General features: G+C 66.2%; 111 protein-coding genes, 2 tRNA genes, 1 pseudogene and 1 riboswitch (2 of these 115 running past the window's edge). Of the genes and pseudogenes, 53 read left to right on the top strand and 61 right to left on the bottom strand.

The window, feature by feature from the left end:
* Positions 1-749 carry the 3' portion of a glycosyltransferase family 2 protein gene (locus tag E5673_RS03305; protein ID WP_136188924.1) on the top strand. The gene continues 274 nt to the left of window position 1, outside the view, so 749 of the gene's 1,023 nt are visible here — the last part of the coding sequence; its start codon lies off the left edge, out of view; its stop codon occupies positions 747-749.
* Positions 750-1,094: 345 nt separating this feature from the next.
* On the opposite strand, the gene E5673_RS03300 is transcribed toward E5673_RS03305, so the two are convergent.
* Complete coding sequence (locus E5673_RS03300) at positions 1,095-1,823, bottom strand: class I SAM-dependent methyltransferase (RefSeq protein ID WP_136188923.1); 729 nt, start codon at positions 1,821-1,823, stop codon at positions 1,095-1,097.
* A 30-nt stretch (positions 1,824-1,853) separates the two neighbouring features.
* Positions 1,854-2,423, bottom strand: coding sequence for a GtrA family protein (locus tag E5673_RS03295; protein WP_348769884.1), 570 nt, complete (start codon positions 2,421-2,423; stop codon positions 1,854-1,856).
* Here E5673_RS03295 and E5673_RS03290 point away from each other — a divergent pair.
* A complete protein-coding gene (locus tag E5673_RS03290) occupies positions 2,370-4,157 on the top strand; it encodes an AcrB/AcrD/AcrF family protein (RefSeq protein ID WP_210731798.1) in 1,788 nt (595 codons plus the stop codon). The genes E5673_RS03295 and E5673_RS03290 overlap by 54 nt on opposite strands.
* Positions 4,158-4,238: 81 nt before the next feature.
* On the opposite strand, the gene E5673_RS03285 is transcribed toward E5673_RS03290, so the two are convergent.
* The 6 genes from E5673_RS03285 to E5673_RS03260 all read right to left on the bottom strand — a co-directional run bounded on the left by E5673_RS03285 (position 4,239) and on the right by E5673_RS03260 (position 8,234).
* A complete protein-coding gene (locus E5673_RS03285; protein ID WP_107964179.1) occupies positions 4,239-4,859 on the bottom strand; it encodes a MarC family protein in 621 nt (206 codons plus the stop codon).
* Positions 4,856-5,731 (bottom strand): bifunctional methylenetetrahydrofolate dehydrogenase/methenyltetrahydrofolate cyclohydrolase FolD, encoded by an 876-nt coding sequence (gene folD, locus E5673_RS03280; RefSeq protein WP_136188922.1) that lies wholly within the window; start codon positions 5,729-5,731, stop codon positions 4,856-4,858. Before folD ends, E5673_RS03285 begins: the two co-directional genes overlap by 4 nt.
* Positions 5,728-6,000 (bottom strand): DUF167 domain-containing protein, encoded by a 273-nt coding sequence (locus tag E5673_RS03275; protein WP_210731797.1) that lies wholly within the window; start codon positions 5,998-6,000, stop codon positions 5,728-5,730. The genes folD and E5673_RS03275 overlap by 4 nt, the downstream gene beginning before the upstream one ends.
* A gap of 35 nt (positions 6,001-6,035) precedes the next feature.
* Positions 6,036-6,338 carry a YggT family protein gene (locus E5673_RS03270; RefSeq protein WP_136188920.1) on the bottom strand — a complete coding sequence of 101 codons (303 nt, stop codon included), beginning with the start codon at positions 6,336-6,338 and terminating at the stop codon, positions 6,036-6,038.
* Positions 6,339-6,546: 208 nt separating this feature from the next.
* Positions 6,547-7,464: an acetylglutamate kinase gene (gene argB, locus E5673_RS03265; protein ID WP_060526005.1), complete on the bottom strand. Its 918-nt coding sequence runs from the start codon at positions 7,462-7,464 to the stop codon at positions 6,547-6,549.
* 122 nt (positions 7,465-7,586) lie between these two features.
* Positions 7,587-8,234 carry a queuosine precursor transporter gene (locus E5673_RS03260; RefSeq protein WP_136188919.1) on the bottom strand — a complete coding sequence of 216 codons (648 nt, stop codon included), beginning with the start codon at positions 8,232-8,234 and terminating at the stop codon, positions 7,587-7,589.
* Positions 8,235-8,379: 145 nt separating this feature from the next.
* On the opposite strand from E5673_RS03260, the gene E5673_RS03255 reads away from it, so the two are divergent.
* On the top strand, positions 8,380-9,645 hold the full coding sequence (locus E5673_RS03255; RefSeq protein ID WP_136188918.1) for a nucleoside transporter C-terminal domain-containing protein: 1,266 nt from the start codon (positions 8,380-8,382) through the stop codon (positions 9,643-9,645).
* A 210-nt stretch (positions 9,646-9,855) separates the two neighbouring features.
* On the opposite strand, the gene E5673_RS03250 is transcribed toward E5673_RS03255, so the two are convergent.
* From E5673_RS03250 to E5673_RS03240, 3 genes are all read right to left on the bottom strand, one after another.
* On the bottom strand, positions 9,856-10,410 hold the full coding sequence (locus tag E5673_RS03250) for a fasciclin domain-containing protein (RefSeq protein ID WP_133029880.1): 555 nt from the start codon (positions 10,408-10,410) through the stop codon (positions 9,856-9,858).
* Between the two features lie 83 nt (positions 10,411-10,493).
* The gene (gene dapF / locus E5673_RS03245) at positions 10,494-11,432 is read right to left on the bottom strand and encodes a diaminopimelate epimerase (RefSeq protein WP_136188917.1); all 939 of its coding nucleotides are present in this window, start codon (positions 11,430-11,432) and stop codon (positions 10,494-10,496) included.
* A 39-nt stretch (positions 11,433-11,471) separates the two neighbouring features.
* Complete coding sequence (locus E5673_RS03240; RefSeq protein WP_136188916.1) at positions 11,472-11,936, bottom strand: DUF6456 domain-containing protein; 465 nt, start codon at positions 11,934-11,936, stop codon at positions 11,472-11,474.
* 85 nt (positions 11,937-12,021) lie between these two features.
* On the opposite strand from E5673_RS03240, the gene E5673_RS03235 reads away from it, so the two are divergent.
* Positions 12,022-12,582, top strand: coding sequence for a helix-turn-helix transcriptional regulator (locus E5673_RS03235; RefSeq protein ID WP_136188915.1), 561 nt, complete (start codon positions 12,022-12,024; stop codon positions 12,580-12,582).
* 17 nt (positions 12,583-12,599) lie between these two features.
* Here E5673_RS03235 and E5673_RS03230 read toward each other — a convergent pair.
* The 7 genes from E5673_RS03230 to E5673_RS03200 all read right to left on the bottom strand — a co-directional run bounded on the left by E5673_RS03230 (position 12,600) and on the right by E5673_RS03200 (position 17,307).
* Positions 12,600-12,672 (bottom strand) — tRNA-Val (locus E5673_RS03230).
* Positions 12,673-12,723: 51 nt separating this feature from the next.
* Entirely contained in the window at positions 12,724-13,665 is a 942-nt protein-coding gene (locus tag E5673_RS03225) for a hypothetical protein (protein WP_136188914.1), read from the bottom strand.
* 101 nt (positions 13,666-13,766) lie between these two features.
* Positions 13,767-15,263: an NAD(P)(+) transhydrogenase (Re/Si-specific) subunit beta gene (locus tag E5673_RS03220; RefSeq protein ID WP_136188913.1), complete on the bottom strand. Its 1,497-nt coding sequence runs from the start codon at positions 15,261-15,263 to the stop codon at positions 13,767-13,769.
* 27 nt (positions 15,264-15,290) lie between these two features.
* A complete protein-coding gene (locus E5673_RS03215) occupies positions 15,291-15,608 on the bottom strand; it encodes an NAD(P) transhydrogenase subunit alpha (RefSeq protein WP_056487475.1) in 318 nt (105 codons plus the stop codon).
* 1 nt (position 15,609) lies between these two features.
* Complete coding sequence (locus E5673_RS03210) at positions 15,610-15,999, bottom strand: endonuclease domain-containing protein (RefSeq protein ID WP_136188912.1); 390 nt, start codon at positions 15,997-15,999, stop codon at positions 15,610-15,612.
* A 59-nt stretch (positions 16,000-16,058) separates the two neighbouring features.
* A complete protein-coding gene (locus E5673_RS03205; RefSeq protein ID WP_136188911.1) occupies positions 16,059-17,180 on the bottom strand; it encodes an NAD(P) transhydrogenase subunit alpha in 1,122 nt (373 codons plus the stop codon).
* Between the two features lie 4 nt (positions 17,181-17,184).
* On the bottom strand, positions 17,185-17,307 hold the full coding sequence (locus E5673_RS03200) for an aa3-type cytochrome c oxidase subunit IV (RefSeq protein ID WP_082441508.1): 123 nt from the start codon (positions 17,305-17,307) through the stop codon (positions 17,185-17,187).
* A gap of 140 nt (positions 17,308-17,447) precedes the next feature.
* Here E5673_RS03200 and E5673_RS03195 point away from each other — a divergent pair, with 140 nt between their 5' ends.
* On the top strand, positions 17,448-18,863 hold the full coding sequence (locus E5673_RS03195; RefSeq protein WP_136188910.1) for a sigma-54 dependent transcriptional regulator: 1,416 nt from the start codon (positions 17,448-17,450) through the stop codon (positions 18,861-18,863).
* Positions 18,864-20,100: 1,237 nt separating this feature from the next.
* On the opposite strand, the gene E5673_RS03190 is transcribed toward E5673_RS03195, so the two are convergent.
* Together E5673_RS03190 and E5673_RS03185 are read right to left on the bottom strand one after the other, a co-directional pair.
* Complete coding sequence (locus E5673_RS03190) at positions 20,101-20,892, bottom strand: DUF72 domain-containing protein (RefSeq protein ID WP_136188909.1); 792 nt, start codon at positions 20,890-20,892, stop codon at positions 20,101-20,103.
* Between the two features lie 41 nt (positions 20,893-20,933).
* Complete coding sequence (locus E5673_RS03185; RefSeq protein WP_136188908.1) at positions 20,934-21,599, bottom strand: Crp/Fnr family transcriptional regulator; 666 nt, start codon at positions 21,597-21,599, stop codon at positions 20,934-20,936.
* Between the two features lie 95 nt (positions 21,600-21,694).
* Here E5673_RS03185 and E5673_RS03180 point away from each other — a divergent pair, with 95 nt between their 5' ends.
* Together E5673_RS03180 and E5673_RS03175 are read left to right on the top strand one after the other, a co-directional pair.
* The gene (locus E5673_RS03180) at positions 21,695-22,492 is read left to right on the top strand and encodes a class II aldolase/adducin family protein (protein ID WP_136188907.1); all 798 of its coding nucleotides are present in this window, start codon (positions 21,695-21,697) and stop codon (positions 22,490-22,492) included.
* A gap of 26 nt (positions 22,493-22,518) precedes the next feature.
* On the top strand, positions 22,519-23,685 hold the full coding sequence (locus tag E5673_RS03175) for an alpha-hydroxy-acid oxidizing protein (RefSeq protein WP_136188906.1): 1,167 nt from the start codon (positions 22,519-22,521) through the stop codon (positions 23,683-23,685).
* A gap of 10 nt (positions 23,686-23,695) precedes the next feature.
* Here E5673_RS03175 and E5673_RS03170 read toward each other — a convergent pair whose 3' ends face one another.
* The 7 genes from E5673_RS03170 to E5673_RS03145 form a co-directional block, all read right to left on the bottom strand.
* Positions 23,696-23,881, bottom strand: a complete 186-nt coding sequence (locus E5673_RS03170; protein ID WP_136188905.1) for a Trm112 family protein — start codon at positions 23,879-23,881, stop codon at positions 23,696-23,698.
* A gap of 2 nt (positions 23,882-23,883) precedes the next feature.
* Positions 23,884-24,033, bottom strand: a complete 150-nt coding sequence (locus E5673_RS19580; RefSeq protein WP_247599547.1) for a hypothetical protein — start codon at positions 24,031-24,033, stop codon at positions 23,884-23,886.
* A 35-nt stretch (positions 24,034-24,068) separates the two neighbouring features.
* Positions 24,069-24,710 (bottom strand): LON peptidase substrate-binding domain-containing protein, encoded by a 642-nt coding sequence (locus E5673_RS03165; RefSeq protein ID WP_056064511.1) that lies wholly within the window; start codon positions 24,708-24,710, stop codon positions 24,069-24,071.
* Positions 24,707-25,603 carry a tetratricopeptide repeat protein gene (locus tag E5673_RS03160; protein ID WP_056064508.1) on the bottom strand — a complete coding sequence of 299 codons (897 nt, stop codon included), beginning with the start codon at positions 25,601-25,603 and terminating at the stop codon, positions 24,707-24,709. Before E5673_RS03160 ends, E5673_RS03165 begins: the two co-directional genes overlap by 4 nt.
* A gap of 441 nt (positions 25,604-26,044) precedes the next feature.
* Entirely contained in the window at positions 26,045-29,557 is a 3,513-nt protein-coding gene (locus E5673_RS03155; RefSeq protein ID WP_136188904.1) for an error-prone DNA polymerase, read from the bottom strand.
* 13 nt (positions 29,558-29,570) lie between these two features.
* Positions 29,571-31,040 (bottom strand): DNA polymerase Y family protein, encoded by a 1,470-nt coding sequence (locus E5673_RS03150; RefSeq protein ID WP_247599655.1) that lies wholly within the window; start codon positions 31,038-31,040, stop codon positions 29,571-29,573.
* Positions 31,009-31,791: a hypothetical protein gene (locus E5673_RS03145; protein ID WP_136188903.1), complete on the bottom strand. Its 783-nt coding sequence runs from the start codon at positions 31,789-31,791 to the stop codon at positions 31,009-31,011. Before E5673_RS03145 ends, E5673_RS03150 begins: the two co-directional genes overlap by 32 nt.
* A 165-nt stretch (positions 31,792-31,956) precedes the next feature.
* Here E5673_RS03145 and E5673_RS03140 point away from each other — a divergent pair.
* The 7 genes from E5673_RS03140 to E5673_RS03110 all read left to right on the top strand — a co-directional run bounded on the left by E5673_RS03140 (position 31,957) and on the right by E5673_RS03110 (position 40,022).
* Positions 31,957-32,031, top strand: a tRNA-Gly gene (locus E5673_RS03140).
* A 119-nt stretch (positions 32,032-32,150) separates the two neighbouring features.
* Positions 32,151-34,358 carry a penicillin acylase family protein gene (locus E5673_RS03135; protein WP_136188902.1) on the top strand — a complete coding sequence of 736 codons (2,208 nt, stop codon included), beginning with the start codon at positions 32,151-32,153 and terminating at the stop codon, positions 34,356-34,358.
* Between the two features lie 63 nt (positions 34,359-34,421).
* Entirely contained in the window at positions 34,422-35,108 is a 687-nt protein-coding gene (locus E5673_RS03130; RefSeq protein WP_247599546.1) for an ABC transporter ATP-binding protein, read from the top strand.
* Positions 35,098-37,644 (top strand): ABC transporter permease, encoded by a 2,547-nt coding sequence (locus tag E5673_RS03125; RefSeq protein WP_136188900.1) that lies wholly within the window; start codon positions 35,098-35,100, stop codon positions 37,642-37,644. The genes E5673_RS03130 and E5673_RS03125 overlap by 11 nt, the downstream gene beginning before the upstream one ends.
* The gene (locus tag E5673_RS03120; RefSeq protein WP_136188899.1) at positions 37,644-38,720 is read left to right on the top strand and encodes a carotenoid 1,2-hydratase; all 1,077 of its coding nucleotides are present in this window, start codon (positions 37,644-37,646) and stop codon (positions 38,718-38,720) included. Before E5673_RS03125 ends, E5673_RS03120 begins: the two co-directional genes overlap by 1 nt.
* Before the next feature lie 83 nt (positions 38,721-38,803).
* Positions 38,804-39,688 carry a type 1 glutamine amidotransferase gene (locus E5673_RS03115; RefSeq protein WP_136188898.1) on the top strand — a complete coding sequence of 295 codons (885 nt, stop codon included), beginning with the start codon at positions 38,804-38,806 and terminating at the stop codon, positions 39,686-39,688.
* Between the two features lie 28 nt (positions 39,689-39,716).
* A complete protein-coding gene (locus E5673_RS03110; RefSeq protein ID WP_136188897.1) occupies positions 39,717-40,022 on the top strand; it encodes a hypothetical protein in 306 nt (101 codons plus the stop codon).
* A 46-nt stretch (positions 40,023-40,068) separates the two neighbouring features.
* Here E5673_RS03110 and E5673_RS03105 read toward each other — a convergent pair whose 3' ends face one another.
* From E5673_RS03105 to E5673_RS03080, 6 genes are all read right to left on the bottom strand, one after another.
* Positions 40,069-40,419, bottom strand: coding sequence for a response regulator (locus E5673_RS03105; protein ID WP_136188896.1), 351 nt, complete (start codon positions 40,417-40,419; stop codon positions 40,069-40,071).
* 83 nt (positions 40,420-40,502) lie between these two features.
* Positions 40,503-40,853 carry a hypothetical protein gene (locus tag E5673_RS03100; RefSeq protein WP_136188895.1) on the bottom strand — a complete coding sequence of 117 codons (351 nt, stop codon included), beginning with the start codon at positions 40,851-40,853 and terminating at the stop codon, positions 40,503-40,505.
* Between the two features lie 14 nt (positions 40,854-40,867).
* Positions 40,868-42,322 carry a PAS domain-containing protein gene (locus tag E5673_RS03095; protein ID WP_247599545.1) on the bottom strand — a complete coding sequence of 485 codons (1,455 nt, stop codon included), beginning with the start codon at positions 42,320-42,322 and terminating at the stop codon, positions 40,868-40,870.
* A 165-nt stretch (positions 42,323-42,487) separates the two neighbouring features.
* Positions 42,488-44,905, bottom strand: coding sequence for an EAL domain-containing protein (locus E5673_RS03090; protein WP_136188894.1), 2,418 nt, complete (start codon positions 44,903-44,905; stop codon positions 42,488-42,490).
* A gap of 90 nt (positions 44,906-44,995) precedes the next feature.
* Complete coding sequence (locus tag E5673_RS03085; RefSeq protein WP_136188893.1) at positions 44,996-46,390, bottom strand: sensor histidine kinase; 1,395 nt, start codon at positions 46,388-46,390, stop codon at positions 44,996-44,998.
* The gene (locus tag E5673_RS03080) at positions 46,380-47,045 is read right to left on the bottom strand and encodes a response regulator transcription factor (protein WP_210731796.1); all 666 of its coding nucleotides are present in this window, start codon (positions 47,043-47,045) and stop codon (positions 46,380-46,382) included. The genes E5673_RS03085 and E5673_RS03080 overlap by 11 nt, the downstream gene beginning before the upstream one ends.
* A gap of 91 nt (positions 47,046-47,136) precedes the next feature.
* Between E5673_RS03080 and E5673_RS03075 the strand changes: the two genes are divergently transcribed.
* The 5 genes from E5673_RS03075 (at position 47,137) to E5673_RS03055 (ending at position 52,641) form a co-directional block, all read left to right on the top strand.
* The gene (locus E5673_RS03075) at positions 47,137-48,216 is read left to right on the top strand and encodes an ABC transporter substrate-binding protein (protein WP_136188892.1); all 1,080 of its coding nucleotides are present in this window, start codon (positions 47,137-47,139) and stop codon (positions 48,214-48,216) included.
* Complete coding sequence (locus E5673_RS03070; RefSeq protein ID WP_136188891.1) at positions 48,213-49,706, top strand: porin; 1,494 nt, start codon at positions 48,213-48,215, stop codon at positions 49,704-49,706. Before E5673_RS03075 ends, E5673_RS03070 begins: the two co-directional genes overlap by 4 nt.
* Before the next feature lie 232 nt (positions 49,707-49,938).
* Positions 49,939-51,240, top strand: a complete 1,302-nt coding sequence (locus tag E5673_RS03065; protein ID WP_056064457.1) for a CitMHS family transporter — start codon at positions 49,939-49,941, stop codon at positions 51,238-51,240.
* Positions 51,241-51,280: 40 nt separating this feature from the next.
* Positions 51,281-51,940 (top strand): alpha/beta fold hydrolase, encoded by a 660-nt coding sequence (locus E5673_RS03060; RefSeq protein ID WP_056064454.1) that lies wholly within the window; start codon positions 51,281-51,283, stop codon positions 51,938-51,940.
* An 86-nt stretch (positions 51,941-52,026) separates the two neighbouring features.
* Positions 52,027-52,641 (top strand): DUF2238 domain-containing protein, encoded by a 615-nt coding sequence (locus tag E5673_RS03055; RefSeq protein ID WP_136188890.1) that lies wholly within the window; start codon positions 52,027-52,029, stop codon positions 52,639-52,641.
* On the opposite strand, the gene E5673_RS03050 is transcribed toward E5673_RS03055, so the two are convergent.
* Complete coding sequence (locus E5673_RS03050) at positions 52,631-53,845, bottom strand: UbiH/UbiF/VisC/COQ6 family ubiquinone biosynthesis hydroxylase (protein WP_136188889.1); 1,215 nt, start codon at positions 53,843-53,845, stop codon at positions 52,631-52,633. The two genes, E5673_RS03055 and E5673_RS03050, sit on opposite strands and share 11 nt — an antisense overlap.
* A gap of 143 nt (positions 53,846-53,988) precedes the next feature.
* Between E5673_RS03050 and E5673_RS03045 the strand changes: the two genes are divergently transcribed.
* The 6 genes from E5673_RS03045 (at position 53,989) to E5673_RS19575 (ending at position 61,300) form a co-directional block, all read left to right on the top strand.
* Positions 53,989-56,301 (top strand): DNA translocase FtsK, encoded by a 2,313-nt coding sequence (locus tag E5673_RS03045; RefSeq protein WP_136188888.1) that lies wholly within the window; start codon positions 53,989-53,991, stop codon positions 56,299-56,301.
* A gap of 244 nt (positions 56,302-56,545) precedes the next feature.
* Complete coding sequence (locus tag E5673_RS03040) at positions 56,546-57,901, top strand: carbohydrate porin (protein ID WP_247599544.1); 1,356 nt, start codon at positions 56,546-56,548, stop codon at positions 57,899-57,901.
* An 82-nt stretch (positions 57,902-57,983) separates the two neighbouring features.
* Positions 57,984-58,613, top strand: a complete 630-nt coding sequence (locus tag E5673_RS03035; RefSeq protein WP_136188886.1) for an outer membrane lipoprotein carrier protein LolA — start codon at positions 57,984-57,986, stop codon at positions 58,611-58,613.
* A 352-nt stretch (positions 58,614-58,965) separates the two neighbouring features.
* Positions 58,966-59,748: an exodeoxyribonuclease III gene (locus E5673_RS03030; protein ID WP_060526133.1), complete on the top strand. Its 783-nt coding sequence runs from the start codon at positions 58,966-58,968 to the stop codon at positions 59,746-59,748.
* Positions 59,745-60,791, top strand: coding sequence for a GTP cyclohydrolase II (gene ribA / locus E5673_RS03025; protein WP_136188885.1), 1,047 nt, complete (start codon positions 59,745-59,747; stop codon positions 60,789-60,791). Before E5673_RS03030 ends, ribA begins: the two co-directional genes overlap by 4 nt.
* Before the next feature lie 29 nt (positions 60,792-60,820).
* Positions 60,821-61,300, top strand: a complete 480-nt coding sequence (locus E5673_RS19575; RefSeq protein WP_168711553.1) for a YdcF family protein — start codon at positions 60,821-60,823, stop codon at positions 61,298-61,300.
* Positions 61,301-61,495: 195 nt separating this feature from the next.
* On the opposite strand, the gene E5673_RS03015 is transcribed toward E5673_RS19575, so the two are convergent.
* Positions 61,496-62,170 (bottom strand): HAD family phosphatase, encoded by a 675-nt coding sequence (locus E5673_RS03015; protein WP_136188883.1) that lies wholly within the window; start codon positions 62,168-62,170, stop codon positions 61,496-61,498.
* Positions 62,167-62,841 carry a YggS family pyridoxal phosphate-dependent enzyme gene (locus tag E5673_RS03010; protein WP_136188882.1) on the bottom strand — a complete coding sequence of 225 codons (675 nt, stop codon included), beginning with the start codon at positions 62,839-62,841 and terminating at the stop codon, positions 62,167-62,169. Before E5673_RS03010 ends, E5673_RS03015 begins: the two co-directional genes overlap by 4 nt.
* A 22-nt stretch (positions 62,842-62,863) precedes the next feature.
* Between E5673_RS03010 and E5673_RS03005 the strand changes: the two genes are divergently transcribed.
* The gene (locus tag E5673_RS03005) at positions 62,864-63,382 is read left to right on the top strand and encodes a thiamine phosphate synthase (protein WP_247599543.1); all 519 of its coding nucleotides are present in this window, start codon (positions 62,864-62,866) and stop codon (positions 63,380-63,382) included.
* A gap of 271 nt (positions 63,383-63,653) precedes the next feature.
* Here E5673_RS03005 and E5673_RS03000 read toward each other — a convergent pair whose 3' ends face one another.
* On the bottom strand, positions 63,654-64,361 hold the full coding sequence (locus E5673_RS03000; protein ID WP_210731795.1) for a hypothetical protein: 708 nt from the start codon (positions 64,359-64,361) through the stop codon (positions 63,654-63,656).
* Between the two features lie 291 nt (positions 64,362-64,652).
* Between E5673_RS03000 and E5673_RS02995 the strand changes: the two genes are divergently transcribed.
* Genes E5673_RS02995 through holA form a run of 4 tightly spaced genes read left to right on the top strand, consistent with a single transcriptional unit; the run spans position 64,653 to position 69,320 of the window.
* Positions 64,653-65,084 (top strand): DUF3576 domain-containing protein, encoded by a 432-nt coding sequence (locus E5673_RS02995; protein WP_056053843.1) that lies wholly within the window; start codon positions 64,653-64,655, stop codon positions 65,082-65,084.
* A gap of 11 nt (positions 65,085-65,095) precedes the next feature.
* Entirely contained in the window at positions 65,096-67,777 is a 2,682-nt protein-coding gene (leuS, locus tag E5673_RS02990; protein ID WP_136188881.1) for a leucine--tRNA ligase, read from the top strand.
* A complete protein-coding gene (gene lptE, locus E5673_RS02985; protein WP_136188880.1) occupies positions 67,774-68,304 on the top strand; it encodes an LPS assembly lipoprotein LptE in 531 nt (176 codons plus the stop codon). Before leuS ends, lptE begins: the two co-directional genes overlap by 4 nt.
* Positions 68,301-69,320 carry a DNA polymerase III subunit delta gene (gene holA, locus E5673_RS02980; protein WP_136188879.1) on the top strand — a complete coding sequence of 340 codons (1,020 nt, stop codon included), beginning with the start codon at positions 68,301-68,303 and terminating at the stop codon, positions 69,318-69,320. The genes lptE and holA overlap by 4 nt, the downstream gene beginning before the upstream one ends.
* Before the next feature lie 285 nt (positions 69,321-69,605).
* Here the strand turns inward: holA and E5673_RS02975 are convergent, their stop codons facing one another.
* The 6 genes from E5673_RS02975 to E5673_RS02950 are packed head-to-tail and all read right to left on the bottom strand — an operon-like array spanning position 69,606 to position 75,306.
* Entirely contained in the window at positions 69,606-70,505 is a 900-nt protein-coding gene (locus tag E5673_RS02975) for a ParB/RepB/Spo0J family partition protein (protein ID WP_136188878.1), read from the bottom strand.
* On the bottom strand, positions 70,502-71,284 hold the full coding sequence (locus E5673_RS02970) for an AAA family ATPase (RefSeq protein WP_056487592.1): 783 nt from the start codon (positions 71,282-71,284) through the stop codon (positions 70,502-70,504). Before E5673_RS02970 ends, E5673_RS02975 begins: the two co-directional genes overlap by 4 nt.
* Positions 71,281-71,838 carry a 16S rRNA (guanine(527)-N(7))-methyltransferase RsmG gene (rsmG, locus tag E5673_RS02965; protein ID WP_247599542.1) on the bottom strand — a complete coding sequence of 186 codons (558 nt, stop codon included), beginning with the start codon at positions 71,836-71,838 and terminating at the stop codon, positions 71,281-71,283. The genes E5673_RS02970 and rsmG overlap by 4 nt, the downstream gene beginning before the upstream one ends.
* 59 nt (positions 71,839-71,897) lie before the next feature.
* Positions 71,898-73,733, bottom strand: a complete 1,836-nt coding sequence (gene mnmG / locus E5673_RS02960; RefSeq protein ID WP_136188876.1) for a tRNA uridine-5-carboxymethylaminomethyl(34) synthesis enzyme MnmG — start codon at positions 73,731-73,733, stop codon at positions 71,898-71,900.
* Between the two features lie 54 nt (positions 73,734-73,787).
* Positions 73,788-75,065 carry a tRNA uridine-5-carboxymethylaminomethyl(34) synthesis GTPase MnmE gene (mnmE, locus tag E5673_RS02955; RefSeq protein ID WP_136188875.1) on the bottom strand — a complete coding sequence of 426 codons (1,278 nt, stop codon included), beginning with the start codon at positions 75,063-75,065 and terminating at the stop codon, positions 73,788-73,790.
* A gap of 7 nt (positions 75,066-75,072) precedes the next feature.
* Positions 75,073-75,306: a DUF6489 family protein gene (locus E5673_RS02950; protein WP_056053820.1), complete on the bottom strand. Its 234-nt coding sequence runs from the start codon at positions 75,304-75,306 to the stop codon at positions 75,073-75,075.
* 55 nt (positions 75,307-75,361) lie between these two features.
* On the opposite strand from E5673_RS02950, the gene E5673_RS02945 reads away from it, so the two are divergent.
* Positions 75,362-75,832, top strand: a complete 471-nt coding sequence (locus E5673_RS02945; protein WP_136188874.1) for a methylated-DNA--[protein]-cysteine S-methyltransferase — start codon at positions 75,362-75,364, stop codon at positions 75,830-75,832.
* Entirely contained in the window at positions 75,829-76,530 is a 702-nt protein-coding gene (locus E5673_RS02940; RefSeq protein ID WP_136188873.1) for a dienelactone hydrolase family protein, read from the top strand. Before E5673_RS02945 ends, E5673_RS02940 begins: the two co-directional genes overlap by 4 nt.
* Before the next feature lie 114 nt (positions 76,531-76,644).
* Here E5673_RS02940 and E5673_RS02935 read toward each other — a convergent pair whose 3' ends face one another.
* The 4 genes from E5673_RS02935 to hemE all read right to left on the bottom strand — a co-directional run bounded on the left by E5673_RS02935 (position 76,645) and on the right by hemE (position 80,630).
* Complete coding sequence (locus E5673_RS02935; protein WP_210731840.1) at positions 76,645-77,364, bottom strand: YjbE family putative metal transport protein; 720 nt, start codon at positions 77,362-77,364, stop codon at positions 76,645-76,647.
* A 201-nt stretch (positions 77,365-77,565) separates the two neighbouring features.
* Positions 77,566-78,822, bottom strand: a complete 1,257-nt coding sequence (rho, locus tag E5673_RS02930) for a transcription termination factor Rho (RefSeq protein WP_031395107.1) — start codon at positions 78,820-78,822, stop codon at positions 77,566-77,568.
* A 300-nt stretch (positions 78,823-79,122) separates the two neighbouring features.
* Positions 79,123-79,584, bottom strand: a complete 462-nt coding sequence (locus tag E5673_RS02925; protein ID WP_136188872.1) for a CopD family protein — start codon at positions 79,582-79,584, stop codon at positions 79,123-79,125.
* Positions 79,581-80,630 (bottom strand): uroporphyrinogen decarboxylase, encoded by a 1,050-nt coding sequence (gene hemE, locus E5673_RS02920; protein ID WP_136188871.1) that lies wholly within the window; start codon positions 80,628-80,630, stop codon positions 79,581-79,583. Before hemE ends, E5673_RS02925 begins: the two co-directional genes overlap by 4 nt.
* A gap of 328 nt (positions 80,631-80,958) precedes the next feature.
* On the opposite strand from hemE, the gene E5673_RS02915 reads away from it, so the two are divergent.
* The 10 genes from E5673_RS02915 (at position 80,959) to E5673_RS02870 (ending at position 87,559) form a co-directional block, all read left to right on the top strand.
* Positions 80,959-81,792 (top strand): pyruvate, water dikinase regulatory protein, encoded by an 834-nt coding sequence (locus tag E5673_RS02915; RefSeq protein ID WP_056488303.1) that lies wholly within the window; start codon positions 80,959-80,961, stop codon positions 81,790-81,792.
* Positions 81,789-82,379, top strand: coding sequence for a nucleoside triphosphate pyrophosphatase (locus E5673_RS02910; RefSeq protein ID WP_136188870.1), 591 nt, complete (start codon positions 81,789-81,791; stop codon positions 82,377-82,379). The genes E5673_RS02915 and E5673_RS02910 overlap by 4 nt, the downstream gene beginning before the upstream one ends.
* Positions 82,380-82,625: 246 nt before the next feature.
* A complete protein-coding gene (locus E5673_RS02905) occupies positions 82,626-83,438 on the top strand; it encodes a shikimate dehydrogenase (protein ID WP_136188869.1) in 813 nt (270 codons plus the stop codon).
* Entirely contained in the window at positions 83,435-84,010 is a 576-nt protein-coding gene (coaE, locus tag E5673_RS02900; protein ID WP_136188868.1) for a dephospho-CoA kinase, read from the top strand. Before E5673_RS02905 ends, coaE begins: the two co-directional genes overlap by 4 nt.
* Before the next feature lie 15 nt (positions 84,011-84,025).
* The gene (gene dnaQ / locus E5673_RS02895) at positions 84,026-84,718 is read left to right on the top strand and encodes a DNA polymerase III subunit epsilon (RefSeq protein WP_136188867.1); all 693 of its coding nucleotides are present in this window, start codon (positions 84,026-84,028) and stop codon (positions 84,716-84,718) included.
* Between the two features lie 61 nt (positions 84,719-84,779).
* A complete protein-coding gene (raiA, locus tag E5673_RS02890; protein ID WP_056064359.1) occupies positions 84,780-85,379 on the top strand; it encodes a ribosome-associated translation inhibitor RaiA in 600 nt (199 codons plus the stop codon).
* A gap of 101 nt (positions 85,380-85,480) precedes the next feature.
* On the top strand, positions 85,481-85,948 hold the full coding sequence (locus tag E5673_RS02885; protein ID WP_136188866.1) for a PTS sugar transporter subunit IIA: 468 nt from the start codon (positions 85,481-85,483) through the stop codon (positions 85,946-85,948).
* Complete coding sequence (locus tag E5673_RS02880; RefSeq protein ID WP_136188865.1) at positions 85,938-86,423, top strand: PaaI family thioesterase; 486 nt, start codon at positions 85,938-85,940, stop codon at positions 86,421-86,423. The genes E5673_RS02885 and E5673_RS02880 overlap by 11 nt, the downstream gene beginning before the upstream one ends.
* Positions 86,420-86,746, top strand: a complete 327-nt coding sequence (locus tag E5673_RS02875) for a DUF1491 family protein (protein WP_136188864.1) — start codon at positions 86,420-86,422, stop codon at positions 86,744-86,746. The genes E5673_RS02880 and E5673_RS02875 overlap by 4 nt, the downstream gene beginning before the upstream one ends.
* Positions 86,747-86,899: 153 nt before the next feature.
* Positions 86,900-87,559, top strand: coding sequence for a cell wall hydrolase (locus tag E5673_RS02870; RefSeq protein ID WP_107964314.1), 660 nt, complete (start codon positions 86,900-86,902; stop codon positions 87,557-87,559).
* Between the two features lie 80 nt (positions 87,560-87,639).
* On the opposite strand, the gene E5673_RS02865 is transcribed toward E5673_RS02870, so the two are convergent.
* The 4 genes from E5673_RS02865 to recQ form a co-directional block, all read right to left on the bottom strand.
* On the bottom strand, positions 87,640-89,496 hold the full coding sequence (locus E5673_RS02865) for an AsmA family protein (RefSeq protein ID WP_136188863.1): 1,857 nt from the start codon (positions 89,494-89,496) through the stop codon (positions 87,640-87,642).
* An 84-nt stretch (positions 89,497-89,580) separates the two neighbouring features.
* Positions 89,581-89,979 (bottom strand): hypothetical protein, encoded by a 399-nt coding sequence (locus E5673_RS02860; protein WP_136188862.1) that lies wholly within the window; start codon positions 89,977-89,979, stop codon positions 89,581-89,583.
* Positions 89,976-90,404 (bottom strand): TIGR01244 family sulfur transferase, encoded by a 429-nt coding sequence (locus E5673_RS02855; protein WP_056064377.1) that lies wholly within the window; start codon positions 90,402-90,404, stop codon positions 89,976-89,978. Before E5673_RS02855 ends, E5673_RS02860 begins: the two co-directional genes overlap by 4 nt.
* On the bottom strand, positions 90,401-92,170 hold the full coding sequence (gene recQ, locus E5673_RS02850) for a DNA helicase RecQ (RefSeq protein ID WP_136188861.1): 1,770 nt from the start codon (positions 92,168-92,170) through the stop codon (positions 90,401-90,403). The genes E5673_RS02855 and recQ overlap by 4 nt, the downstream gene beginning before the upstream one ends.
* A 140-nt stretch (positions 92,171-92,310) precedes the next feature.
* Between recQ and E5673_RS02845 the strand changes: the two genes are divergently transcribed.
* Complete coding sequence (locus E5673_RS02845) at positions 92,311-93,282, top strand: hypothetical protein (protein WP_136188860.1); 972 nt, start codon at positions 92,311-92,313, stop codon at positions 93,280-93,282.
* A gap of 242 nt (positions 93,283-93,524) precedes the next feature.
* Here E5673_RS02845 and E5673_RS02840 read toward each other — a convergent pair whose 3' ends face one another.
* The gene (locus E5673_RS02840) at positions 93,525-95,354 is read right to left on the bottom strand and encodes an ABC transporter ATP-binding protein/permease (RefSeq protein ID WP_136188859.1); all 1,830 of its coding nucleotides are present in this window, start codon (positions 95,352-95,354) and stop codon (positions 93,525-93,527) included.
* A gap of 82 nt (positions 95,355-95,436) precedes the next feature.
* Here E5673_RS02840 and E5673_RS02835 point away from each other — a divergent pair, with 82 nt between their 5' ends.
* Positions 95,437-95,706, top strand: coding sequence for a hypothetical protein (locus tag E5673_RS02835; RefSeq protein ID WP_348769883.1), 270 nt, complete (start codon positions 95,437-95,439; stop codon positions 95,704-95,706).
* 73 nt (positions 95,707-95,779) lie between these two features.
* On the opposite strand, the gene E5673_RS02830 is transcribed toward E5673_RS02835, so the two are convergent.
* From E5673_RS02830 to crtY, 5 genes are all read right to left on the bottom strand, one after another.
* A complete protein-coding gene (locus E5673_RS02830; RefSeq protein ID WP_136188857.1) occupies positions 95,780-96,727 on the bottom strand; it encodes a phytoene/squalene synthase family protein in 948 nt (315 codons plus the stop codon).
* Positions 96,728-96,839: 112 nt separating this feature from the next.
* Entirely contained in the window at positions 96,840-97,421 is a 582-nt protein-coding gene (locus E5673_RS02825; protein ID WP_136188856.1) for a TIGR00730 family Rossman fold protein, read from the bottom strand.
* 93 nt (positions 97,422-97,514) lie between these two features.
* Positions 97,515-97,787 (bottom strand): hypothetical protein, encoded by a 273-nt coding sequence (locus tag E5673_RS02820; RefSeq protein WP_136188855.1) that lies wholly within the window; start codon positions 97,785-97,787, stop codon positions 97,515-97,517.
* Between the two features lie 186 nt (positions 97,788-97,973).
* Positions 97,974-99,449 carry a phytoene desaturase gene (locus tag E5673_RS02815; protein ID WP_136188854.1) on the bottom strand — a complete coding sequence of 492 codons (1,476 nt, stop codon included), beginning with the start codon at positions 99,447-99,449 and terminating at the stop codon, positions 97,974-97,976.
* Positions 99,446-100,612, bottom strand: coding sequence for a lycopene beta-cyclase CrtY (gene crtY / locus E5673_RS02810; RefSeq protein WP_136188853.1), 1,167 nt, complete (start codon positions 100,610-100,612; stop codon positions 99,446-99,448). The genes E5673_RS02815 and crtY overlap by 4 nt, the downstream gene beginning before the upstream one ends.
* 492 nt (positions 100,613-101,104) lie before the next feature.
* Here crtY and E5673_RS02805 point away from each other — a divergent pair, with 492 nt between their 5' ends.
* Positions 101,105-101,632: a GNAT family N-acetyltransferase gene (locus E5673_RS02805; RefSeq protein WP_136188852.1), complete on the top strand. Its 528-nt coding sequence runs from the start codon at positions 101,105-101,107 to the stop codon at positions 101,630-101,632.
* Positions 101,633-101,641: 9 nt separating this feature from the next.
* Here the strand turns inward: E5673_RS02805 and E5673_RS02800 are convergent, their stop codons facing one another.
* From E5673_RS02800 to E5673_RS19830, 3 genes are all read right to left on the bottom strand, one after another.
* A complete protein-coding gene (locus E5673_RS02800) occupies positions 101,642-101,842 on the bottom strand; it encodes a hypothetical protein (RefSeq protein ID WP_136188851.1) in 201 nt (66 codons plus the stop codon).
* Between the two features lie 117 nt (positions 101,843-101,959).
* Positions 101,960-103,921, bottom strand: a complete 1,962-nt coding sequence (locus tag E5673_RS02795; RefSeq protein ID WP_136188850.1) for a glycoside hydrolase family 127 protein — start codon at positions 103,919-103,921, stop codon at positions 101,960-101,962.
* Positions 103,922-103,993: 72 nt separating this feature from the next.
* On the bottom strand, positions 103,994-104,335 hold the full coding sequence (locus E5673_RS19830; protein ID WP_210731794.1) for a hypothetical protein: 342 nt from the start codon (positions 104,333-104,335) through the stop codon (positions 103,994-103,996).
* An 89-nt stretch (positions 104,336-104,424) separates the two neighbouring features.
* Between E5673_RS19830 and E5673_RS19930 the strand changes: the two are divergent.
* The 8 genes and pseudogenes from E5673_RS19930 to E5673_RS02755 form a co-directional block, all read left to right on the top strand.
* Positions 104,425-104,684 (top strand): annotated as a pseudogene (locus E5673_RS19930) (sterol desaturase family protein); the annotation flags it as partial.
* Between the two features lie 25 nt (positions 104,685-104,709).
* Positions 104,710-105,144, top strand: coding sequence for a DUF2141 domain-containing protein (locus tag E5673_RS19925; protein WP_348769882.1), 435 nt, complete (start codon positions 104,710-104,712; stop codon positions 105,142-105,144).
* A gap of 90 nt (positions 105,145-105,234) precedes the next feature.
* Positions 105,235-106,077 (top strand): MipA/OmpV family protein, encoded by an 843-nt coding sequence (locus tag E5673_RS02780; RefSeq protein ID WP_107954165.1) that lies wholly within the window; start codon positions 105,235-105,237, stop codon positions 106,075-106,077.
* A 390-nt stretch (positions 106,078-106,467) separates the two neighbouring features.
* Positions 106,468-107,460, top strand: coding sequence for a ferritin-like domain-containing protein (locus E5673_RS02775; RefSeq protein ID WP_120300862.1), 993 nt, complete (start codon positions 106,468-106,470; stop codon positions 107,458-107,460).
* Positions 107,461-107,509: 49 nt separating this feature from the next.
* On the top strand, positions 107,510-108,532 hold the full coding sequence (locus E5673_RS02770) for a ferritin-like domain-containing protein (RefSeq protein WP_056487672.1): 1,023 nt from the start codon (positions 107,510-107,512) through the stop codon (positions 108,530-108,532).
* Positions 108,533-108,611: 79 nt separating this feature from the next.
* Entirely contained in the window at positions 108,612-109,484 is an 873-nt protein-coding gene (locus E5673_RS02765; RefSeq protein ID WP_056487675.1) for an outer membrane beta-barrel protein, read from the top strand.
* 410 nt (positions 109,485-109,894) lie between these two features.
* Positions 109,895-110,003: riboswitch (TPP riboswitch) on the top strand.
* A gap of 40 nt (positions 110,004-110,043) precedes the next feature.
* A complete protein-coding gene (thiC, locus tag E5673_RS02760) occupies positions 110,044-111,957 on the top strand; it encodes a phosphomethylpyrimidine synthase ThiC (protein WP_136188849.1) in 1,914 nt (637 codons plus the stop codon).
* Positions 111,958-111,969: 12 nt separating this feature from the next.
* Positions 111,970-112,704: a hypothetical protein gene (locus E5673_RS02755; RefSeq protein ID WP_136188848.1), complete on the top strand. Its 735-nt coding sequence runs from the start codon at positions 111,970-111,972 to the stop codon at positions 112,702-112,704.
* A 230-nt stretch (positions 112,705-112,934) separates the two neighbouring features.
* On the opposite strand, the gene E5673_RS02750 is transcribed toward E5673_RS02755, so the two are convergent.
* Positions 112,935-113,871 carry the 3' portion of a Fic family protein gene (locus E5673_RS02750; RefSeq protein WP_136188847.1) on the bottom strand. 215 nt of this gene lie beyond the right edge of the window, so 937 of the gene's 1,152 nt are visible here — the last part of the coding sequence; its start codon lies off the right edge, out of view; the stop codon is at positions 112,935-112,937.

The raw sequence follows: 113,871 nt of genomic DNA, 5'->3' as shown, positions 1-113,871 counted from the left end.
TCCTGATCATCGACGCCGATCTCCAGGACCCGCCCGAATTGCTGTCCGACATGCGCGCGGCGATGGCGGCGAGCCAGGCGGACGTGGTGTATGCGGTCCGCCGCCAGCGCGCGGGCGAGACGGTGTTCAAGAAGGCGACCGCCGCCGCGTTCTATCGCCTGCTGACGCGGATGACCGAGACGCCGATCCCGCTTGATACCGGCGACTTCCGCCTGATGAGCCGGCGGGCGCTGGATGCGTTCCTGTCGCTGCCCGAGCAGGCACGGTTCATTCGCGGCATGGTCGCCTGGATCGGCTTCAAGCAGGTGCCCTTCCCGTATGATCGCGCCGAGCGGCTGGCGGGCGAAACGAACTACCCGCTGGCGAAGATGATCCGCCTCGCGTTCGACGCGGTCACCGGGTTTTCGACCGCGCCGCTGCGCTTTGCCAGTCACGCCGGGCTCGCGCTGACCGGCGTGTCGCTGCTGCTGTTCGTCTACATCGCGATCGGCTGGCTCTCGGGCAGCGCGGTGCAGGGCTGGACCTCGACGATGCTCGTCACGGTGTTCCTCGGCGCGGTGCAGATGTTCGTGCTGGGGATGATCGGCGAGTATCTCGGGCGGCTGTACGTCGAGTCGAAGCGGCGGCCGCTGTATATCGTCGCCGACGTCGCCGGCCCGATCCAGGGCAAGGCAACATTGGGGTTCCGTGCGGAGCCGGTGGACGTGGTGCGGTTGCCTGACGCATCCCTTCCCTTCCACCCCGAATAACGAACGCGCCTGCCGATCACAACACCACCCCGGCGAAGGCCGGGGCCCAGTTGGCAAGGTCGCAGTGACGAAGCGCGCCCGACGTCAGCAACGTTCCCCAACTGGGCCCCGGCCTTCGCCGGGGTGGAGGTTGTTTACAAGTTCAGGATGCTGCCCTGCGCCCCTACCCCGTTCGTGCCGAGTAGAGACCGAGTAGCTCCGTAAGGAGCGTATCGAGGGCTCGTATCGAGGTATGGGTACCGCGCGCCAACCCATCCTTCGATACGCCGTCTCGATACGTGGCTTCGCCACTACTCGACGGCTACTCGGGACGAACGGAAGCGGGACAGGCCGGTGCCTCGATCGTTACCGCGGCACCGCCAGCGTCACGATCGAAACCCCCGGCGTCATCGGCACCCGTCCGACCAGATGGCGTTCCAGCCGAAAAATCTTCTCGAACAGCGCATTCACCAGCTTCGGCGGCGGTGAATCGTCGCTGTCGTCACGCCCGGTCATCCGCCCGGCAATCCGCGCCGCCGCCGCCAGCGGGAACAGCAGCGAGTTGAAATACCCCAGCTTCTCCGGCTTCAACCCGGCAGTCTCGATCGCCGACTGCAACGTCTCCTTCGAATACCGCCGATGGTGATGGTTCACCACGTCGTGCGCGCTCCACAGCCACGCATGCGCCGGCACCGCGATCAAAATCTTACCGCCCGGCGCAAGGCAATCGGCCATCGCCTTCAACGCCGCGACGTCGTCCTCGATATGCTCGACCACATCGAGCACCGCGATGAGGTCATAATGCGCACGGGGAACGCCTGGCAGCTCGGGCAAAGGCGCCGCGCCAACCGGCTTCCCCAGCCGCTCGCTCGCGATCTCCCGCGCCGCCGGATCGATCTCGATCGCGTCGATCTCGCCGAACTCCGCCAGCATCGGCAGGTTGTGCCCGGTGCCGCAGCCGATCTCGAGGATCTTGGCATCCTTCGGCAAAGCGCCGTAGCGTGTCAGGTAATCCGCCAGGATGTCGCGGCGGGCGCGATACCACCAGTGGGTGGAATCATGCGCGGCCATCCGGTCGTAGACGATGCGGTCCATTAAGTGTCGACCCTGCGGTTGAAATTCATGTCAGTTGAAAACCCAGAAACGGTTGAGCACGAACGTCACGATCGCCGCAAGAAAGACGGCGGGAATCAGCGGGATCCACGGATGCAGGTGCAGCAGCGCCGTACCGATCCACGTGATGACCGCATTGAGCGCGAGCCCCGAACCCTGCACGATCACGAACTTGACGTGCCGCCCCGCGCCCGGTTCCTTGGCGTGCCCCTTGAAGCTCCAGCGGCTGTGCAGGAAGAACCCGACCACCACTGCGACGGCAAACGCGAACGGCACCGCGGCGACCGCCTGCCGGGGCGGGAACACGTAGGCCGTCAACGGCAGGTAGACGAGCGAATAGACCACGCTGGAAATCCCGCCGGCGATGCCGAAGCGCACGAGCTGGCCGAGCACGCCGCTCGACCGCATCTGCTCCACCTGTCGCCAAATCGCCTGCATGCCCGCCTTGTTCTTTACCCGCACCGCGATAGAGCGGCCGCGAAGACAAGCCCGCGCATCTAGAGCGCGTGCGGGCCGGAGGAAAGCGTTTTGGATCAGGCACCACTTCAGCGGCGGACGTTGCTGGACGAACTCGATCGGCATTGGATCGCGCTGACGCTGCTCGCCTGGGTGGCGGTGGCGGCGTGGTCGATGGTCGATCGCTGGGGCCAGATCCGCTGGCTGTCGCTCGGCGATACCGACGACAACATGCGCCTGATGCAGGTCCGCGCGCTGCTCGACGGGCAGGGTTGGTACGATCTACGCAACTACCGGATGAACCCGCCGGTCGGCTTCGACATCCACTGGAGCCGGATCGTCGACCTGCCGATCGCCGGCCTCATCCTGTTCTTCCGCCTGTTCACCAGCAACAGCTGGGCCGAACGGCTCGCCTGCGGGATCGCGCCCTTACTGCCGCTGTCGATCGCGATGCTGGGCATCGGCGCGACCGTGCGACGACTGATCAGCCCATATGCATGGCCGCTGGCGGTCGTGTTCATGGTCGGCGCTACGGCCACGATGCTGATGTTCATGCCCGAGCGGATCGATCACCACGGCTGGCAGTTGGCGATGCTGAGCCTGACAATCGCGGGGCTGTGCGATACCAACGGGCGTCGTGGCGGCGCGATGGTGGGGATCGCGAGCGCGGTGTCGCTGTCGATCGGGCTCGAACTGTTGCCCTACGCGGCGATGGCGGGCGCGATCATCGCGCTGCGCTGGGTGTGGGACCGGTCGGAAGCCGAACGCCTGTCGATCTATGCGCTGACATTGGGTGGCGGTAGCACGCTCGGCTTCGCGCTGTTCGCGTCGAACGCCAACCAAGCGATGCGCTGCGATGCGCTGACGCCGGTGTGGCTGAGCGTGATGATCGCGGCGGGGATGTTGCTGTTCCTGCTCGCGCGGTTCGGTCCTGCGTCGCGCGGAATGCGGTTGGCGCTCGCGGTCGCGGCCGGGGCGGCGATCGTCGCCGGTTTCGCCCTTGTCTTCCCGCAATGCCTCGGCCGGCCCGAAGGGATCTCACCCGAGCTGCAGCGAAACTGGCTGGACAATGTCCGCGAGGCCAAGCCGATCTACAAGCATAGCTTCCGGGTCGGGTTCGCGCTGGCGACGCTGCCGATCATAGGCCTGATCGGGGCGGCGATCGCAGCTTGGCGTGCGCGTCGCGATCCGAGCGCGGTCGGATGGGCGGCGGTCGCGCTGTTCACCGCGTTCGCCTGCGCGATGCTGCTGTGGCAGGTCCGCGCAGGGCCCGCCGCGCAGATGTTGGCGATCCCGGGGGCGACCGCGCTGGCCTGGCTGATCATCCCGCGGTTGCTCGGCAACCGATCGGTGCTGGTGCGCGTGCTGGGCACGGCTGCTGCGTTCCTGATCGTGTCGGGGATGTTTGCCGGGATGGTGCTCAAATACCTGCCGATCGACCGGCCGAAGCCGTATGAAAAGCGCGTCAACATGGCGACCGGCGACTGCCTGCGCACGACCGTGCTGCTCGCACTGAACAAATACCCCGCGCAGACGATCTTCACCTTCGTCGACATGGGGCCGCGGCTGATCACGATCACGCATCACGACGCGATCGCGGGCCCGTATCATCGCAACGGCGATGCGATCCTCGACGTCCAGCATGCGTTCGGGGGGACGCCTGATCAGGCGCATGCGATCATCAAGCGCCACGGCGCGACGATGCTCCTGCTGTGTCCGAACGCGGCAGAGTCGACCAACTACAAGGCGCGCAGTCCGAAAGGGTTCTATGCCGAGCTGGCGAAGAACGAGGTACCGACGTGGCTGACCCCGCTACCGCTGCCAGCGAAGTCGCCGTTGCGATTGTTCAAGGTGGACTAGGTTCTCCTGCGCACGCAGGAGCCCAGGGTTCCGAACGCTACCCCTCGTGACCCTGAGCTCCCGCTTTCGCGGGAGAGCGGCTCAGCGCAGCACCACCGACAGGCCATCGAGCACGAACTGCACCGCGAGCGCGGCCAGCAGCACGCCTAGCAACCGGGTGATCACGGCCTCGATCTTCGCGCCCAGAATCCGCATGATCGGCCCCGCCGCGAGCAGCGCGACCAGTGTCAGCAGCAGGATCGTCACCATCGCCGCTAGAACCACCGCCGAGCGCTCGATCCCGCTGTTCCGGCTCATCAACAGCATCACCGACGCGATCGAGCCTGGGCCCGCGATCATCGGCATCGCCATCGGGAAGATCGAGACGTCCTCCACCTCGGGATCGCTCGCCACCTTAGCGGCACGGTCCTCGCGGCGCTCGGTGCGCTTTTCGAACACCATTTCCAGCGCGATCAGGAACAGCATGATGCCGCCGGCGATGCGGAAGCTCGCCAGGCTGATGCCGAGCCCCTTCAACAATGCCTCGCCGAACAGCGCGAACACGAACAGGATCGCCGCCGCGACACCGACAGCGCGCATCGCCATCGCGCGCTTCTGCAACGTCGAAGCGCCGGCAGACAGCCCAGCATAGATCGGCGCGCAGCCTGGCGGATCGATGACGACGAAGAACGTGATCAGCGACGAAATGTAGAGTTCGATCACAGGCTTGCCTCATCGATCGCAACGCCTTCGCGTCGGCCAGCGGAGACCAAGGTGTTGCGCAGTAGGCAGGCGATGGTCATCGGCCCGACGCCCCCCGGCACCGGCGTGATCGCACCCGCAACCTCGACTGCGCTGGCGAAATCGACGTCGCCGACGAGGCCGGCATCGGTACGGTTGATACCGACGTCGATGACGGTTGCGCCGGGCTTGAGCCAGTCGCCCTTGATCATCTGCGGAATACCGACCGCAGCAATGACGATGTTCGCGCGACCAATATGCGCGGGCACGTCCTTCGTGCGGCTATGGACGACGGTGACGGTGCAGCTCTCGCGGAGCAGCAATTGCGCCATGGGCTTGCCGACGATGTTGGAACGCCCAACAACCACCGCCTCGAGCCCGCTCAAGCTCGGCAACACGCTCTTCAACAGCATGACGCAGCCGAGCGGCGTGCACGGCACGAACCCGGGCAAGCCCGTCGCGAGCCGCCCCGCGTTGATCGGGTGGAAGCCATCGACGTCCTTGTCCGGATCGATCGCGGAAATGACCGCCTGCTCGTCGATATGCTTTGGCAGAGGCAACTGGACCAGGATGCCGTCGATCGTCGGATCGGCATTGAGCGTCGCGACCAGCGCGAGCAGCTCTTCGGCGGGCACGTCGGCGGGGAGCCGGTGCTCGATGCTCTCCATCCCGGCCTCGCGCGTCGCCCTGCCCTTCGACCGGACATAGACGTTGGAGGCGGGATCCTCGCCGACCAGCACCACAGCCAGCCCGGGCGCGCGGCCCGCCTGCGCCCGAAAGGCGGTGACGCCGTCTGCGATACGGGCCCGGAGGCCGGCGGCGAAGGCCTTGCCGTCGATGATGGTCGCGCTCATGCCCGCGGCCCATAGAGCGCGGACGCGATTTCCGCCAGCGTAGCGACGTCGCCGGCGATGTGCAGGCGCTTCAGTCGCGAGGTTTCGCCGGCGACGATCGTCACCGCGCGCTTGGGCACCCCGAATGTCTTGGCAACGAGCGCCACCAACCCAGCATTCGCGGCACCATCTACCGGCGCCGCCGCCAATCGCGCCGCGAAATGCTCATCGGTCCCGGCGGTAAGCGCATCGCGGCCACCACGCGGTGTCACTCGAACAACGATCGCCAAGCCGTCAGCCAACGCCCGCCAAGCCGCCCTCTCGCTCAATAGGTTGCGACGAGATAGTTCTGCGCGATGTTCGGAATGACGATGTTGCTGAAGATATAGAGAATCAGCAGCACGACCAGCGGCGACAGGTCCAGCGCACCGAAATCGGGGAGCACGCGACGGATCGGACGATACATCGGCTCGGTCATCCGTTGCAGCGCGGTCCACACCGTGCGGACGAAATCGCTGTGCGTGTTGATGACGTTGAACGCGATCAGCCACGACAGGATCGCCTGCACGACGATGATCCACCAGATGACGGTGAGCAGCAACTGGACGATCTGAAGAAGGGCGATCAAGGCGTAGGTCTCCGCTGGTGTATTGCCGATATAAGGTGGCGGGGGGAGAACGAGAAGCCCTGTGGTGTCGGGAGGTGTGCGCCCGGTGATTCGCCTTCCCAACCCCCGTCATCCTGGGCTTGACCCAGGATCCAGAGCCACAGGCGTTACCCTAGTGGCTCTGGATCCTGACTTTCGTCAGGATGACGGGCGTGAGAGGCTACCCCCTTTACCGCGAGCGCCCGTTGGCGCTCACCAGCGTCCCCGCCCCCTGCTTGGTGAAGATCTCCAGCAGCATCGCGTGCGGCACGCGGCCGTCGATGATCACCGCGGCATCGACGCCCGATTCGACCGCCGCGACGCAGGTGTCGAGCTTTGGGATCATGCCGCCTGTCACCGTGCCATCGGCGCGGAGTTCGGCGATCCGCGCCGGATCGAGGTCGGTCAGCAGCTCACCCTGCTTGTCGAGCACGCCGACGATATCGGTCAGCAGGAAAAACCGCGCCGCGCCCATCGCGGCGGCAATCGCGCCCGCCATCGTGTCGGCGTTGATGTTGTATGTGTGGCCGTCCGCACCGATGCCGATCGGCGCGATCACCGGGATGATGTCGGCGGCGATCAGCGTGTCGAGGATCGTCCGGTCGACCGCGATCGGCTCGCCGACGAAGCCCAGGTCGACGTGCCGCTCGATCCCCTGGAGCTTGTCCGGCTCGCGGCCGTGGCCCACTTTCTGCGCGAGGACGAGGCCGGCGTCCTTGCCCGAGATGCCGACCGCGCGGCCGCCCGCCTGGCCGATCCAGCCGACGATTTCCTTGTTGATCGAGCCGGCGAGAACCATTTCGGCGATCTGCGCGGTCTCGGCATCGGTGACGCGCAGGCCGTCGACGAAGCGCGATTCGACGCCGAGACGCTTGAGCATCGCCCCGATCTGCGGGCCGCCGCCGTGGACGACCACCGGGTTGATCCCGACCGCCTTCAACAGCACCATATCCTCGGCGAAATCGCGCTGCAATTCGGGATCGCCCATCGCGTGGCCGCCATATTTCACGACGAACGTCTTGCCGGCATAGCGCTGCAGGTACGGCAGCGCCTCGGTGAGCGTTTCCGCCTTGGCGAGCAGGGCGGGATCGGGCGTGTGATCGGTCATGCCGATCCCTTAGCCAGTTGGGTGAGGGAGCGAAAGACGCGGACCGCGGTCCCCGCTTCCTTGTTCTCCCGCGAAGGCGGGAGCCCAGACTGGGTCCCCGCCTTCGCGGGGAAACAACGAGGTCAGACCCGGTCCAGCCGCCGTCCCAGCTTCACGAAGAAGGTGATCATGAACGGTACCAGCACGATCGACAGCACGACCTTCGTGAGCATCTGCCCCTCCATCAACGCGACGATCGGCCGTTCGCCGAGGAACGAGATGGTGATGAACAAAATGGTGTCGATGATCTGCGAGATGATGCTCGCGATCATGCCGCGCAGCCACACCAGCTTGCCGTCGCCGCTGCCGACCTGTCCCGACAGCTTCGAGAAGATCAGCACGTTGAGCGTCTGCGAAATCCCGTAGGAGATCAACCCCGCGATCATCATCCGCGAACTTTGGCCGACGACGACGGGAAACGCGTCGACTGCGGGCGGGTACATCCCCGGATCGTGCGGCAGCGCGAGCACGAGGTGGATCAGCGCCGCCGACACCAGCAGCGGGATGAACCCCAGGCGCACAAGGAACGTCGCAGTCTTCTGGCCGTGCAGCTCGGCGATCGCGCTGCTCAACACCACCAGCAACAAGAACCCGAAGATCCCCGCCTCGACCGCGAGCGGGCCGAGCGCTACCTGTTTCACCCCCAGCACGCCGGCGATGCACACCATGCCGCCGTACAGGACCGAGAAAACGAAGAGCGAACGCGGGAACGCGGGGGGCAACTTATCCATCGCGCGGGACGCTAGCGAAAACGCGCGCGCCGTCAAATGACTAGCGCGCTTCAAATAACTGGCGAGCGCGGCGCTCGCGTGTCATGTCGGTCGCCTGCGCGGCCGGGGGGCGGCGCGTGTCATCGCAAGAAAACGCAGGGCGTCCATGGAAAGACTCTTCATCGGTTTGGCGGGCATCGCCGTCATCCTGGGCATTGCCGTGCTGTTGTCGAGCGACCGCCGCGCGATCCGCCTGCGTATCGTCGGCGCCGCGTTCGCATTGCAGGCCGGGATCGCCGTCCTCGTGCTGTATTCCAGCTTCGGCAAGGTCGTGCTCGGCGAGATGTCCGGCGGGGTCGCCAATTTGCTCGGCTATTCGCAGAAGGGCACCGAATTCTTGTTCGGCAAGATGGCGACTCCCGAGATCGGCGGCCAGAGTTTCGCGATCGCCGCGCTGCCGGTGATCATCTTCTTCGCCAGCCTCGTCTCGATCCTCTATTATCTCGGCATCATGCAGTTCGTGGTGCGCTGGGTCGGCGGCGGGATCGAGAAGGTTATCGGCGTGTCGAAGGTCGAATCACTCTGCGCGGCGGCGAACATCTTCGTCGGCCAGAGCGAATCGCCGCTCGTCATCCGGCCGTATCTGGCGGGGCTCACCCCGGCGCAGCTTTTCACCGTAATGACCAGCGGCATGGCCGGTGTCGCGGGCACGATCCTCGCGGCGTATGCGTCGATGGGGATCCGTATCGATTATCTGCTGGCAGCGAGCTTCATGGCGGCGCCGGGCGGCATCCTGATGGCGAAGATCATCATGCCCGACCGCGTCACGCCGCCAGAAGGCGAACTCGCGCTCGGCGACCTGCCCGGCGAATCGTCGGCGGGCGAACCGATGCCGCAGGCGACGCACGACGAGGAAAGGCCCGCCAATCTGATCATGGCCGCAGCCCAGGGCGCGCAGACCGGTGTACGTCTGGCCGTCGCGGTCGGCGCGATGGTGCTGGCGTTCGTCGCGCTAGTGGCGCTCGCGAATGGCCTGCTCGGCGGGCTCGGCAACATGATCGGGCTGCCCGGCCTCAGCTTCCAGGGGCTGCTCGGCTATGTCTTCGCGCCGATCATGTTCCTGCTGAACGTGCCGTGGAGCGAGGCGGGGATCGCCGGCGGGCTGTTCGGGCAAAAGATCGTGCTGAACGAATTCGTCGCCTACATCTCGCTCGGTACGCAGCAGGGGCTTAGCCCGCGGACGATCGCGGTCATCACCTTCTCGCTCTGCGGCTTCGCGAACTTCTCATCGATCGCGATCCAGATGGCGGTGACCGGCAGCCTGGCGCCGAACCAGCGTCCGATGATCGCCAAGCTGGGCCTTCGCGCTCTCGCCGCGGGGAGCCTTGCAAACCTGATGTCGGCCGCGCTCGCGGGCCTGCTGATCGGCTGAATCCCGCCCATCCGTCATCCTGACGAAAGTCAGGACCCAGAGCCACTAGGGGCAGCGCTTGTTACCCTGGGTCCTGACTTTCGTCAGGATGACGTGGGTCGAGACTACAAAGCCCCCTAACGCAATCGGGCCCGCCACCTTTCGGCAACGGGCTCGACGCAAACTACCTCGCAGGGGGAAAGCGAGGCAGCTATCTCGCGGAATCGCCGATTACGGCAGCATCACCGTGTCGACGACGTGGATCACGCCGTTCGACTGCATGACGTTGGCGATCGTGATCCGGCCCTTGTGGCCCTTGCCGTCCATGATGCCCCAGCCGGTGCCGACCTTCTTGAACATCAGCGGCTCGCCCTGCACGGTCGTGTAGGTCGCGGTGCCGCCGTTCGCCTTCGCCTTGGCGGCGATGTCGGCGGCGGTGATCGTGCCGGGGACGACGTGATAGGTCAGGACGCTGGCGAGTTGCGCTTTGTTCTCGGGCTTGAGCAGCGTGTCGACGGTGCCGGCCGGCAGCTTCTTGAATGCGGCGTTGGTCGGCGCGAACACGGTGAACGGACCCGGGCCCGACAGCGTCTCGACCAGGCCGGCGGCCTTGACCGCGGCGACCAGCGTCGTGTGATCCTTCGAATTGACCGCGTTCTCGACGATCGTCTTTGTCGGATACATCGCGGCGCCGCCGACCATCGGGTTGGTCTGGGCTGCGACGATGGCGCTGCCGCTGACGGCAACGGCGGCCGCGACGATCGCGGTACGAATGAAGTGGTTCATGGCTTCTCTCCTGCGTGCGGAGCCTGTGTGCGGCGCCACTGCGGGGAGATACGCGCCCGCCGGGATAAGGACGCAGCCGGCGTTCAGATCGCCGCGAGAAGCCCCGCCCAGGCCGCGATCTCATCGTCATGCCGCCGCGTGACGACCAGGTCGCCCGCGGTCGCCGTGTCGAGATCGACCTCGACCGAGCCCGTCCATTCGAACGTCGCATTGCCCGACAGCGTCACCATCGCCGCCTCGTTCGCCTTGGCACGGACCAGCCCGCCCTTGTTGAAGACAGTGGCCGGCGTGTCGTATGCGATTCGCCCGGTCAGGCACGCGGCATAGGTCGACGCCGCCATCGCGCTGCCACAACTGTCGGTCAGCCCGACGCCGCGCTCGAACGTCCGCACGAACAGGTCGCGGCCACGGACCTCGACGAAACTGACGTTCGCGCGGTTGGGCAGCCAGTCGGGGGCGGCCTCGCAGGCTTCGCCGACGCGGACGAGTTCGGCTTCGTCGATGGCATCCACGAACGTCACGAGATGCGGGTTCGGCATCGCCACCGCCGTAAAGGCGCGGTCCGTCGGCAGATTCGCGATCGGCGTATCGACGATGCGATCGGTTCCGACCGCCATCGGCCACGCCTCGATATCCAGAGACGCGGGGCCAGCGATCTCGCGCACGGTGAACACGCCATCGGCAATATCGGCATCGCGCTCGACGGCCGCGTCGCTGGTTTTCAGCAGCGCCGACGCGGACTCGGATTCCGTGGCCGCGAACCCAGCACGCGCGACGCAGCGCAGGCCGTTAAGACACGTCTCCGACTCGCTACCATCCGAATTGAACATTCGCATCCCGAACGCATGGGTGTCATCGCCGCCCGTCAACAGCAGGAGCCCGTCGCCACCAACCGGCCCCTCGCGATCCGCCAGCGCTCGCGCGACGGCCGCCCAAGCCGCATCGCCAAGCGTCGACGCGCGTGCATCGATCAGCGGAAAATCATTACCGGAACCGTGGCATTTGATGAGGTCGAAGCGCATGCCTGCCACTTAGTCCCGCCCGCGCACCAATGCGAGCGCCTAACCGATCCCGTAATGCGCGGCTAACCGATCGAGTGCGAGCGTCAGTACGACCCGCCCCGCGCGTGCCGGCCACTGCAACGCCTTCTCCGCCACCGGCAGCCCCTCCCCAGCACAGACCACACGCCAAAGGATATCCGCCAGCCCAGGCCCCGCCGCCGCCAGCGCCGCGTCGAACCGACGCTTCGCCGCGATCTGCGCCGACGTCGGATCGAACCCGTCACCGCCACCGCCATCGACTCGCTCGACCCAGCGCATCGTCACGCTGGGCGCGATCGACGCACGTTCGTAATCCGCGCGTAGCCGCTCCCCCGCCGCGAACTGCGTCGCGTCGATCAACGCGCGCGACCGCAGCCACCCGAGCGGCGACTCGGCGAGGTTCACGGTGACCGTACGACCGCGACGCATGCCGGCCTGCTGTGGAACACCCTCCGAATCGATCGTCCGCTCTACCAGTTCGCGCATCCGCCATCTCCCGTTGCGCTTGGCGGTTGCCATATCCGCACGGTTGTAGGACAGGAGAATAACCTATCTGGTTTGGAACCGTTCGATGATCACCGCCATTCGCGACGTCCGGCGTGCCAAGAGACTGACGCTGGAGGAGGTCGCCAGGCGCTGCGATCCCCCCACAACCGCGCAGACCATCGGGCGGCTGGAGACCGGGACGCGCACCGTCTCGATCGGCTGGCTCAACCGGATCGCGGCGGCACTGGGCGTAGAGGCGAGCGATCTTGTGACACTGCCGGACCGTAAGGACCTGCCAGTCGCCGCAATACTCGACAGCCGCGGAGCCCACGCTCCCCGCCGAACCACGACCGTACCACCGCCCCAGGTCGCACCCGGCCAGATCGCAATAACAGTCGCGAACGGCATCGGCGACTACCGCACAGGCGACGTAATCTGGGCGGCGATCCTCGCTCCCCAAAACTTCGCAACCGCCCTCAACCGCGACGTCCTCGTCCCGCAAGCGGCAGGAAAGTTCGCGTTCGGACGGCTCACGCAATGCAACGGCGACGTCACCGTCCTGCCACCGGGCACCGGCACGCAGTCGCTGAGCATCGCCCACCCCGCCTGGATTGCAGTCGCGATACGGTTAGTCCGAGAACTATAGAAGATGGCGGATAACGGTGGACAATGACGGGCTCGAACCGCCGACATTCTCGGTGTAAACGAGACGCTCTACCAACTGAGCTAATCGCCCCTCTCGGGTGGACGTCCGATGCCAAAGCCGGGCGGCTGGGGCAAGCTAAAATCACGGAATGCGGAGGTCGGCGCCCCTGGTGGCCACGATATACCCACGCATCGCCTCGCTCGCGCGATCGGACAGCACCATGAAGGCGCGGCGTCGGTCGAGCAGGTCGGGACGGCGTTCGAACAGTCCGGTGTCGGTCATCCGCGCGATCCAACGCAGCGCAGTGGTCGGCGCGACTGCCGCCGCGATGCACAGGCTCGACACCGAGACACGGCCCCGCTCCAGCTCGGCGGCGTAGAGATCGAGCAGCATGTCCCAGCCGGGATCCTCGAACAATGTCGCGCCGAAGAACTGGTCGCGCAATCGGCGCGCGCGGATTGCTCGACGGACATCCGCCGCGCTGGGCTCGATCAAGGCGGGCGGTGCGCCGTAGCGATTGGTGCGGTCGCCGACGATCGGCGCGGCGGGTGCGTCGCCCTCGATCTCCGCCCGCGTCAGTCGGGCGAGCGCCTCGGCGATCCGCGCGACCTCGGTGTTCAGTCGCTCGAGCCGCGTGCCGTCGGTCTCGCGGTGAACATCGAAGACGCCCGCCGGGATACGCGCCGCCTCGGCAGCGACCACGATCGCAGCCACGCAATCGCCGACGGTGGGATCGACCAGCAACCGCGTGCCGCCGCCCAACGTCGCCGCGGCCACGACATCGATCTCTTCGACGCCCAGGGCGACCACCAGTCCCGCCTGCATTCTGAGGGCCTGATCGACGATACCTGGCAGGTGTTCGGCTATTATCGCTGGATCGACTCCGCCGGCCTCGACGACGATGACCTGCGGCGTCGCATGATCGCCGAAGCCTGCCGGCCAATCGAGTCGGGCAACGATCCGACCGTTCAGCGCGGCAAGGGCAACGGCCAGCCGGTCCGGTGCGCCGGGCCCGGCGATAAGGATCGCGTCGATCCCCGTGTCGTAATTCGCCGCGTCAGGCGGGCCGTCAGATAGGGTCATCAAGGTCTCCGCTATGATACGGAGACTAACCTGTGTCAGGTGAGGAGTTACACCCGAACTGGATCGAGTTCCGTTGCAGTTGGGAACCCCACGCGAACAACTCAGTCGAGCGCCTTGACGATATCCTCGACCATCTTCTTCGCGTCCGCCAGCAGCATCATCGTATTGTCGCGGTAGAACAGCTCGTTATCGACGCCTGCATAGCCGACGCCGCCCATCGATCGCTTGATGAACAGCACCGTCTTGGCCTTTTCCACGTCGAGCACGGGCATGCCATAGATCGGCGAGGACTTGTCGGTCTTGGCGGCAGGGTTGGTCACGTCGTTCGCACCGATCACGAACGCGACGTCGGTCTGCGCAAACTCGCTGTTGATATCCTCGAGCTCGAACACGTCGTCATATGGCACGTTCGCCTCCGCCAGCAGCACGTTCATGTGCCCCGGCATGCGTCCCGCGACAGGGTGGATCGCGTATTTCACGCGGACCCCCTCCGCCTTCAGCTTGTCGCCCATTTCGCGAAGGACGTGCTGCGCCTGCGCGACCGCCATGCCGTAGCCGGGAACGATGATGACCTGTTCGGCCTGGCTCATCAGGAACGCGGCATCCTCCGCCGAACCGCGCTTCCACGGTCGATCGCTTGCGACCGCGCCGCCACTGGTGTCCGTGACCGCGCCGAAGCCGCCCGCGATCACGCTGATGAAGCTGCGGTTCATCGCGCGGCACATGATGTAGCTGAGGATCGCGCCCGAACTACCGACCAGCGCGCCGGTGATGATCATCGCGCTGTTGTGCAGCGTGAAGCCCATCGCCGCGGCCGCCCAGCCCGAATAGGAATTGAGCATGCTGACCACCACCGGCATGTCCGCGCCGCCGATCGGGACGATCAGCAGGAAGCCAATGACGAAGCTCAGGATCGTGATCGTCCAGAATATCCACGCCGACTGATCGGTGACGAAATACGCGATCAAGCCGAGGATGCCGGCGAGCAGCGCGAGGTTGATGACGTGGCGCCCCGGCAGCATGATCGGCTTGCCGCCCATGTTGCCGTTGAGCTTCAGGAACGCAATTACAGAACCGGAGAAGGTGATCGCGCCGATCGCGACGCCGAGCCCAAGTTCGATCCGGCTGACGGGGTGGATCACCGCGAACGGCTGGCCGATCAGCGGAATGACGAGATCGGAGATCCCGAACGCCTGCGGGTTGAGATAGGCCGCGACGCCGACCAGTACCGCGGCGAGACCGACGAGGCTGTGGAATGCGGCGACGAGTTGCGGCATCGCGGTCATGGCAATCCGGCGGGCGGTGACGAGGCCGATCGCCGCGCCGACGCCGATCGCCGCAAGAATTTCGACGACCGTGGTCCAGTCGATAGCGCGCACGGCTATCGTAGATCCGGTGTCGGAAACGAGAAGGTGCTGAACGAATGGCACATGCGTCACCAGCGTCGTCACGACCGCGATGGTCATGCCGATGATGCCGAACCGATTGCCGCGCTGGCTTGAGGCCGGGCTCGACAGCCCACGCAGCGCGAGGATGAAGCACACCCCCGCCACCAGATAAGCGAGCGATGCCCAGGGGCTGACCGTCAGTTCATGCATCGCGCGTCCCCTTCACGTCCGTATCGCTCACTTGCTCGTGGCAGGCGCGACCGGCCGTTCCTTTTTCTTGTACATCGCCAGCATCCGAGCGGTGACCGCGAAGCCGCCGAAGATGTTGATGCTCGCCAGCACCACCGCCAGCAACCCGAGCGCCTTTGCCACGCCCGATCCGGCGCCGATGCCAGCGGCAGCCGCAGCAATCAGTGCGCCGACGATGATTACGCTCGATATCGCATTGGTCACCGCCATCAACGGCGTGTGGAGCGCAGGAGTCACCGCCCAGACGACGAAATACCCGACGAAACACGCCAGCACGAAGATCGACAGGATCGCGATAAAGTCCATTTCATTCCTCCCCGGCACGGGGAGGGGGACCGGCCGCAGGCTGGTGGAGGGGGCGGGCCGCGAACGATACGATCATCGTCACCACAGCCTCCATATCCCTCAGCACTTCGCCCGCTGCCACTCGCAACACCCGGTAGCCATTCTGTTCGAAAACTCGGTCGCGATCAGCATCGCGTCGGGGACGGTCGCCGCGTCCGTGGAACTCGCCATCCACTTCGATCGCGAGCCTGGCGGCGGCGCAGTAGAAGTCGCAGACATAGGGACCGATGGGATGCTGGTGGCGGAACTTGACGCCGGTTTTCTTCCCCCGGAGGTGCTCCCATAGCAGCACTTCCGGGAGGCTCATTTCGCGACGCAGCCGGCGCGCCAGGGATACTTCGGGGCGTAGCATTCGCGGGACGCCCCCTCCACCGGCTACGCCGGTCCCCCTCCCCGTGCCGGGGAGGATTATCATGCCAGCAGCCTTGGGTTCACGATCTTGCCGCCCTGCGTCAGCCGGATCGCATCGCCGATCTCGGCATCGAGCACGGGTCGCCCGGCGTCTTTGTCCCAGAAGGCGTTGAGAAAGTTGAACAGGTTGCGCGAGAACAGCGCGCTCGCGTCCGCCGCCAACCGCGACGGCACGTTGCGGTGACCGACGATCTTCACGCCGTTCACCACGACGACTTCACCCGCGACCGAGCCCTCGACGTTGCCGCCCTGCTCGACCGCAAGATCGACGATCACCGATCCCGGTTTCATGCTCGCAACCTGCGCCGCCGAGATCAGCCGCGGTGCGGCACGCCCCGGGATCAGCGCCGTCGTGATGACGATATCCTGCTTGGCGATATGGCCCGAGACGAGCTCGGCCTGCGCCGCCTGGTATTCGGGCGACATCTCGCCAGCGTACCCGCCCGTCCCCTCGCCTTCGATTCCCGCGACGTTCTCAACAAAGATCGGCTTCGCGCCCAGAGACTGGATCTGCTCGCGAGTCGCGGCGCGCACGTCGGTCGCCGACACCTGCGCGCCAAGCCGCCGCGCGGTCGCGATCGCCTGGAGCCCCGCCACGCCGACGCCCATCACGAACGCCTTGGCCGCCGAGATCGTCCCCGCCGCGGTCATCATCATCGGAAACGCGCGGCCATATTCGGCCGCCGCGTCGAGCACCGCCTTGTACCCCGACAGGTTCGACTGCGACGACAGGATGTCCATCGACTGCGCGCGCGTGATGCGCGGCATGAACTCCATCGCGAGCGCTTCGTAGCCCGCCGCAGCATAAGCCTCGACTCGCGCACGCTCCGCAAAGGGATTGAGGCTGGCGACGATCCACGCCCCCGGCGTCACGCCTTCCAGCGAAGCAGGATCAGGCCCCTGCACGCCGAGCACGATATCTGCCCCCGCCAACGTCGCCGCGCGGTCGCCTACCGAAGCGCCCGCATCCGAATACGCGGCACTGGCGATCGAGGCGGTCTCACCCGCGCCCGCTTCCACGGCCAGCGTAGCCCCCAGCGCAATGAACTTCTTCACCGTTTCCGGCGTCGCGGAAACCCGCCGCTCGCCGTCCGCTTGCTCTTTCAGGACGGCGATCTTCATGGCGCTACGAGATCAGCCAGATGACGAGTGCGACGACCAGCGCACACCCGACCGCGCCCCATTTCATCATCCCCGTCACGCTCGAATAGGTCGCGACGTGCGCCTTCATGTCCCCGTTGCCGGCCATGGTTCGTGCCCCAATCCTGTCAGTGCCATCCTCTATGGCCGAGACCTTATCGCGCGTATCCTGGAACGCCAAGCAGGACATTTAAGTCGCTCTTTACTTGCGCTAGCTATTGCACGTGCCGGAACGGGACAGGATTCGCCATGACGCGCAATGGCCAGCGCCTATTTTTGCTGATCGACGACGAGCCCACGCAGCGGCGGCTGGTGGCCGCACTCGCGGCGCGAGGCGGCTGGCGCGCGGTCTTCGCGGCGGACGACGAGACCGCGATCGCCACGCTCGGCACGCAGGACGGCATGCAGCTCGACGCGATCGTGATCGATCACTGGGCGCCCGACGAGGATGCGACCACCCTGATCGCGACCCTGCGCGAGCGGCGTCCGGCGTTGCCGATCCTGGTCATCACGGCGAACGGATCGGTCGCGCACGCGGTCAGCGCGATGCGTGCCGGCGCCACCGATTTCCTGGTCAAGCCGCTCGCACCCGATCGCCTGCTCGCCGCGCTGGACTCGGCGGTGGTCGGCAAATCGTCGGGCGAGCTCCGCCCGCTGACCGAGAAGATCCCCGCGCTGCTCGCGTTCGACGAGATCGTCGGCTCCTCCCCCGATTTCCGCGCCGCCCTCGCGATCGCCGCAAAGGCCGCCCGCGCCCGCGTCGCGATCCTGCTGGAGGGCGAGATCGGCGTCGGCAAGGACGTCATCGCCGAGGCAATCCATGCCGCCTCCCCGCGCGCGAAGAAGCCGATGATCAGCGTCAATTGCGGCGCGATCCCCGCCAATCTCATCGAATCGGAAGTGTTCGGTCACGAGAAGGGCGCATTCACCGGCGCGTTCGAGCGCAAGATCGGCCGGTTCCACGATGCGGACGGCGGCACGTTGTTCCTCGACGAGGTCGGCGAGATGCCGCTCGAAGCGCAGGCGAAGCTCCTGCACGTCCTGCAAACCGGCGAGGTCCTCGCGATCGGTGCCCGCCATCCGCGCGAAGTCGACGTCCGCGTGATCGCCGCGACCAATACCAAACTGCTGGACGAGGTCGAAGCGGGGCGTTTCCGCGAAGACCTGTATTACCGCCTCAACGCCGTCCAGGTGACGATCCCCCCTTTACGCGAACGCACCGGCGACATTCCCGCGCTCGCCCGCCATCTGCTCGCGCGGATCGCCGAGCAGCCGGGGTTGCGACCGCTCGGCATCACCGATTCCGCGCTCGCGCTGCTGGTCCAGTACGACTGGCCCGGCAACGTCCGCCAGTTGCAGAACGCGCTCTTCCGCGCCGCCGTGCTGTGCGAGGACACCGCGCTGACCGAAGAGGATTTCCCGGAGATCGCCGCGCTCGGCACGCGCGAGCGTCCATCCGCGCCGGCAGCGGTCGGCGGCGGCGGCGTCACGCTGTTCCGCCCCGACGGCAACCTCCGCGCGCTCGAGGAGATCGAAGCCGACGTCATCCGCCTCGCGATCGGCCACTACCGCGGCCGCATGACCGAAGTCGCCCGCCGCCTCGGCATCGGCCGCTCGACGCTCTACCGCAAGCTCGGCGAACTCGGGATCGACAACGCGGCGTGATGTAGCGGCTGGGTTGGAGAGGTTAGCGAACTGGTGGTTCCCAGCGTGTTTGCAGCCGTCAAGGGTTGCGCGAAAGCTAGGCGATAGCGTTTGCGCACAATTTGAGCTGGCGTGAGAAACGTGACCGAACGAGCATAGGTTCTATATTCTAGAGGGTGACCATGCTGGCCTTGATGGTAGTTTCTGTGATCGTAGCGGAGGTGCCAAACGCGGCGAGGACGCAGCAGATTTGCGAAGTTGGGCGTGCCGCACTTCGCGATTTGCCCCCAGCCGACTTGGGCGGAAGTTCCGACATCTACTATGAAGGGCCCAACACAAACCACCATGATCTGTTGGGGATGTGCCCTGAGCTAAAGGATATATTGCCTACGGGTTATCTGCTGGCAGACAGCGATGCGCGAAAGCGTGCGGCAGTCCATGTCCCCTTGGTGGGAACAACCACGCGTCCGGCTAGCATCTACACGATCCAAATTCCGGAGATCGGCGCTGACCGACAATCAGCTATCGTTCACTTCGCTTACCGTTGCACGGGACTTTGCGGCGGTGAGTTCGACGTTCGCTATGTTCGAACGTCGAGAGGATGGCAGCGAGACGGCCCCGTACGGACACTCTCCGTATCGTGAGCAAATGCGAACGGCAGGTTGTTAGCCAAGCATGAGAAAGCCTGATGTCGGCAAATGGGCGAAAACGGTCGGTTTGACTCTGGAGCAGCTAAAAAACCTTCCAACCACGGCACTTAGAGCCGTAAGTGCGGATCACTCGCTTTGTAGCGGACCGAAGCCCCCTTCGCGTCGAGCACGTGCTTGAATACACGAGCTCTTGAATCGTAGGCGACGGACAATTGGCCGGGTGCCGTCCAGACGACCTTCAGCCAAATCGCGCCTTCTGGACCCTCCGGCGCCGCCCCGTGGTTGCTGTCTGCGACAAAAACCTCCGATGCGGCCGATTGTGGTTCGCTCGCGCGACCGATACGCAAGATGGTCGCATAGCCAGTCGTGGCACCACAATTCCGCGTCGCCGTAACAGCATAACGATCGCTCCCGATATAACGCGCGACGTGTGTCACATCGGAGGAACAGAGCGGCTCCGCCCCACACCCGGCCAAGCTCAAAGCCGCGAAGCACCACGGGCGCGCCATCTTCATCGCCGCAACCTGATCAAACGACAACTTTGACGCAAGCGAAGTCGAACCACGCTGATCGGTCACTACGAAGCGGCGTCCGAATGACCGCGTTACTTACCCCCGCACCCGATCGATCAACGCCATCGCCGCATGGGGTGCGCGAACCTTCGCGCCGTTGATGAAGAACACGAACGTCTCTCGCGGCGTTTTCGTTGGCGCGGCGTCCTCGACATACGGCAAACCCTCGGGTCGTCCGCCGGCCACCCAGGTCTTCGCCTTCTCCGCCCATTCGTCCAGCGCGGTCGGCGCGTAGCCTGCGACGAAGCGCTCCTCGGCATCCTCCAGTCGCGCATAGACGAAGTCGCCGGTCACGTCGGCGATCGCAGGGTATTCCGTTGACTGCGCGAAGACGATCGCGACGCCGGCGTCGCGGCACATCGCAACGAATTCCGGTACCGCGAAACTCTCGTGGCGGACTTGTATCGCATGGCGCAGCGCGAGCCCGTCCTGCTTGGCGGGCAACAGCTTGAGGAATGCGGCGAAATCGTCGGCGTCGAATTTCTTGGTCGCCATAAACTGCCACAAGATCGGCCCGAGCCGGTCGCCGAGTTCGACGATTCCCTGCCCGGTGAACTTGGCGATCGACTCCCCCGCCTCGGCCAGCACCTTCCGGTTGGTGCAATAGCGCGACGCCTTGAGCGAAAAGACGAACCCGTCCGGCACAGCCTTCGCCCAGGATGCGAACGTCGCGGGCTTCTGGCTGCCGTAATAGGTGCCGTTGATCTCGATCGCGGTAACGTGCTCGGCGGCATAATCGAGCTCGCGCTTCTGCGCCCACTTCTCCGGATAGAAGGTCCCGCGCCACGGCTCGTAGGTCCAGCCGCCAATACCGATTCTGATGGTCATGGGCGCGAGTGTAGCGCGCGGGAGAAGCGCTTGGCGATGCTCTATTCCGTGATGACGCCGCGCAGCCCCGGCAGGTCGAGAATACGGACCTGCGCATAGGCCACCGCGACCAGGCCATCGCGCTCGAACCGCTTCAGGTGGCGGTTGAGCGTCTGGCGCGCGATGCCGACAACGCCGGCAAGTTCCTCCTGCCGGATCGTGATCCGACCGTCCCCCGCCTGCGACGCGCGCATCAGCGCCTGCGCCAGTCGCACCCGGATCGACTGCCCCACGCTCTGCGCGATGAACCGCAAGGCGGTGCGCTGGTGCGCGCACACGAGCAGGCCGAGATCGCGGTAAAGCTCCGGGTCCGCCGTCGCCGCCCGCGCGAACGCCGCCACCGGCACGTGAAGCAGACGCGCGGCACCGAACGCCGTCGCGTCATGCGGCCTGGGATGGCCGTCCAGCGTCGACAATTCGCCGAACCACGTCCCCGGCCGCACGATCAGCGCGAGCAGTTCGGCACCATTGGCGGACAAACCCTTCAACCGGACCTGCCCCTCCAGAACCGCCCACAACCCGTTCGGTGGATCGCCGGAGCCGTAGATTCGCGCGCCGTTTTCCAGCACCTCGACTCGCGCATCCTGCAACAGGCGCTCGCGACGGCCCGCCGGTATCGCGCCGAACCAGCTATCGGCCGCCAGTATCGCGTGATCCGGATCGTGCATCGCGCAAGGCTAGGCGAAATTTCGAGATTGTCACCATCGAGACAAAGTTTGTCGAAGGCCGGTCGTACAAGGGGTCAAACATAAGGAGGCGGATGATGGCAACGGCATTGAAGGCGATGGAACCGGCGGCAGCGACGACGACGATCAAGGACCAGGTATCGGCCGAGGAATGGGCGCTGCGCGTCGATCTCGCCGCCGCATACCGACTGGTCGCGCTGTACGGCTGGGACGATCTGATCTTCACGCATCTGTCCGCGCGCGTCCCCGGCCCCGAGCATCATTTCCTGATCAACCCGTACACGCACATGTTCGAGGAGATCACCGCATCGTCGCTGGTCAAGATCGACGTCGACGGCAACAAGGTCATGGACACCCCCGCCCCGGTCAACCGCGCGGGCTTCGTGATCCACTCGGCGGTCCACGCCGCGCGCCACGATGCGGTGGCGGTGCTGCATCTCCACACGCCGCACGGCCAGGCGGTGTCGGCGATGGCCGAGGGGCTGCTCCCGCATACGCAGACGGCGATGATCGCCGGGCACGACGTCGCCTATCACGACTTCGAGGGCATCGCGACCGAACTGGAGGAGCGCGAGCGGCTGGTGCAGGATCTCGGCACGAAGAACGCGATGATCCTGCGCAACCACGGCACGCTGACCGTCGGTGAATCGGTGCCGCAGGCGTTCCTGCGGATGTATTTCCTCGAACGCGCCTGCGAGGCACAGGTCCTGATGCTGAGCGCGGGTCGCGAGAATTTGAACAATCCGAACCAGGGCGTCGCCGAGAAGGTCGAGGGCCAATCGAGTTCGACGGGCATGCGCATGCTCGCCGACGGGCTGGCCTGGCCGGCGTTGCTACGCAAGCTCGACCGCGTCAATCCGGGCTATCGGGACTGATCGCGATTAGCTTCGGAGGGCAGCGCATGCCGCATTACGGCGATTACCAGAACGAGATCTATTTCGCCGGCCTCGCCGGTGTCGTCCCGAAGTTGCCGGTCGATTTCGCATCGCTGGAGGCTCGGGCGGCAGCGGCCTTGCCACCGTCGGTGCTCGGCTACCTGCAGGGTGGATGCGGCGACGAGTTCACGCAGCGCCAGAATGCAGATGCGTTCCGGCACTGGGGTATGACCCCGCGGATGATGGTCGATGCCACGCGTCGCGACCTGTCGATCGACCTGTTCGGGATGACGCTGCCCAGCCCGATCTTCATGAGCCCGGTCGGGATCAACGGGCTGTGCACGCAGGACGGCCACGGCGATCTCGCCGCCGCGCGGGCGGCCGCGACGACTGGCGTCCCGCTGATCCAGTCGACGCTGTCGAACGATCCGCTCGAGGACGTCGCCGCGGCGATGGGCGACGTGCCCGGCTTCTTCCAGCTCTACACGCCCAAGGACAAGCCGCTGGCCGAGAGCCTCGTCCACCGTGCCGAGGCGGCGGGATACAAGGCGATCGTCGTCACGCTCGACACCTGGGTGACCGGCTGGCGCCCGCGCGACCTGAACGTCGCGAACTTTCCGCAACTGCGCGGCCATGTGCTGGAGAATTACTTCAGCGACCCGGTCTTCCGCGCGATGCTTGCCAAGCCCCCGCGCGAGGATTTGCCCGCGGCGGTGCGGCAATGGGCCGGGACGTTCGGCAAGGTGCTGACGTGGGACGACATGCCGTGGCTGCGATCGATGACGCGCTTGCCGATCGTCCTGAAGGGGATCTGCCATCCCGACGACGCGCGGCGCGCGATCGATCTGGGGGCGGACGCGATCTACTGCTCGAACCATGGCGGTCGCCAGGCGAATGGCGGGATCGCCGCGATCGACATGCTGCCCGCGATGGTCGCGTCGAGCGGGGCGGTGCCCGTGCTGTTCGATTCGGGCATCCGGTCGGGGAGCGACGTCGTCAAGGCACTCGCACTCGGCGCCACCGCGGTCGGGATCGGTCGGCCCTACACGTACGGCTTGGCGCTCGATGGTGCGAACGGTGCGGCGCATGTGCTGAAATGCATCCTCGCCGAAGCCGACCTGCTGATGGCGGTGAACGGCTACCCGACGCTTGCTGCCGTCCGAGAGGCCGGCGCGACGCGGACGGGCCGCTAACGCGCGACGATCAGGCGGCGGTCTCGTCGAGCCGGCGCGCCTCTTCGATCAGCATTACGGGCACGCCATCGCGGATCGGGTAAGCGAGCCCGGCCGCGTCCGAAATCAGTTCCTGCGCGGGCTCGTCATAGCGGAGCGGCGTGCGCGTCATCGGGCAGACGAGGCGTTCGAGCAGCCAAGGATCCAGCGGTTTCATCGTCAAACTCCTTCACCCAGGGAAGGCGGCGCCGCGGCGGCCTGGGCAATACGACCAGACTCGCTGCCGATCTTTCGCTGCGTCGCGACGTGTTCGATCGCGGTGATCTTCTTGGGATCGAACAGATTTGCGAAGAACATCCCGATCATCATCACGACACCGTGCGCGCGCCCCTTGCTGGGCGACTTCACTGCAACGTCACCGATTCGTCGCCGTCGTGGCGGCCGAAGAACTGCATCAGCTGGATGATCAGTTCGGCGCGCTGCTCGATGTCCGGCGCTTCGAGCAGCGCCTGCTTGGCGGCCGCATCGAACGGCGCGATCTGCGCGATGCCGTTGACCAGGCTCTCGTCGTCGAGCCGGCCGACCGCGTCCCAATCGACCGCATAGCCCTGCATGTCGGCGAACCGACGCGACTCCAGTTCCAGCGACGAGCGCCGGCCAAGCGACAGCGCGTCGTCCTCGATCAACGGCAGCAACTCCGCCTCGACCTGGCGAAACGCAGTCGTAACGTCCAACTCGCGGACGATCCGGAACAGCGCGATGCCCTCAAGCACGACGTTATAGCGCCCGTCGTCGAGCGCCTCGACCTCGGCGATCTTGCCGACGCAGCCGATGTCGTACAACGCGTCCGCATCGTCATGCGGTCCGCCCCGCGGCTGGATCATCCCGATCCGCCGGTCGCGCGCCATCGCATCGCTGATCATCGCCCGATAGCGCGGCTCGAACATGTGCAGCGGCAGGTGCATGCCGGGGAACAGCAGCGCCCCCGGCAGCGGGAAGATCGACAGTCGCGTGGTGGCGCGCGGAGGAGCGGACTCGGTGGTCATCCGAACAGGATCGCAGACAGGCGGCGTCGCTGTCCAGACACCCACGGGTCTTCGAGACCGACGACCTCGAACAATTTCAACAACTGCGTCCGCGCCGCGCCCTCGTTCCAGTCGCGCTCGGTGGCGATGATGCCGAGGAACGTGTCCGCCGCCGCATCGCGGTCGTTCGCCGCCATCTGCCCGTTGGCGAGCGCGAACCGGGCCTGCAAGTCGTCGGGGTTCGCCTCGACCGCAGCCAGCAGCGGCGACAGATCCTCGACCGGAGGGGCCGACTGCGCGAGTGCGAGCGCCGCCTGTGCGCGGGCGATCGCCGGGTCCTTGGCGATCGCCGGATCGAGGTTCGTCAACCAGTCCGAGGCCTCGTCGAGCTGCCCGGTCGCGACCAATGCGCGAACGAAGCCGGCATGAACCTGCGGATGCTCGGGCGCGATCTCGGCGATCTCGCGGAAGATGCCGAGTGCGCGCTCGCCGTCATTGGCCGCGAGCGCCTCTTCACCGATCGCGATCAACGGCTCGACGTCGGGCACCGCGTCCGTAGCGCCCGCTTCGATCGGCAGCTGCTTAAGCAACTGGTCGAGGATCACGCGCAACTGCGATTCGGTGCGCGCACTGGTCATGTCGGCGACCAGCTGACCCTGGAACATCGCATAGACGGTCGGGATCGACTTGATCTGGAATTGCGCGGCGATGAACTGGTTCTTGTCGGTATCGACCTTGGCCAGCACGACGCCCTTGTCGGCATAATCCGCGGCGACCTTCTCCAGCGTCGGCGTCAGCGCCTTGCAGGGCCCGCACCATTCCGCCCAGAAATCGATGATCACGAGCTTCGTCATCGACGGTTCGACGACATCGCGACGGAACGCCTCGACGGCGTCCTTCTCCGCGGGGGACATTCCAAGCGTGGCCAAGTTCAACTCCCGTGTAATCCAGACGCGCTATCTGGGGCGCCCCCGCGGCGAATGCCACCTTTAGGATGGATGGGCATGTACGACAAACGTGCCTTGGCATTCGGCTCGCGGCGTCGAGGCGTCATTTGTCTTGCTTACGGTTCCGACATCCATGGGTGCGCATGGGCATAGATATGGCCTTCGAGACGGTGCCCCCCGAATTGGCCAGCATTTCCATCTTCAGACAAGCCACCTCCCCGGCGAAGGTCGGGGTCCAGTTGGAAAGGTCGCAGTTACGGAGCGCAGCCTCCATCAGCAGCGTTTCCCAACTGGACCCCGGCCTCCGCCGGGGAGGTGCCTCTATTCGGAGGGGGTAGGCGCCAAACCGGTCCGGGTGACAGAGCGTTCGGCGATGTTGGGCACCACACCGACAAGCGCCGATAAACCTCAATGAAAGTCGCGCGACTTGGGAAGTACCCGCACATCGCGAGGATGCGTCGCCCGCGGATGATGCGCCCGAGCATCGGGACTCCGCGTGAGGACCGGCCGGATCACCTCGTCCACCCGCGCGAGCGGCGGCTCCAGCGCGTGATCCTCCGACAACAGCCGCAACATCTCGGTGCGATCCTGAACCCGCGAGGTCATCAGGTGCGTCACGCCTTCTTCGCTACGCTGGATCACGCCTTCCAGCACCATCAGCCGCGATGCCATCACCGCGCGGCGGTTCGCCTCGAAATCGCGCGCCCACATCAGCCCGTTGGTGATCCCGGTCTCGTCCTCGATCGTCACGAAGATCGCATTGCCCTTGCCCGGCCGTTGGCGAACCAGGACGACGCCAGCCACCTTTGCGCGGCGCCCGTCCTTGGTCGCATTGGCCTGCGCACTCGAAAGGATTCCTTCGGCGGCAAAGCGTTCGCGGAGGAACTGCATAGGATGCGCCTTCAACGACAGCCGCGTCGTCTGGTAATCCGCCGCGACCTGCTCGGACAGCGGCATCGCCGGCAGATGCGCGTCAGGCTCCACGCCAAGCTCGGGCACCTCTGCCGCCGCAAACAACGCAAGCTGCTTGGGCGGTGTCCGGCGCACGTCCCACAAAGCCTCGCGCCGCTCCTTCGCGACCGACCGGAACGCATCCGCATCGGCCAGCAGGTTCATCGCCCGCTGGGGCAGGTTCGCGCGCCGCGCCAGATCCTCGATACTAGCGAACGGCGTGGTCCGAACGCGAACGATCTCGTCGGCCCAATCCTTCCGAAACCCATCCACCTGCCGAAACCCAAGCCGCAAATCCTCCCCGGCACGGGGAGGGGGACCATCCGCAGGATGGTGGAGGGGGGGCGCCGCAGACGCTCCGCCTGGAAGGGTGGTGCTCCCATCCGCGCCGCCCGTAACAGGATCACCCGCCAGCGATACGTCCGCGGAAGCCCCCCTCCACCCCGCTTCGCGCGGTCCCCCTCCCCGTACCGGGGAGGATAGGCTGCTATCCCACCCACTCGCATTCACATCGACCGGCAGCACCGTCACCCCGTGCTCGACCGCATCGCGCACCAGTTGCGCCGGCGCATAAAACCCCATCGGCTGCGAATTGAGCAACGCGCAACAGAACACCGCCGGATGGAAGCATTTGATCCACGACGACACATACACCAGCCGCGCGAACGACAGCGCATGGCTCTCGGGGAACCCGTACGATCCAAACCCCTCGATCTGCTTGAAACAGCGTTCCGCGAACTCGGCCTTGTACCCACGGCCGACCATCCCGCCGATCAGCTTGGCGTGGAAATTGTCCATGCCGCCAACCTTGCGGAACGTCGCCATCGACTTGCGCAACTGGTTCGCCTCGTTCGGCGTGAACCCCGCCGCGACGATCGCCAGCTTCATCGCCTGTTCCTGGAACAACGGCACGCCATAGGTGAATCGGAGCAGTTGCTTCAGTTCGTCGGCCGGCCCGAACTTCGGATCGGGCGAGGGATATTCGGCCACCTCCTTGCCGCTGCGTCGCCGCAGATACGGATGCACCATGTCGCCCTCGATCGGCCCGGGCCGGACGATCGCCACCTGCACAACCAGATCGTACAGCTCGCGGGGTCGCAACCGCGGCAGCATGTTGATCTGCGCCCGGCTCTCGACCTGGAACACGCCGATACTGTCGCCCTTGCACAGCATGTCATAGACCCGGTCGTCCTCGGCGACTGCGATCGTATCGAGCAGGTGATCGCCGAGCCCGTGAAGACGCATCAGGTCGAAGCTCTTGCGGATGCACGTCAGCATCCCGAGCGCGAGGATATCGACCTTCATCAGCCCGAGAGCGTCGATATCGTCCTTGTCCCACTCGATGAAGGTGCGCTCCTCCATCGCGCCGTTATGGATCGGCACCATCTCGTCGAGCCGCCCCTGCGTGAGCACGAACCCGCCGACGTGCTGCGACAGATGCCGCGGAAATTCGAGCAGCCGGTCGACCATCTCGCGCAACCGAGCGATCTCCGGATTGTCGACGTCGAAGCCGGTTTCGGCAAAGCGCTGTTCCTGGAACCGGCTCGAGAAACTGCCCCACACCGTGCTCGTCAGACGCTGCGTCACGTCCTCGGTCAGCCCGAGCGCCTTGCCGACCTCGCGCACCGTGCTCTTGGGCCGATAATGGATGACGGTCGCGGCGATCGCGGCGCGGTCGCGGCCATAGCGGCGATAGATATACTGCATCACCTCCTCGCGCCGCTCATGCTCGAAATCGACATCGATATCCGGCGGCTCGTCGCGCTCGCTCGACACGAACCTTGAGAAGAGCAGGTCGTATTTCATCGGATCGACCGACGTGACGCCGAGCAGGTAACACACCACCGAGTTGGCGGCGGACCCGCGCCCCTGGCACAGGATCGGCGGATCCTGCGCCCGCGCGAACCGGACGATGTCGTGCACGGTCAGGAAGTAATAGGCGTATTCGCGCTCGCGGATCAGCGCGAATTCCTCGTGGAGCAGCGCCCGCATCTTTTCCGGCACGCGGTAGTCATAGCGTTCCAGCGCGAGCTGCCAGACATGATGCTCGAGCCAATCCTGCGCCTCCCAGCCTGCCGGAATGGGTTCGTGCGGATATTCGTATTTGAGATCGTCGAGCGAGAACGCGATCCGCGACAGCAACCGCGCACTCTGCGCCACCGCATCGGGGCGATCGCGGAACAGCCGGGCGATCTCCTCCTCGGGCTTCAGATGCCGCTCGCCGTTCGCGGCCAGCAGGCGCCCGGCCTTGTGGATCGTCGTGCGCTCGCGGATGCAGGTGACGACATCGTGCAGGTCGCGGTCGTCGGTATAGGCATAGAGCGCGTCGGTGGTCGCGAGCACGGGAACGCCCGCCGCATCGGCGATCCGCCCCAACCGCGCCAGCCGCCGCCGATCGCGACCGCCCCGCGGCATCGTCACGCCCAGCCAGATCGAGTCCGGCCCCAGTCGCTTCACCGCCTTGAGGATCGTCCGCAGATCACGCTCGCCGCTCACAGGCAGGGCGTCCCCATCGGGCAGCGGCGACACCGGCGTCGCACCGCGGGCGCTGCTTTCGGGCATGACGACCAGCATCATGTCGGCATGATGCGCGATCAGGTCGCCGAGCCCCAGGATGCAGCCGCCCTTCTCGGCGCGCCTGTTGCCGACCGTCAGCAACCGGGTCAGTCGTCCCCAGCCGCGTCGGGTCGAAGGGTAGGCGACGATGTCGGGCGTGCCGTCCTCGAAGACCAGCCGCGCACCGACCACCAGTCGGAAATCGATCGGCGGCATCGCCATGCCGAGCAGGCCGTCGCGAGCCTTCTTCAAGGCCTGGTGCACGCGGACCACCCCCGCAACGGTGTTGCGATCGGCGATGCCGATACCGCCAAGCCCCAGTTCCACCGCGCGCCCGACCATGGCGCCCGCATCGCTCGCCCCGTCGAGGAACGAGAAATTGGTCGCGGCGACGAGTTCGGCGAACCTTGTCATGGCGCCGCGCCGCTCACGCGAAGACGCCGTGGAGATACCAGCGCGGCGCCTCCATCTCGGAATACAAGCCGTGGCGGAAGATCCAGAAGCGGCGGCCGCGGCGGTCCTCGATGCGGTAGTAATCACGCGTCGGAATGTCCTGCCGCCGCCACCATTCGCCCGCGATCCGCTCCGGGCCTTCGCTATGCGCCACGTCGTGGACGGTACGGCGCCAGCGGAAACGGTGCGGCGGCCCGTCGGGAACCTCGGCCATCATCGATTCGATCGGTTGCGGCGGATCGAACAGGTAGATCGGACGCAGCGGCGGTTCGCCCGTCTCCGGCGCAGTCCAGGGCGTCGGGGCGGGCGCCTCGGCGGCGGGCAGCATCAGCTCCGCCTGCTCGGGGATATGGCTGTCGCGCGCCGAGAACCGGCGTACCCGCGCCCGCCCCAGTCGCGTGCCAAGCTGGTCGACGAGTTGCGCGACCTCACCCTTCTGCGCCTCGCCGCCCTCCAGCTTCAACTGCGACGCATCGAGCTTCTCCGCGAGCGCAACGTCGAGCCGGACGAGATCATAGCCGAACCCCGGATCGAGCGGGTCGGCGAGGCTGTCGATCCGTTCGCGGAACAACCGCATCAACAGCGCCACGTCGCGCGTCGGCTGGCCGGTCTCGATCCGCAGCCGCTGGACGAGGCCGTCGGCACGGAAGAGGCGCGCCTCCCACCGTCGGCCGCCTTCGTGGCGGTCGGCAAGCTGAGCCGCGGCTTCGGTGGCGAGTTCGGCGAGCATCTCCAGTGCGTATTCGGTACGCGCGATCGGTTCGGCGAAGCGACGCTCGACACCGATCTTGGCCACCGTGCGACGCGCGATGATCGGCCCCTTCACCGACCCGTCGAGCCGGCGGATCATCATCGCCGCCTCCTCGCCGAACCGAGCCGCGATCGTTGCGAGCGGTCGCGCCATCACGTCGCCGACCGTCTTCAGCCCCGCGCGCGACAAGGCAGTCGTCGCATCCTCGTCGAGGCCCAGCGCCGCCACCGGCAACCGCTTCACCGCACGCTTTTCATCCGGAGCCGGCGCCCCCGCATACCGCGCCAGCGCCCGCGCCGTATCGGGCGTATCGCCAAACGCGTGACGCACCAACAGCCCCCGGCGTGCAAGGCGCTCCTCCAGATCGGCGGCCAATCGCCGCTCGCCTTCGAACTCGTGCACGCACCCGGCAATATCGAGGATCAGCCCATCGGGTTCGTCGAGCGCCACCGAGGGCGTGTATCGCTGGCACCCGTCCGCGAGCCGCTCGAGCCATTCGTGATCGGCATGCGCGTCATGCTCGTACACCTCCAGTTCGGGCACCCGCGCCCGCGCATCCGCCAGCGTCAGCCCCGGCTGGAGCCCCGCCCGCACCGCCTCGCGGTCCAGCGCCTTCAGCCGCACCCCGCCCGAGACCGTCTCGACGAACGCGATCGGCGTCTCAGCCCGTCCGACGAACAAATGCGGCCGCATCGTCCGCAGCCGCTCGATCGGCAGCCACGGAAACACCAGCGCCAGGTAACGCCGCGGAATCGTCAGAGGCGAAGGCGGTTTGGTCGAAGATATGCGCGTCACGGTCCCACTCCACACGCCAGCGAAGCCCTGCCTGGCCTCCGCGTCGACGCAGCAATTCGATGTCGAAGGCAGGTTTGCCCGGTGCGTCGGCTTCCAGCGGTCGCGAGCGACATGCGGCAACCTGCCAGCGCGATGCAGCCGCACTCGGCACCGGTTCGGCACCGATGCGCAGGCTGAGAATGGTGACGCCCGAGGCTTCGGCCGCCAGCATCAGCCGCCGCGTCGCAGTCAGGTCGATCCCCGGTGCGCGGCCCCAGGATTCGATCAGCAACGTACCCAACCCGTGGCACCGCGCGGCATCGGCGGCAGCCCGCAGCAAGCTCGCCTCGTCCTCGACCAGCCCCAGCACCAGCGACGTCACGTCGAGCCCCATCTCGACCAGCCCGGTCGCGTGCAGCCGCCCGCCCTGCCGCTCGCTCGCCTCGGTGCGCAGCCACATCACCGGCGCCGCCTTTGCCGCCAACACCGAAGCGATCGCAAACCCCGCGCCACTCGCCGAATCGTCGACCGTCGCGAAAATCTCGTGGAGTTGCGCCTTCGCCATCCCCTGCGTCAGCCACGCATCGTCCGCACGGCCATCACCCTGAGTCGGCATCCCCGTCGTGGCAATCCGCTTCAGGCGGGCTATCAAGGCAAGCGACTCGTTCACAATTGTTCTTGTAATGTTCTAGTGCCAGAGTCGCCAAGCGGAATCTCGTTTGCATCGAATTTCACGCGAAAGTCGAAAAGGCGCTTGCCGTCCCCGAAACACCGGGCTAACAGCGCGCCTCACCCAGTCACCGTGTCGCTTCAGACCGGAGACATAGGCGCCAGAGCGGGCGTAGCTCAGGGGTAGAGCACAACCTTGCCAAGGTTGGGGTCGAGGGTTCGAATCCCTTCGCCCGCTCCAGTTTTCTCAGGAAAACAGCGGTCCAGCGCGAGGCGACGGAGCCTCAGCCTTTTGATCCACCATCTTAATCACCGTCACTACGCATGGCGTTTCTCATGCGGTCGCCTTACGCTCGGTGCATGGCAATCCCTCGGCGCGCGCGTCACCCGTTGATCCTGTCGGCCCTGCTGCTGGCCGCCCCTTCCTCGGCCACCCCCGTTTCGGCGCCCCCCGACATGCAGCGGTGGCAGGCGCAGGCCAAGCGCGTGACGATCACCCGCGACGACTGGGGCATCCCGCATATCAAGGGTCGGTCGGATGCCGATGCGGTGTTCGGAATGATCTATGCACAGGCGGAGGACGATTTCCCGCGCATCGAGGCGAATTACCTGACCGCGCTCGGCCGGACCGCCGAGGCGGCCGGCGCTGACGTAGGAGAGGACGCGATCTGGGCGGATCTTCGCCAGCGGCTGTTCGTCGATCCGCCCACGCTGAAGGCGGACTATGCTGCCAGCCCGCCATGGTTGCGCACGCTGATGCAGGCCTGGGCGGATGGTCTGAACTATTATCTCGCGACGCACCCGCAGACAAAGCCCCGCGTGCTGACCCGGTTCGAGCCGTGGATGGCGCTCAGCTTCACCGAAGGCAGCATCGGCGGCGATATCGAGCGGATCTCTCTCAGCGACCTGAAGACCTTCTACGGCCAGCCGACCCCGCCGACGCCGGAGGAACTGGGGATGATCCCGCGCGAGCCGTCCGGCTCCAACGGCATCGCCATCGCGCCCCGGCTGACCGCGAACGGTCACGCGCTGCTGCTCATCAATCCGCACACCAGCTTCTATTTCCGGTCCGAGGCGCAGATGACTAGCGACGAGGGGCTGAACGCATATGGCGCCAGCACCTGGGGCCAGTTCTTCGTCTACCAGGGCTTCAATCCGAAGGCCGGGTGGATGCACACCTCGGCGACGGTCGACAACGTCGACGAGTTCGCCGAACGGGTCACGCGGCGTGGCGGCAGCTATGCCTATCGCTACGGAACGGCCAGCCGGCCGGTCATCGCACGCACTGTTACGCTGCGAGTCCGCCAGCCCGATGGGACGATGGCCGAGCGCAGCTTCACCACCTATCGCACGCATCACGGCCCGATCGTCGCCTCCAAGGCCGGCAAATGGATCGCCACCGCGCTGATGTGGCGCCCGGTGCCCGCGCTCGAGCAAAGCTATCTGCGGACCAAGGCGACCGATCTCGCGGGCTACATGAAGGTCGCGGCGTTGAAGGCGAATTCGTCGAACGACACGCTGTTCGCCGACAGCAAGGGCGAGATCGCGTTCCTGATGCCGCAGTTCATGCCGGTTCGCGACGATCGCTTCGACTATACCCGCCCGGTCGACGGCAGCGACCCCGCGACCGACTGGCGTGGCCTGCATACGCTCCCCAGCCTGCCGAGCGTGCTCAACCCGCGCATAGGGTGGGCGCACAACACCAACGACTGGCCGTGGAGCGCGGCGGGGCCGGACAGCCCCAAGGCGGCGGATTATCCGCGCTACATGGACCAGGTCGGCGGCAATGCGCGCGGCGTCCATGCCGACCTGTTGCTGACGGGGAAGACCGGCTGGACACCCGACACGCTGCGAGCCGCCGCGTTCGATCCCTATCTCCCCGCCTTTGCGCGATTGCTGCCCGGACTGGTCGCGGCATGGGACGCACTTCCCGCCAGCGATCCGCGTCGCGCCGCGCTTGCCGCACCGATCGCGCTGCTCAAGGGCTGGGACCATCGCTGGGCCTATGATTCCACCGCGACCAGCCTCGCGGTCTTCTGGGGCGACCAATTGTGGCGCGAGGTCGGCAGCTTCGCGCAGGCGGAGAGGCTGAACGTCCCCGACTATATCGCCAAGCGGGTCGGCCCGGATGCGAAGCTCGCCGCGCTGAGCACGGCCGTCGCCCGGCTCAAGCAGGATTTCGGCGACTGGCGGACGCCGTGGAAGGACATCAACCGCTTCCAGCGGCTCGACGATTCGATCGCACCGCATTTCGACGACAGCCGCGCCTCGACCCCTGTGCCGTTCACCTCGGCGCAGTGGGGCAGCCTCGCGTCGTTCGGCGCGAAGCCGTGGCCGGGGACGAAGCGCTATTACGGCACCAGCGGCAACAGCTTCGTCGCGGTGGTCGAGTTCGGCGCGCGGGTGAAGGCGATGGCGGTCATGGCCGGCGGCCAGAGCGGCGACGTCCGATCGCCGCATTTCGCCGACCAGGTATCGCGCTACGCCGAGGGACGGTTGCGGCCGGTCTATTTCCATCCCGACGAACTCGCGGGGCACGTCGAACGAACCTATCGACCGGGTTACTGATCTACCGCATATCCAGCGATGTCGGTGCTTGCGGCGCCACCCAAGCTATTGCACGGACTTGATATGCCTGACGCCCCTCCCCTTCTCGCGGTCCGTGCGCTCGGTAAGTCGGTACCGGGGCCGCGGCGGTTGTTCCGGCATCTGGATCTGGAGGTCGGCGCGGGCGAACTGGTCGCGATCATCGGCGAATCGGGGGTCGGCAAATCGACTCTGCTGAATATCCTCGCCGGCCTGGACGAGGCGGACGAGGGCAGCGTGGCGATCGACGGCATCGACCTCGGCACGCTCGACGAAACCGCGCGGACCCGGTTGCGGCGTGAGCGGATCGGCTTCGTCTTCCAGGCCTTCCACATCCTCCCCTATCTGACGCTGCGCCAGAACGTCGCGCTACCGTTGGCGCTCGTCTCGCCGGACAACGTCGCGGCATCGACGCGCGCCGAAGAGATGCTCGATGCAGTCGGCCTGGACGGTCGCGGCGACGGCTATGCGCGGGATCTGTCGGGGGGCGAGTTGCAGCGCGTGGCGATAGCCCGTGCGCTCGTCCACCGCCCCGCGCTGATCCTCGCGGACGAGCCGACCGGCAACCTCGATCCGGAGACCGCGGCGCGCGTGCTGTCGCTGTTCGCCGACGCGGTGCGCGGCAATGGCGCGGCGGGCGTGATGGTGACGCATTCGGACGCGAGCGCGGCGATCGCCGACCGCGTGCTGACGCTGGGCGCCGAAGGACTGGTGGAGCGGCGTGGCGCCTGAGATAGGCCTGAAGTCCGGGTCCGGGCTCTGGTCGGGACGTCTCGGACTCGGCTGGCTGATCGCGGGCGAGTGGCGGTTCCACCCTGCCCGCTTCCTGTTGACGGCGGTCGCGATCGCGGTCGGCGTGGCGCTCGGCTTTGCGGTGCATCTCGTCAACGGTTCGGCGCTGGCGTCGTTCGATGGCGCCATGCGCGGCGTCAGCGGAGCCGCCGAACTGTCGGTCCGCGCGACCAGCCCGCTCGGCTTCGACGAACGCCTCTATCCCCGCGTCGCGCGTGCCGATGGCGTCGGCGATGCCAGCCCGGTGCTGCGCCTCGATGCACGGATCGGCAAGGCGCGCCTGACCCTGCTGGGCGTCGACGTGATCCGGGCGGCTACGGTCACGCCGTCGCTGATCGGCATCCGCCCGCGTGGTCCCGATACCGGCAACGATACGGCGTTCGACGAGTCCGCGCTGTTCCTGTCCCGCGCGGCGCTGACCCAGGTCGGCGCCAAGATTGGGACGCAAGTGGTCGTCGTCGCCAATGGCCGGTCGGTGCCGCTGCGGGTTGCAGGCACGCTGCCGGCGACGGACGATTCGACCGCGGTCGGCGTCATGGATATCGCCGCGGCACAGTGGCGGTTCGGGCGTCTTGGGCGGATCGATCGGCTCGACCTGGCGCTATCGGATCGCGCGATCGCGGAGCCGGCGTTGCGCGCGATCCTGCCCGCGGATGCGATCCTGTCGACCACCGAGACGCAGAACGCGCAAGGCGATGCCCTGTCGCGCGCGTACCGCGTCAATCTCGACATGCTGGCGCTGGTCGCGCTGCTGACCGGCGGTTTCCTCGTCTATTCGGCGCAGTCGCTATCGGTGGTGCGGCGGCAACGCGCGTTCGCCCTGCTCCGGACATTGGGCATGCCGCGCGCCGGGATCATCGCCGCGGTCGTGATCGAGGGGCTCGCGATCGGACTGGTCGGCGCCGCGGCGGGATTGGCGGCAGGATACGGCCTGGCATGGGCGGCACTCCACTGGTTCGGCGGCGACCTCGGTGCGGGCTATTTCGGTGGCAGCACCGCGCGCGTCGTGATCCAGCCCGGCGCCGCGATCGGGTTCTTCGCGCTCGGCCTGCTCGCGGCGATCCTGGGCAGTGCGTTGCCGGCGCGCGTTGCAGCGCGGGCTGCACCTGCCGCCGCACTCAAGAACGCCGGCGACGTACTCGATCCGCGGCGGCCGGTCGCATGGTGGCCCGCCGCCGCGTTGCTCGTCGCAGGCGGTGCAGCGTCGCTGCTACCAGCGATCGCCGGGCTGCCGCTGTTCGGTTTCCTGGGGATGGCGCTGATGCTCGCGGGCGGCGTCGCGGGCGTGCCGTGGTTCGCGCGCACGCTGCTGACCCCGCTGGCAAGGCGGACGCGGGGCAGCGTGCCCGGGCTGCTCGCGGTCCGCCATCTCCACGGAGCGCCCGGCGAGGCGGCGACCGCATTGTGCGGGATCGTCGCCTCGACCGCGCTGATGATCGCGATGGCGACGATGGTGACCAGCTTCCGCGGCGCGGTCGACGAGTGGCTCAACCAGGTGCTCGGCGCGGACCTGTATCTGCGCACCACCGCTGGCGCGACGTTCGATCCGGCGACCCGCACGCGTATCGCAGGCACGCCGGGTATCGCCCGCCTCGCCTTCAGCCGCCAGATCCCGCTGACCATCGCCGCGGATCGGCCACCCATCAGCCTGATCGCGCGACCCGAGCGCGGTGGCCGCGATCCGTTGCTGGTGCTGATCGATCGCGGACCGCCGGTGCCGAAGGATGCGCTGCCGATCTGGGTCTCCGAGCCCGCACACCGCCTGTACGGCTGGGATACGGGCGAGCGCATCACGCTGCCGATCGCCGGTCGCACGCAGTTCACGGTCGCCGGCATATGGCGCGACTACGGACGCCAGGCGGGCGCGGTGCTGATCGACGAGGGCGACTACCAGCGCCTGACGGGCGACGATCGCCGCGACGAGATTTCCGCGACGATCCTGCCCGGTGCGGATCCGGCCAAGGTCGCGCGCGCGATGACAGATCGCCTGCCCGCCGACCTGCGCCCCCAGGTCGAGGTCGGCCAGCCGGCGACGCTGCGCAAGCTCGCGCTGACGCTGTTCGATCGCAGTTTCGCGGTCACCTATCTGCTGGAGGCGGTGGCGATCCTGGTCGGGCTGGCGGGCGTGGCGGCAACGATGTCGGCGCAGACGATCGCACGCGAACGCGAGTTCGGGATGTTGCGGCATCTCGGCCTCACCCGCGGCCAGCTCACCAGGATGCTCGCCACCGAGGGCGCGATCGTCGGCCTCACCGGCGCGCTCGCGGGGATCGGGCTCGGCCTGGTCCTGTCGCAAGTGCTGATCCACGTCATCAACCCGCAGTCGTTCAACTGGACGATGACCACCCGCATCCCGCTCGGTACGCTGATCGGCGTCGCGACCGCGCTGACGGGTGCTGCGGCGGCGACCGCGATGCTGGCGGGGCGGCGCGCGACGGCGAAGAGCGCGGTACAGTCGGTGCGGGAGGATTGGTGATGCTGCGACCTTGGGCCCTGCTCGGCTGGATCGCCGCGATCGGAGTCGCCGCGCCCGCCGCCACGCCGCCCAGCCCCTATCCGGTCGTGCGGCCGGGGATCAGCTTGCGTTTCCCCGCGGATCACGGCGCGCACTCGGCGTTCCGCACCGAATGGTGGTACGTCACCGGCTGGTTGCGGACCGAGGATGGCAAGGATCTCGGATTCCAAGTGACGTTCTTCCGCACGCGCCCGCCGGTCGATCCGCGCAACCCGAGCCGGTTCGCCGCACGCCAGGTCCTGTTCGCGCACGCCGCGCTGTCCGATCCGACCACGGGCAAGCTGCTCCACGGCGAGCAGGCGGCACGCCAGGGCTTCGGTCTCGCGCAGGCGCGGACGGGCGATGCCGACGTCGCGATCCGTGACTGGCGGTTGCGCCGTGCAGGCAATGGCCGCTGGACGACGCATGTAAACGCGGAGGGCTTCGGCCTCGCGCTCGACTTCCAGCCGACCCAGCCTCCTCTGCCGCAAGGAATCGGAGGTTATAGCCGCAAGGGACCCCGCCCCGAGGAAGCGAGCTATTATTACTCGGTGCCGCATCTCCGCGTGACGGGCCGCGTCCGCAAAGGCGGCGGAACGGTCGCAGTAACCGGCGAGGCGTGGCTGGACCGCGAATGGTCGTCCAACTACCTCGCCCCCGCCGCGCAAGGCTGGGACTGGACCGGGCTCAATTTCGACGACGGCTCAGCGCTGATGGCGTTCCGCATCCGGCGCAAGGGCGGCGGTACGGTCTGGACGGGCGGCTCGCTCCGTCGCGCCGATGGCAGCATGACGGTGTTCGGCCCCAACGACGTCGCCTTCCGCCCGCTCACGACATGGCGGAGCAAGGCGACCGGCGCGCTCTACCCGGTCTCGCAGGAACTGAGCGTCCGTATCGCCGGCGGCATCCAGCGCTGGCGCCTCGTGCCGATGTTCGCCGCGCAGGAACTCGACGCCCGACGCAGCGGCCTGCCGGTCTATTGGGAGGGCGCCGTTCGCACCCGCGGCGGTCGCGGCTATCTCGAACTCACCGGCTACGAGCGCGCGCTGGAGATGTGAGCGCGCAAAATTTGCGGCGGCGGCGGACGAAACGCGTGCCAGCGCGTTGAGGTCGCTCGAACCGAAACGGGAGAGGACCGGGTTTGCCGCATTTTCTGGTTGCCGAAAGCGAGACCGCGGACGAGCGCGAGGCACGTCGTCGCCATGCCGGAAAAAGCTCGGGCGAAACCCCCGCGTCGACGCTTCGTCAGCTCCGTCCCGATGCCGAGATCACGATCGTCGCACCCGCCGACGACGATGCGCAGGTCTATGAGACCAACGCGCTGGGCCTGTTCGACGCGGTGTTCATCACCGGATCGCCGCTCCACGTCTATGACGACAGCCCGGAGGTCCGACGCCAGTTGACCTTCATGCGATCGGTATTCGCATCGGGCACGCCGTCGTTCGGATCCTGTGCCGGGCTGCAGCTCGCGGTCGCCGCCGCCGGTGGGAAAGTCCGCAAGATGCCGCAGCGGATGGAGGCCGGGATCGCCCGCCGCATCACGCCGACCGACGCCGGCCGCGATCACCCGCTGCTCGCCGGCCGTGCGGCGAGCTGGGACGCCCCCGCGATCCACGGCGACGAGGTCGAGACGCTTCCCGCCGACGCGACCCTGCTCGCGAGCAACGCCGTCACGACGATCCAGGCCGCCGAGATCCGCCACGACGGCGGGATTTTCTGGGGCGTGCAATATCACCCCGAACTCGCGCTCGGCGAGATCGCGGTGGCGTTGCGCCGCCAGGCCGAGGACATCGTCGAAGCCGGGCTTGCGGAGACGACCGACGACGTCGAGCACCGCGCGGATCAGCTCGATGCGCTCCACCACGATCCCGACCGCCGCTCGCTGCTATGGGCGCTCGGCGTCGACCGCGAGTTCGCCGACGAAGCGCGCCGCCGCACCGAACTGAACAATTTCCTCGATCACCTCGCGGACATCGACGCCAGCGATCGCGCGCACGCCGCATCGCCCGACCTGTGTCCCGCCTGACCTTTTGACCCGCAACTAGGAGCGACCAATGTCCACCACCCTCAAGGCAAAGTTCGATACCCGCCGCGAAGCCGAGATGACCGTCGAGCGCCTGGTCCAGGAGCAGGGCATCGAGCGGACCGACATCTTCATCACCACCGACGGCGCAGACAACAGCGTCGGTGACGAGAAGGCCGGTTCGGATACCGAAGGCAAGGACCCGACGCCGGAGTCGCGTGACGATGCCGCCCTTGAAGGCAAGATCGTCGTCTCGGTCGACATCGCGGACGATGCGCGCGCCGCCGAGGTCAAGGCCGCGTTCAAGGAATTCGACGCGAGCGATATCCAGGGCTGATAGCCGATCGAGGTACGGCGCTCACCACGCCGTACCTCGCCACCGCTCAGTGCGGGGCAAGTCTCCGGAACGTTTCCAGGACCACGGCTTCCATGATCGGTTTGTCGAGCACTTCGGCCGGCGGTTCGCAAGGCACGCAGGCTTCGGGCGTTCCGGTGATGAACATCACGGGTATGTTCCCGTGCGCAGCGATGATCCTTTGTACCGCCAGCGGCCCGGTTCCCTCGCGAAGTCGGACGTCGGAAACGATCATGTCCGGGATATGCGCCCCTGCGGCCACGACCGCATCGGTCTCGCAATCCGCCTGATCATAGGATGTCGCGCCGGCTTGCTGGATCAGGCTGATGATATGGTCCGCGATTAGCCAGTCGTCTTCGATCACAAGTACGTGGCACATTTGGGTTTCCCGGTAAACTCAGGGTCCCTCAACGCGCCGGATGCCAGTCGGGCCCAGTCTTCACATAGATTAAGTTAAATAACTTAACTTTGTTTTGGTGTACTCTGACCGTTATCCACCGTCGCAAACCAGTCCGCATAGGGCGTCGTGCGCGCCATGTGCCGGTTGAGATCGGGCGCGCCATCGGTCCACCATACCGGACCGCGCTCGCCCAGACCGTGCTTCGCCGCATCCACGGCGGCCCGCGCAGCCGCCTCCGCTGCGCCATCGCCATCCCGCTTCGCCGCGGCCACGCCTCGCCGGCCGTCCATCAACGCCGCAACCAGTCGCACGCGGTCGTCTTCGGCCAAGCCGGGGTTCGCGGTCCGCCAGAGCCGTCCGCGCACCACGATATAGCGCCCGTCGGGGGTCGTCAGCGGGGGCGGTTTCGGCATCGACGTGAGCGAGCCTAGAGCGGCGCGTCGATCGTGAAGACGACGCCGGTGTCGCGATATTCGATCCGGGCGGTGCCGCGCATGTGCTGCGCCAGCACCCGTTCGATCATCCGCGATCCAAAGCCGGTACGCGTCGGCGTGGTGACCACCGGGCCGCCGGTCTCTTCCCACATGAAGGCCAGCCGGCGCCCGCCCTCGCCGATGCCGACGCTCCATGAAATCGTGACATGCCCGCCCGCGACGTGGAGCGCGCCATATTTGGCGGCATTGGTCGCCAGTTCGTGAAGCGCCATCGACAAGGCGAGCGTCACGCGCGGCTCGAGCCGGACGTGCGGCCCCTCGACCGAGAACAGGCGACCGCCGCCGTCGTCGAACGGCGCCATCACCCCGGTCACGATATCCGCGATCGTCGCGCCCTCGACCTCGTCGCGCAGCAACAGGTCGTGCGCGACCGCCAGCGATCCGATCCGCGCCCCGATCGTGTCGCGCGCCTCGGACATCGAGGCTGCATCGCGCAACGTCTGGTTGACGATCGCGCTGACCGTCGCGAGCGTGTTCTTGACCCGGTGCGTCAACTCGCCCGCCAGCAGCGCGCGGTGTTCCTCGGTCCGCTTGCGCTCGGTGATGTCGGTCGAGAAGCCGGTCATCGACAGCGCCGTGCCATCCGCGCGCGTCAGCAATTCGCCGCGGATCGCGACCCAGCGCACTTCGGCCGTAGGCGTCACGATGCGGTATTCGATGTCGTAGTCGCACCCCGTCGCGATCGTCTCCTGGATCGCCTCGACGACGCGCGCGCGATCCTCCGGATGGATCGTTTCGAGGAACTCGGGATAGCCGAACGCCGCGCCCGGATCATAGCCGAAGACGATCTTGCAGCCGTCCGACGCGTCGAGATGCTGGCTGGCGGGATCGAAGGTCCATGCGCCCAGCCGCCCCGCCTTCAACGCGAATTGCAGCCGCGCGGCGCTGTCGGCGAGCCGAACCTGAGTCTCCGCGGCGGACGCCTCGAGTTCGCGCTGCTCGGCCTCCAGCAGCGCGAGCGTTTCGCGTTCGAGCGTCACGTCGTGCTGGGACGCCACGTAATAGCGAAGATGCCGGCTGCGATCGAACACCGGCGCGACCAGCAACCGGTTCCAGAACGGCGTCCCGTCCTTGCGGTGGTTGAGCAGGTCGATCTCAAGTCGCTCGGACCGCCCGATCGCATCCCGCAGCCGCGACACGTCCTCGGGATACGTTTCCGGCCCTTGCAGGAACCGGCAATTCCGCCCGACCACCTCGTCGCGGGCATAGCCGGTCAGGCGCTCGAACGCCGCGTTCACGTGAATGATCGGGTTGTCGGGAAGCGTCGGATCGCTGATCGCCATAGGCAGGATCGCTTCGTTGAACCCGACCACGAAAGGATCCGCCGCGTCGAGCGAACGGCCGAATGCCGCCAGGATCAGCGTATGATCGGCATCCTCGTCCCGCAAGGACGTCTGGTTCTTACTCTGTTCTAAGCAAGTATTTGCTACCCAAAGTCTTGCACGTCGACAATAGCATACCGTCATTGCGCCGAAGCATTTCCACCGCCGGTGTGCGTGGCGGGAGAACGCACGAACGCAACGCGCTCGCGCTGCGCATCTGCCGATACGCCGTCAGGCGGCGATCCGTGCGACGGCGGCCGACTCTCCACCGATCGGGCTCGAACCCATGCCCACCGCCGCTGGCACGAGGGTGTCGACCGCATCGGTGAACGGCACGACCGGCCGCCCGACCAGATAGCCCTGCGCCGCGTCGCACCCGATCGAGCGCAGCAATTCGAGCTGTTCGCGCGTCTCGACTCCCTCCGCATGCGTCAGGACGCCGAGTTCCTGGCCGATCGCGACGGTCGCGCGCAGCACCGCCATGCACCGCGCGTCGGAGCCCGCCTCGATCACGAAGCTCCGGTCGATCTTGATCCGGTCGAACTGGAAATCGCGCAGATGCGCGAGCGACGACTGGCCGGTGCCGAAATCGTCGAGCGCGACCTTGATCCCGGTCCGGCGGATTCGCGCCAGCATCGCCGCCGTGCGCGCGGCGTCGTCGATCAGCGCGGTCTCGGTGATCTCGACCTCGACCCGCTCCGCCGCGACACCGTGGACCAGGATCGCCTGCGTCAGGTGGTGCAGCAGCGCGTCCGACTTCAGCTGTCCCGCCGACACGTTGATCGCGACGTGGAGGTGCGACGACCAGCCCGCCAGCTGGCGGCACGCTTCCATGATCACCCACCGGCCGATTTCCTCGATCAGGCCGCAATCCTCGGCGATCGGGATGAAGGTATCGGGCGAGATCCAGCCGCGCGTCGGGTGGTTCCAGCGGATCAGCGCCTCGTATCCCGTCGTGATGCCCGACGACAGCGCCACCACCGGCTGGAACGCGAGCGAGAAACCGCCGTTCTGCACCGCCTCGTACAGGTCGTCGGTGATGTGCTGCCGTTCGACCAGGCGCTCGGCAAGGCCCGAGACATAGGGTTGCGCACGCCGGCGCCCGCGTCGCTTCGCCTCGTACAGCGCCATATCGGCGCGTTTCATCAGTTCGTCGGGGGTCAGGTCGTTGGCAAACCCGGCGATGCCGATGCTGCATCCGGGCAGCAGCCGGCGTTCGTCGATGATCACCGGCGCGCTCAGCCGGACGACGATCGTGTCGGCCAGCGCGGTCGCCGCATCGCCGAGCTGCGTGGCGATGATCGCGATCTCGTCGCCGCCCATCCGCGCGACGAAGCTGTCGTCGGGCAGCAGGCTCGTCAGCTCGGCCGCGACATGGATCAGCAGCGTATCGCCGACCGCATGGCCATACACATCGTTGATCCGCTTGAAATCGTCGAGGTCGATCAACAGCAGCGAGAACGGCTTGCCCAGACCGATCCGCGCCTCCTTCTCCTCGCGCAGCGCGCGGCGGTTGCGCAGTCCGGTCAGCGGATCGTGATAGGCGAGATGCGTGAGGTTATCGAGCGCACGGCGTTCGGCGCTGACGTCGTTGAACGTCAGCACGATGCCCTGTCGCGGGATCGACCGGCACTGCATCTGATAGGTGCGGCCATCCTCCATCTCGCACTCGCGGTCGAAGTCGTCGTCGAGCTGCACCCACTGCTTCATCGCGCCCCCGACCAGCGTACGCTTTTCCGCCGCCCAGCCGCGGCAGGCGGCGATGACGTCGAGGAACTGGTCGATCGTCAGCCCTGGGCCGATCGCGTCGACCGGCGTGTTGAACAGGTCGAGGAAGCGCCGGTTGAAATGACGCAGGCGGCCTTCGCGGTCGATGAACACCAGCCCGTCGGACATGCTCTCCATCACCGACTTCAGCGTCTGCGCCTCCTCCTCGCGCGTCGTCTTGAAGCGCGCGAAGGTCAGCAGGCTGCCGAGGCACGTGACCGACACCGCGAAGGTCATGCAGGCCGCGACCAGCCCCGGCGACAACACGCTGCCGGGCACGTCGTTGATGCTGCCGAGGACGAGGTCACCCGACAGCGACAGGAAATGCGTGACGCAGATCGACAGCGCGAACACCAGGCACCCGATCGGCCGCGAGCGCGACCAGTCACGGTTGATCTGCCAGGAAGACAGCAGCAACGTCCCCATGATCAGCCCGGCGACGTTGGTTGGCCACGAAAACACGTGGATACAGTCGGTCATGCCGGTGATGCCGACCGCGTGCATGCACCAGATCCCCGCCCCCGCCGCACCCGCGGCGACGATCCGCCCCTTGTGCGACCGCAACCGCGTGATCGCGACGATCGGCACGCCGACGGTCAGGATCCCGACCAGCGCCGACACCGTCGTCACGAACGGGTCGTACCGCAGCAGCAGGTCGGGTCGGTATGCGAGGATGGCGATGAAGTGCGTCGCCCACACCCCCAGCCCGGCGGCCAGCGCCAGCGCGCCGTGACGCCAGCCGAACGGCTCGCGTTGCGCCGCGTTGGCCATGTCGGTGGTCAGCAGCGACACCGACCAGCTCGCGGTCAGGCAGATGCCGATCGCGACGACGACCAGATAGCCGGAGTGCTGGAAATGGAGATTGAAAAGAGTGGGTAGCATGGTCGCTCGGTCGTTTTTTCCCGAGTGACACGAACACCTTAACGAAAAGGCACGCGCCGCTGCCCGCGTGTTGAGCCGCGTTGATGCAGGTTACTCGTTCGCGTGAAAGAACCGCAGGATCACGCTCGTGCCACTGGCCACCTCGCCGAACGCCACGGTCGCGTTGAGGCGAGTCGCCGCCGACCGCACGATCGCCAGGCCGAGGCCGCTTCCCTCCGGACTCCCGGGCGCGCCGAGCCGGACGAACCGGTCGAACGCCATCTCGCGCTGGTCGATCGGTATCCCCGGCCCATCGTCGACCACCGCGATCGTCGTCTCCGACGGCGTCGTCCGGAGCCTCACCGACACGGTGCCGCCGCGCCGGTTATAGCGAATGCCGTTGTCGATCAGGTTCGATACGATCTCGAAGATCAGCGTGCGGTGGCCGGGAACGACGTGGCTGACCTCCGGGTCACCCTCGATCGTCAGGTCGATGCCGGCTTCGATCGCGCGGTTGATCTGTCGCGTGATGACCGCGGCCGCCACTTCGCGCAGGTCGACCGCCTCGAGGGGCGCGGACACCCCGGCCTCCTCGGCGCGCGCCAACGCCAGCAACTGCGTCACCAGGCGTTCGAGACGTATCACCGCGTCGGCGATCTCGTCGAGCGCGACGCTGCGTTCGGGACCCGAGCCGCGGCGGGCGAGTGCGACCTGGACCTTCAGCACCGACAGCGGCGTGCGCATCTGATGCGAGGCGTCGGCGGTAAAGCGGCGGACGCCGACGGTCGCGGTGTCGAGCTGCGCCAGCAGGCGGTCGAATGCGCCAGCCAGCGGGCGGAGTTCGCTCGGGAGCGGGCCTGTGTCGAGTGGCGAGAAATCGGGGCGGGCGCGGCCGTCTCGTGCTTCGACGGCACCGCGCAGGCGGGCGAGCGGGCGGAGGCTCCAGCCTAACGCAGGCCGGATGAGCAACGCCGCGGCACCGACGAGGACGCATTCACCGATCAGCAGCGCGAGCATCAGCCGACGGGTGAGCGCACCGCGGTTGTCGAGCGTCTCGGCGATCTGGACGATCACGGGCTTGTCGATACGGGGAAGCGAGCGGCGGACTTCGGCGATGCGGATCTGCTGGCCGCGGTAACGCGCGAAGCGATAGCGCGGCACGTCGATGTCGAGCGTGGCGGGATCGGGCGCCGGCAGATCCGCATAGCCGGTGAGCAGGTCCTGCCCAACGGCTACGCGGTAATAGACGTTGTCGCGTTCTGTATTCTCCAGCATCCCGAACGCGGCGGACGGCAGGTCGAGCGTCACCTCGCCGCGTTCGACCTGCACCGTCTCGGCGATCGCACCAAGCGCACCACCGAGTACGCGATCGTTGGTACGCCGGACGACGTCGGCGATCAGTGTCGCACCGACCACGCCGATCAGGATCGCCGCCGCCAGCAACGGCCCGAGCACCGCGACCAGCAGGCGCGTACGCAGCGCTGGGGTACGCGTCTCAGACGGCATCGAGCATGTAGCCGACCCCGCGGACGGTGCGGATACCGGGGCCGTCGGGCGCTAGCTTGCCGCGGAGGCGCGTGACATGGACCTCGATCGCGTTGTCGCCGACTGGCTCGTCGAACCCGAACACCTCGCCGATCAGCAACGCGCGGGGGACAACGCGGCCGGCTCGGGTTGCAAGTGCCTCCAGCACCGCGCGCTCCCGCCGACGCAGATCAAGCGCACGACCGGCGATGTCCGCGTCGCCGGTCGAGCGGTTGATCGTCAGCGTACCGACACTGAGCACCGGCAGCGGATCGCCGCCCCGCCGCCGTCCCAGCGCCCGAACGCGCGCCTCCAGCTCTTCGGGATCGAACGGCTTCCGCAGATAATCGTCGGCGCCGAGATCGAGCCCGCGCACGCGGTCGTCGAGCGCATCGCGTGCGGTCAGCATCAACACCGGCACCCGCTCACCGCGCCGCCGCAGCGTCTCCAACACGGTGAACCCGTCGATGCCCGGCAACCCGACGTCGAGGATCACCAGCGCATACGGCTCCCCCGCCACCACCGACAACGCGTCCTCGCCCGTCGCCACGTGATCGACCGCATTACCGCCCGCACGCAGCAACGCCGCGATGCTGCGCGCCAACGCCGCGTCGTCCTCGATCAGCAGGATGCGCATGAAAAACCATGAAAGGTTGGTGACAGGTTCGGTTCGTACTCCACCGTTGCAGTCTATCCGAACACAGAGACGGAAGGCGAGGAGAGTGACGATGGCACGAATTTTTCTGAAGATGGCACTGCTGGCTACGAGCTTCACCGCGACCGCCGTCGTGGCGCAGCGCCCTGCCAACTATCCGCGCTCCTACGCCCAGCTCATCTCCGACGCGCGCGTCGAGCGGCAGGTGCGGATCTACGGCAATGCCGATCGTGCCGAATTGCTGCCGGTGGTCGCCGCGTTCCGGAAGCGCTATCCGGGGATCACCGTGCTGTACGCGGACATCGGCTCGACCGAGATGTACCGCCGCTTCGTCACCGAGACGCGCGCGAAAAAGATGTCAGCCGATCTCGTCTGGTCGTCGGCGATGGACCTGCAGGTGAAGCTGATCAACGACGGCTTCGCGCAAGGCTATGCGAGCCCCGAAAAGCCCGCGTTGCCGCCGGTGTCGGTGTGGAAGAACATGGGCTTCGGCGTCACCGCGGAGCCGATCGGGATCGTCTACAACAAGCGCCTCGTGCCGCCTGCGCAGGTGCCGCGCACGCACGCCGCGCTGGAGACATGGCTGCGGAAGAATGCGCGCGCCCTGACAGGCCGGGTGACCACGTTCGATCCGGCGCGCTCCAACGTCGGCTATCTGTACCTGTCGGAGGATCTCGCGATCACGCGCGACACGCGGTCGTTGCTCGAGGCGATCGCCGCGACCAGGCCCGTGCTGTCGCGCACCAGCGAGCCGATGCTGCGCGGCGTCGCCGAGGGGCGGCAGGCGATCGCGTACAACGTGATCGGCTCGTACGCGGTCGAACGCGCGCGGACCGATCCCCGCATCGGCGTCGCGTTCCTCCAGGACTATACGATCGTCACCTCGCGGATCGCGTTCATCGCGCGCGAGGCCGCGCACCCGGCGGCGGCAAAGCTGTTCCTCGATTTTCTCCTGTCGCGCGAAGGTCAGTCGCTGCTCGCGAAACGCAGCCTGTGGCCGGTCCGTACCGACGTTGCCGCCCGTCGCCTTCCCCAAGCCCAGGCGCGACCAATCCGCGTGGGCCCGCAACTTCTCGTCAACCTCGACCGCGTCAAGCGCCAGCGTTTCCTGCGCGACTGGACCGCGATTCTCGCCACCGGAGCCCAACAATGACTCTCTTCCGTACCGGGTGCGCCGCACTCGCGCTGATCGCCGCGACTCCGGCGCTGGCCCAAGTCCCGACATCGCCTCCGACCGATGGCGACCTCGCCGCGCTGGTGCGTGCGCAGGCCGCCGAGATCGCCGCGCTGAAGTCGCGTCTCGACCGGCTGGAGAACAACGCCGCCGTCGCGCAGGCGTCCGCGCCCGTACCGCCCGTGCAGATCGCACCGCAAGCGGTCGCGCAGAACACCGAACCGCGTCGCACGGTGCCGTTCGCGCCGCAGCTCGCGCCCCCCGGCCCGGCCGACCGCAGCGTCGCGCAGGCGGTTGCCGCACGCGACAATCCGTCGGGCGTGACCACCGAATGGGGCGCCGGCCTGCCTGTGTTCCACTCGGCGGACGGCGTCTACACGTTCAAGCCGCGCGGCCGCATCCTGACCGACGTCAGCTCGAGCTTCGGCTCGAAATACGATGGCCGCAACATCACCACGACCGGCATGCGCGCACTCCGCCTCGGCCTCGAAGGCGGCGTCGGCACGCACTTCTTCTACCAGTTCGAGAGCGACTTCTCCGAGAACGAGGTCGACGTCGTCACCGCGTTCGTCGGCTGGCGCAACAAGATCAAGCCGGGCCTCGACTACGACGTCCGCGCCGGCCACCTGTTCAACGATCGCGGCTTCGAAGGTTCGACCGGCTCGGATTCGACGCCATTCCTGGAGCGTACCACGGTCGCGACTGCGATCATCCCGCAGCGCGGCTTCTACGGCATTGGCGTGATGCCGCGCATCTTCTGGAAGACCGGCCACGCATCGGTGACGATCACTGGCGACCGGATCGACGGGACGCAGACCGTCGGCGACAGCCGCACGGTGCTCGGCCGCGCACACTGGAACCCGATCAAGTCCGATACCGGCGTGCTGCATATTGGCGCGTGGGGCTTCGACGAGTCGCTCTCCTCGGTCGCCGGCACGCTGACGCGCAACACGGTGATCGGCGGCCGCTTCAACGGTGCGTTGCGCGTGTCGACCGGCCCGCTGATCGGCGGCACCGGCACGACCGGCTACGGCGTCGAGCTCGGCGGCTATCGCGGTCCGTTGTGGGTGATGGGCGAAGCCGGCCGCCGCAACGCACGGCTCGACGGCGGACGTCCCGATTTCGTCAGCAAGGCATGGAGCGTCTCGGGCGGGCTGTTCCTGACCGGCGACCTGCCGCCGTACAACCCGCGGCTCGGCAGCTTCGGCCAGCCCAAGGTGTTGAAGCCGACCTTCGACGGCGGGGTCGGCGCGATCGAGCTGACAGCACGCTACGAAAGCCTAGATTTCGACAATCTGCTGACCGGCGGCGATGGCTGGGCGGCGACCGTCGGGGTCAACTGGTACCTCAACAGCTTCACCCGCTTCCAGGTGAACGCGATCCAGTGGAACACCGACAACCGCGCCGGCGACAATGTCGGCAACGACAGCGGCCAGACGCTTAGCGCCCGCGTCGGGGTTACGTTCTGATGCTGGCTGCTGGTCCTGTTTTTACCGCTGCAATCAGCCCCCCGCGTTCCGTCATCCTGACGAAAGTCAGGACCCAGAGCCACGCAGCACTGCACCTCGCAACCCTGGGTCCTGACTTTCGTCAGGATGACGGGGTGCTTGCGGCTGCCCGTGTGGCGGCTCCTGCGACAGTAACGGCGGCAATGCCTGCCACCCCCACCCCCCTATTCACGCCCTTCACTAGGACGATGCGATGAACCTTGCCCTGCTCGGCTTCCTGATGGTCGCCACGTTCATGACGTTGATCATGACCAAGAAGATGACGCCGCTGGTCGCGCTCATCGTGATTCCGTCGATCTTCGGCGTGTTCGCTGGCGAGGCCGCGGGTCTCGGCCCGATGATGATCGACGGCATCAAGAACCTCGCGCCGACCGGCGTCATGCTGCTGTTCGCGATCCTGTTCTTCTCGACGATGACCGACACGGGCCTGTTCGATCCACTGGTCGGACGGCTGATCCGGATGGTCCACGGCGATCCGATGCGGATCCTGATCGGGACGGTCGTGCTGTGCGCGCTCGTCAGCCTCGATGGCGACGGGTCGACCACCTACATCATCACGATCGCCGCGCTGTTGCCGCTCTACAAGCGCTTCAACATGAACCGGCTGTATCTTGTCTGCCTGTTGATGACGACGAGCGGGATCATGAACCTGACGCCGTGGGGCGGCCCGACCGCGCGCGCCGCAAGTGCGCTGAAGCTCGATCCCGCGACACTGTTCCTCCCGCTGATCCCCGGCATGATCGCCGGCCTCGCCTTCCTGATCGGCCTCGCCGTGTATTTCGGGCGCAAGGAGCGCGTGCGGATGGGTGAAGCGGGGATCACCGCGGACACCGAGTTCACCGGCATGGCGGTCTCGCAATATCCCGAGGCACGCCGCCCGAAGCTGATCTGGTTCAACGCCGCGCTCGTCATCACGCTGCTGACGTTGCTGGTGTGGGGCATTCTCCCCTTGTCGGTGCTGATGATGTTGGCGTTCGCGATCGCGATGATCGTCAATTATCCCGGCGTCGCCGATCAGAAGGAGCGCATTTCCGCGCATGCCGGCAACGTGCTGGCGGTGGTGTCGCTGATCTTCGCGGCAGGCATCTTCACCGGTATTCTCGGCGGCACCGGCATGGTCGAGGCGATGAGCAAGGCGGTGGTCGGCGTGATCCCGCCCGCGCTCGGGCCGTACATGGCGCCGATCACTGCGGTGCTGAGCATGCCGTTCACCTTCTTCATCTCGAACGACGCGTTCTATTTCGGGATGCTGCCGATCCTCGCCGAGGCCGGCGCGCATTACGGCGTCGCGCCCGAGGCGATCGCCCGCGCGTCGCTGATGGGCCAACCGGTCCACCTGCTCAGCCCGCTGGTGCCGTCGACCTATCTGCTGGTCAGCCTGGTCGGGATCGACCTCGCCGATCACCAGCGCTTCACGCTCGTGCCCGCGATCGCGGTCTGCGTCGTGATGACGATCGTCGGCATGATCGCGCTCGCCTTCCCGTTCGTCGCCTGACGTGAGCATCCCCGCAACCCGCCGCTACCGGAGATTTCGCATGGTCCGACCGCGTACACCGTTGATGCTGCTCCCCGCGATGGGCTGCGACGGGCAGCTCTGGGCGCGCCAGATCGTCGACCTCGCCGCCGTCGCACAAGTCGATTTCGGCGACCTGTCGCAGGACGATACGTTGTCCGAAATGGCCGCGCGCGTGCTCGCCAGCGCACCGCCACGGTTCGCGGTCGCAGGCGTCAGCCTCGGCGGCTACGTCGCGATGGAGATGGTGCGGCAAGCCCCCGACCGTATCGAGCGGATCGCGCTGTTCGGCACGCGCGCGTCGATGGAGGTACGCCCGCGCACCGTCGTCGGCCAGGGCCTGCTCGCCACCGCGCCGCACGCCGACCCGCGCCTGACCGCGATCGTCGCCGGCCCTGCGCAGGCGATGGCGGAGCGCGTCGGCCAGACCGTCTTCGAACGCCAGCAACGCGCACTGCTCGCGCGTCCCGACATCAGCGAGGCGATCGCCGCGATCCACGTCCCGACGCTGGTGGCGGTCGGCGACCGCGACCTGATCTGCACCCCCGACGACGCACGCGCGCTGAGTGCGCGGATTGAGGGCTCGCGGTTTCACATGCTGCGCTCCTGCGGCCACCTCGCACCGATGGAGCGTCCCGGCGAAGTCACCGCGCTGCTCCGCCAGTGGCTGAAGACCGGCTGATCGATTAGGAGGGCCTCTGCCAGGACCGTGCAGGTTCCGTTCGCTCGACGGTCGGCACGGACCCTGCCCTTCGACGAAAGCGCATCATGACCTCGACCGACCGCCGGCTTCCCATATTGGCAATCCTGTGGTCGATCGGGCTCGTGGCATCCGGTTGGGCCCCCGCCGACCGCGCGACGTGGTGGATGGAGATCGCACCCGTCCTCATCGCCTTCCCCATATTGGTCGCCCTGCGACGCAGCTTCGCGTTCACGACGCTCGCCCTCGAGCTGATCGCGCTTCACGGTTTCGTCCTGATGCTGGGCGGCGCTTACACCTATGCCCGCGTACCGATCGGTTTCGCGGTGCAGGACTGGCTGCATCTCGCCCGCAATCCCTATGATCGGTTCGGCCATCTGATGCAGGGCTTCGTGCCCGCGATCGTGCTGCGCGAGATCCTCGTCCGGACCGGCAGCATCGCGTCCAGTCGGCTCCTGGTCGTCACCGTCCTCGCCTACTGCCTGTCCGTCAGCGCCTTGTATGAACTGATCGAGTTCGGCGCCGCCGTCGCGCTCGGCCAAGGCGCGGACGCGTTTCTCGGGACGCAGGGCGACCCGTGGGATACGCAGTGGGACATGCTGATGTGCCTGGTCGGCGCCATACTCGCGTTGCTCCTGCTATCGCGCGTTCACGACAGGCAGATTGCCGGCCTTAGATTTTGAGACCCTGCAACAGCTTGGGCAAGTCACCCGATTCACCGCGTGCTTCCGCCATGAAGCGGTCCTTCAGCGGCGGGATCGCGTTGACCGCGCTGATACCGAACCGACGCACGGCGCTGGCAGTCTTGCCGGGGATGCCGAACAGGCGGGTGAGCGTGTCGGTGGCGGCGGCGGTCATGAACGTGTCGAGCCCGCGCCAGCGCTGGTAGCGCGCGAGCAATGCCGCGTCGCCGAGATCGAGCCCGAGCCGCTTGCCCTCGACCAGCACTTCGGCGAGCGTCGCGACGTCGCGGAAGCCGAGATTGAGCCCCTGCCCGGCGATTGGGTGGATGCCGTGGCCAGCGTCGCCGACCAATGCGAGACGCGTGTCGGTGATGCGTGCGGCGTGGTGGAAGCCGAGCGGGTAGCTCGACCGCGGCGTCGCCATCGACAGCTTGCCGAGGAAGCCGCCCATGCTCTTCTCGGCTTCGGCGAGGAACGCGCGGTCGCCGAGCTTCAGCATGCCGGGCGCGTTCTTCGCGTCGACCGTCCAGACGATCGCCGAGCGGTGACCGTCCGCATCATCCGGCAGCGGGAGCAGCGCGAACGGGCCGCTCGCGTAGAAGATCTCGTACGCGACATCCTCGTGCGAACGCTCGTGGTGGAACGCGGCGATGATCGCGGTGTGCTCGTACGACCAGCGTGCGATCGTGATCCCTGCGGCCTCGCGCGTCGGCGAATTGCGGCCCTCCGCGGCGATCAACAGCGGCGCGCGAATGACGTCGCCAGAGTCCAGCGTGGCGGTAACGCCCGATTCGGCACGGTCGACCGACGTCGCGCGCGTCTGCATGCGCAGGTCGACATGCGGCGCGGCGGTCGCCGCGTCGAACAGTGTGCGGCGGAGAAGCTTGTTCTCGTACATCGTGCCGAGCGCGCCATCGTCCGCGGCGGGGACGAAATCAAGCGCGCCGGGTTCGAGGCCGTCGCTCACCCGGATCTGACGGATCGCACAGCCCTGCCCCGCCAGCGTCGCGCCGATGCCGATCGCGTCGAGCATGCGGTGGCTCGCGCTTGCCACCGCCGACGCACGGCCGTCGAAGCCCGGCGCCAGCGTCACCGCGGGGTCCGCGGGGTCGATCACGATCGTCGAGATGCCGTGCACGTCGAGCGCCACGGCGAGCGTCGCGCCGACCAGCCCGCCACCGAGGATGATTACATCTGTGTCCATGAGGCCGCTTTATCCCGCTAGCCGGTCGCTGCCAACGACGTTCCCGACGCGGTTTAACCCGTGTTGCAGCGCGGTTATCTTGACGTTGACGCTGCCGGGGACGATGCATTTCTCTATTGTAGAGAATCTGGAGAATACGGGTCATGGCCAGCCGCGCGCAGCCAGCCTTGTGGCGTGAGACGGTGAAGGCGGGTGCCGTCCGCAGCGGCGCGCTGATCGCGGCGATCGCGTTGTTCGTCGGAACGCTGCTGATGGCGCTGGCGTTGGCGAGCTATCACCCGAGCGACCCCGCGCTGAACACCGCGTCGGGCGGCGACCCCGCCAATCTGGTCGGGCCGCCGGGTGCATGGTTCGCCGATATCGCGCTCACGCTGTTCGGGCCGGTGGTTGCGTTGCTGCTGCCGATCGGGCCGATCCTCGGGATGCGACTGTGGCGTGACGCGCCGCTCGGGCATTGGCTGCGGATGGTGCGCGGCGCGGCGATCGGCGTCGCGCTGATGGCGAGCGCGCTGGCGTTCGTATCGGGCACGTCGGTGCTCGCGCTCCCCGCTGGATGGGGCGGCGTGATCGGCCTGTCGGTCTCCAGCGCGGTACACTGGGCGTTGAGCTTCATCGGCCAGCCGGTCGCCGAGCTCTGGTCCGCCCGCGCGATCGGGCTGGTCGCGGCGATCGCCGGCGCGATCGTCTGGGGCAAGAGCATCGAGATCGATCTCGGCGACCGCAAATGGCGCCTTCCCCGCCGCAATCGGACCGAGGCGCTGGGCTATGACGGCTTCGCGGAGATCGACGAGGACGACGACGAACCGCTGACCTTGACGCGCAAGCCGGTCGAGCCGCGCGCGGTTGCCGAGCCCGACCCGCGCCCTGCCCCGGTGATCGCGGATCGCCAGAACGCGCCGTCGCAGGCCAAGCCCAAGGAGCGCCAGTCGTCGCTCGACCTGCGCGACAATTTCACGCTGCCGAGCCTGGACCTGCTGACGCCGTCGCCGCCGAGCCAGGGCAATGTCATCGACAAGGCGGGGCTGGAGCGCAACGCCCGGCTGCTCGAGAACGTGCTCGACGACTTCCACGTCAAGGGCTCGATCATCGAGGTCCGGCCGGGCCCGGTCGTGACGATGTACGAACTCGAGCCCGCGCCCGGCATCAAGGCGAGCCGCGTGATCGCGCTGGCCGACGACATCGCGCGCAACATGTCCGCGATTTCCGCACGCGTCGCGGTGATTCCCGGGCGCAACGTGATCGGCATCGAGTTGCCGAATGCGCGGCGTGAAGCAGTCAGTCTGCACGAACTCGTCGGCAGCCAGACGTTCGAGGACCAGTCGGCGCAGTTGCCGATCATCCTCGGCAAGAACATCGCGGGCGATTCGGTGATCGCCGATCTCGCGCCGATGCCGCATCTGCTGGTCGCGGGCACGACCGGCTCGGGCAAGTCGGTCGGCCTGAACAGCATGATCCTGTCGCTGCTGTACAAGCTGACGCCGAACCAGTGCCGGATGATCATGATCGATCCGAAGATGCTCGAACTGAGCATGTACGACGACATTCCGCATCTGCTGTCGCCGGTCGTCACCGATCCCGCCAAGGCGGTGCGCGCGCTGAAATGGGCGGTCGAGACGATGGAGGACCGCTATCGCCAGATGTCCTCCGTTGGCGTGCGCAGCCTTGCCGGCTTCAACGACAAGGTGCGCGGTGCGAAGGCCAAGGGGCAACCGCTCGGGCGCAAGGTGCAGACGGGGTATCACCCGGATACCGGCGCGCCGATGTACGAGGAGGAGAAGCTCGAATACGACGTCCTGCCGCAGATCGTCGTCATCGTCGACGAGCTCGCCGATCTGATGATGACCGCGGGCAAGGAGGTCGAATTCCTCATCCAGCGGCTTGCGCAGAAGGCACGAGCGGCGGGCATCCACCTGATCTTGGCGACGCAGCGGCCGTCGGTCGACGTCATCACCGGCGTCATCAAGGCCAACCTGCCGACCCGGATCAGCTTCCATGTCACCTCGAAGATCGATTCGCGCACCATCCTCGGCGAACAGGGCGCGGAGCAGCTGCTGGGCAAGGGCGACATGCTCTACATGCCCGGCGGCAAGGGCATCGTCCGTGTCCACGGGCCGTTCGTGACCGATGACGAAGTGCGGCTGGTGGCGGATCATTGGCGCTCGCAGGGGCTGCCCGATTACATCTCGTCGGTGACTGAGGAGCCCGAGGAGAGCTTCGCATTGGAGGGCTCGCCGACCGGGGAAGACTCGGCGGAAGACCAGCAATATCGCCAGGCGATCCAGCTGGTGTGCGAGTCGCAGAAGGCGTCGACCTCGTGGCTCCAGCGCCAGTTGCGGATCGGCTACAATTCGGCTGCGCGGCTGATCGAGCGGATGGAGAAGGACGGCATCGTCGGCCGGCCGGATCATGTCGGCCGCCGCGAAGTGCTGCGCGATACCGAGGGGCATGCGATCTAAAGTCGCCCGCGCGGTTGTTCGCTTCCCTGTTCCCTCGCGAATGCGGGGGTCAAGGAGTCACCCACGATATCGTCTGGCCCCCTGGGCTCCCGCCTTTGCGGCAGAACCGGAAGGCGCGCGCCTCATCAAGACATACCTTTGGACAAGGGTTCCGAACAGCCGATGCCCGGTATACGGGATTGATACAGGTTACGAAAAACAGGTGGGCGTTATGGGAAATTGGCGGTTCTGTGCAGCTGCAGCGTTGACGCTCGCAATACCCGGTCAGGTCTCCGCGCAGGATACCGCCAAGCAGACCCCCGGCAGCAGTGCGACCGACACGCAGCACCGCCCGCGCTCCGGCGTGCGCCGTGACAGCGATCTCTCACCCTCTGCGCTGACCGCCGATACGCAGCGTACACCGCCCCCCGGCCTGTTCGCCGACTGGTTCGATATCCGCAAACGATTGGCCGATCGCGGGATTGGGCTCAGCGCGCGCTATGCCTCCGAAAGCGCGTATAATTTTTCCGGCGGCGACCGGAAACTGTTGCGCGAGACCGGTCAGTTCGACGTCGGCGTGCTCCTCGATCTCGACAAGGTCGTCGGCCTCAGGGGCGGTGCGTTCCAGGCGACCATCACCTACCGCCGTGGCCGCGATCTGGGTGCGGACGCCAATCTCGGCGTGCTGCAACAGGTCCAGGAAGTGTACGGCCGCGGGCAGACCGTCCGCCTCACACAATTCTGGTACGAGCAGAAACTTGGCGAAAAGCTCGAACTCAAGATCGGCCGCACCAATCCGGGCGAGGATTTCGCGTCCTTCTCGTGCTATTTCCAGAACCTCAGCTTCTGCGGTGCGCCGCCGGGCAATCTGAACGGCGATTATTGGCAGAACTGGCCGGTCAGCCAATGGGGCGCGCGGTTGCGATACGACGTCAACGATCACCTGACATTGAAGACCGCCGCCTACGAAGTGAACCCGCGCAACCTCGATAACGACTTCGTGATCGGCCATTTCCACGGTGCGACCGGCGCGCTGATCCCTGTCGAGGCCGAATGGCGGCGCGGCGACGACGACGGCCGGGTCGGCGCGTACAAGGTCGGCGGTTGGGTCAACACGTCGAACGGCGACGACGTGTTCTACGATTTGAACCGCCGGCCGATCGCGATCACCGGCCTCGAACCGCTGCGACGCAGCGCACGCTACGGCGTGTATTTCAACATCCAGCAACAGGTCACCGGCACCTCGAAGGACGGCAAGTCGGTCACCGGGCTCAGCGTGTTCCTCAACGCGACGCAGGCCGATCGCGCCACCTCGACCACCGACAACCAGATCGCCGCCGGGCTGTTCTACAAGGGGCTGGTGCCGTGGCGGCCAAACGACATCCTCGGCTTCGGCGTGGCGCGGACCAACGTGAACGGACGCGTGGCGAAGGGCCAGGAACTCGATCCGGCGCAGCCCGCGGTGCAGGATGCCGAATACGCGTCGGAGATCTATTACAGCGTCCACCCTACCAAGTGGCTCGAGTTGCGTCCGAACGTGCAGTTCATCCACAACCCCGGCGGCGTGCACGACGCGAACGACGTCGCGGTGCTCGGCCTGAAGGGTGCGATTACGCTGTAGTCCGCGCGCCCTGACGGAACCCGCCGAATTCAGTGGCGGTTCAAGCGCGGGCGGGCAACGGTCGCGCCTTGAGGAGATTTCGATGTTCAATACCCGCCCCGCGGTGATCGCGACGATCGCCGCTTTGTCCGTCGCCGCCATGCCTGCCCCGATCGCCGCGCAGGCGACCGGTGACCTCGCCGCCGTGCAGAAGCACCTGCAATCGGTCGAGACCATGACCGCGAATTTCTCGCAGGCGGATCGCAACGGCAAGGTGCTGACCGGCGTGCTGACGCTGAAGAAGCCCGGCAAGCTGCGTTTCCAGTACGAGAAGGGCGTGCCGATCCTTATCGTCGCGGAGGGCGGCGCGCTCACCTTCATCGATTATTCGGTGAAGCAGGTGCAGCGCTGGCCGATCAAGAACTCGCCGCTGGGCGTGCTGCTCGATCCGACCCGCGACATCACGCGTTATGCGAAGCTCGTCCCCGGCTACGACCAGCGGATCGTGTCGGTCGAGGCGAACGATCCCAAGCATCCCGAATATGGCCGCATCACGCTGGTGTTCGTGCGCAACGCGAGTGCGCCGGGCGGGCTGATGCTGCAAGGCTGGGTCGCACTCGACAGCCAGAACAACCGCACGACGATCCGCCTGACCAACCAGAAGTTCGGCGAACCGGTCAGCGACAACAGCTTCCGCTGGAACGATCCGCGCCGCACGGGTGTAAGAAAATAACATAAAATTCGTGTCATTCATGCAAGCGACAGGTTCGGCCTCCTAGAGAGTGGCTCGCGGATGTGGGGCATTCGGGATTTTTCCCCCTGTTGCCCGGATGGTTTCCCCATTTCTTGCCTGCGTGACGAACGCTGAGTCGGCCCTCGCTCCATGCCCCCGGAGCGGGGGTCTTTCGCGTAGAGCGGCAAGAAGACTACGTCTTCATGACTCGCTCAAGCGCGGCCGACGGGCAAAGCCCAATCGACGACATGGGCTTTGCCCGTGGCGCCTTCTGACTTCTCAGCTCTTCCCTTCTTCCGCACCCCCAGCAGCGTTCCTTGTCCCCACCCCCCCGCAACGCTACATCGCGCTCGTGAAGATCGTCTCCTGGAACATCAACTCGGTCCGTTTCCGGATCGCCATCGTCGAACAGTTTCTGCGCGACGAGCAGCCCGACATCCTGTGCCTGCAGGAGACCAAGGTCATCGACGGCGACTTCCCGTTGGAGGCGTTCCGCGCGCTCGGCTACGAACACATCGTTCTGCACGGCCAGCGCATGCACCACGGCGTCGCGATCCTCAGCCGAGTCCCGATCGTCGAGGACGACCGCTTCGACTGGCAGGCGAACAGCGAGGCGCGTCACATCGGCGTCCGGCTGGAGAACGGCGTACGACTCGAGAACGTCTACGTCCCCGCCGGCGGCGACGTCCCCAACCGCGAGGTGAACCCCAAATTCGGTCAGAAGCTCGACTTCATCGAGCGCATGACGACGTGGTCGGAAACCCTCCCCGGCCCCACCATTCTGGTCGGCGACTTCAACATCGCCCCGCTCGAATCGGACGTCTGGAGCCACAAGCAGTTGCTCGACGTCGTCAGCCACACTCCCATTGAGGTCGAGGCGCTTGGCAAGTTGCAGGCGGCAGGCGACTGGGTCGATCTCGGCCGCCATTTCCACCCCGCCCCCGCCCGCCTGTTCACGTGGTGGAGCTACCGCGCCAAGGATTGGGCAGCCTCGGATCGCGGTCGCCGGCTCGATCATATGTGGGCGACCGGTGCCGCCGCCGAAGCCGCGGTGTCGCACCACGTCTACGAACGCTGCCGGAGCTGGCTGAAGCCGTCCGACCACGTCCCGATCATGACCGAGTTCGCGTTTTGACCAATCCCCGCGCCGCCGCCCGCGCGGTCGACGCGCTCAGGCGCGGCTGGCCGATCGCGATCGACGGACTGGTCCTGCTCGCGGTCGAGACGGCGGATGCCAGCCGGTTGGCGGCGTTCGATCCGGAAGCGAATGGCGGCGTCCTGATCTCGTCGGGCCGCGCGGCGACGTTGAAGCTCGCGAACCAGCTCGCAGCCGCGGATCCGACCGAGCCCGTACTCGTCGATCGCGCCCCCTGGATCGACTTCGCCGCCGCAACCGCACTGGCCGATCCGCAATTCGACTTGGCCACCCCCCTCAAGGGTCCGTTCCAGACGCTACCGCTCGCCGATCCGGACGCGGCGGCAGCTGCTTTGCGCCTTGCCCGGATCGCGGGATTGCTGCCGGCGTTCTTCCTTGGCACGGGCGAACCCGAGGTCCGCATCGCCCGCGCAGACATCGACGCACACGAAGACGCGAATCGACTGACACTCGCGGCACGCGCACGGCTTCCGGTCGAAGGCGCGGAGGATGCGGAGATCGTGGCCTTCCGCAGCCCGGAAAGCGCGGACGAGCACATCGCGCTACTGATCGGCCAGCCCAACGGGCAACCGCCGCTCGTCCGACTGCACAGCGAGTGCCTGACGGGCGACGTGCTCGGCAGCCTCAAATGCGATTGCGGCCCCCAGTTGCACGCCGCGATCCACGCGATCCAGCATGGCGGCTGGGGTATCCTGCTGTATCTGCGGCAGGAAGGTCGCGGCATCGGCCTGGTCAACAAGCTGCGTGCGTATGCGTTGCAAGACCAGGGCTTCGACACGGTCGACGCGAACACGCGGCTCGGGTTCGCAGTCGATGCGCGCGATTTCGGTGTGGCGGCGCGGATGCTGACGCTGCTCGGCCAGCGCGAGGTACGGTTGCTGACCAACAACCCCGCCAAGGTCGCCGGACTCGAAGCGGCGGGGGTGACGGTGATCGAACGCGTACCGCATTTCCTCCCCTCGAACCCGCACAACGCGCAGTATCTCGCGACCAAGCGCGACCGCACGGGGCATCGGTTCTGACCGACATTCCTCCCTCACGGCGCCTGATCGTGGTGTTCGGCGCCGCCGTTCGTCCCGATGGCAGTCCCAGCCCCACCCTCGCCCGTCGCATCGCATTCGCAGCGGCGGCGGCGGCGCGCTACGTCGATGCGGACCTGTTCTGCTCCGGCGCGAAGGGCACGCACGGGCCTTCGGAAGCTTCGGTGATGGCGGATGTGCTAACCGAGACGGTCGATCGGTCGCGAATCCATCTCGACGAGGCGAGCGTGGACACGTTGCAAAGCGTCGTCGCGGCGACCGCCTTCGCGCGCGCGGGCCACTATGCGCAGTGCATGATCTGCACCGACGGCTATCACCAGCCCCGCATCCGCATGCTGTTCGCGATGCTCGGCATGCCCGCAAGCGCGATCCACGTGCCGCATGGCGGGAGCCGGCGGTACCAGCTCAAGATGCGGTCGCGAGAAGCGGCGGCGATCCCGTATGATCTGGTCGCGGGGATCGGCGCGATCTGGCGACGCAAGCGGGGCTGACTGCCTGCGCGCTGAGGATCGAAATCGACTTGCTCACGAATCTCCCCCCTCCCTGGAAGGGAGGGGTCGGGGGTGGGTCGGCTTCCGCATGATCGAACGCTGGTGGCTCAAGCCGCCCTACCCACCCCAGCCCCTCCCTTTCAGGGAGGGGAGCCTGCGGCTTTCGGGGATAGGACGACTGACAGTCGATCCGCTCTAGTCCAGAAGGCGCGCCACGTCGTCGAAGTTCTCCGCCAGCGCATCCACGCCGATCGCCTTCAGCCGCGCACCATGTTCGGCGTTGCAGTGCGACCCCGCCGACAAGCCGATCACATAGCCCCCCGAAGCCACCGCCCCAGTCGCCCCCACAGGCGAATCCTCGAGGATAGCCGTCCTCGCGATATCGACCCCAAGCTGACGCGCCCCGAACAGATACAGATCCGGCGCGGGCTTGCCGTTCGTCACATGCTCCCGCCCGCTATAAAGATGGTCGCCGAACGCATCGCGCAAGCCGATATGTTCCAGGTGCCGCGCGATCCACGAGACCGGGCTCGACGAGACGATAGCCTTGGGCAAATCGGCAGGGAGCAAGCGGACGAATGCCACCGCGCCTTCGATCGCATCGACGCCAGCCGCCATCACGCGCTCGTCCTCGGCCTTCCGCGCGGCGTAGAACTCCTCGGGGAGCGGTCGGTCGATCCAGCGCTCGATCGCATCGATAAACTGCGGCCCGGCGAGCCCCATGAAGTTCGCCATCGAATCTTCGGCGCTGGTCGGATGCCCCGCCGCGGTCAGCCACTCCGCGATGTGCCGGTTGCCGACGGCTTCGCTGTCGATCAGCACGCCGTCGAAATCGAACAACAGCGCGTCGAACCGGACCGCAATGCTCATGCGCCCGTCCCCCGAGCGCCGAACAACGCGCTGCCGATCCGGACATGAGTCGCGCCGATCGTCACCGCGGTCTCGAAATCGTCCGACATCCCCATGCTGAGGCCGGTCAGCCCATGATCGCGCGCGAGTTTCGCGAGCAACGCAAAATACGGCGCCGGCTCGATTTCCGCAGGCGGCAGGCACATCAGCCCGGCGATCGGCAAACCGGCGGCGCGCGCCTGCTCGACCAGCGCGGGCAGGTCCGCGATCGCGCAGCCGCCCTTTTGCGGTTCGTCGCCGATATTGACCTGCAGGAAGCAGTCCGGCCGGCGATCGCTCGCCTCCATCGCCTTCCCCAGCGCGGTGACCAGCGACGGGCGATCGACCGCATGGATGCAGTCGAACAACGCCACCGCCTCGGCCGCCTTGTTCGACTGGAGCTGGCCGATCAGGTGCAGTTCGACGTCGGGATATTTCTCGCGCAACGCCGGCCATTTCTCGGACGCTTCCTGCACGCGGTTCTCGCCGAACACGCGCTGGCCTTCGACGAGCAGCGGTTCGATCGCCTCGACCGGATGCGTCTTGGAGACCGCGATCAGCGTCACGTCGTCCGCGCGGCGATCAGCGATCTCGGCGGCCTTGGCGATCCGGGTGCGGATGGCCTGCAATTTGGTGGTGTCGTCAGCAATCATGCGGCGCGCTATAGGCAGCGGCGTGGCTCGTCGTAACCCCATTCCCGCGCGCTGGCTGATGACGGACGAGCGGATGGACGACGCCATGTGGCGTGCGCTCAGGCGGTTGCCGCCGGGATCGGGCGTAGTGTTTCGCCATTACGCCACGCCCGAGCGGGAACGGCGGGTATTGCTGCGGCGGGTGAAGCACATCGCACAGGCGCGCCGGCTAGTCGTTGTGGTGGCGGGAAAGTTTACGATCACGGCCGACGGCGTGCATGGTCGGGCCCAGACTCACGGGATCAGAACCTGGCCGGCGCATTCGAGAAGCGAGGCCTTGGCTGGCAAGCGCGCCCGAGCTGATGCTCTGTTCGTGTCGCCGGTTCATCCCACCCAGTCGCACGACGGCGTGGCGGGGATCGGTCCAGCGCAGACCATGCGAATCGGAAGAGGGCTTGGGATACCCATAATCGCTCTGGGTGGAATGACCGAGTCGCGCTGGCGGCAAGTCCGGCGGTTCGGGTTCCACGGCTGGGCCGCGATCGATGCGTGGATTCGCTAGCTGCTGAGAGGCCATTCCCTCTCAGATAAAACGTAACGTTAGCGGCTAAGCGAGAACGAACACCCGTCGCTTACCCTACCCCCGTCATCCCGGCAAAAGCTGGGATCTCACACTGGGGCCCACGTCAACCGTATCGAGGAATACCCCAGTTTTCGCTGGGGCGACGGTGAAGGGCAGGCTGTACCGAACTCTGTCCCTGACAGAAAAAGGCTACCCAGTAAGGTCCCCCGACCGTTCAAAAACTCCAGCAAAGTACCACTTTGCTGGACGCCTAGAACCGGAAGGCGGTACCCAGATACACGGCCTGGCTGTCACGACGGTCGTCATCGACCTTCACGAAGCGCTCGCGATCCGACCGGTACCGGACGCCAGCTGTCACCGCGAGGCTGCGCGTCAACGCATACGAACCACCCAGATCGACCGAATAGCTTGGCGCGTCCTCGACGAGGCGTGGTGCGCTCGACAGCGGACGATCTGCCGCAGCCTTCACCGTGCCGCTGAACCGCTTGGCGCTGTAGCTCACCGCAAGGTCAGCCGCCTCACGCCCACCCGGCATCACGCCGAGATCGAGCTTGTTCACGTCACCCGAGATCGCGAACCGCTTCCACCCGACCGACATGCCGAGGTTATACGCGATTGGCGCAATCCCGACGGTCGGCGTGGTCGAAGCGAGGCTGGCCGTGTTCGCGACACCGCGGTTGGTCTGCGCACGGACCGCGACGGTCACCGCACGGTTGTCCTGCCGCGTTTCGGCGGGCGTGAATTTGAAGCTGCCGGCGTCGAAGCCACCGCGCGCGAACATCGCGGCAAGGCGGGGGTCGGCAGCGGCGGGCGTAAATGATCCGATACCGCGAACCGCGGCGACGCTATGCTTGGCGATCCGGGCAGGCTGTTCGCTGGCGCCGAAGGCAGGCGCGACGATTGCGGCGGTGGCGACAAGCGCCCCGGCAACCACCCCAACTATTCCCCCACGCGTCATCACAACGAATCTGTCCTTCGAATCCCGTAATCGGATCCTGTTAAACCGCATCTAACATGAATTGATCCACAGCAAAGGCCGCAGAACCGCCCATTCCCACCCTTCGTCGCCGAATTGTCGGACAGTGTTGCAATCAGCACACAGATCGCCGCGATAGCGCTACCGAATCGATTGCTCTCCCGGTCGGGGCAGCCCTCCGCGCATACGCTCGTCGCGCACGCCGGCGTCTGCTTGCGGGCGCGCGGGCTCGCCTGTAGAGCAAGGGCTGATTTTCTTGCCAGGATGATGCCCATGTTCCGCCGCTCGCGTATCGCAGTCGTGCTGTTTGCCCTGCCTCTCGTCGCTTGCGGCGGCGGATCGGCGCGTCCCAAGGCGGATCTCGCCGCATCGAAGATCACGACGATCGGCGTCAACAGCTACCTGTGGCGAGCGAGCCTCGACACGCTCGGCTTCATGCCGCTGCTCCAGACCGACTCCAACGGCGGCGTGATCGTCACCGACTGGTACATCAACCCGCAGACGCCGACCGAGCGCATGAAGGTGACCGTCTCGATCCTCGACCAGGATCTGCGCGCCGATGCACTGCGCGTCGCCGCCCTCCGCGAAGTCAACCGCAATGGCCAGTGGGTCTCGTCGCCGGTGCAGGCCGCGACCACGCAGAAGCTCGAGGACATCATCCTGACCAAGGCCCGCGACCTGCGCCGCGCCTCGATCGCGGGCTGAGGACTGATATAATGGCGTCGCGTTTCAATGCGTTGAAGGCGGACGCGGCGTGGCAGAAGGTCTGGGACGAGCGCAAGACGTTCGCCGCGGACGACCTGTCGACCAAGCCGCGTTCGTACGTGCTCGAGATGTTCCCCTATCCGTCGGGGCGCATCCACATGGGGCATGTCCGGAACTACACGATGGGCGACGTGCTCGCGCGGTTCCGTCGGATGAAGGGCATGGAAGTGCTCCATCCGATGGGCTGGGACGCGTTCGGCATGCCTGCCGAAAACGCGGCGATGGAAAAGGGCGTGCATCCGGGCAATTGGACGCGCGCCAACATCGCGACGATGAAGGCGCAGCTGAAGCGCCTCGGCTTCGCGCTCGACTGGACGCGCGAACTGGCGACGTGCGAGCCTGAATATTACGGCCACGAGCAGGCGCTGTTCCTCGACCTGTTCGCGGCTGGCTTGGTCTATCGCAAGGAATCAGCGGTCAATTGGGATCCGGTCGACATGACCGTGCTCGCCAACGAGCAGGTGATCGACGGTCGTGGCTGGCGCTCCGGTGCGCTGGTCGAGCGGCGGAAGCTGTCGCAGTGGTTCCTGAAGATTACCGACTTCGCCGACGAACTGGTCGACGGCCTCGGCGCGCTCGAGCATTGGCCCGACAAGGTCAAGCTGATGCAGGAGAACTGGATTGGCCGCAGCCAGGGCCTGCAGTTCAAGTTCGACCTCACTGCTCCCCTCCCGCTCGCGGGAGGGGTCGGGGGAGGGCCTGACACGAACGCGGCGGCAGCGTCCGAGGATGCCTCCCCTCCCCTAACCCCTCCCGCAAGCGGGAAGGGAATAGAGTCGGTCGAGGTCTTCACCACCCGCCCCGACACGATGTTCGGCTCCAGCTTCGTCGCGGTCGCCGCCGATCACCCGATCGCGCGCGCCATCGCCGAGACGAACCCCGACGCCGCAGCCTTCATCGAACTCTGCAAGCGCGGCGGCACCACCGCGGCGGAACTCGACACGCAGGAAAAGCTCGGCTTCGACACCGGCATCCGCGCAGTGCATCCGCTCGACAAGACGTGGCACCTCCCCGTCTACATCGCGAACTTCGTGCTGATGGAATACGGCACCGGCGCGGTGTTCGGCGTCCCCGCGCACGACCAGCGCGATCTCGATTTCGCGCGCAAATACGACTTGCCCGTCAAGCGCGTCGTCAGCGAAGGCGATGACGAGGCCCCCGTGTTCGTCGGCGACACCGCCTGGACCGGCGCCGGCACCATAGTGAACTCGCATTTTCTCGACGGCATGGACATCGAGGACGCCAAGCGCGTCGTGATCGAGCGTGCCGAGGGCGAAGGCTGGGGCAAGGGCACGACCGTGTTCCGCCTGCGCGACTGGGGCGTCAGCCGCCAGCGTTACTGGGGCACGCCGATCCCGATCATCCACTGCGACGCGTGCGGTGCGGTGCCCGTGCCCAAGGACCAGCTGCCGATCGTCCTGCCCGAGGACGTCAGCTTCGACATCCCCGGCAACCCACTCGATCGCCATCCGACCTGGAAGCACGTCCCCTGCCCGTCCTGCGCAGGCCCTGCCCGACGCGAGACCGATACGCTCGACACCTTCGTCGATTCGTCGTGGTATTTCATCCGCTTCGCCAGCCAGCCGGACGCCAAGCCGTTCGACCGGTCGGGCGCGGAGAAGTGGCTGCCGGTCAACCAGTATATCGGCGGCGTCGAGCACGCGATCCTGCACCTGCTCTATGCGCGGTTCTGGACGCGCGCGCTGAAGCATATCGGCATGCTCGACATTGCCGAGCCGTTCGCCGGCCTGTTCACGCAAGGCATGGTCACGCACGAGACGTATAGCCGAGGCGACGCCGGCGACGTGCAGCCGGAGGCCGACACCGACGACGACGATTCGAGCGACGCACCGGTGAAGACGAAGTGGCTGTCTCCCGACGAGGTCCGCAAGACCGATGCAGGGTATATCGAGATCGCGACCGGAGGCCCCGTGACGGTCGGCCGCGTGACGAAGATGTCGAAGTCGAAGAAGAACACCGTCGATCCCGAGCCGATCGTCGACCAGTATGGCGCCGACGCGGTGCGCTGGTTCGTGCTCTCCGACTCGCCGCCCGAACGCGATCTCCCCTGGAGCGAATCCGGCATCGAAGGCGCGTGGCGGTTCGTCCAGCGTCTCTGGCGCCTGATCGAGTCGGACGATGCCGCCAAGGCCGAGGGCGAAGACATCGCCTTGCGCAAACTCTGCCACCGCACGACCGTCGGTATCGAGAGCGATATCAATGCCTTGCAGTTCAACAAGGCAGTCGCGCGGCTCTACAGCTTGTGCAGCGCGATCGAGAAGGCCGCGCCCTCCGCAGACCGCGAACAGGCGATCCGCACGCTGCTGCTGCTCGTCAGCCCAATGGTCCCGCACGTCGCCGAGGAAGCATGGGCGACCGCGGGCAATGACGGCCTGATCGCCGACGCCGCCTGGCCGATCGTCGATCCGGCGATGCTGGTCGACGACGAAGTCACGATCGCGGTGCAGGTCAACGGCAAGCTCCGCGACACGCTCGTCTTCCCCAAGGGCGCACCGAAGGACGAGGTCGAAGCCGCCGCACTCGCCTCCGAAAAGATCGTCCGCCTGCTCGAGGGCAAGCCGCCCCGGAAAGTGATCGTCGTGCCCGACCGTCTCGTGAACATCGTCGCATGAAGCGCCTAGCGATCCTTGGCGCGCTCGCGCTGGCCCCTGCGCTGTCCGGATGCGGCCTGCACCCGCTCTATGCAGGCGGCAGCAGCGGTCCGGTCGCGGGCGCGCTCGGCCAGGTCGAGATCGCCCCGATCGCGGGGAAGAACGGCTGGCTGATGGCCACCGCGCTGCGCGATCGCCTGCCCTCGAACGGCGCACCCGCGCTCTACCGGATCGACATCCGCCTCGACGACACGATCAGCGGCCTCGGCGTCCGCACCGACGACAGCGTCTCGCGCGAACGCCGCACGTTGCGCGCGCGCTATCAGCTCGTGCGGATCGGCGACAATTCGGTGCTGCTCGACGCGACTGCCGGCTCCGACGCCGGCATCGACGTTGTCCGCTCCGAATATGCGACGATCGCCGCCGAGAACACTGCGCTCGAACGCCTGTCGCAGATCGTCGCCGACCAGATCGTCGCGCGTGTAGCGCTATATGCGCGGAACACGCCGGCGGTCGCCGCGGCGCAGGCCACTACGCCCGCAAAGTGAAGGCCAGCGCCGGCCAGATCCGCGGTGCGCTGGCCAAACCGGGCGGCGATATCCGCCTGTACCTGCTCCACGGCCCCGACGAAGCCGGCGCAAGCGACCTTGCCCGCGTGCTGGCCAAGGCGATGGGCGCGGATGCCGAACGCGTCGATCTCGACGGCTCGACGCTCAAGAGCGACCCGGGCCGGCTGACTGACGAAGCCGCGTCGCTATCGTTCTTCGCCGGGGCCCGGTTCGTCCGCGTCGCGTCGGCCGGCGAGGAAAGCCTCGAAGCCTTCACCAACCTCCTCGCGGCCGAACGCGTCGGCAACCCCGTCGTCGCGATCGCCCCGACAGTCAAATCCACCGCCAAGATCGTCAAGCTCGCGATCGACTCCCCACGCGCGATGGCGTTCGCCTGCTACGCCCCGACCGCGCAGGACGCCGAACGCCTCGCCACGACGATCGCCAACGAGAACGGCCTCCGCCCCGCCCCCGGCGTCGCCCGCCGCCTCGTTGATACGACCGGCGGCGATCGCGCCGTCATTTCGCGTGAGATCGAGAAGCTCGCGCTCTACCTCGACGCCGCGCCCGATCGGCCTGCGGACCTCGATCACCACGCACTCGATGCGGTCGGCGCAGACCTCGGCGATGCGGAAATGAGCCGTGCGATCGACGCCGTCATCGAAGGCCGGGTCGACGATCTTGGTGCCGAACTCGCGGTGTTGCAGGAAGCCGGCACGTCGCCGATCCCGTGGCTCCGCCAACTCGTCCGCCGCCTGATCGCGCTCTCTGACATGCGCGGCGAAATCGACCGCGGCGAAGCGGTCGACGCGGTGATGAAACGCCACCGCGTCTTCTTTAAGGAAGAGGCCAGCACCGCGCGGTCCTTGCGCCGCTGGTCACCGGTAATGCTCGCCACCGCGATCCAGCGGGTCCGGACCGCCGAGCGCGCGATCATGGCATCGGGGAATGCTGGCGGTGTGGTGGCGGAGGCAGCGGTGGTGGCGCTATCCCAAGCGATCGCCCGGCGAAACTAACGCGCAACCGCAACCGCGTCTGCGTCTGCCTCCGCTTCCCTCTTTCCGACCCCCCACCTTCCGTCATCCCGGCGCACGCCGGGACCCATGGACGCGGGACGTTGGCTCATGAAGCGCACCGCAACCGTGGGTCCCGGCTTCCGCCGGGATGACGGAAATTAGTGATCCTCCATTCACCCCCTCAACCCGTTCGTCCTGAGCGAAGTCGAAGGATGGTCCGGTACGCAGGTGCTTCGACTTCGCTCAGCACGAACGGGCGGGGTGCGATTGGATCGGGCCCGCGCCTTAGATCGCCCCACCCGTCAACCGCTGACAAACCATATCGAGCTGGTCCAACGTCGAGTAACTCAACGTCAACGTCCCCCCAGTCTCGGTATGCGCCACCTTCACCTGCAACCCGAGCAGATCCGCCAACTGCCGCTCCAACGCCGCAATATCCGCATCCGGCACCCGAGGCTCGGACGACCCACCACCGCCCCGGCTCCGCCCAGGCTTCGCATCGCGCGCCAGCTTCTCGGTCTCGCGCACCGAGAGCCCCCGCGACACGACCTGATCCGCCAGCGACTCAACGTCCGGCGACCCCAGCAACGCCCGCGCATGTCCCATCGACAGCGACCCATCGACCACCTGCGACTGCACCTGCGCCGGCAGCTCCAGCAGCCGCAGCAGGTTCGCGACATGACTGCGCGACTTGTGGACGATCTTGGCAAGCACCTCCTGCGTGTGCCCATACTCGCCCGCCAGCCGCTGATACGCTTGAGCCTCTTCGATCGCGTTGAGATCCTCGCGCTGGATGTTCTCGATCAGCGCGATCTCGAGCGTCTCGGCGTCGTCGAAGTCGCGGACGACGACCGGCACCTCGTGCAGCCGCGCGCGCTGGGCCGCCCGCCAGCGCCGCTCGCCCGCGACGATCTGATAATCATGCCCGTGCGGCCGCACGACGATCGGCTGGATCAGCCCCCGCGACGCGATCGACGCGGCCAGCTCGTCGAGCATAGCCTCGTCGAAATGCCGCCGCGGCTGATCGGGATGTGGCGACAGCGAGCTGACCGGCAGCATCCGCACACCCGACGATTGCTGCGCCGCACCATCGGCCGATACCGGCGTCTCGCGCGCCATCTCGCCGAGCAGCGCGTTGAGGCCCCTGCCCAACCCCGGCCGGCCGCGTTTGTTACCGTCGCTCATGCCGCAACCTGCGCAGTTGCCGGAAGCCGCCCGATAAGCTCACGCGCCAGCGCAATATACGCCTGCGACCCCGAACACCGGTGATCATAAATCAGCGCCGGCAACCCGTGGCTCGGCGCCTCCGACAGCCGCACGTTGCGCGGGATCACCGTCTCGAACACGACCTTGCCCAACACGGCGCGGACATCCGCCGAGACCTGGTCGGTGAGCCGGTTGCGACGATCGAACATCGTCAGCGCAACCCCCAGGATCGACAACCCAGGATTGAACCGCTGGCGGATCCGCTCGACCGTACTCAACAACTGCGACAACCCCTCGAGCGCGAAAAACTCGCATTGCAACGGCACGAGCAACGAGTCCGCCGCGACCATCGCATTGATCGTCAGCAGCCCCAGCGACGGCGGACAATCGATCAGCGCGATATCCCACGGCCCCTGCGCCGCTTTCACCGCACGATCGAGCCGGTGCGTACGCGCATCGAAATCGACCAGCTCGATCTCCGCGCCCGACAGGTCGACCGTTGCCGGCACGATATCGAGCCGCGGCACGCGCGTATGCACCACCGCTTCCTCGATCGACGTCTCGCCGACCAGCACGTCGTAGCTCGACCGCTCGCGCTGCGAATGGCCGATGCCGAGCCCGGTCGACGCGTTGCCCTGCGGATCGAGATCGACTAGCAGCACGCGCATCCCCGTCGCCGCGAGCGCGGTCGCGAGGTTGATGGCGCTGGTGGTCTTGCCCACCCCGCCCTTTTGATTGGCGACCGCGATGGTGATCATCGCGCGCTTACCCGATCCAGAACCACGATCGACGACTCCGGGTTCGTGACGCTTTGTTCCACGTGGAACATAAACCGCCAGTGCTGCTTGAGCGCGGTCAGCTCCTCCTCGTCGAAACGCCCCCGAGGAAGCAACCACCGCGTCTCCGTTGTGGCGCAGTGCGCCGCGCCACGCAAAAGGTTTTGCAACGACGCGACCGCGCGAGCAGAAATGATCGACGCGTCGGCCGTGGCATTCTCGACTTTCGAGGCGTGAACGCGGACCTGTTCTCCGAGCCCGAGCCGAGCGACACACAACTGGAGAAAGTCCGCGCGCCGGCGCCGGGGCTCGACCAGATCAACCGGCCCCTCGCGAACCAGCGCGACGACCATACCGGGAAACCCCCCGCCGGTGCCGATATCGAGCCAACGCTTCGCCGACGTATCCGCGCCCGCAAGCGCAACCAACTGGAGCGAATCCACAACGTGCCGGTCCCAGATCGTCGGGATCGTCGACGGCGCGATCAGATTCTGATGCGGCGCTTCCTCGACGACCATCGCCACGAACGCGTTCAAGCGCTCGGTCGCTGCCGCCCCGAACCGCTCCGTGGTCCAGCCCTGTGCGTCGTCTTCAGTCATGCTGGCACTCGTTTCGTATGCAATAGAACAGCCGACAGAGCCGCCGGGGTGATCCCCCGCACCCGCGCCGCCGCCGCTAGCGACGTCGGCCGCGCCGCGCTCAGGCGATCGATCATCTCGTTAGAAAGACCAGGCACGCGGTCGTAGGCAAGGTCCTCCGGCAAACGGATCGCCTCGTCGGCCCGCAACCGCGCGACCTCCTGCGCCTGCCGCTCGATATACGGAGCGTAGCGCGCGTCCTCTAACACTTCGTCAACGACTGCGGTCGGGATGCCCGTCGCCGCATCCGGTGCTACATGCGAGAGCGTTACCCCCTCGAACCGGAGCCAGTCGAACGCCGTCCGCCGCGCACCATCTCGACCAATCGCAACGCCCTGATCGGCTACATGGGTCGCAGTCCGCTCGCCGTCGAGCGCCGAGCGGAAACGAGCGCGATCTTCCGCCAAAGTATGTTGGTGCGCCAAACGCTTGGGTCCAAGACACCCAGCCGCCTCCGCAATTCCACCCAGTCGTGTCTCGGCATTATCCGCGCGCAAGGACAACCGAAACTCCGCCCGCGCCGTCAGCATCCGATACGGCTCGGTCACGCCTTGCAGCGTGAGGTCGTCAATCATCACCCCAAGATAGCTCGACGCGCGATCGAGGATCACCGGCGCCAGATCGCATGCATACGCTGCAGCATTCAGCCCAGCGACTAGCCCCTGCCCCGCCGCTTCCTCGTATCCAGTCGTGCCGTTGATCTGCCCCGCGCAAAACACGCCCTCGATCGCACCCAGCGCCAACCGCGTATCGAGCGCCCGCGGATCGATATAATCATACTCGACCGCGTAACCCGGCATCGTCATCGTCACACGCTCGAGCCCGGGAATACTAGCCAGCATCGCCGCCTGGACCTCGACAGGCAGCGACGTCGACAGCCCGTTCGGATAGACCGTCGCATCGTCGAGGCCTTCGGGTTCGAGGAAAACCTGATGCCCGTCCCGGTCGCCAAACCGATGCACCTTGTCCTCAATCGACGGACAGTAGCGCGGGCCGGCCGCTTCGATTGCGCCCGTAAACAGCGGCGACCGATGGAATGCCTCGCGAATGATCGCGTGCGTCCGATCAGTCGTACGCGTGATGGCACACGCGACCTGGGGCAATGGACGCGCACGGGTCATCGGCGACATCGTCCAGGGATCGAGGTCCGACGGCTGTTCCGCAAGAGCACCCCAGTCGATCGTCCGACCGTCGAGCCGCGGCGGCGTCCCCGTCTTCAGTCGCGCCATCGGCAGGTCCCGCGCGCGCAACTGGTCCGCGAGTGGCTTGGCGGCGCGCTCGCCGATCCGGCCCCCTTCCTCGCGATCGTCACCCCGGAAGATACGGCCCCCCAGGAACGTGCCGGTCGCCAACACTACCGCGCGTGCCGCCACGATCGCGCCATCCGCCAGCACGACACCCGCCACGCGATCGCCGTCGCAATGCAACGCCGTCGCCTCGCCCTCGACGATCGAGAGGCCTTCCGTGGCCGCAAGCATCGCCTGGATCGCCCCGGAATACAGACGCCGATCAGCCTGGATCCGAGGGCCCTGCACCGCCGAACCCTTGCTCCGATTGAGCATCCGATAGTGGATCGCAGCAGCATCGGCCGCGCGTCCGATCAGCCCATCGAACGCGTCGACCTCGCGAACCATATGCCCCTTACCGAGCCCACCAATCGCCGGATTGCACGACATCGCGCCAATATGCGCAGCGTCGAACGATACGAGCGCGGTACGCGCGCCCCTCCGCGCCGCCGCGGCTGCGGCTTCGGTTCCGGCATGGCCACCGCCAACCACCACTACATCGAACATGTCACGGCCGTAGAACGCCACGACCGACGCGTCAAAGATGTTCCACGTGGAACATCACTTCCCGATGCAGAAACGTCCGAACAGCGCGTCGAGCATCTCCCCCGTCGCGTCGAGCCCAAGCACGCCAGCAAGGATCGCGCGGGCCTGTCGAAGGTGTTCCGCGACGATAAGCGCATCGGAGCTTCGATACCGAAGAGCCTCGACTGCCGCAGCGCACTGCCGGCGCTGGTGCTGCTTCAATGCGATCTCATCGCCACGCGGCAGCATCGCAATCGCTCGCCGATGCAATTCATTCCAAAGGGCATCGAGCGATTCCCGGTCGGTCTGCGAGACCGCCAATGTCCGGTCGGCGGGCATATCCCCCCGCCCCGGCAGATCGGCACGCGCATGAATCCAGATCGCATCGGCGCGGGGCGGCGCGGTATCGGCCAGCCACATCACGATGTCCGCCGCGGCGATCGCACCTTCCGCACGCGTGACACCGATTGCCTCGATCGGGTCGAGCGTATCGATCAAACCGGCAGTGTCCGTCAGCACATAGGCGATACCGTCCCGCGTCACCGGAACGTCGATCCGGTCGCGCGTCGTTCCCGAGATCGGCGAAACGATCGCCGCATCGCGCTCGCCGAGCAGGTTGAGCAACGTCGACTTGCCGCTGTTGGGCGGACCGCCAATGACAACGCGCAGGCCATCCTTCAGCCGCTCGACCGGCGGGGCATCGACCACCGCCTCGATCTGCGCAGCGAGCGCGTCGATCTCCGAGACGATCGCATCGTACGCGGCGGTATCGCTCGCGACGTCGTCCTCGTCGGCGAAGTCGAGCATCGCCTCGATCCGCGCAGACAGCATCGCGACCGAGTCCATCCAGCCGCGCACGGCCTGGCTCACGCGACCCTCAGCCGCCGTCATCGCCGCGACCCGCTGGCTCTCCGTCTCGGCTTCGAGGAGATCGGCGAGCCCCTCCGCCTCGGTCAGGTCGATGCGGCCATTGGTCAGCGCGCGGCGCGTGAACTCGCCCGGCTCGGCATGACGTAGGCCGGGCATTACCGACAACGCACGCTCGACCGCCGCGATTACCGCGCGACCACCGTGGCAATGGAACTCGACCAGGTCTTCGCCGGTAGCCGTCGCGGGTCCCGGAAACACGATGACCAGCGCGCGATCGAGCAACGCCCCATCGCTGTCCCGCAGTCCCCGGAGGCTGGCATGGCGCGGCACCGGCAATGGTCCCGCCAGCGCCTCGGCCGCAGCAAACGCCTGGGGCCCGCTCACGCGAACCACGGCGATCGCCGCTGGCGGTCGTCCGCTCGATACCGCGAAAATCGTCTTCACGGGAAACTCAGCCGCTTTTCGTCGCGCTGTCGAACAGGCGCTTCCACATCGCCATCCCCGCCTCGCCCATCGGCTGCCACCCGCGCATCATCGATTCGAGCATCTCCGGCTTCATCTGGCCGTCGGGGATCGCCTCCATCATCATCGCGATATAGCGGTCGTGGATCGGCGTCAGGTCGGGCAGCCCGACCGCGCGACGCGCCTCCTCTGGCGTGCATTCGATCTCGATATTCATCTTCATGTGACGCACCCTCGATGACGCTTGAGCGGTCCATCGCGGCGCTGCATAGCGGGGAATGTATGCGCGCGATGCCGCCTCGATCGCAACGCCTATCGGTCTGGTCCGTGTGACCGGCACCGGGGACCGGATCGACGCGATCGATATCGGCGTGGAGGATGGTTCGGCCAGCGACGCCCCCGCGATCCTGGAAGCACTCCGCCAGATCGACGCGTATTTCGCCGGACGGCTGACCGAGTTCGACCTGCCCCTCGCGCCTTCCGCTACCCCGCGCGGTGCCGACCTCCGCCAGGCAATCGTCGACATCGCCTACGGCACGACGGCCAGCTACGGCGCGCTCGCCAAGGCAATCGGATCGAGCCCGCGCGCGATCGGCCAGGCGTGCGCAAGCAATCCTTTTCCGATCATCGTCCCCTGCCACCGAATCCTTGGAGCCGGCGGAGCGCTTGGTGCGTACTCCGCGGGGGAAGGCCCGATCACCAAATCCCGACTGCTCGACCACGAGCGGCCGCCAGGAGGACTGTTATGACGAACACTACCAAGATCGCCACGCTCACGAGCGATGGCGAATTCACCGCGTATCGCGCGACCCCGGCAGGCACCCCAAAGGCCGCGATCGTCGTGATCCAAGAAATCTTCGGCGTGAACGCCGGGATCCGCCGCAAGTGCGATACGCTCGCCGAGGCCGGTTATCTCGCGATCGCCCCCGACCTGTTCTGGCGCCTCGAGCCCGGCATCGAACTCGATCCGGACATCAAGCCCGAGTTCGACCGCGCGCTCGAATTGATGGGCCAGTTCGACCAGGACAAGGGCATCGCCGATATCGAAGCGAGCATTCGCGCGGTCCGGTCGGAACTCGGTGACGACGCCAAGGTCGGCGTGGTCGGCTACTGCCTCGGCGGGCGCCTCGCGTTCATGACCGCGGCACGGACCGACGTCGATGCAAGCGTCGGCTATTACGGCGTCGGGATCGACGGCCTGCTCGGCGAGAAGCACGCGATCGCACACCCGGTGCTGCTGCACGTGCCGGAGGAGGATCACTTCGTCGACAAGGCGGCGCAGGCTGCGATGCACGCCGGACTCGACGATCACCCCAAGGTGACGATCTACGATTACGCGGGCGAGGACCACGGCTTCGCGACCGAGTTCGGCGAGCGGCGCTCGGATACGTCGGCCAAGCTGGCGGACGAGCGTACGGCAAAGTTCTTCGCAGACAATTTGGGCTAACCACGCCCTCCCCGTCATCCTGTTCCGGGTGACGGGGTGCTGACGACAGACATGAAAAAGGCCTCGCCGGACGATCCCGGCGAGGCCTTTTTCTTATCCCAACTGCCCCCGCGATCAGCGCAGCAGCGAGATGATTCCGAGCGTCTCGCCGGTGCCGACCCAGCCCTCGTAGATCATCTTCAGCGCGACCACGAGGATCACCGCGAGGCCGATATACGCGATCCAGCGATACTTGTTGATCACGCGCGCGATGTAGTTCGCGGCGAGACCCATCATCGCGACCGACAGCAGCAGGCCGATGACGAGGATGCCGGGATGCTCGCGCGCCGCGCCTGCGACGGCCAGGACGTTGTCGAGGCTCATCGAGACGTCGGCGACGGCAACGGCCCAGGCCGCACTCGCAAAGCCCTTCGACGACCGAATACCCGATCGCTCGTCGCCCTCGATCTCCTCGGAGCCGGCGTTCTCCGCGCCCTCGCGGATTTCGCGCCAGAACTTCGAGCTGACCCAGAGCAGCAACAGGCCGCCCGCAAAGATGAGCCCGACGATGCCCATCAGCCACGTCACGATCAGCGCGAAGAAGATGCGCAGCACCAGCGCGGCGCCGATGCCGATCAGGATGACCTTCTTGCGTTGGTCGGTGGGCAGTCCGGCAGCGAGTGCGCCGACGACGATCGCGTTGTCGCCCGCGAGGACGAGGTCGATCATCAGGACCGATCCGAACGCGGCGAGTGCCTTCGGGTCGCCCAGGTTGGAGAAATCAGCGACGATGTGTTGCCAGATTTCCAGCGGCGAGCCGGGGCCCGCGGTGCTCGATGCGGCGGCGGCCAGCATGGCGATGATACTCAAGATGTCAGCTCCCGGTGACGGATTTCAGGGGGTTTAATAGCGAAACGGCACGCGAAAGCCATGCTCTCGCGTGCCGCTTTGGTGTGCTTGGCGGACATGGGCAAAGCCCATGTCGTCGGTCGGGGCCCTGCCCCGCCGGCCGGATCAATGCGAGTCCCGCTGCAGCGTGCAGCGGGCCGCAATCGATCACTGATTCATGCTGTCGAAGAAATTCTCGTTGGTCTTCGAATCCTTCATCTTGTCGAGCAGAAACTCCATCGCGTCGATCGTGCCCATCTGCATCAGGATACGGCGCAGGACCCACATCTTGCTGAGCTTGGCCTTGTCGACCAGCAGCTCTTCCTTGCGCGTGCCCGACTTGCCGACGTCCAGCGCCGGGAAGATGCGCTTGTCCGCGACCTTGCGATCGAGCACGATTTCCGAATTGCCCGTGCCCTTGAACTCCTCGAAGATCACCTCGTCCATGCGGCTGCCCGTATCGATCAGTGCGGTCGCGATGATCGAAAGCGAACCGCCCTCCTCGATATTGCGCGCGGCACCGAAGAAGCGCTTCGGACGCTGCAGCGCGTTCGCGTCGACACCGCCGGTCAGGACCTTGCCAGACGACGGCACGACGGTGTTGTAGGCACGACCCAGACGCGTGATCGAGTCGAGCAGGATCACCACGTCCTTCTTGTGCTCGACCAGGCGCTTGGCCTTTTCGATCACCATTTCAGCGACTTGCACGTGGCGCTGCGCAGGTTCGTCGAAGGTCGAGCTGACCACCTCGCCCTTCACGCTGCGCTGCATGTCGGTGACTTCCTCGGGGCGCTCGTCGATCAGCAGGACAATCAGGAACACCTCGGGGTGGTTGTCGGTGATCGCCTTGGCCATGTTCTGCAACATGACCGTCTTGCCGACGCGCGGCGGCGCGACGATCAGCGTGCGCTGGCCCTTGCCCTGCGGCGAGACGATGTCGATCACCCGCGCCGACTTGTCCTTGACGGTCGGGTCGGCGGGATCGAGCGTCAGCTTGCTCTCGGGATAGAGCGGCGTGAGGTTGTCGAAATTGACGCGGTGACGGACGACATCGGGGTCGTCGAAATTGACCGCAGTCAGCTTTACCAGCGAGAAATAGCGCTCGCCATCCTTCGGTCCGCGAATCTCGCCCTCGACCGTGTCACCGGTGCGCAGGCCGAACTTCCGGACCTGGTTCGGCGAGATGTAGATGTCGTCCGGACCCGCCAGATAGTTCGATTCCGGCGAGCGCAGGAAGCCGAAGCCGTCGGGCAGCACCTCGATCGTGCCGAGCCCCATGATCTGATCGCCATTGTCCGCCTGAACCTTCAGGATCGCGAACAGCAGGTCCTGCTTGCGCAGCGTCGAGGCGCTCTCGACCCCCAGTTCCTCGGCCAGCTGGACCAGCTCGGCGGGTTTTTTCTTCTTCAGGTCTTTGAGATGCATGGGGATTTCCGGATAGCAATCAACGGGAGAACGCTCGGTCGACGGTGCGCTTGGGAAGCGGAACTGGGCGAGACGAGTCTGGCAAGACACGACCGGGCAGGACGCCAGGAGGCCGTGTTGGGAGAAGGGGTTAGAATTGGGGGGCGGGTTAGTCAAGCGGCCCCTTCAATCCTCCCCCGCCAGGGGGAGGTGGCTGGCACTTGCCAGACGGAGGGGGAGGAAGGGGCAACGACTGTTGCTTGTGCCTCCACCTCCGTCACCTTCGGCGACACCTCCCCCTGGCGGGGGAGGATCAGGGGTTCAGAACGGCTTGACGATCACCAGCACCACAATCAGCGTCACCGCCAGCGCAGGCACCTCGTTGAGCATCCGCAACTGCTTCCCCGCCAGCGTCGGCTTCCCCGCGGCGAGCTTCTTCGCATAGCCGACCGCCCAGCCGTGATACCCGGTCAGCAGCAGCACCAGCACCAGCTTCAGGTGCAGCCACCCCAGCCCCGGCGCGCCGTCCGCCAGCCCCAGGTTCAGCGCCAGCGCGATCCCCAGAACCCAGACGACGATCATCGCCGGCGTCAGGATGATGTGGCGGATCTTGCTCTCGCGCTCGACCCAGTTCGCCGCTTCGGTCGTGTTGCCGGCCGCCAGCGCCTCCTGATGATAGACGAGGTAGCGCGGCAGCATGAACAGCCCCGCCATCCAGAAGATCACGAAGATCAGATGCGCCGCCTTCACCCAATCATAGGCCGCCCCAAGAAAACCGCTCATGTCGTGCTCCTTACGCGGGCGATCAGCTGCTCGACATGCGCGATGGGCGTGTCGGGCAGGATGCCGTGGCCGAGGTTGAAGACGTGCGGACGCTCGACGAACGCCGCGAGGATCCGGTCGATCGCCGCATCGAGGTCCGCACCGCCTGCGATCAACGCCAGCGGATCGAGATTGCCCTGCACCGGCATGTCCGCAGGCAGCGACGCGTGCGCCCAGACCGGATCGACCGTCTCGTCCAGCCCGATCGCATCGACGCCCGTCTCGCGCGCATACGCCGGCAGCTTGCCCCCCGCCCCCTTCGGAAAGCCGATGATCGGCACGCCGGGGCAGCGCACGTGGAGCCGCTCGACGATCGACGCGGTCGGCGCGATCACCCAGCGCTCGAACTGCGCGGGCGAAAGTGACCCCGACCAGCTGTCGAACAGCTGCACCACGTCGACGCCCGCCTCGACCTGCCGCGCGAGATACTCGACGGTGTTGTCGGCGATCGCATCGATGATCGCACCGAACGCCTCGGGGTCGCGATACGCGAAACGCCGCGTCTCGGACTGATCCTTCGAGCCCTTCCCCGCCACCATATACGTCGCGACCGTCCAGGGAGACCCCGCAAAGCCCAGGAACGTCGTTTCTGGAGGCAAGGCAGCGGCGACGTTCGCAACGGTGCCGTAGACCGGCTCCAGCCGCCCCATCACCGGCTGCAACCGATCGAGCGCATGGTCGACCAGCGCCGGCTCGAGCCGTGGCCCCTCGCCGACCCCGAAGCTCAGATCCTGCCCGAGCGCCCACGGGATCATCAGGATGTCCGAGAACAGGATCGAGCCGTCGAACCCGAACCGGCGGATCGGCTGGAGCGTGACTTCGGCCGCCGCATCCGGATCGGTCGCGAGCGCGAGGAACCCGCCCTTCTCGGCGCGGAGTTCGCGATACTCAGGGAGATACCGCCCCGCCTGCCGCATGAGCCACAGTGGCGGCACGGCCTGACGCTCCCCGCGAAGGGTCGCCAGGAGCGGCTTGAAGGCAGGCGTATTGGGGGTCGGATCGGTCAGCGGAGCACCCTTCTTCTACTATAAGAAGATTCTAGAAATAGGTTGTTGCAGTGGTTGGGCGGTTGAACCCGGGACTTATGCGGTGATCCCGGAAATGCCAACAGCTTGACCCCTCGGCACGCCCACAAACGCGCTGATTCGATTCAAGGCTCCCCGTTACCCACAGCCTGTGGATAAAATCGGCCCTTGTGCGCGAGCGTGTGGATAAAATGGGTGTTATCCACGGCACACCGGTCGCTTGGCGAGGGGGATGAGTTACGCTAGCCCTTCTCCCCATGTTATCCACAGATCCACGCCCAGGGACCCCGTCGCTGGGGACAAAATGCCGATGATCCGGCTCCACCTTCATTTGCTGTCGGACTCGACCGGCGAGACGCTGGAGAACATCGCGAAGGCGGCGCTGGCGCAATATGACGACGTCGAGACGGTCCGCCATTTCTGGCCGATGGTGCGGACCGAGGCACATCTCGAACGCATCCTCCAGGAGATCGCGCAGAACCCGGGGCTGGTCGTGTTCACGCTGGTAAACCCCGCGACGCGGCGCATCCTGGAGCAGCGGTGCCTCGCGTTGGGGCTGCCCGCGGTTGCGCCGCTCGACCCCGTGAACGACGCGCTATCGGGGTTGCTCGGGCAGCAGGCGAAGGCACGACCTGGCCGCCAGCACGTCCTAGATGCGGCCTATTTCGCGCGCGTCGACGCGATCCAGTGGACGATCGCCCATGACGACGGGATCGCCTCGGAAGAATGGGAGGAGGCCGATATCGTCCTGGCGGGCGTATCGCGTTCGTCGAAGACGCCGACCTCGATCTATCTCGCCAATCGCGGCTACAAGACCGCGAACATCCCGATCGTCGTGGAAAGCCCACCACCGCTAAACCTCTACAAGCTCGCCAACCCACTGATAGTCGGCCTGACGACCAGCGCCGACCGACTGATCCAGGTCCGCCGCAACCGCCTGCTGTCGCTCAACCAGCAGCCCGACACGTCCTATGTCGAGGAGGAAGCGGTGATGCGCGAACTCGCATTTGCGCGCCGGATGTTCGCCGACAATGGCTGGCCGGTGATCGACGTTACGCGCCGCTCGATCGAGGAAACCGCGGCGGCGATCATTGCCTTGTGCAACCAGCGCCGTGCCGACGCCGCTCCGAAGGTCGAGTCATGAGCCTGATCCTCGCCTCGCAAAGCGCCTCGCGTCGCGCGATGCTGACCGCCGCCGGCGTACCGTTCGAGGCGACCTTCGCCGGCGTCGACGAGGATGCGGCCAAGGCGGCGCTACGCGACCTGTCGCCGCGCGATCTCGCCGATGCGCTGGCCGAACTGAAGGCGCTCAAGGTTTCCGCAAGGATGCCCGGCTATCTCGTCCTCGGCAGCGACTCGCTGGTCGCACTGGAAGACGGCACCATCCTCGACAAGCCCGTCGACCGAGACGATGCGGCGGCACACCTGCGACTTATGTCCGGCAAGCGCCACGACCTCTGGAGCGCCGCGGTCATCGCCGAGAACGGCCAGGCGATCTGGCGCCATGTCGAGCGCGCGAAGATGCACGTCCGCCCGCTGTCCGACGCATTCATCGAGACGTATCTCGATGCGGAATGGCCCGCCATCTCGGGCTGCGTCGGCTGTTACCGCATCGAAGGCCCCGGCGCGCAGCTGTTCGCCAAGATCGAGGGAAGCCAGTTGACGGTACTCGGCATGCCGCTACTCAACGTCCTCGACTTTCTGCGCGTGCGTGGCGAGTTGCTGGCTTGATTTAAAACGATCCTCCCCCGCCAGGGGGAGGTGGCTGGCTCTTGCCAGACGGAGGGGGAGGTAAGCGAAACGTCTGTTCCGTGTCCTCCCCCTCCGTCACCTTCGGCGACACCTCCCCCTTGCGGGGGAGGATTGAATGGACCGTCGCGCATGGCAATCCACCCGAGCTAGACTAAATCTTGTTCACCCGCGAAGGCGGGTGCCCAGACTGGATTCCCGCCTTCGCCGGGAAACACGGAGCCTCGAATGACCCGTCCCTATGCAGAAGTGATCGGCGATCCGATCGCACAGTCGAAATCGCCGCTAATCCACGGCTTCTGGCTCGACGCGCTCGGGATCGATGCGGAGTACCGCCACAAGCTCGTCACCGCCGACACCCTCCCCGCCTACTTCGCCGAACGCAAAGCCGACCCAGCCTGGCGCGGATGCAACATCACGATGCCGCACAAGCTCGCCGCACTCGACCACGTCTCCGATCCCGGCAACGTCCGCGGAACGATCGGCGCGATCAACACGGTGTTTCGCAACCAAGCGGGCGACTGCATCGGCACTAACACCGACGCCGCCGGGTTCTGGGCGCCGATCGACGACCTCGACATCGCTGGCCAGCCCGTCACGGTGATCGGCGCCGGTGGAGCCGCCCGCGCGATCCTGTTCGCGCTGTCGCGGATGGGGGTCGGCCCCGTCATCATCCTCAACCGCAATCCGCTGAAGGGTGCGGCACTGCTGTCGTCATTCGGCCTCAAGGGCCAGGCACTCCCGATCGGCCCCGCCGCCCCGCCGTCGCGCCTGCTCGTCAACGCCAGCGTCCTTGGCATGACCGGTCAGCCACCGCTCGACATCGATCTCGGTGCGCTCGAACCGGACTCGCTGGTTTACGACATCGTCTATTCCCCTCTCGAAACCGTCCTCCTGAAAGCGGCACGCGCGCGCGACCTCGAAACCGTCGACGGGCTTGAGATGCTGATCGGCCAGGCAGCGGTGGCATTCGAGATATTGTTCCACGTGGAACCACCCCGCGATCGCGACGACCAACTCCGCGCGTTGCTGGCGAAATGATCATCGGCCTCACCGGCTCGATCGGCATGGGCAAATCCGCGGTCGCTGCGATGTTCGCCGACGAGGCCGTCCCGGTGTTCGACGCCGACGCCACCGTCCACCGACTGCAAGGCATCGGCGGGCGACTGGTCCCCGCGATCGAAACCGCGTTCCCCGGCACCACCGCCAACGGCGCAGTCGACCGCGCGAAACTCGGCGCAGCGGTGTTCGGCGACGACGCCGCAATCAAGCGGCTCGAAGCGATCGTCCACCCCGCCGTCGGCGAAGAACGCGCCGCCTTCCTCGCCCAACACGTCGGCCAGCGAGTCGTCTTCGACGTCCCCCTGCTGTTCGAGACCGGCGGCGATCGCAATGTCGACGTGATCGTCGTGGTCTCCGCCGCCCCCGACGTCCAGCGCGCCCGCGTCCTCGCCCGCCCCGGCATGACCGCGGAGAAGTTCGCCGCGATTCTCGCCCGCCAGACTCCCGACGCCGAAAAACGCGCCCGCGCGGATCATGTCATCAACACCGACACCAGCTTCGACGCAACACGCGCGCAAGTCCGGGCGGTGCTTGCATCCTTGGAAATCTGAGCCGATACCATCGGGATGCGTGAGATCGTCTTCGATACCGAAACCACCGGGCTCAGTTTTTCCGGCGGCGACCGCATGGTCGAAATCGGCTGCGTCGAGATGCTCAACCGGGTCGAGACCGGCCGCACCTTCCACGCCTATTATCACCCCGAACGCGACATGCCGGTCGAGGCGTTCAACGTCCACGGGCTGAGCGCGCAGTTCCTCTCCGACAAGCCCAAGTTCGCCGACGCGGTCGAGGATTTGCTCGAATTCGTCGGCGACGCGCCGATGATCGCGCACAATGCGGGCTTCGACTTCTCGTTCCTCAACGGCGAACTCACCAAGTGCGGCCGCCAGATCGTCCACATGAAGCGGATGGTCGATACGCTGCAGATCGCGCGCAGCCGTCACCCCGGCGCCAAGCATTCGCTCGACGCACTCTGCTCGCGCTTCGGAATCGATCGCAGCCACCGCGTCCTGCACGGCGCGCTGCTCGACGCGCAGTTGCTCGCGCAGGTCTATGTCGAGCTGATGGGCGGCCGCCAGATCGGCCTCGGGCTGCTTAGCGATACCGGCAGCAACGCCGCGACTCCGATCGTCGCACAGGCGCCTCGGGTCGTTCGCCCAGCCCGTGTTTTCGCGGTGAGCGAGGGAGACCTTGCGGCCCATGCTGCGTTTATGAAGGGGATCAAGGATCCGATTTGGGGGGCCGTGGCGTCCGGATGACGCTGGCAGGGTGGAGCCAATAGGACCGCCCGAAGACTGTAACGCCGACAAGGAGACGACAATGGATATCCGGATTTCTGGTCATCAGGTTGACACTGGCGAAGCACTCAACAGCCACGTGGAAGACCGACTCCAGGGTATCGCCGACAAGTATTTCTCGCGCGCCATTTCGGCGGAGGTCACGTTCGGCAAGGGCCCGCACGACGCCGGCTTCAAATGCGACATCGTCTCGCACGTGATGAAGGGCCTCGTGATCAAGGGCCACGGCGACGCCTATGACGCGCGCGCCGCGTTCGATGCCGCCGCCGCCAAGATCGAGACTCAGCTCCGCCGCTACATGCGCCGCCTGAAGGATCGCCACGCCGGCGAAGCGGTCGCGATCGCCGAGAGCAACGGCTACGACAATGCCGGCTACACGCTATTCCAGGAAAGCATCGAGGAAGACGATGTCGCGGACGCACCGCTGATCATCGCCGAAACGCGCGTCGATATCCCCGAGGCGAGCGTGTCGGACGCGGTGATGATGCTCGATCTGCGTAACACCGCGGCGTTGCTCTTCATGAATGCGGGTACCGGTGCGCACAACATGGTCTACCGCCGCGGCGATGGCACGATCGGTTGGGTCGAGCCACAGCGAGCAGCGGCCACCCCGGCCCAATAAAGAAGGGTCCATAAAGGCGCGGGTCTCAAGGCCGCGCCTTTACGCCCCCGCGCAACCCGCTAAGGCGGACGCGCGCGGGGGCGCTTGAGACATTGAACACAATGACCGATTTTAGTGACATGCTGCGTCCCGACGCAGTGCAGACGGGCGTGATTGCCAAAAACAAGAAGGCAGTGTTCCAGCATCTCGCCACGGTTGCGTCTGAGATACTCAATGCCGACCCCAAGATGATCGCCGATCGGCTGGCTGCGCGCGAGAAGCTCGGCTCGACCGGATTCGGCGGCGGCGTCGCGATCCCGCACGCCAAGCTCGAAGGGCTCGCGCAGGTGACCGGCGTCTTCGCGCGGCTGGCAGAGCCTGTCGACTTCCAGGCGGTCGACGATCTCCCCGTCGATCTCGTCTTCATGCTGCTCTCCCCCACCGACGCCGGCGCGGTCCACCTGAAGGCCCTCGCCCGCGTCTCACGCCGGTTGCGCGACAAGGCGTTCCTCGAGAAGCTGCGCGGCGGCGGTTCGCCCGACGCGGTCTACGCGCTGTTCACCGCCGACGAGGTCCGCGATGCAGCCTGAGTTGGCTCCCAGTTCGGCCCCAAACACAGCCGGCGCAGACGCGCATTTCCGCGCGCTGGAGTCGCTCTACGCCCAAGCCCCGATCAACCGGTTCTTCGACTCCTCGCTGGAACTCCCCGAAGCCGGCGTCGCGCGGATCCATTTCACGATCGACGAGCGCCATTACCACGCCGGCGGCGCGGCGCATGGCACGAGCTATTTCAAGATGCTCGACGACGCTGCCTTCTACGCCTGCAACAGCCTGGTCACCGACCGCTTCCTGCTCACCACGGCGTTCAACCTCCTCCTAACGCGACCGCTGAAGATCGGCCCCGTGATCGCCGAAGGACGCTGGATCAGCGGCAAGCGACGCGTGTTCGTCGCAGATGCCCGGCTGATCGATGCGGACGGCGAAGAAGCGGCGAGAGGCACCGGCACGTTCATGCGCTCGCGGATCGCGCTCGCTGGCCTTCCCGGATACCGCAGCGCAGCATGAGCGGCCGGCTGCCCAGCGGAGTCCTCGTCAGCGCCCTGCTGCGGCGCGTCAACGACGCCGGCGGTTTCGGTGCGGTAATGGCGAAAGGCGACCCGCAAGGTGGCGCGATCCTGGTCATCACGGTCGACAAGGGCGCCCCGCCCCGCCTGCTCGAACGCGGCATCGGACCCGATGGCCGGACCGCGCTGATCGACTCCACCCCGCTCGAAGACCTCGACGGATATTGGCGTCGTCGCCGCGCAAGCGACCCGGATCTCTGGGTAATCGAGGTGGACATCGCAGCGGCGGAACGGTTCGCCGCTGAAACGATCCTCGACGATTGACTCGAAAGCCCCCCCAATAGAGGGGAATTGCAACATTGATTGGCGTTGTGCTGGGACGGGTGCGATCCGGATCAGTTACGCAGTCGGGGGGATGCCTGGACGATCGGCTCGTACGATTGCTTCCGCGGTCCAACCGCATCTGAATAAGTTTGAATGACGATTCTTCAGCGGGCCGCGACGATCGCGGTCATGACCTTCTCTCTCGCCGGCCTGCTCGGCAACAGCGCTCCCGGTCAGGCAACCGGTATCGATCGCTCGACCACCAATCTCACTGCTCTCGCCAATCTAAACGCGCTCTCGCCGCAGAATGTTCCGCAGATCGCTCCAGTTGCCACCACCGTCGCACCTGTCGAGACGAACGCCGAGAACACCGCAGTCAGCCCTGCCGTCGCAGAAGCCGAAGAATTCGACACGCTCGCCCAGGCCGTCGCCGCGCAGGATAGCGCCGCCGCCGACGAAGCGCTTCAGTGCCTCGCCGGCGCGATCTATTTCGAATCCAAGGGTGAGCCGCTAACCGGCCAGCTCGCGGTCGCCGAAGTCATCATCAATCGCGCCAAGTCGGGTCGCTTCCCCGCCAACGTCTGCGCCGTCGTCAAGCAGCGCGGCCAGTTCAGCTTCGTCCGCGGTGGCCAGATTCCCAACATCAACGCCGGCACCGCCTACCGCACCGCGATCGCGGTCGCCAAGGTCGCCCTCGCAGATGCGTGGAACAGCCCGGCCGACAAGGCGCTCTACTTCAACACCCCCGATCGCCGCCCCAGCGTCCGCGCGATCAAGGTCGCCTCGATCGGCAACCACATCTTCTATCGTTGATATCCCCCGGATATCGCTGAAGTCCGACCCCGTCCCGCACCCAGCGGGGCGGGGTTTTTCATATCCGCTGACGTTTCAGCCTACCGCAGCACTCGTGCCGCCAACCCCGAACAATCCGCATCTCTAGCCGTCGGTCCCTGCTTGCCCGTGATCGCCCGGCCGATCGCCTTGAAGATATTCCCCACCGATTTCACCTCCGGCGGGATCGTCACGTGCGGCTGCTGGATCGTCCCAGTCATGTACGCCGATCCCGGCAGTTGCAGCAGCGCATGTTGCTTCGGCGCGCCGCTCAGCCGAATGTCGATCGCTTCGGCGGGAAACACCACGCTCCCCTGCCCGCGCAACTGGCTGGCGGTGGTATCGACGATCATCGGATCGACGCGCCCTCGCCCCCGCGTCACGGCGAGTTTCACCACCACACAGCGCAGCCCCGCGCGCTCGCCATCTTTCGCCAGCAACGCCCGCGCCGCATCGAACCCCAGCGCGGCGGCGATCCCCTGCGGCAATTGCCCGTCCCATGCGACGAACCCGATGCTGCCATCGGCGTTCCCTACCGCAGCCCGAATCGTCTCGCCCGGCCCCTTCAGCCGCACCCGTGCGCTCACATTCCCGCTGAAATCGCCGCGCCCGCCTGCCAGCGCCTGGACGCTGCTACCCCGCAACCGCAGGTCGATTGCAACGGTCGGCGTCTTGCGATCGCCCCGCTGGTCGACGGTGACCTTGCCGGTAACGGTTCCCTGCGGCAGCCTCGCAACCAGCCGGTCCAGCGTCAGCAACTGGTGATCGATCGCGATCGTCCCCTTGGCCGACACGATCGGGGACTTCCCCTTGGCCGCGACGATATGCTGGATGCGGAACCCGAACTCGGCATCGGTCGTGTCGATCTTGCCGATGTCGATCCGCGTATTCGGCACCAGCCTCGGCCCGATCGCCCGCTCCAGCGCGGCGCCCTTGGCCTGCGCCTCGTCCGACGACAGGTCCGCAAAGTCGAACTGGCGCGAGACGATGTCGCCGTTCACCTTGCTCCGCCCGTCCCGCTTGTCGACCGTGACATGACCCGCAAAATCCGACCGCCCGACCACGCCCTTCAGCTGCGTGATCGCCCATTTCGGCGCATCGTGGCGGACGTGCGCGCTGAACGACACCGGCTGCGTCCGGAACAGCCCCGCCTCGATCACCGCGTCGATCAGCTTCAGGTCGGTCGCGCGCGCCGTCACGTCGAGCGTCATCGCATCGGTATCGAGCGGCCGGTCCATCACGCCCTTTGCCGAGATCGACAGCTTGTCCCCGTCGATCGACGCGGTGAACGGCCACGGCTTGCCCTGCGATCGCTCGATCGACGGCCCCGAGACAGCAATTCGCACCGCCGCGCCACGCACGGTGCCGGTGCCGGTCGCACGGATGCCCGTAACCGGATCGGACGAGAATTGCGCGGTAACCTGCCGCCCCTGCTTGGCATCGCGGTACGAGATCACGCTGTCGCGGATGACGAGCCCTTGCAGGTCGTTCGAACTGCCGCCGCTCTTGGCCTTGCCCGGCCGATCCCAGTTGGTCCGCCCCTGCTTGTCCCGGACCAGCGCCAGGTACAGCCCGGACGCCTTCACGTCGCGCGGCCCGAACCCGCCCTTCAACAGCGACAGCGCGGAGAAGGTCGCCTCCGCCTCGCGCAACCGCACGAAATCGCCGCTACCGGCCCATGCCGCCTGCGAAATACGCACCTGCGTGATGCGGATCGTCGGCGAGAAGCCGAACCCGTCGACGCGCTTGATCCCGCCGATCGTCACCGGCCGCCCGAAGCGCGCGGTCAACTGCCGCTCGATCACGCCTTTCAGTGATCCCCAGGGGAACACGGCGAGCCCGATTATGACCGTAGCCATCACAGCCACGACGACGATGCCGGTGACTTTCACCCAGCGCTTGGCGACCCATGTTCTCATCTACTGCGGCGACGCGTTGAAACGAGAAACGTTCCGCAAGCGTCAGGACCGCTGCCGCAGAATGACCGCGGCGCGTATGGCTCGCTAGACCCGCACGCTCTTCGGCGCCAACCGGCGGATATCGAGGACGTCGACCTGCGCGAGCATCACCGCGCCCAGCGCCTTGTCCCCGGTCTCGACCAGTATCCCCTCATGCGTCGCGCGCACCGTCCGCCACGATACCTCGCGCACCGTCAGCGTCTTGCCGATCCGCTTCACCGCAGCAACGCGCCCGTCATCTGCGATCGCCAGCGCGCCCTGCCCGTCCGCGCCGACGACAGCGCCCGCTACCGCAAACCCGCGAAGCTGCGCCTGCGCCGCGTCCGCCGCCTCTTCCGGCGTCTCGATCTTCACGACCCGCCGCATCCGCACGACCGCCCAGGCCAAGCCCGCGAGCAGCAACACAACGACGGCCACGATGCCGCCGACGATGGCAGGCGTCATCGCGGCCCTGCGAGCGCGTCCAGCATCGGCCGGATTCCGCGCAGGTCATACCCAGCGTCCTCAGCCTGCGCGAGCAGCAGGTTCGGATTCCGCCCCGCCTTCGCCGCCGCCAGCGCCCACAGATTGCAGCTCCGCGTCCCCGACCGGCAATAGGCCAGAACGGGCCCGTCCGAATCCGTCAGCGCCTGCGTCATCGCGTCGATCTGCGGATGCGAGAACCCCGCATGCGTCACCGGGATCGAAACATATTTCAGCCCGGCCGCTTCCGCAGCCGCGCGGATCGCGTCACCCGAAGGTTGCCCCGCATCCTCGTCGTCCGGCCGATTATTGACGATCGTCTTGAAGCCCGCCGCGGCGATTTCCGCGACTTGCTCGACCGCGATCTGTGGCGCGACCGAAATACTTTCGTTGATTTGCCGTATCATGCGGACTCGCGGATGACCTGGAGGAAGGCATCCCCATAGGCGTCGAGCTTGCGCGCGCCAATGCCTGATAACAGGCTCAACTCGGCACGCGACGCCGGCCGCTGCCGCGCAATGTCACGCAACACCGAATCGTGGAAGATGACATACGGTGGAACGCCCGCTTCCTTCGCCAGATCGCGCCGCCGCACGCGCAACGCCTCGAACAGCGGATCGTCCACGGGGTTCGGCACAGCGCCAACCGCGCCCTTGCGCCGCCGCTCGCGCTTGGGCGGCACGACGATCGACACCGCCGCCTCGCCCTTGAGGATCGCCTTCGCGGCAGGCCCGAACTCGAGGCCGCCATGCGGATTGGTCCTGAGCGCATCCTTCAGCATCAACGCGCGCGACACAGGCTTCAGCAACGCGACCTCGTCGCCCTCGACGATCCCGTACACCGACAGCGCCTCGTGCCCGTTCATCAGGCTCCGCTCGCTCGACACCCCCGTCAGGATGCCCTCGATATACCCCACGCCGTACATCTGCCCGGTCCGGAACACCGCCGACAGGAATTTCCGCGCGGTCTCCGTCGCATCCACGGCATCGACGTTACCGAGGCAATTGTCGCAGTTCCCGCAATCCTCGAGCCGCTCTTCGCCGAAATGCTTGAGCAGTATCCGCCGCCGGCACCCGGCCGTCTCGACCAGCCCGCCCATCGCCGTCAGCCGCTGCCGCTCGCCCGCCTGCCGCTCGGGCTCGACCTCGCCGATCCGCTGCCGCGCGCGCGCGAAATCCTCCGCGCCCCAGAACAGGTGCGCGATCGCCGGATCGCCATCGCGCCCCGCGCGCCCCGTCTCCTGATAATAGGCCTCGATCGACTTCGGCAGCCCGGCATGCGCCACGAACCGGACGTCGGGCTTGTCGATCCCCATCCCGAACGCGACCGTGGCGCAGATCACCATGTCCTCGCTCGCGACGAAATCCGCCTGGTTCTTCGCGCGCACCTGCGGATCGAGCCCCGCATGATACGCCCGCGTCGGCCGCCCGCTCCGCCCCAGCGCCTCCGCCAGCTTCTCGGTCGCCGCCCGCGTCTGCGCGTACACAATGCCCGGCCCCGGGATCCTTTCGAGGATATCCGCGATCTGCCGATTGACGTTGTCGCGCCCCGAAATCGCATAGCGGATGTTCGGCCGGTCGAACCCCGACACGATCAGCCCCTCCTGCGAAATCCCCAACTGCTCGAGGATATCCGCTCGCGTATGTGCGTCCGCAGTCGCCGTCAGCGCCAGCCGCGGCACATCCGGAAAGCTGTCGAGCAGAGGCCGCAGCAACCGGTAGTCCGGCCGGAAATCATGCCCCCACTCGCTGACGCAATGCGCCTCGTCGATCGCAAACAGCGACAGCTTGGCCTGCGATAGAAGATTGCGGAAACTCTCATTCGAAGCCCGCTCCGGCGCGACATACAGCAGATCCAGATCGCCCGCCCGAAACCGCGCGATCGTCTCCTCGCGATTGGTATCGACGCTCGTCAGCGTCGCGGCCTTGATTCCAACCGCCGTGGCAGCCCGCAACTGGTCATGCATAAGCGCGATCAGCGGCGACACGACCACGCACGTCCCCTCCAGCATCGTCGCCGGCAACTGGTAACACAGCGACTTCCCCGCACCCGTCGGCATGACCGCCAGCGTCCGCTGCCCCGCCAGCACCCGATCAACGACATCGCGCTGCACGCCACGAAAATCAGGAAAGCCGAAGATGCGCTGGAGATCGGGAAGAGGGTCGAGTGCCATTGCCATGCGATCTAGGCGTCGCGCAGTCGCCCGTCGAGGGGCGAGCCTGCATTGGTTATCCGATCATTACCGATCATAAATTCGTTGCGAATACGATATGACGCGGCAAGATCGCGGCGCCTGACGCCGGAGACCTCACGATGATCGCCAATATCTTTAGAACCGGCGTGGCGGCATCGGTGCTCGTAAGCAGCGTCGCGCTAGCCGGCGACACGGCCCCGGCCATCCGCGACGTACCGGTCGGCGGGATGATCGCCGCAACGATCGACGGCAAGCCCGTCACCCTGCGCGTCGATCCCGCCGCGCCCGGCCTGGTCTTCGTCACGACCGCAGTCGCCGAGCGACTTGCCCTGAAGGGCGGCGCGTTGGGCCTCGGCTATTCGGTCGGCGGGCAAGGCGCGATGCAGGCGACGACGGTCCGCCCCATGACGTTCGGGACCAATGCGGTGAAACGGCGGATCAGCTTTCCCAGCCGCAAGCACGAGACCAAGGGGAAGGCTGCCGACCCGCGCTGGGTCGGCCGGCCCTATGCGGATGTCGGCGACGGCAGCATCGGCCCGGCGTCGCTGCCCGAACCCGTCGTGCGCATCCTCCTGAACGCGCCGCGCGCCGGCGAGCGGACCGTCGCGTTGCCGATGGTCGACGGCGGCGGCCTGCTGGGGAAGCTCTCCGGGACCTTCGCGCAGATCACGATCGGCGGCCAGCCGATCCGGGTCCGCTTCGATCCCTATCATCCGCGCACGACCGTCACCGCCAACGCCGCCACGCTGATCGCGCAGGCGCAGCGCGGCACGCTGGTCGGTTTAACCGCACCGGTCGAGATCGCCTTCGGTATCGCCCGACCCGTCCGCACGATGACGCTCGCCACCCCGCTCCTCGTCGGCCCGCTCGCGCTATCGTCGCTCGGCGTCCGCACCACCGACGTCGGCAGCGCCGCCGCGATCCCCGATGCCGACGCGCCGCCACCCGACCCCGACGAGATCGTCGTCATCGCCAAGGGCAAGCGCGACGCCAGCCGCGATCGCCTGACGATCGGCGCCGACCTGCTCGACCGCTGCTCCTCGATCGTCTTCGACAAACCCGCCAAACAGATCCGCCTCACCTGCGGGTAGACTTGGTCCGTTAATGGTGGGGAACGCACAAGTTCCTAGGACGCCGTCGCCAAGCGTGTTTCCCCGCGAAGGCGAGGACCCAGACTGGGCTCCCGCCTCCGCGGGAGAACAAGGAAGGAAGGCTGCCGTTCGAATGCGGCCGCCGTACTTGCTTTACGGGATGAGAACGGAACTGCTCAACGCAGCGGGAGCGGCGGCGTGGGCACGCTATAACCGACGGCTACCCACGGCTACTCGCGCTGTTACTCCGCCGCCAGCGCCCCATCATCATCCCCGGCGCGCTCCTGCGCCTGCCGGTTCCACATCTCCGCATACACGCCGCCCTGCCGCAGCAGCGCGCCATGCGTCCCCTTCTCGACGATCCGCCCCGCCTCCAGCACGACGATCTGGTCCGCATGAACCACCGTGGACAGCCGGTGCGCGATCACGATCGTCGTCCGCCCACGCTCGATCGCCTCTAGCGTATCGAGAATCTCAGCCTCGGTCCGGCTGTCCAGCGCCGACGTCGCCTCGTCTAGGATCAGGATCGGCGGGTTCTTCAACAAAGTCCGCGCGATCGCCACGCGCTGCTTCTCGCCACCCGACAGCTTCAACCCACGCTCGCCCACGCGCGTTTCATATCCCAGCGGCTGGCGCTCGATGAACCCGGCGATCGCCGCGCCCTTGGCGGCAACCTCGACCTCCGGCATCTCCGCACCCTCGCGCCCATAGGCGATGTTGTAGCCGATCGTGTCGTTAAACAGCACCGTATCCTGCGGCACGATGCCGATCGCAGCCCGCAGCGAAGCCTGCCGCACCTGCGCGATATCCTGCCCATCGACGGTAATCCGCCCGCCTGTCAGATCGTAAAACCGGTACAGCAATCGCGCGAGCGTCGACTTGCCCGCACCCGACGGCCCGACCACGGCCAGTGTCGATCCGGCAGGCACGTCCAGCTCCAGGTCGCGAAGGATCGGCCGTCCGGCATCGTATCCGAACGATACGTTTTCGAACCGGACATGCCCCGCGCTCACCGCCAGCGCCGGCGCACCCGGCGCATCGACCACGGTCGCGGGCGTATCGATCAGGTCGAACATCGCCGCCATGTCGAGCGCACCCTGCCGGATCGTCCGATACACCATCCCCAACAGGTCGAGCGGCCGAAACAACTGCGCCAGCAGCGTCGACACAAACACCACGTCGCCCGCCGACGCCTCGCCGCGGCTCCACCGCCACACGACGAACCCCATGCCGCCCGCCAGCATCACATTGGTGATCAGCGCCTGGCCGAGGTTCAACCACGCGAGCGAATTCTCGCTCTTCACCGCCGCCTCGGAATAGGCGGTGATCGCGCTGTCGTAGCGCCGCGCCTCGCGCTCCTCCGCGCCGAAATACTTCACCGTCTCGAAGTTCAGCAGCGAATCCACCGCATGCGCGACCGCGCCGGTATCGAGGTCGTTCATCCGCGCACGCAACGCATTGCGCCAGTCGGTCACCATCCGCGTGAACGCGATATAACCGACCACCATCACCACGGTCGCGACGACCAGCGGCCAGCCGAACTTGGTCCAGAACAGTCCCAGCACCAGCACCAGTTCAAACACGGTGGGCGCGATGTTGAACAGCAGAAAATACAGCATCGTATCGATGCTCTTGGTGCCGCGCTCGACTACCTTGGTGACCGCGCCAGTCCGCCTGGACAGGTGAAAATCGAGGCTCAGCGCATGCAGATGGCGAAAGACCTGTGCCGCCAGTCGCCGCGACGCGTCCTGCCCGACGCGCTCGAACACCGCGTTGCGCAGATTGTCGAACAGCGTCGTCCCGAACCGCGACGCCGCGTACCCAACCACCAGCAACACGACGAGCGTCAGCGCGGTGCGATCGTTCCCCGCCATCCGGTCGACCGCGTATTTCAGCGTGAACGCGGCGCCAAAGACCTGGATCAGCTTCGACGCGATCACGAGCAGCATCGCGACGACGATCCGCGCCTTCAGCCTGGGCTGCCCCGCCGGCCACAGGAACGGCAGGAAGCGGCGAAGCGTCGGCAGCAAGGGCTGGTCCGCGCGGGTGGAGGTGTAGGTGTCAGGGGGCATGGATCGATGCGATGTAGGCGCAGTCAAGCCCCGGCGAAAGCAGTTGGGGGAACAATCCTGCCACTTCGTCGCTTTAATTACCGTGTCCGATGTCGGCCACGGCGATCCACTGGAGAATGAAATGGAACCGCTGTTCTACGTCATGGCCATCATGGGCTGCGGTGACGGCAACGTGAACTGCACCGAAGCGCGGGTGATCCCGGCGCGCTACGAGACTATGGCGCAGTGCCGCGCGGCGCTCCCCGATCAGTTGGCGCAGAACACCGACGTTCCGTACCCGATGATCGGCGCGAACTGCCGTGCGCAGGGCCAGTTGATGGCGAAGACTGGCAAGGTCAAGTCGCAGGGCTAGACTGTTTCCCCGCGAAGGCGGGGACCCAGACTGGACTCCCGCCTTCGCGGGAGAACAAGGTAGACGCCGGCAATCAGCGAGGCCGTGTCCACAGCCGCGCATCCCGCGCTGTCCGCGGATACAGCGTATCCCGCCGCGCAGCTTCCCGCGCCGCCGTCACGATAAACCCAACCTTCTGCATCCCAGACGTCGTCACCCGGTGATCCCAAGCGTGCTCCCCGCGCGCCGCCACGGTCCTTCCGATAGCGCCATAGATCCCCGCCGCGGACAACACCGCCCACGCCGAACGGAACGATAGCGCCGGCGTCCCCTCCCGCGCACTAGCCTCGAACGCCGCAGCCCGATCCGCCATCCGCTTCGTCAACACCGCGAGGCGAGATCGGAACGGCGGCTTCATGTGCTGACCCGGCGGAAAGTCCATCTCGACCAGCCAGTCCTCAGGCAGGTAGCACCGGCCGACCCGGTCATCCTCCTCGACATCGCGCGCGATATTGGCGAGCTGGAACGCCATCCCCAGGTCACACGCGCGGTCGAGCGTGTCCTCGTCCTCGGGATCGACGCCCATCGCGATCGCCATCATGCACCCCACGACGCCCGCGACATGGTAGCAATATTTGTACAGGTCGTTCTCCGACCGCGGCCGCCACTCGCGCGCATCCAGTGCAAACCCCTCGACCAGATCGCGCGCGAACCGCTTCGGCAGCCGAGTCTCGGCCGCGAAGATCCGCAACGCATCGAACGCTGGCTCGCCGACGACTTCCCCCGCGAGCGCCTGCTCGGTCATCGCCGACAAAGCCACCAACCGCGCCGGAGCGTCCTCGACCACGGTCATCCCGTGCCCATGATCCTGCCCATCGGCAATATCATCGCACCGCCGGCACCACGCATACAGCAGCCAAGCCCGCTCCCGCGTAGGCTTGTCGAACAACAGGCTGGCAGCGGCAAAACTCTTCGACCCCCGCGAAATCGACTCATGCGCGGTCGCGACGATCGCCTCGCGGCTCGGGAGTGCCTGGCTCATTCTAGTTCCCCCGCGAAGGCGGGGGCCCAGGACCACAAACGCTGCGCCAGCGACTCCTGGGCTCCCGCTTTCGCGGGAGAACAAGAAGCGACGAAGTTCATCGTGTCGAACCTCACAAATCCGACGCGTTCATCCGCACGATCGGCTGCGTCGGCACATGTCTCGCCATCCGGTCGAGCAGCACATCCAGCGTATCCGCCACGATCAGCAGATCCCGGTGCTGCGGCCGCAAAAAACCAACCTCGCCCATCTTCTCCCAGAACGCGATCAGGTGATCATAATACCCAGCCGTATTGAGCAACCCGACCGGATCCGCATGATACCCAAGCTGCGCCCAGCTCAGCGCCTCCCACAGCTCGTCCATAGTCCCCGTCCCACCCGGGATCGTCACGAACCCGTCGGAGAGATCGGTAAACATCTGCTTGCGCTGATGCATGCCGCTGACGACGTGCAACTCGGTAAGCCCCCGGTGCGCGACCTCCGCATCGACCAGCGCCTGCGGAATGACGCCGATCACCTCGCCGCCGCCCTCAAGCGCCCCATCCGCGATCGCACCCATGAGCCCGGTCCGCCCGCCGCCATAAACGAGGCCAATCCCCCGCTCGGCAAAAGCCAATCCCAGCGCCCGAGCGCCCTCGATATAGACAGGATCAGCCGGCGTCGCCGACCCGCAATACACAGCAAGACGTTTCATGTGCCCGCGTTAGGGGATGTGATACCCCGTCACAAGCAGGTACCCGGCTCGAGTATTTGGGTGCCGCCGCGATCGCGGCACCCGCATACTATCTCAGCACTGGCTCCGACAAAAATCACCGGCCTTCTCGGCGGCAAAATTGCAGACCGTGCTCGCAGGCCAAGGCAGGAGGCTACATGCGGCCTGGGCGGCCTGCTGCGCGATAGAGCAGGCCGTCGTGCAGGCGTTGCCGCCGTTTGCCTCCAGGGGCGTTTCGCCGACCTCGACCGTCTGTCCGTCGAAGTTCTTGCCGATGATGTCGCGGATCTTCTGCTGCTCGTCGCTGCTGATACCGTTCCAGTCCACGCTCTTGACAGTAATGGCCATGATGCATCCCCTCTTTTGCTGACCAAAATCCGGTCTAAAGGGATGCTAGAATGATGGCTGCCGGCATCTACTCTTGATGCCGCCATTACGGAGTTAGTCACGACCTTCCGAGGAAGTATCGTCAAATAACAGATGTCAATCACACCGTTTCGGATAACTCTATCAGACGATAAAAGCTTGTTAAGCCTATTGTTCGCCGAGCATCAGTGCCGCCGTAGCCTTCGCACTCCCGACAACCCCCGGAATGCCAGCACCCGGATGCGTTCCAGCGCCCACGAAGTACAAATTCGGAATATGCTCGTCGCGATTATGCACACGGAAATACGCGCTCTGCGTCAGCACCGGCTCCAGCGAGAATGCGCTACCCAGATGCGCATTGAGATCCTCCGCGAAATCCTTCGGCGCGTACGAGAATTTCGTCACGATCCGCTCATGGATATCCGGGATCAACCGCCGTCCGATCTCGTCGAGGATGCGCTTCTCCAGAATCGGCGCGATCTCGTCCCAGTCGACAGGGAATTTCCCGAGATGCGGCACCGGCGCCAACGCATAGAACGTCGAATGCCCCTCCGGCGCCAAAGAAGGATCGGTCACGGTCGGGTGATGCAGGTACAGCGAGAAGTCCTCGCTCAGCACGCCGTGGTCGTAAATGTCCTCGAGCAGCCCCTTATAGCGCGGCCCGAACAGGATCATGTGGTGCGGGATGCCCGGCCACGTGCCCTTGATCCCGAAATGCACCACGAACAGCGACGGCGAATATTTCTTCCGCTCGAGCGACCCGGTTTTCCGCTTGGCGCTGCGCGACGTGGCCAGCAGGTCGCGATAGGTGTGCATGATGTCGCTGTTCGCCGCGATCGCATCCGCCTGACCCGACCAGCCGCTCGCGCAGGTCACGCCGGTCGCACGATCGCCCAGAGTCTCGATCGACGTCACCGGATCGTCGAGCCGTAGCACGCCGCCCAGCCGCTCGAACTGCGTCACCAGCGCCGCCACCAGCCGGTTGGTCCCGCCGCGCGCGAACCACACCCCGCCATCACGCTCCAGCTTGTGGATCAGCGCATAGATCGCGCTCGTCGTCATCGGGTTGCCGCCGACCAGCAGCGTGTGGAAGCTCAACGCCTCGCGCAGCTTCTCCGACTTCACGAAGCTCGACACGATCGAATAGACCGACCGCCACGCCTGGTATTTCGCCAGCGCAGGCGCCGCCTTGATCATCGACCCGAAGTCGAGGAACGCGACATGGCCGAGCTTCTCATAGCCCTCGTGGAACACCCCCGCCGAATATTGCAGGAACTTCTCGTATCCCGCCCAGTCGCCGGGATGCAGCTTTTCGATCTCGGCGCGCATCTGCACGTCGTCGTTGGTATAGTCGAAATTCGTCCCGTCGGGCCAGTTCAGCCGGTAGAACGGCAGCACCGGATCGAGCGTCACGTCCTCGCTCATGTCCCGCCCGGTCAGCGCCCACAGCTCGCGCAGGCAGTCCGGATCGGTGATGACCGTCGGCCCCGCATCGAACGTGAAGCCGTCGTGCTCCCAGAAATACCCACGCCCGCCCGGCTTGTCGCGGCTCTCGACGATCGTCGTCTGCACGCCCGCGGATTGCAGCCGGATCGCGAGCGCCAGCCCGCCGAAACCTGCGCCGATGACTATTGCGGTCTTCATAATGACATACTGCCTGCGATGGCGCGGACGGCGCGCACGATGGGGACGGGGGGCTTGCCGGTAAGAACGCGTGCCTTGTCGGAAAGCGTCGAGCGCCCGGCATAGAAACGGCCGATGAGCGAGGGGGAGAGGCGGTAGAAGCGCTCGAGGATGCGGTAGCGTTCCTCCGGTTCGGCGGCGCGGAACAACATCGTGTCGAGCATCCGGTAGAAGCCACGCGACTTCCACGTCGCCCGCGCCATCGCGTGGGTCGCATCGTGAAGCTTCGCGCCCGAGAAATCGCCGAGGCCCGCCAGCATGGAAGCGGTCCGAACCGCGTCCGGCAGCGAGTACCCCGTGGTCGGATGAAACATTCCCGCGCGCATCCCGGCCTTCGCCACCCGAGCACCACCCGACCGCCAATACGCCTCGAAATCCCCCCCCATCGCGACCGGCAACACGCCGGACTCCTCGCGAACGACGCTCTCGACCGACCAGCCGCGTGCCGTGACATACTCGTCGATCCGCGCGCCCAGCACCGGAATATCGAGATCCGGCGTGTCGCTATAATAAGTGTCCTCGACGAACATCCGCTCGGGCGAGAAGGGCAGGCAATAGACGAACCGATACCCGTCAATCTGCGGAATGGTCGCATCCATGACCATCGGCCGCGGACTCTCATGCGGCACCGACAACGCCAGTTCCCGCCCGAGAAACTTCTGCCACGCCAGGTCGAGCAGCGACAGATCGCCCGCCCCCCGCGCGTCGATCACGCCAGTCGCTTCGATCCGGTCGCCATCCGCCAGCACCACCGCGGTCGCACTAGCCCCCGACACCTTCCGCCCCAGCATCAGCGCATGCGGCGGCAGCACGCGGCGAACTTCGCGGTCGAGCCGCGTGCTCTCGATCGAATAATAGGTCGCATCGATCGTCCGCGCATGCGCCGGAAAATGCACATCGTATCCGCGCCACGCATGCACCACGAGCGGTGCGACAATCCAGCGATCGCCTTGCGCCACGTCGCTGCCGAAGAACGACCAGAGATGATTGCCGCCGACCACCGGCGCGGCGTCGATCAGCCGCACATCCAACGCCGGATGCTTTGCTTTCAACGCCAGCGCGATCATCCCGCCGGCCAAACCCGCGCCAACGATCGCAACGTCGCAGGAGATCGTCGATGCCATGCCTCCGACTAGCGCAAAGCGGGGGACACGAAAACAACCTTTCCGAACCAATCGCCTGCGAAGACAACCTGCGTTGCCGGGGGGGGGGCGGGACTCTCTTAGTATCCTCCCCCGCCAGGGGGAGGTGGCTGGCCCTAGCCAGACGGAGGGGGAGGAAAGGGAAACCTCTGTTCCGTATCCTCCCCCTTCGTCACCTCCGGCGACACCTCCCCCTTGCGGGGGAAAATCGAACGATCGAAAATCGCGACGCCTGAACTGTGTGAACCGTACGAAAAGGAAAAGCCCAACCTGCCCCCCTCCCTGGAAGGGAGGGGCTGGGGGTGGGTCGGCTTCCGCAAGTTCGAACGCGCGTGGCTAAGGGTGGACTGGCCTCCGCAAACCGGAACGCCAGTGGCTCAAGCGGGCCGACCACCCCCGCCCCCTCCCTTCCAGGGAGTGAAGAGTGCGCGGCGACGGATACCCTTCCACCAAGATCGCTCTTAGACAGCACGAATGCCCACATCCGCCCCCAAACTCACCACCGCCCGCCTAACCCTAACCGCCCACACTTCCACCGACCTCGAAGACTGCGCCGCGATGTGGACCGACCCGCGCGTCTACACGATGATCGGCGGCCAGCCGCGCACCCGAGAGGACGTCTGGATCCGCCTGCTCCGCTCGATCGGCCAATGGACGCTGTTCGGCTACGGCAGCTGGATCGCCCGAGACACCGCCACAGGCCACCTCATCGGCGAACTCGGCCTCATCGAGGCGCGCAGAGCCATCGACCCCTCGATCGACGCAACGCCGGAAACAGGCTGGACGCTAACCGGCGACGCGCAAGGCAAAGGCTACGCCTCCGAAGCGCTCGCCGCGATCCTCGCCTGGACCGACGCGCGCATCCCCGCGACAACCTGCATCATAGACCCCGCCAACGCCCCCTCGATCCGTCTCGCGGAACGGCTGGGCTACGGCTTGCGCACCACGGGCACCTACCGAGATGCCCCGATCCTGATCTTCGACCGAGCCGCGGCGCCGTAAGTCCCGGCGCTATTTCTGCGCAGTAACCACCGGATTTTGCACCGACGCGATCGGCATGGGATCGCCCGCCCGGTCGTAGAACGCCATCAACACCAGCCCCAATGCCAATATACTCCCCGCGATCACATAGATCAGGCTCTTGTGATCCCTGCCGGAATTGGCGCTGGTATTCGTGCCGGTATCCCCGCGCGCGGCGTTTTGATGTGCCATGCATCTCCCTCCGTATTGGCAGGTCGTCCTGCTCTGGAGAGGGAGGCTATCAGGTTTCGCCGCACTGCATAGAGGCTAATGCAACCGCACGAACGCGTCGGGACTACACCGCCCGACCTACGCCAATCCCGGCGCGATCGGCCAGTAGGTCGCATAGCGCTCGTGCGCGACGCGAAAATACGGCACCATCCGCACCGGCTGCCGGTCCGCCGCGAGGATCGTGAACTCCAGCGGCCGGTCCCCCGCGCGCATCTTCTCGGCAATCGTATCGGGATCGCCCGCCAGCGTCGGCGGCGCGAACGGCGCCGCATTATATTCTCCATATTTGCGCTCGTTGACGATGATGTCCGATCCCGGCGCCAGCCCCTCGCGCCCAAAGCTGCCCGCCATCACCAGCGGCCCAAACGTGAACGCAACGATTTCCGGCGCGGCCGGCGATCGCTCGACCCCGGCGCGCATATCCAGCCGCAGTTCCACCGTATCGCCGTCGCGCCACCCCCGCGCCAACGCCAGATACCGCCCCGGACTGGTCGACCGCATCGCCTCGACCCCGTTCACCAGCACCACCGCGGTCCGGCTCCACCCCGGATGCCGCAGCTTCAGCGTCAGCTCGGCCGGTCGCTTCAACGTCCAGCGCAGCGTCGTCGTCGCAGTGTCGGGGAACGTCGTCACCTGCGTCAGCACCGCGTCCTTGTCCTTCCAGCGCACGGCGGAGGGCACGAACAAATTCACGTACAGCGCGCGGTCATCATGGAAGTAGATCGAGTCGCGGTATTTGACGTGGTTTTCCATCCCCGTGCCGGTGCAGCACCAGAACGAGTTCTCGGGCGTGTGATACAGCTTCATGTAACCCGGCCGGGCACCCTGGAAGTACGTCGCCATGCCGCTGTCCGGATCCTGCGACGCGAGGATCCCGTTATACAGCGTCCGCTCGTAATAATCGGCATAGCCCGCCTGCGGATCGTGCAGGAACAGCGCCCGCGTCAGCTTCAGCATGTTGTGCTGGCAACACGTCTCCGATCCCTTCGCCGACAGGACGTGCTCGGCGAAATCGGCGACCGGAAAGAAATGCTCGTTGTCGCCGTGCCCGCCGGTCGCGAACGACCGCGTCAGCGCCACCGTTTTCCAGAAGAATTCGGACGCATCGCGGTATTCGGGCTTCCCCGTCACCTCCCAGACCCGCTGGAAGCCGATGATCTTCGGCACCTGCGTATTGGCATGCAGCCCGTCGAGATGGTCGCGGCTCTTCGCCAGCGGCGCAAGGATCGCCTTGTGCGAGAACCGCTCCGCCATCGTGCGATACTCCGCGGTCCCTGTCATCGTGTAGAGGTCGGCGAACACCTCGTTCATGCCGCCATGCTCGGTATCCAGCATGGTCTCGAACTGCGCATCGCTCAGCGGCCGGCTCGCGACCACCGCCCAGTCGGCCAGCCGCAGCAGCACCGCGCGCGCCGTGTCGCTGTCCGCCAGCAATGTCGCATCGCGCAGGCCCGCATACACCTTGTGCAGCGTGTACCACGGCACGCCGGTGATCGGATCGCCGCGCAGATGCGCCGCCACCAGCGCCGGCCCGTCCGGGAACGCACAGACCAGCCCGGTCCCCGACGCCGCCTGGCACGCCGCCAGTTCGCGCGCGATATGGTCGATCCGCGCCTTGAACCGCCGGTCGCCGGTCGATCGATAGGCCAGTGCACACGCGGACAGATAATGCCCCAGCGTATGCCCGTGGCAATTGATGTCCGCCCACAGCGGATCCGATTCCCAACCGCCATAGACCGGTGCTTTCGGTGCCAGCCCCGCATTGACTCGGAAATTGTGGAGCATCCGGTCGGGTTGCAGCGCGAGCAGATACGCCTCGGTCTTGCGCTGCGCATGCAGGAACGGCCCCTCGCCGAGCGTGACGTCGGCCAGGTCGAACGCCTGCAACTTCGCGGTCGGCACCGTCGCCGGCACCACCTCTGGCGGCACGAACGCCAACGCCTGTGAAGCGGTCGACAGGGAACCCACGGTCAGCGCACCGGTCGCGACACCCGTCAGGAATTTCCGGCGGGATTGGCCCCCGCGACACAGCTCGACCATAACGACACCCTCTTATGCTCTCATTATTTGTCTGAGTAGCAGGCGTGTCGTGCCGGCGAAAGAGGTAGAGGGTCAGGGTACCCGGTGCGCACAGACATAGCCGGCGAACCGGGACACGAGCCGCGTCGTCTGCATCGCGCCCATCGTCGCCGAGGTCTGGCACGCCAGCCCGTCGCGGTTGGCGCAACGCCGGTCCGCGGTATTGACGGCAGCCAGCCGCGCGCGGTCCAGCCGCGACAGGCTCCGCTCGAACCCGTCCTGGAGATAATCCAGGTCGCCGGGGGTAATCGTCCGTACATGGCGTGCCGGGCACAGCCTGTTGGTACGCCGCCCCAGCGCCTCGAACCCTGCACGGGTCGCGGGGGGCATACCCGAATACCCGGTCACGGTCAGGATCAGCGCGAGCAGAACCATCGACGACTCCATCATGTAATCGCCCGAGACTATCACGCACCTGCGACGACGTCTTGCGGCCGCCTGGTCGAGGCGATCCGATCGCGCGGATCACCGGCGTTGTGGTAATTCCGCTACGGGTGCCCTTGATTCCGATCAACATCGACGCACCGGGTCTGGTACTGACGATCACGACGGCTATGGGGTAACCATCGCATGAGGTGGGGAGGTTTTCCCCCGGTTCATGTGGCGGGGCGCATGGGGCGGCTGGCTGATCACGGCGAGCCATCATCGGCGACATCACGAACGACACGGGTGCAACTATGGCCTCTATTTCCGCTTTTGGGATCGGCTCTGCGGCACCGACAAGCAACGCGGCGATCTTGCCGGCGCGCATGCGAAAGCGGCTGTTCGTCGTGGCGGCAGCAACGACGTGGGCGATGCTGTCGGCGGCGGCGCCCGTCACGCGGCTCGACGTTCAGGTCGACAATCTCCGCTCGTCGAAGGGGATGATCCGGATCTGCCTCACCGCGGACCCCGACAATTTTCCCGCCTGCGTCGACGATGCCAAGGCACTGACGCGGACGCTGCCCGCCAGCGTCCACGCCACCAGCTTTTCGGGCCTGCCCCAGCGCGGCTATGCGCTCGCGATCATCCATGACGAGAACAGCAATGCGAAGCTCGACACGATCGCCGGCATCCCGCGCGAGGGCTATGGGTTCTCGCGCAATGCCGCCGTACGCTTCGGCCCGCCGCGTTTCGATGCCGCCCGGTTCATGCTTGCCGGTGATGCCGAAATGCAACAGGTAAAAATGCGTTACATCTTCTGACCGATCGCAGCGGACCGAAAACGGTTTTACCGCGTTGCGACGTGGAACCTTTTTCTCCGGAGCATTTCCTTGCGCGCATTCACCCTTCTCATGTCTGCCGCAATCGCGGTGCTGGCAACCGCCACCCCGGCGCTCGCCCAGACCGATCCGAACCCGTCGCCAACGATCACCGACCCGCGCGACAACAACCGTATCACGATAGCGGTCGGTGCGGTGTCGATGCCCGATTACGAGGGTGCGGACAGCAATTCCTTCACCCCCGCCGGCGCGATCGTCGGCACGGTGCGCGGGCATGACTTCTTCCTCCGCGGCACGCAGCTCTATTTCAACCTGATCCCGAACACGGGCGAAGTCGGCATCAACTACGAAGTCGGCGTCATCGGCGGTATCCGCCGCGACCGCACCGGCGACATCGACAACCGCCAGGTCCGCGCGCTCGGCAAGATCGATACCGCGTATGAGCTCGGCGGCTATGTCGGCATCGGCAAGACCGGCGTCATCACCAGCGACTACGACACGATCACCGCGCGCGTCGCGTACGTCCACGACGTCTCGGGCACCTATGACAGCTACGTCATCACCCCGCAGGTGAACTACACGACGCCGCTGTCGGTCCGCACGCTCGTCTCGCTCGGCGTGTCGGCGGATTACGCCGGCAAGGGCTTCGGCCGCACCTATGCCGCCGTGACGCCGATCGGCTCGCTGAACAGCGGCCTGCGCACCTACGACATCAACGACAGCGGCTTCCGTCGCGCCAACGCCTCGCTGTTCGTCGTGCAGAGCCTCTCGGGTGATCTGCGCCACGGCTTCGGCGTCGGCGCGGGCGTCCTCTACGGTCGCATGCTCGGCAAGTACAAGAACACGCCGATCGTCGCCGACGTCGGTGATGCGGACCAGTGGCTCTACGCCCTCGGCCTGACCTACACGTTCTAAGCTGTCGATTTCGGCGGATCCGGCTCGGTCCGATCCGCCGAACGCGTTACCTCTGCTCCCTTTACCGTAGGGAGAGAGAAGGGGCCTGCCGGGCGTTTTCCGGGAGGACCAGGGAAAGGTGAAGCCGGCATGTAGCCGCCACCAAAACCCCAATCATCGCAAGCAGGTAAGCCTCTCTGTCGGGTCGTGAAATTTATTTCATCGCACCCCCTTGAACCGTGCATCCATTATTCATCCGCGTACGTTCCTCGCCACGGACGGCTTTTTTTATGTCCGTAATTGAGCGCGTTACGAGCGGGATTCGAGCAATCGACCTGATCGGGGCATGCCCCGTTGCGCGACTGCCGCAGAGCATTTCCACGTCCGCAACAGCAAGGGGAGGACCCTGATATGACCGAGAGCGTGCACCTGATCGAAGCCCTCGATGCGCGAGTGGAACGCCGCAGCGAGCGACGTGAATTCTTCAAGACCGCGCTGGGCGCCGCTGCGATGACCGCAGCCGGTGCGACCGCGCTGTCCTTCTCCACGTCGGCGTCGGCACAGACGATCACCGATGCGGACGTCCTGAACTTCGCACTCAACCTCGAATATCTCGAGGCGCAGTTCTATTCCTACGCCGCCTACGGCACCGGCCTCGACAACAGCCTGCTCAGCGGTACCAGCACGCAGGGTGCGGTTCGTGGCGGTCGTCAGGTCAACTTCAGCGATCCGATCGTGCGCCAGTACGCACGTGAGATCGCCCAGGACGAGATCGCCCACGTCAAGTTCCTCCGCACCGCACTCGGCTCCGCCGCCGTCGCGCAGCCGGTGATCGACGTCAGCGTCTCGCCGACCAGCGCGTTCTCGCTTGCGGCACAGGCTGCTGGCCTCGTCCCCGCCGGTACCGCGTTCGATCCGTATGCTTCGGACGAAGCGTTCCTGCTCGGTGCGTTCATCTTCGAAGACGTCGGCGTGACCGCATACAAGGGCGCTGCCCCGCTGCTCACCAGCAAGGCCTATCTCGAAGCCGCTGCCGGCCTGCTCGCAGTCGAGGCGTATCACGCCGCGATCGTTCGCACGACGCTGTACGGCAAGGGCATCGCGACCCCGTCGCTGCGCCAGTCGGCCGATGCGATCTCGAACGCCCGCGACAGCCTCGACGGTACGACCGATCTCGATCAGGGCATCTCGCCCATCTCGCAGACGCCGATCAACCTGAGCACGACGCAGGCCGCAGTCACCGCGTCGAACATCGTGCCGCTCGATGCGAACGGCGTCGCCTTCAGCCGCTCGGCCAGCCAGGTGCTCAACATCGTGTACCTCAACAAGGGTGCGGCGTCGGCAGGCGGGTTCTACCCGAACGGCATGAACGGCAACATCAAGACGAGCATCGCGGCAAGCTGATCGGTCGTCCGATCACCCGCTCTTCTTCGATATTCAGGGGATTAACCCAATGACCGATCTCAATACCAAGCTGGAAATATTCGACGCGATCGCCAGCCGTCGCAACGAACGTCGTAACTTCCTGCGCTTTGCCGGCGGTTCCGCGCTCGCCATCGGCGGCGCCACGCTGCTCTCGGCATGCGGCAGCGACGATTCCGATCTCGCACCGACCCCGACTCCGGGACCGGCGCCGGTTGCGGCACTCAACGACGCCGACGTGCTCAACGTCGCACTGAACCTCGAATATCTCGAAGCGCAGTTCTACGCGTTCGCGGCATTCGGTGTCGGCCTCAACGCCAACATGCTGACCGGCATCGGTACGCAGGGTGCCGTCACCGGCGGTGCACAGGTGCCGTTCCAGGACACCGTCGTCCGTGAATACGCGCGCGAAATCGCGATCGACGAAGTCGCACACGTCGCCTTCCTGCGCTCGGCGCTCGGCAGCGCCGCCGTCGCCCAGCCCGCGATCGACATCTCGGTCGGCACGGCAGCCGCTCCGGGTGCGTTCACCGCGGCCGCCCGTGCGGCGGGCGTCATCGGCGCAACGGGTGTGTTCAACCCCTATGCTGACGACAACAGCTTCCTGCTCGGCGCGTACATCTTCGAGGACGTCGGTGTGTCTGCCTATAAGGGCGCAGCACCGTTGATCGCCAACAAGACCTATCTCGAGGCGGCCGCCGGCATCCTCGCGGCAGAGGCGTATCACGCAGGCCTGATCCGCACGATCCTGTACCGCAAGGGTCTGCAGACGCCGAACCCGATCCCGTCGCTCATCACCGCCGCGAACCAGATCAGCGACGCGCGCGACAGCCTCGACGGCTCGAGCGACGACGACCAGGGCATCACCGGGTCGGATCCGACGATCTCGAACATCGTGCCCACCGACGCCAACGGCCTGGCCTACAGCCGCTCGGTCGCGCAGGTGCACAACATCGTCTACCTGACGCCCACCGCGAAGATCGGCGGCGGCTTCTTCCCCAACGGGACCAACAACCGCCTCGATTCGCTGCGGACCAGCGGCGCCAACGCGTGATCGCGATCACTGCCTGAAACTGAAACCTTGGGCCGCGGCGAGCAATGGGAGCGCCGTGGCCCTCGTTTGGGGAACGACCATGACCAACTTCACGAAGCTCACCATGCTCGCCGGTCTCGCGACCGCGGGCATTTTCGCTGTTCCGGCCGCCGCGCAGGACATGACCACCGACACCAAGCCGTTCTCGGGCGTCTATATCGGCGCAGCCGGCGGCTATGACGTCCAGGGCAACGACGTCGGCTCGTCGATCCTGTTCGACCGCAACAACGACGGCAATTTCAGCGACAGCGTCAACACCATCACCGGCGCCAACGCCTTCTCGCCGGGCTTCTGCAACGGCTCGGCCCGCACCGCAGTGCCCGCCTATGGTTGCCGCAACGACGATGACGGCTGGTCGTATTACGGCCGCGCAGGCTTCGACGTGCAGCGCGGTCCGTTCGTGGTCGGCATCGTCGGCGAATTCGGCAAGTCCGAGATCACCGACAGCGTCGCCGCCTTCTCGACCACGCCCGCCAGCTACACGATGGCCCGCAAGCTGAAGTGGGAAGGGTCGGCCCGCCTCCGCGCCGGTCTCGCCGCGCGCAACACGCTGTTCTACGCCACCGGCGGCGCTGGCTATGCCAAGATCGACAATTTGTTCTTCACCACCAACACCGCCAACGCGTTCGCAGCCACCGGTTCGGACAAGAAGTGGGGCTATGTCGGTGGCGGCGGCATCGAGCAAAAGCTGACCAAGAACATCTCGATCGGCATGGAATACACCTACCACCAGTACAAGGACGACGACGCCCGCGTCCTCGTCACGGCTGGCAGCGCGATCACCGGCAGCCCGGTCCTGCTCGCGAACAACCCGTTCGTGCTCGCTCCCAACACCGCCGGCACCGCCTTCCGCCGCAGCGACGACCAGTTCCGCTGGCACTCGCTGCGCGGCACGGTGAGCTTCCGGTTCTGAGGCGCAGGGCGGCTTGCGCCGACCCGGCGCAAGACTCGCCCAAGCCCGGTCAGCGCAGCAAAGCACGCCACAAGGCGTAGCTTAGCTACGACTGACGGCGCGCGGAGTGACAGAAAAGGCCGCTGCCCCAAACCGGGCAGCGGCCTTTTCTTTATGTGTTCGATCCTCCCCCGCCAGGGGGAGGTGGCACCGAAGGTGACGGAGGGGGAGGGCCACGCAACAGAGGTTTTCCTTACCTCCCCCTCCGGCTGGCAAGCGCCATCCACCTCCCCCTGGCGGGGGAGGATCGCAAGAGGCACCCCCCGTTCGCCCCGAGCGAAGTCGAAGGGCAGACCCTAAGCACAAACGCCTCGCCCCCGCTCAGGACCCCCAAATTCCCCATTGCACCCCACCCCAACCCCCCTATGCTCACCTCACCCCGGGGGAGCGCTAATCCGCGCTTGAGAGGAAGGCAGGAGCCTTCGACCCGCTGAACCTGATCCGGTTGATACCGGCGGAGGGAGGGAGCGGTCGCCAAAGAACCGTAAGCCTTTGCTCCGAGACCCGTAGGAGCAAGCGCATGGCCATCGATACGCAACACACGACCGACATCGGCGTAACCACCGGCCCGATCCGAGGCTCCCGGAAAATCCACGTAGCGGTCCCAACCAGCCCAGACGTCCGCGTCGCTATGCGCGAGATCGTCCTAGACGCGAGCTGCAGCGAACCCCCGTTACGCGTCTACGACACCAGCGGCCCCTACACGGACCCCCGCGCGAACATCGACATCAACGCCGGCCTCTCCCAACTCCGCCGCGCCTGGATCGAGGCTAGAGGCGACGTAGAATCCTACGAAGCCCGAGAACTCCGCCCCGAAGACAACGGCCAGCTCGGCCCTGACCGTTCCGGCGGCGTCCCCCAGTTCCCCGCCACCATCAAGCGCCCCCTCCGCGCCAAACCCGGCCACAACGTCAGCCAGATGCACTACGCTCGCCGCGGCATCATCACCCCGGAAATGGAATACGTCGCCACCCGAGAAAACCTCGGCCGCGCCATGCTGAAAGACTACGCGAGAGACGGCGAATCCTTCGGCGCAAGCATCCCCGACTTCGTAACCCCCGAATTCGTCCGCGACGAGATCGCCCGCGGCCGCGCGATCATCCCCAACAACATCAACCACCCCGAATCCGAACCGATGGCGATCGGCCGCAACTTCCTCGTCAAGATCAACGCCAACATCGGCAACTCCGCGGTCGCCAGCAACGTCGCCGCCGAAGTCGACAAGCTCGTCTGGTCGATCCGCTGGGGCGCGGACACTGTGATGGACCTCAGCACCGGCCGCAACATCCACGACACCCGCGAATGGATCCTCCGCAACTCGCCGGTCCCGATCGGCACCGTCCCAATCTACCAGGCGCTCGAAAAAGTCGGCGGCGTCGCCGAGGACCTGACGTGGGAGATCTTCCGCGACACGCTCATCGAGCAGGCCGAACAGGGCGTCGATTACTTCACGATCCATGCCGGCGTGCGCCTCGCCTACATCCCGATGACCGCCAACCGCGTCACCGGCATCGTCTCGCGCGGCGGCTCGATCATGGCGAAATGGTGCCTCAGCCACCACAAGGAGAGCTTCCTCTACGAGCGCTTCGACGAGATCACCGAGATCATGAAGGCGTACGACATCGCCTACAGCCTCGGCGACGGCCTGCGCCCCGGCTCAATCGCCGACGCCAACGACGAAGCGCAGTTCAGCGAACTCTACACGCTCGGCGAACTCACCCACCGCGCGTGGAAGAGCGACGTCCAGGTCATGATCGAAGGCCCCGGCCACGTGCCGATGCACAAGATCAAGGAGAACATGGACAAGCAACTCGAGGTATGTGGAGAGGCGCCTTTCTACACCCTAGGGCCCCTGACGACGGACATAGCCCCCGGCTACGACCACATCACCAGCGGCATCGGCGCCGCGATGATCGGCTGGTACGGCACCGCGATGCTCTGCTACGTCACGCCGAAGGAGCATCTAGGCCTCCCCGACCGCGATGACGTCAAGGTCGGCGTAGTAACCTACAAACTGGCCGCCCACGCCGCCGACCTCGCCAAAGGCCACCCCGCCGCCCAGATGCGCGACGACGCGCTAAGCCGCGCAAGGTTCGAGTTCCGCTGGAGAGACCAGTTCAACCTCTCCCTCGACCCCGACACCGCCGAACACTACCACGACCAGACGCTGCCAGCCGAAGGCGCCAAGACCGCCCACTTCTGCTCGATGTGCGGCCCAAAATTCTGCTCGATGAAGATCACGCAAGAGGTGAGGGACTTCGCAGCCAAGCAGAACGCGCCCGCTGACACGTTCTTGGCGGCGGATGTCGACCAGACCGACACCAACCGCGCGATCTTCGCCAAAGGCTCCCACGCCGAAGCCGAAAAAGGCATGGCAGACATGAGCGAGAAATTCCGCAAAAAGGGGAGCGAAATTTACCTGCCGGCTGAGTGATAGGAAGCAACCATGGAGAGTGCCGCAAAGCTAATCACGGCCATAGGCACTCTCCTTGGGGCTATCGCGTGGCCGCTCGCCATCTTCACGCTTGGCTTCTTATTCAGAAATGAGCTGAGATTTGCTGCCAAAAGAATCCCATCGTTTATGGATCGTGTACGCAAAATGAAGATTGCGGGCATCGAGGCCGAGTTGGATCGCGTCGCAGACGCGGTAAAAGAAAATGAAAAAGGCACTGTAACGTCACGGCAGATAGAAATAGCCGCTAAGATAGCTCTCGAAGCGGATAGCGATTTAGATCTTGCGAAGCAGCTCGACCGCCTATGTCTTGAGTATGACTCGATTCGTCGCTCTATGCCGGCGGGTAGCGATCGTACTCAAGCGATGACGCGAGTCATAGTACGAATGAGGGCGCTTGCACCTACGCTGGTTGGACACATTGACAACTATAAGGGATCCGGATCACCAGGAAGCAGGTTGGCTGCTATTGCAATGATGCAGATGAACCCAAATGCGTGTGACATAGATTGGCTAGCCGAGCGGTTTTCCGTAGAGCAGCCATTTGTATTTTATCATGCTGCGCTAGCTCTGCAAAATATCGCGAATAACGCTCTTTCAAACGTAGAGTGGGATCAACTTTTTGGAGCGGTTCAGCGTAGTTTGGATACTGTCCGCAGTTTTAATGGAAATCCTGATCAGTCGACAATAGAAATATTGGAACTTATTATGCTAGATATTCGGAGCTAGATTATTAAAGTTGTGACGGAATATTGCGATCTATACGCGACCCCGCACCATATTCACGCTGTCGCGCTCCACTCGATACAGTACAAGTCGACGATAATTCTTACACCCGCCACGATTTCAGGTCGCGACGGGCGACTTTTAGCATAGTCTGCTGACCGAACCACGCTCGGGACAAGCTCTACCAGTCGAGTTGCCGCAACCGGATCGTGACGCGTGAAATGATTCTCGCCTTACCCGATCTGCAACGCCGCCAACACGCCCGGAAACCGAATAAGCTTCGGGTAACTCCCCTCCACCTCCTCCGCGACGCCATGCGCGATCAACTCGTTCAAGTTGTTCGCCGCACCCTGATACGTAACGCCCAGCGCTTCTGCGAAATCAGAGATCGACCGCACCGGGCGTTCGAACGCCAGATCGATGATCCGCAACATCAGCGCCGATCGCCGTGCCGTCTGGAAGCGTTCGCGATATGCGCGTTGCAGGTCCTGCAGGCGCTCGACCACCGCGATCGTCTCTTCCGCCGATTCCGCAACGGCTTCGAGAAAGAACGCGATCCAGTCTTCCCACGCGCCGTCGCGCGACACCGCGTACATCAGGTCGATATAGCGATCCTTGTGCCGCTCCAGATACGGACTCATGTAGAGCAGGGGCTGCGGCAACGTGCCGTTGTCGATCAGCATCAGCGTGATCAGCATGCGACCAACCCGCCCGTTGCCATCGGCGAACGGGTGGATCGCCTCGAACTGGTAATGCGCCAGCGCGGCGTCGATCAACGGCGACGGACGTTCCTCGCGATTGGCGAACGTCATCAAGGTATCGAGTACGCGCGGCGTTTCTATCGGAGGCGCAGGAATGAACCGTGCGGTGTCGATCCGGCCCGATCCCCCGATCCAGTTCTGGTCGCGCTTCAACTCGCCCGCCTCGACCGTTGCCCCGCGATTGCGTGCAACTCCGGTCAACAGCGTGCGGTGCGCGTCGCGGATCAATCGGGACGAGATCGGCAGCGTGGCGAGCCCGTCGATCGCCCCCTCCAGTGCGCGAACATAGTTCAGCACCTCGCGGTTATCGCCGCGCGTCGCCGCATCCGCTGCGCCCGCCTCGAACAGGAACAGGTCGGTTAGCGTTGTATAAGTCCCCTCCATACTGGACGAGGACACCGCCTCGCGC

Source organism: Sphingomonas sp. PAMC26645 (assembly GCF_004795835.1).
Classification (GTDB): domain Bacteria; phylum Pseudomonadota; class Alphaproteobacteria; order Sphingomonadales; family Sphingomonadaceae; genus Sphingomonas.
The sequence above is the reverse complement of the archived record's forward strand: the minus strand, read 5'-3'. Positions and strand labels throughout refer to the sequence as shown.

Coding starts and splice junctions, on each gene's coding strand:
- E5673_RS03300 (WP_136188923.1), bottom strand. CDS start 1,823: ATGGACCGCATCGTCTACGACCGGATGGCCGCGCATGATTCCACCCAC.
- E5673_RS03295 (WP_348769884.1), bottom strand. CDS start 2,423: ATGCCGATCGAGTTCGTCCAGCAACGTCCGCCGCTGAAGTGGTGCCTG.
- folD (WP_136188922.1), bottom strand. CDS start 5,731: ATGAGCGCGACCATCATCGACGGCAAGGCCTTCGCCGCCGGCCTCCGG.
- argB (WP_060526005.1), bottom strand. CDS start 7,464: ATGACCGATCACACGCCCGATCCCGCCCTGCTCGCCAAGGCGGAAACG.
- E5673_RS03260 (WP_136188919.1), bottom strand. CDS start 8,234: ATGGATAAGTTGCCCCCCGCGTTCCCGCGTTCGCTCTTCGTTTTCTCG.
- E5673_RS03255 (WP_136188918.1), top strand. CDS start 8,380: ATGGAAAGACTCTTCATCGGTTTGGCGGGCATCGCCGTCATCCTGGGC.
- E5673_RS03250 (WP_133029880.1), bottom strand. CDS start 10,410: ATGAACCACTTCATTCGTACCGCGATCGTCGCGGCCGCCGTTGCCGTC.
- dapF (WP_136188917.1), bottom strand. CDS start 11,432: ATGCGCTTCGACCTCATCAAATGCCACGGTTCCGGTAATGATTTTCCG.
- E5673_RS03240 (WP_136188916.1), bottom strand. CDS start 11,936: ATGCGCGAACTGGTAGAGCGGACGATCGATTCGGAGGGTGTTCCACAG.
- E5673_RS03235 (WP_136188915.1), top strand. CDS start 12,022: ATGATCACCGCCATTCGCGACGTCCGGCGTGCCAAGAGACTGACGCTG.
- E5673_RS03225 (WP_136188914.1), bottom strand. CDS start 13,665: ATGACCCTATCTGACGGCCCGCCTGACGCGGCGAATTACGACACGGGG.
- E5673_RS03220 (WP_136188913.1), bottom strand. CDS start 15,263: ATGCATGAACTGACGGTCAGCCCCTGGGCATCGCTCGCTTATCTGGTG.
- E5673_RS03215 (WP_056487475.1), bottom strand. CDS start 15,608: ATGGACTTTATCGCGATCCTGTCGATCTTCGTGCTGGCGTGTTTCGTC.
- E5673_RS03210 (WP_136188912.1), bottom strand. CDS start 15,999: ATGCTACGCCCCGAAGTATCCCTGGCGCGCCGGCTGCGTCGCGAAATG.
- E5673_RS03205 (WP_136188911.1), bottom strand. CDS start 17,180: ATGAAGATCGCCGTCCTGAAAGAGCAAGCGGACGGCGAGCGGCGGGTT.
- E5673_RS03200 (WP_082441508.1), bottom strand. CDS start 17,307: ATGGCCGGCAACGGGGACATGAAGGCGCACGTCGCGACCTATTCGAGC.
- E5673_RS03195 (WP_136188910.1), top strand. CDS start 17,448: ATGACGCGCAATGGCCAGCGCCTATTTTTGCTGATCGACGACGAGCCC.
- E5673_RS03190 (WP_136188909.1), bottom strand. CDS start 20,892: ATGACCATCAGAATCGGTATTGGCGGCTGGACCTACGAGCCGTGGCGC.
- E5673_RS03185 (WP_136188908.1), bottom strand. CDS start 21,599: ATGCACGATCCGGATCACGCGATACTGGCGGCCGATAGCTGGTTCGGC.
- E5673_RS03180 (WP_136188907.1), top strand. CDS start 21,695: ATGGCAACGGCATTGAAGGCGATGGAACCGGCGGCAGCGACGACGACG.
- E5673_RS03175 (WP_136188906.1), top strand. CDS start 22,519: ATGCCGCATTACGGCGATTACCAGAACGAGATCTATTTCGCCGGCCTC.
- E5673_RS03170 (WP_136188905.1), bottom strand. CDS start 23,881: ATGAAACCGCTGGATCCTTGGCTGCTCGAACGCCTCGTCTGCCCGATG.
- E5673_RS19580 (WP_247599547.1), bottom strand. CDS start 24,033: ATGATGATCGGGATGTTCTTCGCAAATCTGTTCGATCCCAAGAAGATC.
- E5673_RS03165 (WP_056064511.1), bottom strand. CDS start 24,710: ATGACCACCGAGTCCGCTCCTCCGCGCGCCACCACGCGACTGTCGATC.
- E5673_RS03160 (WP_056064508.1), bottom strand. CDS start 25,603: ATGTCCCCCGCGGAGAAGGACGCCGTCGAGGCGTTCCGTCGCGATGTC.
- E5673_RS03155 (WP_136188904.1), bottom strand. CDS start 29,557: ATGACAAGGTTCGCCGAACTCGTCGCCGCGACCAATTTCTCGTTCCTC.
- E5673_RS03150 (WP_247599655.1), bottom strand. CDS start 31,040: ATGCGGCCGCATTTGTTCGTCGGACGGGCTGAGACGCCGATCGCGTTC.
- E5673_RS03135 (WP_136188902.1), top strand. CDS start 32,151: ATGGCAATCCCTCGGCGCGCGCGTCACCCGTTGATCCTGTCGGCCCTG.
- E5673_RS03130 (WP_247599546.1), top strand. CDS start 34,422: ATGCCTGACGCCCCTCCCCTTCTCGCGGTCCGTGCGCTCGGTAAGTCG.
- E5673_RS03120 (WP_136188899.1), top strand. CDS start 37,644: ATGCTGCGACCTTGGGCCCTGCTCGGCTGGATCGCCGCGATCGGAGTC.
- E5673_RS03110 (WP_136188897.1), top strand. CDS start 39,717: ATGTCCACCACCCTCAAGGCAAAGTTCGATACCCGCCGCGAAGCCGAG.
- E5673_RS03105 (WP_136188896.1), bottom strand. CDS start 40,419: ATGTGCCACGTACTTGTGATCGAAGACGACTGGCTAATCGCGGACCAT.
- E5673_RS03100 (WP_136188895.1), bottom strand. CDS start 40,853: ATGCCGAAACCGCCCCCGCTGACGACCCCCGACGGGCGCTATATCGTG.
- E5673_RS03090 (WP_136188894.1), bottom strand. CDS start 44,905: ATGCTACCCACTCTTTTCAATCTCCATTTCCAGCACTCCGGCTATCTG.
- E5673_RS03085 (WP_136188893.1), bottom strand. CDS start 46,390: ATGCCGTCTGAGACGCGTACCCCAGCGCTGCGTACGCGCCTGCTGGTC.
- E5673_RS03080 (WP_210731796.1), bottom strand. CDS start 47,045: ATGCGCATCCTGCTGATCGAGGACGACGCGGCGTTGGCGCGCAGCATC.
- E5673_RS03075 (WP_136188892.1), top strand. CDS start 47,137: ATGGCACGAATTTTTCTGAAGATGGCACTGCTGGCTACGAGCTTCACC.
- E5673_RS03070 (WP_136188891.1), top strand. CDS start 48,213: ATGACTCTCTTCCGTACCGGGTGCGCCGCACTCGCGCTGATCGCCGCG.
- E5673_RS03065 (WP_056064457.1), top strand. CDS start 49,939: ATGAACCTTGCCCTGCTCGGCTTCCTGATGGTCGCCACGTTCATGACG.
- E5673_RS03060 (WP_056064454.1), top strand. CDS start 51,281: ATGGTCCGACCGCGTACACCGTTGATGCTGCTCCCCGCGATGGGCTGC.
- E5673_RS03055 (WP_136188890.1), top strand. CDS start 52,027: ATGACCTCGACCGACCGCCGGCTTCCCATATTGGCAATCCTGTGGTCG.
- E5673_RS03050 (WP_136188889.1), bottom strand. CDS start 53,845: ATGGACACAGATGTAATCATCCTCGGTGGCGGGCTGGTCGGCGCGACG.
- E5673_RS03045 (WP_136188888.1), top strand. CDS start 53,989: ATGGCCAGCCGCGCGCAGCCAGCCTTGTGGCGTGAGACGGTGAAGGCG.
- E5673_RS03035 (WP_136188886.1), top strand. CDS start 57,984: ATGTTCAATACCCGCCCCGCGGTGATCGCGACGATCGCCGCTTTGTCC.
- E5673_RS03015 (WP_136188883.1), bottom strand. CDS start 62,170: ATGAGCATTGCGGTCCGGTTCGACGCGCTGTTGTTCGATTTCGACGGC.
- E5673_RS03010 (WP_136188882.1), bottom strand. CDS start 62,841: ATGATTGCTGACGACACCACCAAATTGCAGGCCATCCGCACCCGGATC.
- E5673_RS03000 (WP_210731795.1), bottom strand. CDS start 64,361: ATGACGCGTGGGGGAATAGTTGGGGTGGTTGCCGGGGCGCTTGTCGCC.
- E5673_RS02995 (WP_056053843.1), top strand. CDS start 64,653: ATGTTCCGCCGCTCGCGTATCGCAGTCGTGCTGTTTGCCCTGCCTCTC.
- leuS (WP_136188881.1), top strand. CDS start 65,096: ATGGCGTCGCGTTTCAATGCGTTGAAGGCGGACGCGGCGTGGCAGAAG.
- lptE (WP_136188880.1), top strand. CDS start 67,774: ATGAAGCGCCTAGCGATCCTTGGCGCGCTCGCGCTGGCCCCTGCGCTG.
- E5673_RS02975 (WP_136188878.1), bottom strand. CDS start 70,505: ATGAGCGACGGTAACAAACGCGGCCGGCCGGGGTTGGGCAGGGGCCTC.
- E5673_RS02970 (WP_056487592.1), bottom strand. CDS start 71,284: ATGATCACCATCGCGGTCGCCAATCAAAAGGGCGGGGTGGGCAAGACC.
- mnmG (WP_136188876.1), bottom strand. CDS start 73,733: ATGTTCGATGTAGTGGTGGTTGGCGGTGGCCATGCCGGAACCGAAGCC.
- E5673_RS02950 (WP_056053820.1), bottom strand. CDS start 75,306: ATGAAGATGAATATCGAGATCGAATGCACGCCAGAGGAGGCGCGTCGC.
- E5673_RS02945 (WP_136188874.1), top strand. CDS start 75,362: ATGTATGCGCGCGATGCCGCCTCGATCGCAACGCCTATCGGTCTGGTC.
- E5673_RS02940 (WP_136188873.1), top strand. CDS start 75,829: ATGACGAACACTACCAAGATCGCCACGCTCACGAGCGATGGCGAATTC.
- E5673_RS02935 (WP_210731840.1), bottom strand. CDS start 77,364: ATGCTGGCCGCCGCCGCATCGAGCACCGCGGGCCCCGGCTCGCCGCTG.
- rho (WP_031395107.1), bottom strand. CDS start 78,822: ATGCATCTCAAAGACCTGAAGAAGAAAAAACCCGCCGAGCTGGTCCAG.
- E5673_RS02925 (WP_136188872.1), bottom strand. CDS start 79,584: ATGAGCGGTTTTCTTGGGGCGGCCTATGATTGGGTGAAGGCGGCGCAT.
- E5673_RS02915 (WP_056488303.1), top strand. CDS start 80,959: ATGATCCGGCTCCACCTTCATTTGCTGTCGGACTCGACCGGCGAGACG.
- E5673_RS02910 (WP_136188870.1), top strand. CDS start 81,789: ATGAGCCTGATCCTCGCCTCGCAAAGCGCCTCGCGTCGCGCGATGCTG.
- E5673_RS02905 (WP_136188869.1), top strand. CDS start 82,626: ATGACCCGTCCCTATGCAGAAGTGATCGGCGATCCGATCGCACAGTCG.
- coaE (WP_136188868.1), top strand. CDS start 83,435: ATGATCATCGGCCTCACCGGCTCGATCGGCATGGGCAAATCCGCGGTC.
- dnaQ (WP_136188867.1), top strand. CDS start 84,026: ATGCGTGAGATCGTCTTCGATACCGAAACCACCGGGCTCAGTTTTTCC.
- raiA (WP_056064359.1), top strand. CDS start 84,780: ATGGATATCCGGATTTCTGGTCATCAGGTTGACACTGGCGAAGCACTC.
- E5673_RS02885 (WP_136188866.1), top strand. CDS start 85,481: ATGACCGATTTTAGTGACATGCTGCGTCCCGACGCAGTGCAGACGGGC.
- E5673_RS02880 (WP_136188865.1), top strand. CDS start 85,938: ATGCAGCCTGAGTTGGCTCCCAGTTCGGCCCCAAACACAGCCGGCGCA.
- E5673_RS02875 (WP_136188864.1), top strand. CDS start 86,420: ATGAGCGGCCGGCTGCCCAGCGGAGTCCTCGTCAGCGCCCTGCTGCGG.
- E5673_RS02870 (WP_107964314.1), top strand. CDS start 86,900: ATGACGATTCTTCAGCGGGCCGCGACGATCGCGGTCATGACCTTCTCT.
- E5673_RS02865 (WP_136188863.1), bottom strand. CDS start 89,496: ATGAGAACATGGGTCGCCAAGCGCTGGGTGAAAGTCACCGGCATCGTC.
- E5673_RS02860 (WP_136188862.1), bottom strand. CDS start 89,979: ATGACGCCTGCCATCGTCGGCGGCATCGTGGCCGTCGTTGTGTTGCTG.
- E5673_RS02855 (WP_056064377.1), bottom strand. CDS start 90,404: ATGATACGGCAAATCAACGAAAGTATTTCGGTCGCGCCACAGATCGCG.
- recQ (WP_136188861.1), bottom strand. CDS start 92,170: ATGGCACTCGACCCTCTTCCCGATCTCCAGCGCATCTTCGGCTTTCCT.
- E5673_RS02845 (WP_136188860.1), top strand. CDS start 92,311: ATGATCGCCAATATCTTTAGAACCGGCGTGGCGGCATCGGTGCTCGTA.
- E5673_RS02840 (WP_136188859.1), bottom strand. CDS start 95,354: ATGCCCCCTGACACCTACACCTCCACCCGCGCGGACCAGCCCTTGCTG.
- E5673_RS02830 (WP_136188857.1), bottom strand. CDS start 96,727: ATGAGCCAGGCACTCCCGAGCCGCGAGGCGATCGTCGCGACCGCGCAT.
- E5673_RS02825 (WP_136188856.1), bottom strand. CDS start 97,421: ATGAAACGTCTTGCTGTGTATTGCGGGTCGGCGACGCCGGCTGATCCT.
- E5673_RS02820 (WP_136188855.1), bottom strand. CDS start 97,787: ATGGCCATTACTGTCAAGAGCGTGGACTGGAACGGTATCAGCAGCGAC.
- E5673_RS02815 (WP_136188854.1), bottom strand. CDS start 99,449: ATGAAGACCGCAATAGTCATCGGCGCAGGTTTCGGCGGGCTGGCGCTC.
- crtY (WP_136188853.1), bottom strand. CDS start 100,612: ATGGCATCGACGATCTCCTGCGACGTTGCGATCGTTGGCGCGGGTTTG.
- E5673_RS02805 (WP_136188852.1), top strand. CDS start 101,105: ATGCCCACATCCGCCCCCAAACTCACCACCGCCCGCCTAACCCTAACC.
- E5673_RS02800 (WP_136188851.1), bottom strand. CDS start 101,842: ATGGCACATCAAAACGCCGCGCGCGGGGATACCGGCACGAATACCAGC.
- E5673_RS02795 (WP_136188850.1), bottom strand. CDS start 103,921: ATGGTCGAGCTGTGTCGCGGGGGCCAATCCCGCCGGAAATTCCTGACG.
- E5673_RS19830 (WP_210731794.1), bottom strand. CDS start 104,335: ATGGTTCTGCTCGCGCTGATCCTGACCGTGACCGGGTATTCGGGTATG.
- E5673_RS19925 (WP_348769882.1), top strand. CDS start 104,710: ATGCGAAAGCGGCTGTTCGTCGTGGCGGCAGCAACGACGTGGGCGATG.
- E5673_RS02780 (WP_107954165.1), top strand. CDS start 105,235: ATGTCTGCCGCAATCGCGGTGCTGGCAACCGCCACCCCGGCGCTCGCC.
- E5673_RS02775 (WP_120300862.1), top strand. CDS start 106,468: ATGACCGAGAGCGTGCACCTGATCGAAGCCCTCGATGCGCGAGTGGAA.
- E5673_RS02770 (WP_056487672.1), top strand. CDS start 107,510: ATGACCGATCTCAATACCAAGCTGGAAATATTCGACGCGATCGCCAGC.
- E5673_RS02765 (WP_056487675.1), top strand. CDS start 108,612: ATGACCAACTTCACGAAGCTCACCATGCTCGCCGGTCTCGCGACCGCG.
- thiC (WP_136188849.1), top strand. CDS start 110,044: ATGGCCATCGATACGCAACACACGACCGACATCGGCGTAACCACCGGC.
- E5673_RS02755 (WP_136188848.1), top strand. CDS start 111,970: ATGGAGAGTGCCGCAAAGCTAATCACGGCCATAGGCACTCTCCTTGGG.